Annotated in this window: 98 protein-coding genes, 3 tRNA genes and 1 pseudogene (2 of these 102 running past the window's edge); 56 read left to right on the top strand and 46 right to left on the bottom strand. The window is 49.2% G+C overall.

The features are described from left to right. Positions 1–685, top strand: the 3' portion of a protein-coding gene (gene rpoS / locus MK185_10180; protein ID MCH2040988.1) for an RNA polymerase sigma factor RpoS. The gene continues 287 nt to the left of window position 1, outside the view; the window shows 685 of its 972 coding nt (coding positions 288–972); the start codon falls outside the window, past its left edge; it ends in the stop codon at positions 683–685. Positions 686–924: 239 nt separating this feature from the next. On the opposite strand, the gene MK185_10175 is transcribed toward rpoS, so the two are convergent. Continuing rightward, positions 925–1248, bottom strand: coding sequence for a ferredoxin family protein (locus tag MK185_10175; protein MCH2040987.1), 324 nt, complete (start codon positions 1246–1248; stop codon positions 925–927). Between the two features lie 183 nt (positions 1249–1431). Then, positions 1432–4059, bottom strand: a complete 2628-nt coding sequence (gene mutS, locus MK185_10170; GenBank protein MCH2040986.1) for a DNA mismatch repair protein MutS — start codon at positions 4057–4059, stop codon at positions 1432–1434. Positions 4060–4158: 99 nt separating this feature from the next. Here mutS and MK185_10165 point away from each other — a divergent pair, with 99 nt between their 5' ends. From MK185_10165 to MK185_10150, 4 genes are all read left to right on the top strand, one after another. Next, a complete protein-coding gene (locus MK185_10165; GenBank protein MCH2040985.1) occupies positions 4159–4641 on the top strand; it encodes a CinA family protein in 483 nt (160 codons plus the stop codon). Between the two features lie 159 nt (positions 4642–4800). After that, positions 4801–5838: a recombinase RecA gene (gene recA, locus MK185_10160; GenBank protein MCH2040984.1), complete on the top strand. Its 1038-nt coding sequence runs from the start codon at positions 4801–4803 to the stop codon at positions 5836–5838. After that, complete coding sequence (recX, locus tag MK185_10155) at positions 5819–6283, top strand: recombination regulator RecX (protein ID MCH2040983.1); 465 nt, start codon at positions 5819–5821, stop codon at positions 6281–6283. The genes recA and recX overlap by 20 nt, the downstream gene beginning before the upstream one ends. A gap of 239 nt (positions 6284–6522) precedes the next feature. After that, complete coding sequence (locus MK185_10150; GenBank protein MCH2040982.1) at positions 6523–7563, top strand: helix-turn-helix transcriptional regulator; 1041 nt, start codon at positions 6523–6525, stop codon at positions 7561–7563. On the opposite strand, the gene MK185_10145 is transcribed toward MK185_10150, so the two are convergent. The 5 genes from MK185_10145 to MK185_10125 all read right to left on the bottom strand — a co-directional run bounded on the left by MK185_10145 (position 7538) and on the right by MK185_10125 (position 11443). After that, complete coding sequence (locus MK185_10145) at positions 7538–8833, bottom strand: NAD(P)/FAD-dependent oxidoreductase (protein MCH2040981.1); 1296 nt, start codon at positions 8831–8833, stop codon at positions 7538–7540. The two genes, MK185_10150 and MK185_10145, sit on opposite strands and share 26 nt — an antisense overlap. Positions 8834–8935: 102 nt before the next feature. Further along, positions 8936–9826 carry an alpha/beta hydrolase gene (locus tag MK185_10140; protein MCH2040980.1) on the bottom strand — a complete coding sequence of 297 codons (891 nt, stop codon included), beginning with the start codon at positions 9824–9826 and terminating at the stop codon, positions 8936–8938. Positions 9827–9869: 43 nt separating this feature from the next. Then, positions 9870–10112 (bottom strand): hypothetical protein, encoded by a 243-nt coding sequence (locus MK185_10135; GenBank protein MCH2040979.1) that lies wholly within the window; start codon positions 10110–10112, stop codon positions 9870–9872. Next, a complete protein-coding gene (locus tag MK185_10130; protein ID MCH2040978.1) occupies positions 10109–11128 on the bottom strand; it encodes a hypothetical protein in 1020 nt (339 codons plus the stop codon). Before MK185_10130 ends, MK185_10135 begins: the two co-directional genes overlap by 4 nt. A 111-nt stretch (positions 11129–11239) precedes the next feature. Next, the gene (locus MK185_10125; GenBank protein MCH2040977.1) at positions 11240–11443 is read right to left on the bottom strand and encodes a DUF2892 domain-containing protein; all 204 of its coding nucleotides are present in this window, start codon (positions 11441–11443) and stop codon (positions 11240–11242) included. A gap of 240 nt (positions 11444–11683) precedes the next feature. Between MK185_10125 and alaS the strand changes: the two genes are divergently transcribed. The 11 genes from alaS to MK185_10070 all read left to right on the top strand — a co-directional run bounded on the left by alaS (position 11684) and on the right by MK185_10070 (position 22906). Further along, complete coding sequence (gene alaS / locus MK185_10120; GenBank protein MCH2040976.1) at positions 11684–14326, top strand: alanine--tRNA ligase; 2643 nt, start codon at positions 11684–11686, stop codon at positions 14324–14326. A 231-nt stretch (positions 14327–14557) separates the two neighbouring features. Continuing rightward, on the top strand, positions 14558–15790 hold the full coding sequence (locus tag MK185_10115; protein ID MCH2040975.1) for an aspartate kinase: 1233 nt from the start codon (positions 14558–14560) through the stop codon (positions 15788–15790). Between the two features lie 192 nt (positions 15791–15982). Next, positions 15983–16177 carry a carbon storage regulator CsrA gene (gene csrA, locus MK185_10110; protein ID MCH2040974.1) on the top strand — a complete coding sequence of 65 codons (195 nt, stop codon included), beginning with the start codon at positions 15983–15985 and terminating at the stop codon, positions 16175–16177. A gap of 98 nt (positions 16178–16275) precedes the next feature. Next, positions 16276–16365: transfer RNA gene (locus tag MK185_10105), tRNA-Ser, on the top strand. Between the two features lie 80 nt (positions 16366–16445). Further along, positions 16446–16522, top strand: a tRNA-Arg gene (locus MK185_10100). A 43-nt stretch (positions 16523–16565) separates the two neighbouring features. Continuing rightward, a tRNA-Arg gene (locus MK185_10095) sits at positions 16566–16642 on the top strand. A gap of 258 nt (positions 16643–16900) precedes the next feature. After that, positions 16901–18823 carry a methyl-accepting chemotaxis protein gene (locus MK185_10090; GenBank protein ID MCH2040973.1) on the top strand — a complete coding sequence of 641 codons (1923 nt, stop codon included), beginning with the start codon at positions 16901–16903 and terminating at the stop codon, positions 18821–18823. A 98-nt stretch (positions 18824–18921) separates the two neighbouring features. Next, positions 18922–20007 carry an erythrose-4-phosphate dehydrogenase gene (locus MK185_10085; GenBank protein ID MCH2040972.1) on the top strand — a complete coding sequence of 362 codons (1086 nt, stop codon included), beginning with the start codon at positions 18922–18924 and terminating at the stop codon, positions 20005–20007. 180 nt (positions 20008–20187) lie between these two features. After that, positions 20188–21348: a phosphoglycerate kinase gene (locus MK185_10080; protein ID MCH2040971.1), complete on the top strand. Its 1161-nt coding sequence runs from the start codon at positions 20188–20190 to the stop codon at positions 21346–21348. A 222-nt stretch (positions 21349–21570) separates the two neighbouring features. Then, positions 21571–22725, top strand: a complete 1155-nt coding sequence (locus MK185_10075; protein ID MCH2040970.1) for an ankyrin repeat domain-containing protein — start codon at positions 21571–21573, stop codon at positions 22723–22725. A 7-nt stretch (positions 22726–22732) separates the two neighbouring features. Next, complete coding sequence (locus MK185_10070; GenBank protein MCH2040969.1) at positions 22733–22906, top strand: hypothetical protein; 174 nt, start codon at positions 22733–22735, stop codon at positions 22904–22906. A 74-nt stretch (positions 22907–22980) separates the two neighbouring features. Here MK185_10070 and MK185_10065 read toward each other — a convergent pair whose 3' ends face one another. Beyond that, complete coding sequence (locus MK185_10065; GenBank protein ID MCH2040968.1) at positions 22981–23883, bottom strand: fructose bisphosphate aldolase; 903 nt, start codon at positions 23881–23883, stop codon at positions 22981–22983. Positions 23884–24090: 207 nt separating this feature from the next. Between MK185_10065 and fba the strand changes: the two genes are divergently transcribed. The 3 genes from fba (at position 24091) to MK185_10050 (ending at position 25957) form a co-directional block, all read left to right on the top strand. Further along, entirely contained in the window at positions 24091–25155 is a 1065-nt protein-coding gene (gene fba, locus MK185_10060; GenBank protein MCH2040967.1) for a fructose-bisphosphate aldolase class II, read from the top strand. Positions 25156–25360: 205 nt separating this feature from the next. Then, positions 25361–25570, top strand: a complete 210-nt coding sequence (locus MK185_10055) for a hemerythrin family protein (protein ID MCH2040966.1) — start codon at positions 25361–25363, stop codon at positions 25568–25570. 216 nt (positions 25571–25786) lie between these two features. Then, a complete protein-coding gene (locus MK185_10050) occupies positions 25787–25957 on the top strand; it encodes a hypothetical protein (GenBank protein MCH2040965.1) in 171 nt (56 codons plus the stop codon). A gap of 91 nt (positions 25958–26048) precedes the next feature. Here the strand turns inward: MK185_10050 and MK185_10045 are convergent, their stop codons facing one another. Further along, the gene (locus MK185_10045; protein MCH2040964.1) at positions 26049–26513 is read right to left on the bottom strand and encodes a PaaI family thioesterase; all 465 of its coding nucleotides are present in this window, start codon (positions 26511–26513) and stop codon (positions 26049–26051) included. A gap of 7 nt (positions 26514–26520) precedes the next feature. Next, positions 26521–26925 (bottom strand): MarR family transcriptional regulator, encoded by a 405-nt coding sequence (locus MK185_10040; GenBank protein ID MCH2040963.1) that lies wholly within the window; start codon positions 26923–26925, stop codon positions 26521–26523. Between the two features lie 268 nt (positions 26926–27193). Between MK185_10040 and MK185_10035 the strand changes: the two genes are divergently transcribed. The 3 genes from MK185_10035 (at position 27194) to MK185_10025 (ending at position 30335) form a co-directional block, all read left to right on the top strand. Continuing rightward, complete coding sequence (locus tag MK185_10035; protein ID MCH2040962.1) at positions 27194–28225, top strand: phospholipase; 1032 nt, start codon at positions 27194–27196, stop codon at positions 28223–28225. A 104-nt stretch (positions 28226–28329) separates the two neighbouring features. Then, positions 28330–29697 (top strand): peptidylprolyl isomerase, encoded by a 1368-nt coding sequence (locus MK185_10030; GenBank protein ID MCH2040961.1) that lies wholly within the window; start codon positions 28330–28332, stop codon positions 29695–29697. Continuing rightward, positions 29694–30335, top strand: coding sequence for a hypothetical protein (locus MK185_10025; protein ID MCH2040960.1), 642 nt, complete (start codon positions 29694–29696; stop codon positions 30333–30335). The genes MK185_10030 and MK185_10025 overlap by 4 nt, the downstream gene beginning before the upstream one ends. Positions 30336–30549: 214 nt before the next feature. On the opposite strand, the gene MK185_10020 is transcribed toward MK185_10025, so the two are convergent. After that, on the bottom strand, positions 30550–30984 hold the full coding sequence (locus MK185_10020; GenBank protein MCH2040959.1) for a SufE family protein: 435 nt from the start codon (positions 30982–30984) through the stop codon (positions 30550–30552). Between the two features lie 12 nt (positions 30985–30996). Next, a complete protein-coding gene (gene dapC, locus MK185_10015) occupies positions 30997–32190 on the bottom strand; it encodes a succinyldiaminopimelate transaminase (GenBank protein MCH2040958.1) in 1194 nt (397 codons plus the stop codon). Between the two features lie 173 nt (positions 32191–32363). Here dapC and MK185_10010 point away from each other — a divergent pair, with 173 nt between their 5' ends. Next, positions 32364–34208 (top strand): diguanylate cyclase, encoded by a 1845-nt coding sequence (locus MK185_10010; GenBank protein MCH2040957.1) that lies wholly within the window; start codon positions 32364–32366, stop codon positions 34206–34208. On the opposite strand, the gene MK185_10005 is transcribed toward MK185_10010, so the two are convergent. Further along, entirely contained in the window at positions 34201–35955 is a 1755-nt protein-coding gene (locus tag MK185_10005; protein ID MCH2040956.1) for a GGDEF domain-containing protein, read from the bottom strand. The genes MK185_10010 and MK185_10005 overlap by 8 nt on opposite strands. A gap of 479 nt (positions 35956–36434) precedes the next feature. On the opposite strand from MK185_10005, the gene MK185_10000 reads away from it, so the two are divergent. Beyond that, on the top strand, positions 36435–39449 hold the full coding sequence (locus MK185_10000; protein MCH2040955.1) for an RICIN domain-containing protein: 3015 nt from the start codon (positions 36435–36437) through the stop codon (positions 39447–39449). 80 nt (positions 39450–39529) lie between these two features. On the opposite strand, the gene MK185_09995 is transcribed toward MK185_10000, so the two are convergent. Both MK185_09995 and MK185_09990 read right to left on the bottom strand, forming a co-directional pair. Further along, complete coding sequence (locus MK185_09995; protein MCH2040954.1) at positions 39530–40615, bottom strand: BMP family ABC transporter substrate-binding protein; 1086 nt, start codon at positions 40613–40615, stop codon at positions 39530–39532. Positions 40616–40793: 178 nt separating this feature from the next. Next, on the bottom strand, positions 40794–41696 hold the full coding sequence (locus tag MK185_09990; protein MCH2040953.1) for an alpha/beta hydrolase: 903 nt from the start codon (positions 41694–41696) through the stop codon (positions 40794–40796). Positions 41697–41822: 126 nt separating this feature from the next. On the opposite strand from MK185_09990, the gene MK185_09985 reads away from it, so the two are divergent. After that, on the top strand, positions 41823–42668 hold the full coding sequence (locus MK185_09985) for a phosphatase PAP2 family protein (GenBank protein ID MCH2040952.1): 846 nt from the start codon (positions 41823–41825) through the stop codon (positions 42666–42668). Between the two features lie 212 nt (positions 42669–42880). On the opposite strand, the gene MK185_09980 is transcribed toward MK185_09985, so the two are convergent. The 6 genes from MK185_09980 to gpmI all read right to left on the bottom strand — a co-directional run bounded on the left by MK185_09980 (position 42881) and on the right by gpmI (position 49771). Further along, a complete protein-coding gene (locus MK185_09980) occupies positions 42881–44302 on the bottom strand; it encodes an FAD-binding protein (protein MCH2040951.1) in 1422 nt (473 codons plus the stop codon). A 2-nt stretch (positions 44303–44304) separates the two neighbouring features. Then, a complete protein-coding gene (locus MK185_09975; protein MCH2040950.1) occupies positions 44305–44598 on the bottom strand; it encodes a c-type cytochrome in 294 nt (97 codons plus the stop codon). A 154-nt stretch (positions 44599–44752) separates the two neighbouring features. Continuing rightward, the gene (locus tag MK185_09970; protein MCH2040949.1) at positions 44753–45589 is read right to left on the bottom strand and encodes a divergent polysaccharide deacetylase family protein; all 837 of its coding nucleotides are present in this window, start codon (positions 45587–45589) and stop codon (positions 44753–44755) included. Next, entirely contained in the window at positions 45586–46998 is a 1413-nt protein-coding gene (locus MK185_09965; GenBank protein ID MCH2040948.1) for a S41 family peptidase, read from the bottom strand. The genes MK185_09970 and MK185_09965 overlap by 4 nt, the downstream gene beginning before the upstream one ends. An 82-nt stretch (positions 46999–47080) precedes the next feature. After that, complete coding sequence (locus MK185_09960) at positions 47081–48205, bottom strand: peptidoglycan DD-metalloendopeptidase family protein (GenBank protein MCH2040947.1); 1125 nt, start codon at positions 48203–48205, stop codon at positions 47081–47083. A 24-nt stretch (positions 48206–48229) separates the two neighbouring features. Next, positions 48230–49771: a 2,3-bisphosphoglycerate-independent phosphoglycerate mutase gene (gpmI, locus tag MK185_09955; GenBank protein ID MCH2040946.1), complete on the bottom strand. Its 1542-nt coding sequence runs from the start codon at positions 49769–49771 to the stop codon at positions 48230–48232. Between the two features lie 245 nt (positions 49772–50016). Here gpmI and MK185_09950 point away from each other — a divergent pair, with 245 nt between their 5' ends. Beyond that, on the top strand, positions 50017–50430 hold the full coding sequence (locus tag MK185_09950) for a rhodanese-like domain-containing protein (GenBank protein MCH2040945.1): 414 nt from the start codon (positions 50017–50019) through the stop codon (positions 50428–50430). Positions 50431–50466: 36 nt separating this feature from the next. Then, on the top strand, positions 50467–50937 hold the full coding sequence (secB, locus tag MK185_09945) for a protein-export chaperone SecB (protein MCH2040944.1): 471 nt from the start codon (positions 50467–50469) through the stop codon (positions 50935–50937). A gap of 94 nt (positions 50938–51031) precedes the next feature. Here the strand turns inward: secB and trmL are convergent, their stop codons facing one another. Beyond that, positions 51032–51496: a tRNA (uridine(34)/cytosine(34)/5-carboxymethylaminomethyluridine(34)-2'-O)-methyltransferase TrmL gene (gene trmL, locus MK185_09940; protein MCH2040943.1), complete on the bottom strand. Its 465-nt coding sequence runs from the start codon at positions 51494–51496 to the stop codon at positions 51032–51034. A gap of 125 nt (positions 51497–51621) precedes the next feature. Between trmL and MK185_09935 the strand changes: the two genes are divergently transcribed. The 16 genes and pseudogenes from MK185_09935 to MK185_09860 all read left to right on the top strand — a co-directional run bounded on the left by MK185_09935 (position 51622) and on the right by MK185_09860 (position 68072). Continuing rightward, on the top strand, positions 51622–52560 hold the full coding sequence (locus tag MK185_09935) for a hypothetical protein (protein ID MCH2040942.1): 939 nt from the start codon (positions 51622–51624) through the stop codon (positions 52558–52560). Further along, the gene (locus MK185_09930; GenBank protein MCH2040941.1) at positions 52544–53203 is read left to right on the top strand and encodes a hypothetical protein; all 660 of its coding nucleotides are present in this window, start codon (positions 52544–52546) and stop codon (positions 53201–53203) included. Before MK185_09935 ends, MK185_09930 begins: the two co-directional genes overlap by 17 nt. Continuing rightward, on the top strand, positions 53200–53859 hold the full coding sequence (locus tag MK185_09925) for a hypothetical protein (protein MCH2040940.1): 660 nt from the start codon (positions 53200–53202) through the stop codon (positions 53857–53859). The genes MK185_09930 and MK185_09925 overlap by 4 nt, the downstream gene beginning before the upstream one ends. Further along, positions 53852–54199, top strand: coding sequence for a hypothetical protein (locus MK185_09920; GenBank protein ID MCH2040939.1), 348 nt, complete (start codon positions 53852–53854; stop codon positions 54197–54199). Before MK185_09925 ends, MK185_09920 begins: the two co-directional genes overlap by 8 nt. 8 nt (positions 54200–54207) lie before the next feature. Further along, on the top strand, positions 54208–55827 hold the full coding sequence (mshL, locus tag MK185_09915) for a pilus (MSHA type) biogenesis protein MshL (protein ID MCH2040938.1): 1620 nt from the start codon (positions 54208–54210) through the stop codon (positions 55825–55827). Between the two features lie 11 nt (positions 55828–55838). After that, positions 55839–56741, top strand: a complete 903-nt coding sequence (locus tag MK185_09910; protein MCH2040937.1) for an AAA family ATPase — start codon at positions 55839–55841, stop codon at positions 56739–56741. Further along, positions 56738–57703: a hypothetical protein gene (locus MK185_09905; protein MCH2040936.1), complete on the top strand. Its 966-nt coding sequence runs from the start codon at positions 56738–56740 to the stop codon at positions 57701–57703. The genes MK185_09910 and MK185_09905 overlap by 4 nt, the downstream gene beginning before the upstream one ends. Positions 57704–57706: 3 nt before the next feature. Then, entirely contained in the window at positions 57707–59413 is a 1707-nt protein-coding gene (locus tag MK185_09900) for a GspE/PulE family protein (protein ID MCH2040935.1), read from the top strand. Positions 59414–59415: 2 nt separating this feature from the next. Then, positions 59416–60636: a type II secretion system F family protein gene (locus MK185_09895; GenBank protein MCH2040934.1), complete on the top strand. Its 1221-nt coding sequence runs from the start codon at positions 59416–59418 to the stop codon at positions 60634–60636. Between the two features lie 96 nt (positions 60637–60732). After that, the gene (locus MK185_09890) at positions 60733–61263 is read left to right on the top strand and encodes a hypothetical protein (GenBank protein ID MCH2040933.1); all 531 of its coding nucleotides are present in this window, start codon (positions 60733–60735) and stop codon (positions 61261–61263) included. A gap of 13 nt (positions 61264–61276) precedes the next feature. Next, positions 61277–61432: pseudogene (locus MK185_09885) on the top strand (type II secretion system GspH family protein). 268 nt (positions 61433–61700) lie between these two features. Beyond that, positions 61701–62222 carry a type II secretion system GspH family protein gene (locus MK185_09880; GenBank protein ID MCH2040932.1) on the top strand — a complete coding sequence of 174 codons (522 nt, stop codon included), beginning with the start codon at positions 61701–61703 and terminating at the stop codon, positions 62220–62222. Between the two features lie 40 nt (positions 62223–62262). After that, positions 62263–62763, top strand: a complete 501-nt coding sequence (locus tag MK185_09875; GenBank protein MCH2040931.1) for a type II secretion system GspH family protein — start codon at positions 62263–62265, stop codon at positions 62761–62763. After that, on the top strand, positions 62763–63575 hold the full coding sequence (locus MK185_09870; protein MCH2040930.1) for a prepilin-type N-terminal cleavage/methylation domain-containing protein: 813 nt from the start codon (positions 62763–62765) through the stop codon (positions 63573–63575). The genes MK185_09875 and MK185_09870 overlap by 1 nt, the downstream gene beginning before the upstream one ends. Beyond that, positions 63565–63981, top strand: coding sequence for a hypothetical protein (locus tag MK185_09865; protein ID MCH2040929.1), 417 nt, complete (start codon positions 63565–63567; stop codon positions 63979–63981). Before MK185_09870 ends, MK185_09865 begins: the two co-directional genes overlap by 11 nt. Continuing rightward, the gene (locus MK185_09860; GenBank protein MCH2040928.1) at positions 63978–68072 is read left to right on the top strand and encodes a LamG domain-containing protein; all 4095 of its coding nucleotides are present in this window, start codon (positions 63978–63980) and stop codon (positions 68070–68072) included. The genes MK185_09865 and MK185_09860 overlap by 4 nt, the downstream gene beginning before the upstream one ends. 82 nt (positions 68073–68154) lie before the next feature. On the opposite strand, the gene glnG is transcribed toward MK185_09860, so the two are convergent. The 3 genes from glnG to MK185_09845 all read right to left on the bottom strand — a co-directional run bounded on the left by glnG (position 68155) and on the right by MK185_09845 (position 71421). Further along, positions 68155–69597: a nitrogen regulation protein NR(I) gene (gene glnG, locus MK185_09855; protein ID MCH2040927.1), complete on the bottom strand. Its 1443-nt coding sequence runs from the start codon at positions 69595–69597 to the stop codon at positions 68155–68157. After that, positions 69594–70673 (bottom strand): nitrogen regulation protein NR(II), encoded by a 1080-nt coding sequence (gene glnL, locus MK185_09850; protein MCH2040926.1) that lies wholly within the window; start codon positions 70671–70673, stop codon positions 69594–69596. Before glnL ends, glnG begins: the two co-directional genes overlap by 4 nt. A 214-nt stretch (positions 70674–70887) precedes the next feature. Then, complete coding sequence (locus tag MK185_09845) at positions 70888–71421, bottom strand: DUF4124 domain-containing protein (protein MCH2040925.1); 534 nt, start codon at positions 71419–71421, stop codon at positions 70888–70890. Positions 71422–71521: 100 nt separating this feature from the next. On the opposite strand from MK185_09845, the gene MK185_09840 reads away from it, so the two are divergent. The 6 genes from MK185_09840 (at position 71522) to MK185_09815 (ending at position 79660) form a co-directional block, all read left to right on the top strand. Beyond that, a complete protein-coding gene (locus tag MK185_09840; protein ID MCH2040924.1) occupies positions 71522–73483 on the top strand; it encodes a methyl-accepting chemotaxis protein in 1962 nt (653 codons plus the stop codon). Between the two features lie 80 nt (positions 73484–73563). Next, positions 73564–73998 carry a D-aminoacyl-tRNA deacylase gene (dtd, locus tag MK185_09835; GenBank protein MCH2040923.1) on the top strand — a complete coding sequence of 145 codons (435 nt, stop codon included), beginning with the start codon at positions 73564–73566 and terminating at the stop codon, positions 73996–73998. Positions 73999–74055: 57 nt separating this feature from the next. After that, a complete protein-coding gene (locus tag MK185_09830) occupies positions 74056–74430 on the top strand; it encodes a SirB2 family protein (protein MCH2040922.1) in 375 nt (124 codons plus the stop codon). A 124-nt stretch (positions 74431–74554) separates the two neighbouring features. Next, the gene (locus tag MK185_09825; protein MCH2040921.1) at positions 74555–74926 is read left to right on the top strand and encodes a hypothetical protein; all 372 of its coding nucleotides are present in this window, start codon (positions 74555–74557) and stop codon (positions 74924–74926) included. 76 nt (positions 74927–75002) lie between these two features. Continuing rightward, positions 75003–76505, top strand: coding sequence for an efflux RND transporter periplasmic adaptor subunit (locus MK185_09820; protein MCH2040920.1), 1503 nt, complete (start codon positions 75003–75005; stop codon positions 76503–76505). After that, a complete protein-coding gene (locus MK185_09815; GenBank protein ID MCH2040919.1) occupies positions 76502–79660 on the top strand; it encodes a CusA/CzcA family heavy metal efflux RND transporter in 3159 nt (1052 codons plus the stop codon). The genes MK185_09820 and MK185_09815 overlap by 4 nt, the downstream gene beginning before the upstream one ends. A 193-nt stretch (positions 79661–79853) precedes the next feature. On the opposite strand, the gene thiL is transcribed toward MK185_09815, so the two are convergent. The 13 genes from thiL to MK185_09750 form a co-directional block, all read right to left on the bottom strand. Next, on the bottom strand, positions 79854–80837 hold the full coding sequence (gene thiL / locus MK185_09810; GenBank protein ID MCH2040918.1) for a thiamine-phosphate kinase: 984 nt from the start codon (positions 80835–80837) through the stop codon (positions 79854–79856). Between the two features lie 35 nt (positions 80838–80872). Continuing rightward, positions 80873–81373 carry a transcription antitermination factor NusB gene (gene nusB / locus MK185_09805; protein MCH2040917.1) on the bottom strand — a complete coding sequence of 167 codons (501 nt, stop codon included), beginning with the start codon at positions 81371–81373 and terminating at the stop codon, positions 80873–80875. Positions 81374–81378: 5 nt separating this feature from the next. After that, complete coding sequence (ribE, locus tag MK185_09800; protein ID MCH2040916.1) at positions 81379–81852, bottom strand: 6,7-dimethyl-8-ribityllumazine synthase; 474 nt, start codon at positions 81850–81852, stop codon at positions 81379–81381. 68 nt (positions 81853–81920) lie between these two features. Further along, complete coding sequence (gene ribBA, locus MK185_09795) at positions 81921–83036, bottom strand: bifunctional 3,4-dihydroxy-2-butanone-4-phosphate synthase/GTP cyclohydrolase II (protein ID MCH2040915.1); 1116 nt, start codon at positions 83034–83036, stop codon at positions 81921–81923. A 9-nt stretch (positions 83037–83045) separates the two neighbouring features. Next, the gene (locus MK185_09790) at positions 83046–83726 is read right to left on the bottom strand and encodes a riboflavin synthase (protein MCH2040914.1); all 681 of its coding nucleotides are present in this window, start codon (positions 83724–83726) and stop codon (positions 83046–83048) included. Further along, entirely contained in the window at positions 83727–84881 is a 1155-nt protein-coding gene (ribD, locus tag MK185_09785; GenBank protein MCH2040913.1) for a bifunctional diaminohydroxyphosphoribosylaminopyrimidine deaminase/5-amino-6-(5-phosphoribosylamino)uracil reductase RibD, read from the bottom strand. Next, the gene (gene nrdR / locus MK185_09780; protein ID MCH2040912.1) at positions 84878–85357 is read right to left on the bottom strand and encodes a transcriptional regulator NrdR; all 480 of its coding nucleotides are present in this window, start codon (positions 85355–85357) and stop codon (positions 84878–84880) included. Before nrdR ends, ribD begins: the two co-directional genes overlap by 4 nt. A 152-nt stretch (positions 85358–85509) precedes the next feature. After that, a complete protein-coding gene (locus MK185_09775) occupies positions 85510–86937 on the bottom strand; it encodes a CotH kinase family protein (protein ID MCH2040911.1) in 1428 nt (475 codons plus the stop codon). Between the two features lie 15 nt (positions 86938–86952). Next, positions 86953–87513 carry a hypothetical protein gene (locus MK185_09770; GenBank protein MCH2040910.1) on the bottom strand — a complete coding sequence of 187 codons (561 nt, stop codon included), beginning with the start codon at positions 87511–87513 and terminating at the stop codon, positions 86953–86955. A gap of 411 nt (positions 87514–87924) precedes the next feature. Continuing rightward, complete coding sequence (gene putP, locus MK185_09765; GenBank protein MCH2040909.1) at positions 87925–89385, bottom strand: sodium/proline symporter PutP; 1461 nt, start codon at positions 89383–89385, stop codon at positions 87925–87927. Between the two features lie 114 nt (positions 89386–89499). Next, positions 89500–92703 (bottom strand): bifunctional proline dehydrogenase/L-glutamate gamma-semialdehyde dehydrogenase PutA, encoded by a 3204-nt coding sequence (putA, locus tag MK185_09760; GenBank protein ID MCH2040908.1) that lies wholly within the window; start codon positions 92701–92703, stop codon positions 89500–89502. Between the two features lie 166 nt (positions 92704–92869). Next, positions 92870–93664 (bottom strand): AraC family transcriptional regulator, encoded by a 795-nt coding sequence (locus MK185_09755; GenBank protein ID MCH2040907.1) that lies wholly within the window; start codon positions 93662–93664, stop codon positions 92870–92872. Between the two features lie 168 nt (positions 93665–93832). Next, complete coding sequence (locus MK185_09750) at positions 93833–95095, bottom strand: serine hydroxymethyltransferase (protein ID MCH2040906.1); 1263 nt, start codon at positions 95093–95095, stop codon at positions 93833–93835. Positions 95096–95357: 262 nt separating this feature from the next. On the opposite strand from MK185_09750, the gene MK185_09745 reads away from it, so the two are divergent. Continuing rightward, positions 95358–96377, top strand: coding sequence for an AraC family transcriptional regulator (locus MK185_09745; protein MCH2040905.1), 1020 nt, complete (start codon positions 95358–95360; stop codon positions 96375–96377). 72 nt (positions 96378–96449) lie between these two features. Here MK185_09745 and MK185_09740 read toward each other — a convergent pair whose 3' ends face one another. Together MK185_09740 and MK185_09735 are read right to left on the bottom strand one after the other, a co-directional pair. Next, complete coding sequence (locus tag MK185_09740; protein ID MCH2040904.1) at positions 96450–97820, bottom strand: hypothetical protein; 1371 nt, start codon at positions 97818–97820, stop codon at positions 96450–96452. 134 nt (positions 97821–97954) lie between these two features. Beyond that, positions 97955–102136, bottom strand: coding sequence for an EAL domain-containing protein (locus MK185_09735; protein ID MCH2040903.1), 4182 nt, complete (start codon positions 102134–102136; stop codon positions 97955–97957). Positions 102137–102334: 198 nt separating this feature from the next. Here MK185_09735 and ettA point away from each other — a divergent pair, with 198 nt between their 5' ends. From ettA to MK185_09720, 3 genes are all read left to right on the top strand, one after another. Then, entirely contained in the window at positions 102335–103996 is a 1662-nt protein-coding gene (gene ettA / locus MK185_09730) for an energy-dependent translational throttle protein EttA (protein MCH2040902.1), read from the top strand. A gap of 250 nt (positions 103997–104246) precedes the next feature. Then, positions 104247–104603 carry a PilZ domain-containing protein gene (locus tag MK185_09725; protein ID MCH2040901.1) on the top strand — a complete coding sequence of 119 codons (357 nt, stop codon included), beginning with the start codon at positions 104247–104249 and terminating at the stop codon, positions 104601–104603. Between the two features lie 67 nt (positions 104604–104670). Then, the gene (locus tag MK185_09720) at positions 104671–105336 is read left to right on the top strand and encodes a fumarylacetoacetate hydrolase family protein (protein MCH2040900.1); all 666 of its coding nucleotides are present in this window, start codon (positions 104671–104673) and stop codon (positions 105334–105336) included. On the opposite strand, the gene MK185_09715 is transcribed toward MK185_09720, so the two are convergent. The 4 genes from MK185_09715 to MK185_09700 form a co-directional block, all read right to left on the bottom strand. After that, positions 105329–106222 carry an ABC transporter ATP-binding protein gene (locus MK185_09715; protein ID MCH2040899.1) on the bottom strand — a complete coding sequence of 298 codons (894 nt, stop codon included), beginning with the start codon at positions 106220–106222 and terminating at the stop codon, positions 105329–105331. The genes MK185_09720 and MK185_09715 overlap by 8 nt on opposite strands. Continuing rightward, entirely contained in the window at positions 106219–107025 is an 807-nt protein-coding gene (locus MK185_09710) for an ABC transporter permease subunit (protein MCH2040898.1), read from the bottom strand. The genes MK185_09715 and MK185_09710 overlap by 4 nt, the downstream gene beginning before the upstream one ends. A 119-nt stretch (positions 107026–107144) precedes the next feature. Next, positions 107145–107867: a single-stranded DNA-binding protein gene (gene ssb, locus MK185_09705; protein ID MCH2040897.1), complete on the bottom strand. Its 723-nt coding sequence runs from the start codon at positions 107865–107867 to the stop codon at positions 107145–107147. Then, positions 107851–109233: an MFS transporter gene (locus MK185_09700; GenBank protein ID MCH2040896.1), complete on the bottom strand. Its 1383-nt coding sequence runs from the start codon at positions 109231–109233 to the stop codon at positions 107851–107853. The genes ssb and MK185_09700 overlap by 17 nt, the downstream gene beginning before the upstream one ends. A gap of 288 nt (positions 109234–109521) precedes the next feature. On the opposite strand from MK185_09700, the gene MK185_09695 reads away from it, so the two are divergent. From MK185_09695 to MK185_09685, 3 genes are all read left to right on the top strand, one after another. Then, positions 109522–110202, top strand: coding sequence for a LuxR family transcriptional regulator (locus MK185_09695; GenBank protein ID MCH2040895.1), 681 nt, complete (start codon positions 109522–109524; stop codon positions 110200–110202). Between the two features lie 80 nt (positions 110203–110282). Continuing rightward, entirely contained in the window at positions 110283–113117 is a 2835-nt protein-coding gene (gene uvrA, locus MK185_09690) for an excinuclease ABC subunit UvrA (GenBank protein ID MCH2040894.1), read from the top strand. A 1-nt stretch (position 113118) separates the two neighbouring features. Then, positions 113119–113724: a DTW domain-containing protein gene (locus MK185_09685; protein MCH2040893.1), complete on the top strand. Its 606-nt coding sequence runs from the start codon at positions 113119–113121 to the stop codon at positions 113722–113724. 222 nt (positions 113725–113946) lie between these two features. Here the strand turns inward: MK185_09685 and MK185_09680 are convergent, their stop codons facing one another. Both MK185_09680 and MK185_09675 read right to left on the bottom strand, forming a co-directional pair. Continuing rightward, positions 113947–114375: a phosphate ABC transporter substrate-binding protein gene (locus MK185_09680; protein ID MCH2040892.1), complete on the bottom strand. Its 429-nt coding sequence runs from the start codon at positions 114373–114375 to the stop codon at positions 113947–113949. An 11-nt stretch (positions 114376–114386) separates the two neighbouring features. After that, a protein-coding gene (locus MK185_09675) for a hypothetical protein (protein MCH2040891.1) crosses the window boundary here: on the bottom strand, positions 114387–115343 show its 3' portion. 165 nt of this gene lie beyond the right edge of the window; 957 of the gene's 1122 nt are visible here — the last part of the coding sequence; the start codon falls outside the window, past its right edge — the gene reads right to left on this strand; the stop codon is at positions 114387–114389.

The following is a 115343-nucleotide window of genomic DNA, read 5'->3' as shown; positions in this document are numbered from 1 at the left end:
GATATCCCGGCGCTACGTCAATCGCGGTCTGTCACTATTGGATCTGATCGAAGAAGGCAACCTTGGCCTTATTCGTGCGGTCGAAAAATTCGATCCGGAGCGCGGCTTCCGCTTCTCGACCTATGCGACCTGGTGGATTCGTCAGACCATCGAGCGCGCCATCATGAACCAGACGCGTACCATCCGCCTGCCGATCCATGTTGTTAAAGAATTAAATGTTTACTTACGAGCGGCTCGTGAACTGACCCAGAAGCTGGATCATGAGCCAACTGCAGAAGAGATCGCTGAGCTGCTTGAAAAACCGGTAGCGGACGTTAAACGCATGCTGAAGCTGAATGAGCGTGTAACGTCAGTTGATACTCCTCTTGGCCCAAGCTCAGACAAGTCAATTCTCGATACCATCGCTGATGATCGTGTCTCCGACCCCAGTGAGGAATTACAAAGCCAGGATATTCATTCCAATCTGGATCAATGGATTGAAGAGCTGCCTGAAAAGCAGCGTGAGGTTCTGTCACGACGCTTTGGCCTGCGCGGTTACGAAACCAGTACTCTGGAAGATGTGGGTCGTGAAATTGGCCTGACGCGTGAGCGTGTTCGTCAGATTCAGGTGGAAGCCCTGAAGCGTCTGCGTGAGATTATGGAAAAGCAGGGTCTGAATGCCATGACTCTGTTTGGTGAGGCCTGAGCATCACCAGTGTCTGGCCTGTGATCTCAGGCCGCACTAAACCGAATAAGGAGCAGAGCCCGCACACTCCTCTCCATATTACCTGACAGGAGTCGGGAGCCAGGAGGCGTAAAAACCAGGAAGGTTGTAAAAAGGACTTAGGGTGTTGGGTCAAACGATTTTCGAATGACCTAAAAAAAGCAGAACCAGGATGGTTCTGCTTTTTTATTGCCTGTGGATCAGCCTTGGGGATCTTAGAATTATCGTTCCAGATGCTCAATTTTGTCGGGCACGCCATCCCATTCTTCGGCATCCGGCAGCGGGTCCTTTTGCTCGGTGATATTTGTCCACTCTTCCGCCAGCTCGGCATTTAACTCAATGTACTTTTCCTGGCCTGTGGGAACCTCATCTTCTGAGAAAATCGCTTCAGCCGGACATTCTGGCTCACACAAAGCGCAGTCGATGCATTCATCTGGGTGAATCACCAGAAAGTTTGGACCTTCATAAAAACAATCGACCGGGCAGACTTCCACACAGTCGGTATACTTACACTTAACGCAGTTATCGGTTACCACAAATGTCATGCGGCATTCTCCTAATCATCAGTCGCTTATTCTGTCTGCCAAACCATGAGTTCAACAGATTTTTTTTAATAATAGCCGGCAATTCTAGGTAGCCGTTGTCCGAGTCGCAAGCGTTCGAACAGACAAAAGGGTTATACGATCCTTTCTTATGGTTCTAAAAGGGCTTTTACATATAAGATGTTTTTATAAAAGTTCTTTCAGTTTATACAGGGCTTCAAGCGCCTGGCGGGGGGTTAAATCGTCAGGATTCAACCCGCCAAGCTCTTCTTCCACCGCCGATGGCATTGCTGAAAACATATCAGCTTGCATTGGAAATTCGGCATCTGCTGATATTGCTGGTGGCAAAATTACGTCAGTGTTACTGGAAACCGCAGATAGGTTCACTTCCGCAGGTGATTGCTGTTCGAGTTGTAACAGCTGAGCTTTAGCCTGATCAATGACCGTGCCCGGAACGCCTGCCAGTTGAGCGACTTGCAAGCCGTAACTCTGACTCGCAGGTCCCTCCTCGACAGAATGCAGAAAGATGATTTTGTCATCATGTTCAGTGGCTTTCAGGTGAACATTACGAACGTTGTTGTGATGCTCTGGCAAGCCCGTCATTTCAAAGTAATGCGTCGCGAACAGAGTGAACGCGTTGATGGTATCGGCCAGGTGAGCAGCACTCGCCCAGGCCAGAGACAGGCCATCAAAAGTACTGGTTCCCCGGCCCACTTCGTCCATCAGTACCAGACTGTTTTCACTGGCATTGTGCAAAATATTCGCGGTTTCGGTCATTTCAACCATAAAGGTTGAGCGACCACCGGCAACATCATCGGCACTGCCCATGCGGGTAAAAATCCGATCGATTGGACCAAGCTTGACGCTGTCGGCCGGGACGTAACTGCCGATGTAAGCCAGTAAAGTGATGACTGCGACCTGACGCATATACGTCGATTTACCACCCATATTAGGACCAGTAATGATCTGCATTCTCTGTTGTTGATCAAGGACGGTGTTATTAGCTACAAACGGATCGGTGATCAGGTTTTCAACCACCGGATGGCGACCTTGCTGGATGTTCATAACAGATTCATCAACCAGTTCTGGCTGTACCAGTCGCAGAGTTTCTGCTCGTTCGGCCAGGTTGGTCATTACATCCAGCTCAGACAGAGCCGCGGCACTGACCTGGAGTGCAATCAGATCGTCACCCAGATCGCGTACCAGGGTTTCATACAACATTTTTTCACGGCTCAGAGCGCGACTTTTGGCACTCAGGGCTTTGTCTTCAAACTCTTTCAGTTCTGGCGTGATAAAACGCTCAGCATTTTTCAGAGTCTGGCGGCGTATGTACTCTGTTGGCGCCTGGTCTGATTGTGATTTGCTGATCTCAATGTAATAACCGTGAACCCGGTTGTATCCCACCTTCAGAGTGTTCAGCCCGGTACGTTCTTTCTCCGTTTCTTCCAGTTTTATCAGGAAGTCTCCGGCGTTTTCGCTCAGGCCGCGAAGCTCATCAAGCTCAGCATCATAGCCTTCGGCAATGACGCCACCATCACGAATAACAACCGGAGGATTATCAATAATCGCCCTGGTCAAACGTTCAACCCACTTGGGAAACTCCTGTACACGTTCGTGCAGATTGGTTGCCAGTGGTGTATCCAGTTGTTTAAGTTGCAGGCGGATATCGGGCAATACGCTGTATGCATCGCGCAGGCGTGCCAGATCTCTTGGGCGGGCAGAACCTAAAGCAACGCGCGATAGAATGCGTTCAATGTCACCCACCTGTTTCAGTGCGCGGTTAATATCTTCCCAGGCGTAGCACGACAGTAATTGGCCGATAAAAGACTGACGCTGCTGTAGCTGTTGTTTGTCACGAATCGGTCGGTTTAGCCAGCGCTTCAGTAAACGACTGCCCATGGCGGTAGCGGTTTTATCAAGAATCCACGCCAGAGTATGCTGATCATCGCCTTTCTGGTTAATGTCGATTTCCAGATTGCGGCGGGACGCCGGGTCGATAACAATGGCATCGTCCGGTTGTTCAACCATCAAGGAACGAATGTGTGGCAGTTCGTTTCGCTGGGTTTCCTGGGCGTAGTGAAGCAATGCCCCTGCTGCACGGATAGCGACATTCATTCCTTCGCAGCCGAAGCCACGTAAGTCTTTGGTTTTCAGCTGTTGAGTCAGTAAGCGCAGCGCGGTGTCCGATTCAAAATGCCACGGCGCCATGCGTTTTGCGCCAGCGCGTTCGCAGACTTGTTCCGGATAAGGCGTTTCTTCATTTAACAATAATTCAGCCGGACGCAATCGTTCGACCTCCGCCTCCAATGCCTCTTGTCCATCAACCTCCATAACGGAGAAGCGTCCGGAGCTGATTTCGATAACGGCAAGACCATGGCGTTGTTCATCGCTGCACAGGGATACCAGCAGGTTGTCGCTGCGCTCATCCAGCAGCGCTTCGTCAGTGAGCGTACCCGGAGTAAGGACTCTCACAACTTTCCGCTCCACCGGCCCTTTGGCGGTAGCCGGATCACCAATCTGCTCGGCAATGGCTACCGAAACCCCTTGTTTTACCAGTTTGGCAACGTAATTTTCAGCCGCATGAAACGGTACACCGGCCATAGGAATGGGTTGTCCGTCGCCACTTTTACCCCTCGCGGTGAGGGTAATATCCAGCAGTTGAGCTGCTTTCTTAGCATCGTCATAAAACAATTCGTAGAAATCGCCCATACGATAGAACAAAATAGTGTCAGGAAAATCGGCCTTGATACGGAGGTACTGCTGCATCATAGGGGTATGTTTCGGGGCGGATTTTGTGGGCTGCTGAGCTGCCATGACTGGTGTCCTTATTCGCTGATAGCTGAAACGATGCTTAGCGCAAATCGAAAGGGACAGAATTGTAAGTGATTAGCTTTTGTTCTCAAGGAGAAATACATGCCACAACTGATAGATTCGATACACTCGCTGGCCGAAATGCTACAAAGCCGGGATATGCGGCTGGTAACCGCAGAGTCGTGTACCGGCGGTGGAATCGCAACGGCGCTGACGGATGTAGCAGGCAGCTCAAACTGGTTCGAGTGTGGCTTTGTAACCTACTCAAATGAGGCAAAAGTACGCTACCTGGAGGTTGCTCCTGCCATTATCGAAAATCATGGTGCAGTTAGTGAAGAAACCGTCCGTGCAATGGTTGCTGGCGCGGTAAATAACAGCCTTGGTGACATCGCAGTAGCAGTCAGTGGCATTGCCGGCCCAGGTGGCGGCAGTGACGAAAAACCTGTGGGTACTGTTTGGTTTGCCTGGGGGGATGCCCGTTACCAGGTGACTCGTCGTTTTTGTTTTGCCGGAGATCGAAGTGAAGTCAGGCAGCAGGCCATTGTTGCCGGAGTACAAGGTTTGTGTCGCTGGTTGTCGTCATAAGAGGCTGTTGTTAAATAGTCCTGTATATCTTTCCAGTGTTTTTTCTGTTTTGGGGTTGGCGCGTAAAAAAAGCTATGGTTAAATACTGGTTAAATTTACAGTGATCTGAACCGGGGTTTTACCCGCTGGTCTTAAAGCTACAAAGTTAAAGGAATTGTTATGGACGCTAACAAGCAAAAAGCTCTTGATGCCGCCTTAGGCCAGATTGAACGTCAGTTCGGTAAAGGTGCCATCATGAAGATGGGTGAGCAGCCACGTGAAGCCATTCCAGCGGTATCGACGGGCTCTCTGGGGTTAGACATTGCTCTGGGTATTGGTGGTCTGCCAATGGGTCGTATTGTTGAGATCTATGGCCCTGAAAGTTCTGGTAAAACCACTATGTGTTTGTCGGCTATGGCGCAGGCACAAAAGGCCGGAAAGACTGTTGCTATCATCGACGCTGAACACGCACTAGACCCGTTATATGCTGAAAAGTTGGGTATCGATTTAGACAGTTTACTGGTGTCACAGCCTGACACGGGTGAGCAGGCATTAGAAATTTGTGACAGTTTGGTGCGTTCAAATGCCGTTGACGTGATTGTGGTGGATTCTGTTGCTGCGTTAACTCCTAAAGCTGAGATCGAAGGCGACATGGGAGATTCTCATGTGGGTTTGCAGGCGCGGTTAATGTCGCAAGCACTGCGTAAAATTACCGGTAATGTTAAAAATGCTAACTGCCTGGTGATTTTCATCAACCAGATTCGTATGAAAATCGGCGTGATGTTTGGTAGCCCGGAAACAACAACCGGTGGTAATGCCCTGAAGTTCTATTCCTCCGTTCGACTGGATATTCGACGTACCGGTTCGGTGAAGCAGGGCGACGAAATCGTTGGTAATGAAACCCGCGTAAAAGTCGTTAAAAATAAAGTTTCGCCGCCGTTCAAACAAGCTGAGTTCCAGATTATGTATGGCCAGGGTATTTATCACATGGGCGAAGTAATCGACCTGGGTGTTAAGTGTGGTTTGGTTGAAAAATCCGGGGCCTGGTACAGCTACCAGGGCGATAAAATTGGTCAGGGTAAAGCCAATGCGTCGAAGTATCTGGAAGAGCATAAGGAAATCGCTGAAGAAATTGAAAAAGAAATTCGTGCTCAATTATTAAATATACCGACGGAAGCTACTGATTCTGAAGGTGCAGATGCAACCGAAGAAGCCTGAGTTTCTCGACGAAAAAGAATTGCGACGGGCAATAATTGATTTATTGTCCCGTCGCGATTACTCCCGCCTGGAATTATTTCGTAAATTAAAAAAACGTTGCGATAGTGCAGAATTATTAGAGCAGATACTCGATGATTTTCAGCAGCGCAATTGGCAGTCAGATCAGAGATTTGCCGAATCATTTCTCAATAGTCGGTATCAGCGTGGCCTTGGGCCTATCCGTTTAAAGCAAGAAATGCGTGAGAAAGGTCTTGCCAGTGATGTAATTCAACTGACTTTGGAAAGTTCAGAGGTTGATTGGTTTCAATTGGCGTTTGAGGTTGCGCAGAAAAAAGCGAACTCTTTAAAAGAATCCGATCCAAATAAAAAGCAAAAGTTATTTCGGTTTCTTGCCTATCGCGGATTCAGTAGTGATCAGATCGCTTACGCCATGGATGAAATGTGAAAATGATAAGGTTGCACCAGACCGGTGCAATGCTTGATGTCGTTCATTATTTCGTCGCAATAATCCACTCTTTGTAACTTTAAGTGATCTTTTTACCTTACATTTGTTTCACTGTCGCCTCAGTCTATTGACATAAAACGCAGCGGTTAACACACTCGCCAGACAAGTGGGCTGAGTGCAGTATTCGCACTCATCGGAAGTCTTAAAACAATAAACATAGTTCCGTGTCGAGGAGGGATATGAGCCCGACTGTACAGGTTGATGTCGTGGTGCTTCAGCATTTGCTGAATTTTTGGGATAGCCGCAATATCGATATTAACCCGATCTGGAAGGTACTTAATATTGATGCCACTCAGCCGTTGCCACGCTGGGTAGCAGCTGAACGCCTGTCTGGCGTTCATAAATACTTGGTTGAACTGGGCTTCGGCGAAATTCTGATCGCTCAGGCAGGGCAGTACCTGGCGCAACAGAACTTGCCACTTACCCGTTTACTGGCGTGCGGAGAAACGCTGGAAAAAAGCTTGCCTCAGTGCATTCGTTTCACGCATCTGACGGTTGGCAATGCGCAGTTTGAGCTTGAATTGAGCGATGATTCTCAGATTATCCGGGTGGTGCCTGCTCAACGTTCCGATTGTAGTTGTCAATTGTTGATGGCATTGGCTTGTTTATCACGCGCAATTGCTGAGGTTCTTGTCGGCACTTTGAAACCGGGTGAATTATCACTGCACTTGCCCTGGCATGTTGCTGATCACCGGAGACTGGAGGAGCTTTTACTGGTGCCGGTTATCGCCGGTGAGGTCTTCGCATTAGAGATACAACTGCCTGCGTGGCAGCGACAAAACCCGGCACACAACGCCACTGTTTTCCGTTATACCCTGCGAGAAGTAGAAAAAGATGATCAGAAATTCCGGGAATATCTGGCAATTTATAACGAATTGAAAAAGACCCTGGAGCAATGTTTGCTGGAGCGCAATGTTAGTCAGGAGGTTGTCGCTGCCAGAATGGATATCAGTGTACGTAATCTACAACGGCGCCTGAAAGCGTTAGGAACGTCCTATCAGAGCTTGCTGGATGAGGCACGTCAGGAATTAACGATGAAGTTGATTCTGGATGAAGCAACACCACTGTATGAGATCTCATTTATGGTGGGTTATACCGAGCCCAGCGCCTTTTACAAGGCATTCAAACGCTGGACCGGTAAAACGCCAGGCGAATATCGCATGACGTTAGCACCCGAAGCCGCAAAGACAGAGGTTAATGCAGTTTTAGACGAGGTCTGATGACCTTATTGATGTGCCCAACCAACGTTAACAGCACTGTATGCCAGTAGCCGTGCAAAGCAATCTGGTGCAGGCGATACAGAGATACATACACCAGGCGTGCCAAGCGGCCCTCAATCATCATCGATCCTTTGGTTAAGTTCCCCATTAAACTACCAACAGTACTGTATCGACTGAGCGAAACCAGCGACCCTTTGTCTTTATAAATAAACTCTGGGATGGGTTTGTTTTTATGGCGGGCCTTTAACGCTGTAAATAAATGACTGGCTTGTTGGTGCGCCGCTTGAGCGCGCGGAGGCACCGGTGTGCCATCATCCTGCAGCATACAAGCGCAGTCTCCGAGAGCAAAAATGGCGTCGTCTTCGGTTTGCAGATGACGGTTAACCATAATTTGGTTTGCGCGGTTGGTTTCTAAACTCAGGGTTTTCATAAACTCCGGGGCTTTAACTCCCGCGGCCCAGACTTTTAATCGGGCTTTTATGGGCCCTTGATCTTTGGTTTCAAACCCCTCAGCAGTGGCTGCCGTAATCAGTGTGTTAGTGCGAACTGTCACACCAAGCTTTTCCAGTTCTTTGGTCGCAGCTGCAGAAATACGTTCTGGCAGTGCTGGAAGAATACGCTCACCCGCTTCGATCAGGGTGACTTTAAGGTTCTCCGTTTTGAGATTTTTCATACCGTAACTCACCAGCTCTTCAGCGGTATTATAAAGTTCAGCTGAAAGCTCAACGCCGGTTGCACCAGCGCCAACGATTGCAATTTCCAGATCGCGTAATTGCTCATCAGCGCCTGCTTTTGCATTGGCCCGTAAGAACTCATTGAGCAGAGTCTGATGGAACTTGTCGGCTTGTCTGCGGCTATCAAGGAAGATGCAGTGTTCTTTGGCTCCTTCGGTACCGAAGTCATTCGTCACGCTACCAATGGCCAGAACGAGGGTGTCGTAACTGACTTTGCGTTCAGCCAGAACTTCTTCACCGAGGTCGTCTAGCATCGGGGCCAGGATGATGTGTTTGGTTTCCCGATTCAGGCCGGACATACGACCCAGTTGAAAATTAAAGCCATGCTTTTTGCCGTGGGCGCGATAGTTCAGTTCGTCGATCCCTGAATCCAAAGCGCCGGTGGCGACTTCGTGCAGCAGCGGTTTCCACAGATGGGTTGGATTGGCATCAATCAGCTCAATCTGAGCTTTCCCCTTACGCCCCAGGGAGCGTCCGAGCTGGGTTGCCAGTTCCAATCCGCCTGCGCCGCCGCCAATAATGACGATGCGTTGCATAAGCGAACTCCGAAAGTGAATTAAAAAGTGAAAAAACTGCACACATTATACGGATAAAGTGGTCATTTGTGGCCACTTTTCAGAAATTAATGCAAGGTGCTGTCAACATAATTGCGACTGTTCGAAAAACTGTAACAATTCTGCGGTAACTGCTTGCGGCTTATCATGGTTCAGCCAGTGGCTGGCATCGGGGAAGCGTTTCAGTTTACCGTTGGCAAGATAATTGATGCTTAATTCTGCCATCGGCAGTGTTAAAGCGAGGTCTTGTTCACCCCACAGTAACTGGCTCGGACATTCGACTTTGGCGGGATGCAAGGGCTGTTTGATATCGCGCAACAGGCAGCGATAATAATTCAGCATAGCCCTGATGCAGCCGGGCTGGCTCCAGGTGTGTGTTAGCAGGGCAATATCACGCTGATCATAGGCGCCCTTGTTAGAGGTTTTGGTTAAAGTGTCGCGCAAGCGCTTAAAATTTAACCGCGACATTAACGCTTCCGGCAGCCACGGCAGCTGGAAGAAAAAAATATACCAGCTCTTCAGCCACTGGTGTGGACTCTTTTTCAGTACCTCCAGGAAGGCCAGCGGGTGTGGGGCATTCAGAATGCTCAGGCTGTGCAATTTGTCCGAGCAATGAATGCCATACCACCAGGCAATAGCGCCACCCCAGTCATGGCCAACCAGATGGCATTTATCGTGTTGCGCAAACATCAACAGTGCATCGATATCCGTTGCCAGTTTATCGATGCGGTAGTCGATTATTTTTGCTGGTTTATCCCCTTTGCCGTAACCACGAAGGTTGGGGACCAACACCCGATAGCCGGCAGTGACCAAGGGGGCAATCTGGTGGCGCCAGGCGCCCCAGCACTCTGGGAAACCATGCAATAGAATCACCAGTTTGTCTGATGTTTCTCCGAAGTCATGTACTTCGAGATTAATGCCAGCGTTATCAATAAACACGGCTTTACTCGATAACGGGTCAAGATAAGTGGACATCCTTTCCTCATTACTGCGGATTGCTATCCCTGTGTTAACAGGCTCAGTGATGAAAGCCCCAGATACCCAGCAGGTGTGTCACTGCCAAGACAATAACGATAACAGCCACGGTGGTCATCGGGTAACGCAGAGCTTTCGGTTGTTTGATATAGGCTTGATGAAGGTGGAGAAACTTCACATGGCCAAAAGGACCAACTGCCAGTTGCAGCATCAGCAGGGTAGCTGATAAGACCAGGGCAATTAGCAGCAGCGGCGTGGCTATTTCAGCGGCGAAAGGTAAAGTCATAAGGAATCCGAAGCTATCAGCTGAGAGAGCTTATTCTGACATGCTTGCCGGTTTAATGCTTCTTCGGCGCTGAAAACCGGTAGCTGAATACACCGGGTCAATGCACGGCTGATGTCTTTGGCAAAGTCGCTGGCGTCCATTCGCGTCAGCGCAGCGGCATATTCGTTCAGTATTACCGGGACACCACTCTCGAGTGCCAGTGCGCGGCTGAACGCTTTTAACGCACCGGACTCACTGGAGCCGTATGTCATGGTGCCAATGATCGAACCAACACGTTCGACGACGCCAGCATGCAAGCCTCCCAGCATTGCCGGGTAGAGGGCGCGTTGCGGGTAGCGTTGTTGCAGGCGCTCAAGTATGTCCTGAGTTTGACTCAAATAATCAGTTGAAGCGGCAGCGGATGTACTCATGAGCTCCAGTTCCCTGGCATGAGCATAGGCGAGACCGAATAAGGAGAAAGCATGGTCGGGTGCCAAGGGTAATAACTGGTTGGAACGGTATGAAATCTCGCGGTAAGCCGTCAGGCGTTTTGCATCATCCTTCTCAATCAGTGTTGTGTATATCAGGCGGGAGTAAAGCGCCGGTATCAGACCTGCCGGACCGAGCTTTTTACCCAGTTGATAAGCTTGCTCAAAGTCGCCCTGAAAGTGTAAACGCCAGATATGCTGAACAGCTGTGGCCAGTGGTTCAAAGTTGTCTTCAGCCACCGCTTGTAATGCCGGGTGGGCGTCTCTTTGCTGTGCCTGCTCCCGTGAGTAAGCCATTAGCTTGGGGTATTGTAGGGCTTCTTTACGCAGGTTTTCTGCACTGGGGAATTCGATAAAGGTCGCTTTGGTCAACTCTGGCCAATGCTGCTGTAATTTCTCACCGCTGTAATCGAACTGGCTCAGGTTTTTTGGGTACGGTGCCCAGGAAGCGGGCTGATGAGGAGCATCCGGGTCGGCGAAAACGGTGTTGCAAATGAACGTCAGAGAGAAAACAGCGGCACCAGACAAAGAAAAAAGCATACGCAGCATAAACACGGCCTCCATGATGGGAGCCGCGATTATAAGGGCCGGACGCAAGCTGAGTAGGTGTGATCAGGCCAAGTGAGTGAAGGAGAGTCGCTTCTTAATACGCTGTGGCGATCAGTTGAATGCGTTACCCGGTTCAATCCCCAGTCTTTTCAGGATGCTCGCAAGCGGACAGAAACCGGTAAAAGCCGCCTGCAGCATGTTGGCTGCTACAAATGCACTAAGCCCCAGCCAGTAGCTACTGTAAAAAAGGCTGAGAGTGATGCTCATCAGAATGAATAGGCCAGCAATGGCAAAGATTAAACGATCAATATTCATCATTTTACTCCAATTTATATTGTATTTCTAAATCAATATATTCCATTGTAGTTATAAATATGTGTTTTGTCACTGCTGTTGTTTGTATGAAGAAAGATCACGCTCGGAACTCATGGGTCGCCTTATACAGCCAGTTTTATTCCGCAAAATTGGCGTTCCCTTTGCTGCGCGGCTGGCGATATACGTGGGCTAACCGCTATACTCCCGCTTTTATTTTGTCCGTTCGGATTTAAGCACCGTATGAAAAGCTCAGAGATTCGTCAGAAGTTCCTAGACTTCTTTGCTTCCAAAGGCCACGAAGTGGTGGCTTCAAGCCCATTAGTTCCAGCGAATGACCCAACGCTGCTGTTCACCAACGCTGGTATGGTGCAGTTCAAAGATTGCTTCCTCGGTCAGGATAAACGCAGCTACACCCGTGCCACATCGTCACAGCGTTGTGTGCGTGCTGGTGGTAAGCACAACGATCTGGAAAATGTTGGTTATACCGCGCGTCACCATACTTTTTTTGAAATGCTGGGTAATTTCAGTTTTGGTGACTACTTCAAGCAGGATGCGATCAAATATGCCTGGGAGTTTCTGACCTCGGATCAGTGGTTGAATCTGCCGACAGAAAAGCTGTTGGTTACGGTATACGCTGAAGACGACGAAGCCTTCGATATCTGGAACAAAGACGTCGGTATCCCTGCGGACAGCATTATTCGCATCGGTGACAATAAAGGCGCCAAGTACGCTTCAGATAATTTCTGGCAAATGGGGGATACCGGCCCTTGCGGACCCTGTACTGAAATTTTCTACGATCATGGCGAACATATTTGGGGTGGTAAGCCGGGGACCCCGGAAGAAGACGGCGACCGCTTTATTGAGATCTGGAATAACGTGTTCATGCAATTCAACCGCACTGAAGACGGTGAAATGCAACCGCTGCCGAAGCCATCGGTTGATACCGGTATGGGTCTGGAGCGCATCTCGGCCATTATGCAGGGAGTTCATTCCAATTACGAAATCGACCTGTTTCAGGCGCTGTTAAAAGCGGCGGGTGACGTTACCGGTTGCACTGATCCTGAAAACAAATCGTTACGGGTGATTGCTGACCACATTCGTTCAACCGCCTTCTTGGTGGTCGATGGTGTTTACCCGTCGAATGAAGGTCGTGGTTATGTTTTGCGTCGTATTGTTCGCCGTGCTGTGCGTCACGGTCACATGCTGGGTGCACCGGCTGGCTTCTTCCACAAGTTGGTACCTGCGTTAGCTGAGCAAATGGGTGAAGCCTACCCAGAGCTGGTGAAGTTGCAGGATCAGGTATCAAAAGTACTGCGTTTAGAGGAAGAGCAATTCGCTAAAACGCTGGATAAAGGCATGAGCATTTTAAACGATGCTATCGCTAAACTGGATGGCGACACCATTCCCGGCGAAACCGTATTCAAGCTTTACGATACATACGGATTCCCTGTTGATTTGACCGCTGACGTGGCCCGCGAAAAAGATTTGAAAGTTGATGAAGAAGGCTTCGATAAAGCCATGACTCATCAGCGTGAAACCGCACGTGCAGCCGGTAACTTCTCAGCCAAAGCGGCTGGTGGCCTGGATCTGGATGGTGAAACTGCGTTCTGTGGTTACGATCAGCTGAGCAACGCAGGTGCGGTTCAGGCATTAATCAAAGACGGCGAAAAAGTGGATGCGCTGAATGCCGGTGACGAAGCACTGCTGGTACTGGATGCAACCGCATTTTATGGCGAGAGCGGTGGTCAGGCCGGTGATACCGGTTTTCTGAAAAACGACTGTGTGGTGTTTCAGGTTAAAAACACCACCAAGGAAAACGGTAACCACGTGCACCACGGTGTCTTGGTTGAGGGCTGCGTCAAAATAGGTGACCAGTTGACCGCCGAAGTTGATGCCAAAAAGCGTGCGGCAACGGCGTTACACCACACCGCTACCCATTTATTGCATGCTGCATTGCGCCATGTTCTGGGTGAACACGTTGCTCAGAAAGGCTCGCTGGTCACCTACGACAAACTGCGTTTTGACTTCTCGAATCTGGAAGCGCTGACCGCTGAAGAAATCACTGCGGTAGAAACCATGGTGAACGATCAGATCCGTGATAACAGCGAAGTGGTGACCAAGCTGATGAATATCGATGATGCCAAAAACAGTGGTGCGATGGCGTTGTTCGGTGAGAAATACGACGACGAAGTACGCGTACTGTCGATGGGCACCGGTGAGGGGGCTGAGCAGTTCTCAATTGAATTGTGTGGCGGTACTCATGCCAAACGCACCGGTGACTTAGGGTTATTGAAGATTACTACCGAAGCGTCTGCTGCTGCCGGTGTTCGTCGTATTGAAGCGGTTGCCGGTCAGGCAGCGCTGGATTTTGTTGCGGCACAGGAAGCGGCGTTAGGTGGCATCGCTCGCCTGGTTAAAGGCAGTACGGATAACGTTGGTGACAAAGTTGAACAACTGGTGGCACGTAGCCGTCAGCTGGAAAAAGAAATTGAAGCGTTAAAGGCTAAGCTGGCCAGTTCCGCAGGTTCCGATCTGGCATCTCAGGCAAAAGACATCGCAGGTATCAAGGTGTTGACGGCACGTATCGACGGTACCGATGTTCCAACCATGAAAACGACCATGGATGGCCTGAAGGATAAGCTGGGGTCCGCGCTGATCATGCTGGCTGCGGATAATGACGGCAAGGTGACATTGTTGGCTGGCGCCACTAAGGATGTCATTGGTAAAGCCAAAGCTGGTGATGCGGTGAAAGCGGTTGCCCAGTTTGTTGATGGCCGCGGTGGTGGTAAACCTGAAATGGCACAGGCAGGTGGTCAGAAGCCGGAAGGTATTGATCAGGCCCTTGAGGCATTTGAGAATTGGGCTGCTGAGCAGCTGGGTTAATACCAGCACTTTTACCCGGCCTCCATGTCATTTAAAAGCCGCATTATTCGTCAGGAATAATGCGGCTTTTGTTTATCTGATAAATAGCCAGTCTCACTTTTTACGCTATAACTGAGGTTTTCCCGCTGAAATGTCTTCGAATGCTGCTTAAATTCCGGCCAAAACTTTTCTGAATGAGTCAATTAGTGTTTAATTAGCGCCCTCAAAAATCAGTCGACCCAGTGAATTATCATGGCGTTATACGTACAGAAATACGGCGGTACTTCCGTTGGTTCCATCGAACGCATCGAACACGTCGCGGATAAAGTGAAATCTTTCCATGATGCTGGCCATCAGATCGTGGTGGCAGTATCGGCAATGAGTGGTGAAACCAACCGCTTAATCGGCCTGGCAAATGATATATCCGATAACCCGACTCCGCGTGAAATGGATGTATTGGTTTCTACCGGTGAGCAGGTAACTATTGCCCTGTTGTCTATGGCCTTACAGAAACGCGGTATTAATGCCCGTTCTTTTACTGGTTGGCAGGCCGGTATGAAAACCGATAATGCCCACATGAAAGCCCGTATCGAAGACATTGATACCGATGCAATGCGTCAGCAATTAGACGCTGGCGGTGTTTGTGTGGTGGCCGGTTTTCAGGGTATCGACGATGACAACAATATTACGACACTGGGTCGTGGTGGTTCTGATACAACTGGTGTTGCATTGGCCGCAGCGTTGCAAGCGGATGAGTGCCAGATTTATACCGATGTTGATGGTGTTTACACCACGGATCCACGAGTTGTGCAGTCGGCACAACGCATGGAAAAAGTGACCTTCGAAGAAATGCTGGAAATGGCCAGCTTAGGTTCGAAAATTCTGCAGATTCGTTCGGTTGAATTTGCAGGTAAATACAAAGTTCCGCTCCGTGTTCTTTCCAGTTTTGAGGAAGGAGACGGCACCCTGATCACAATGGAGGAGAACAGCTCCGTGGAAAATCCAGTTATTTCCGGTATTGCTTTTAACCGCGATGAAGCCAAAGTGACCGTTAAAGGTGTCCCTGACATTCCAGGTGTTGCCTCGAAAATTCTGGTTCCGGTAAGTGATCAGAACGTTGAAGTGGATATGATCATCCAAAACGTTTCCGCTGACGGTACGACGGATTTCACCTTTACGGTGCACCGCAACGATTATCAGAAAGCTCTGACTATTCTGCGCGCAACAGCTGAAGAACTTAAAGCACGTGAAGTCACGGGAACCGATGATATCTGTAAGGTGTCGATGGTTGGTGTGGGGATGCGCTCCCATGCAGGCGTAGCCAGCAAGATGTTTAAAGTAATGGCGGATGAAAATATAAATATTCTGGCGATCACGACTTCCGAGATCAAAATCTCTGTTGTGATCGAAGAAAAGTATTTGGAATTGGCGGTGCGAGCTCTCCATACTGCTTTCGGCTTAGACGCTGAAGCAGCTAGCGAATAGTCCTCGTCCTTTCCAAAATTAGTATTAGAGAGAGCTCAATGACTGATCTCTCTCTAATAACTAAAAATTCTCAATATCCCATTTTACGCGCTTTCAATCTGGTCATACTGGTCAATACTGGAAGCAAAGGGATGAGAAACCGGCTTTTGCCAACAGCACCCTAAAATCGAACAGGAATGTTAGGAGAACCCTATGCTTATTTTAACCCGTCGTGTAGGCGAGACACTGATGGTCGGTGATGATGTCACTGTGACTGTCTTAGGTGTTAAAGGAAATCAGGTACGAATTGGCGTCAACGCGCCAAAAGAAGTGGCTGTGCACCGTGAAGAAATTTACCAGCGAATCCAACGCGAAAAAGACGGTGGTGAAACTAACGGCAATTACTAATCAACACTGATCGGTAACGAGAAATTCCTAAAGCCTTAATTTCTTTGAAATTTTTCTTTGAATTTCTGAATAACGTGGTATTATGCGCGCCGTGACATGGAGAGATGGCCGAGTGGCTGAAGGCGCACCCCTGCTAAGGGTGTATAGGTTTACCCCTATCGAGGGTTCGAATCCCTCTCTCTCCGCCACGTTTTTCTGCTTCATGCAGATGCGTATAAAGATAGTTGACAGCTAATGATAACTACCTATAATACGCGCCCCACGATGCGCGCTCGTAGCTCAGCTGGATAGAGTACCTGGCTACGAACCAGGCGGTCGAAGGTTCGAATCCTTCCGAGCGCGCCATTCTTTTTCAGAATGCTTCCAATCGTGAATTGACTTAAGAGACGCGCTCGTAGCTCAGCTGGATAGAGTACCTGGCTACGAACCAGGCGGTCGAAGGTTCGAATCCTTCCGAGCGCGCCATTTAAGCCAACCTCCAAGAACATCAAAACCCCTCTCTAAGAAAAATACACACGTTTCTGCTAAGCAGTTCATCGCCGTGTTGCTCTTTTTCAATAACATTCCCCCCCCAGTATCGGCTTTGCCGGACGTTTTCTATCGAAATAGTGTCCAGTGATGCGACTTTTTGTTGTTTTGTCCCACTTTGTTTGACCGTTTGTTAACTATACCTATGGTTCTTTCAGGCTCTGCTAATCTGAAAAGGTATTTTGGGAGAATGATATGAGTTGGTCGCAATTACCTTTAAAACGAAAACTGCTGTTTGCGATGGCTGGGGCTTTGTTTATTTCAATAACCCTATCAACAATACTTACGACAGTGTTGGTACGCAGTAATACGGTTGAACGGATTTCTGAGGCAGAAATTCCAGCGACGTTATCCGCAGTATCAGCACAGGTTGCACGCGAAATTGAAACGCGATTAGCCGTTGCCAGTACCATGGCCGTGAATGTGCCAGTCAATAACTGGCTGAGAGATGGAGAGGACGAATCTCAGCGGGCGCAGGTTGTGCGTTATCTTAATGATGTATTGCAGCAAGAGTCGGCACTTACGACCTTTCTTGTGTCAGGGGAAAGTCGTAATTATTACACCCGAGACGGACTGGTCCGGCAGCTTGACCCAGCAAAAGATGGTTGGTTTTACGATTTTGTAAACAGCGGCAAACCTTACAGTCTGGATCTTGATATCGACGATACAAATCAGGTGCCCACGCTGTTTATCAATTATCGTATCCCGGGTCAGCAAGCGATTACCGGCATCGGCTTAAAAATCAGTGAACTGTCGGATTTCATTCGGGATTATCAGGTAGGAGAGTCCGGGCTTGTGTATCTGGTTGACCCGACGGGTGCGATCAAAATTCACCCCGAGGAAGGCGTGTCCGGTACACAAAGCCTGGCTCAGCGGCCAGAGTTGGCATCCCGACTACCGGAATTACTGAATCAGAATAGTGTTCAGGTAACGAGGCTTTATGAGCCGAGTGAGAGACTAATTGCAGCTCAGTATATTGACTCGCTTGGTTGGTATGTTGTCGCGGAGTTGCCGACCCGCGAATTGTTTTCTGCATTGCATGAAATGACTTTACTGACGATCGTCTTAAATCTGGTGCTGGTTGGAGGATTTGTTTTGATTGCTATGTGGCAGTCGTCATCAATTACCCGTCCTATTACTAACGCATCAACCATGTTGCAGGCAATCGCGGACGGCGATGCCGACCTGACACGAAGACTGAAAATTTACAGCAAGGATGAGGTCGGCATCTTGTCGGGTGCTTTTAACCAGTTCAGCGAAAACATGCGCAGCTTAATTGCTCAGCTGGCTGGTACTGCAGACCAGGTTCATAATGCTGCGGGTCAGGTACAGCAATCGGCAAAAGATTCCCATCGTAATTCCGACGAGCAGGTCGAGAGTATCGCGTTGGTTGCCACCGCCATTACGGAAATGGGGGCCACCGTTAAAGAAATTGCTGCCAATGCAGAGCAAACGGCGAACGCCAGCAATATTGCGGTGAAGGAGTCCGATTCCGGGCAGCGGTTGATGCAGCACACCACAGAGGAGATGGGATCGCTCAATTCAGAACTTCAGGATGTTGCCTCGGCAGTTGAGCGGTTGGCCGACGATGTTGGCCAGATCAGTTCCGTTCTTGGTGTCATTTCGGGGATTTCCGAGCAAACCAATTTGTTAGCGCTCAACGCGGCCATTGAAGCCGCCCGCGCAGGTGAGCAGGGTAGAGGGTTTGCCGTGGTAGCTGATGAGGTGCGTAACCTGGCGCAGAAGTCTCATCAGGCGACAGAAGAAATTGGCAGTATGATTGAAAAGCTGCAGGGCACATCGGCAATTGCCGTCAGTGCAATGCAAAAAGGCGGTGAGCGTTGCGATACCGTGGTGTCGCAATCTTCGCGTGTTTCAGAAGCTCTGGATACGATCCGCAACTCCATCGGCACTATGACCGAGATGGCAACGCAGGTTGCTACGGCAACCGTTGAGCAATCGAATGTGGTAACGGATCTGGAAAAACACGTCACTCGCATTAATGTGCTGGCGGAGCAAACTCTCGAGGCTTCCGAAGTCACCACTCATGTTGCTGAACAGCAGCTTGACTCAGCTTCCGCAGATCTGAAAAACATCGTATCGAACTTCCGTTACTAACCTCTTCTGCCGCTACTGCGGTGAAATTGGTTCCTATCGACTGCAAAATCCGCGAAAATAATGCTTTTAATATTTAAAGCATTATTTGCGGATAAGCAGTGACTGGTTTGGCTTCAACAAATTCTGATGGACCACGTGCGGACGTAACCCGGGTTGCAATTAACGGCTTTGGTCGTATTGGCCGCTGTGTGTTGCGTGCTCTTTATGAAAACGGTTATCGAGATCGGCTTCAGGTCGTTGATATTAACGAACTGGCGGATATTGAATCGCTCAGCTATATGCTGCGTTACGACAGCACTCATGGTCGTTTTCCGGGAGATGTCAGTGTTGCAGATGAACGACATTTGCTGGTTAATGGCGATCGCATTTTCGTGCGCCATATTGAGGACCCGGCTGAGCTTAACTGGAATGAGTTGAATGTTGATCTGGTGTTGGAATGTTCTGGCCAGATTACCAGCCGGGAAGGTGCGCAGCTTCATTTGGACCGCGGTGCTTCGAGCGTTCTGATTTCCAATCCTGCCGATGCGTCGGTCGATAATACGATTATCTACGGGCTCAACCACAATTCGCTAATGGCGAGTCATCGTATTGTGTCGAACGGCTCGTGTTCTACCAATTGTCTGATACCGGTATTAACGTTGCTGGATCAGACCTTTGGTGTCGAAGCCGGAGTGACAACGACAATTCACTCGGCGATGAATGACCAACCAGTGATTGACGCTTACCATTCGGATCTGCGACGCACCCGTGCTGCCGGCCAAAGTATCATTCCTGTGGATACGGGTTTATCCAAGGGTGTGGGTCGTTTGTTGCCTCATCTTGACGGCAAAATCGAAAGCCTGCATATGCGGGTACCAACAGCGAATGTCTCCGCACTGGATCTCAGTATCCAGCTAAAACAAACCACAACGGCGACAGCGGTTAATGAACTGCTACAGTCTGCTGCTGAGGGCCGCTCATCGGAACTCAACTTGTCCGGGATTGTGGGCATCAGTGCTGAACCCCACGCGTCAATCGACTTTAATCACGATCCAAGATCCGGTGTGGTGGATGCCACTCAGACACGTGTCAGTGGTGGTAAATTATTAAAGCTGTTGGTGTGGTTCGATAATGAATGGGGATTTGCCAATCGCATGCTGGATACCGCCAGTCTGATGTCGCAGCTGCAGCGCGGAGGCCGGTAAGTTGCTGGATTCTGTAATCAATAAACGGGTGCAATCAGGACTCCTCAGCCTGTCTTTCGGATGATCAATGCCTCGTTTTTATGGCGATGGATACCACCAGTACAGCTGTTATAATGCGCGCCATCCAAATTCGCCCTTTGGCAACAAAGGGGTGCAACGGCCTATAGCAGCGGAGTGACCATGACTGTATTAAAAATGACTGATCTGGACCTGAATGGAAAACGTGTCCTGATTCGTGAGGATTTAAACGTGCCGGTTAAAGACGGCAAAGTGACCTCTGACGTTCGTATTCGTGCGTCTTTGCCGACGATTCAGCACGCGCTGGAAGCCGGTGCCAAAGTTATCGTAATGTCTCATTTGGGTCGTCCAACGGAAGGTGAATACGAAGAGAAATTCTCCATGCAGCCGGTTGCTGATCACTTGTCGGGTTTGCTGGGTCGTGATGTTGATGTCGTTAAAGATTTTAAAGCCGGTGTTGAAGTGGCTGCAGGTGAACTGGTTCTGTTAGACAACGTTCGTTTCAACAAAGGCGAGAAGAAAGACGAAGACGAGCTGGCGAAAGCGTACGCTGAGCTGTGTGATGTGTTTGTGATGGATGCGTTTGGCACGGCTCACCGTGCACAGGCATCAACTCACGGTGTTGCTAAGTTTGCACCGGTTGCCTGCGCAGGCCCGCTGTTGGCAGCTGAACTGGATGCGTTAGGTAAAGCGCTGGATAATCCGGCTCGTCCGCTGGTGGCTATTGTCGGTGGCTCCAAGGTTTCGACCAAGTTGGAAGTGCTGGAAAGCCTGTCAGATATCTGTGACCAGATTATTGTCGGTGGTGGTATTGCCAATACTTTCCTGGCCGCTGCAGGCAAACCGGTTGGTAAGTCTCTGTGTGAAAACGACCTGATTCCGAACGCCAAAGCGTTGATGGAAAAAGTATCCATCCCGGTTCCGACCGATGTTGTGTGCGGTAAAGAATTCTCTGAAACGGCTGAAGCAACGCTGAAGTCTGCGGATGACGTGGCTGAAGACGATATGATTTTCGATATCGGTCCTGATTCAGCGAAGGCTCTGGCAGAACAGCTGAAAGAAGCAAAAACCATCATCTGGAATGGCCCTGTCGGTGTATTCGAATTCGACCAGTTCGGCGAGGGCACTAAAGCGCTGTCTCTGGCGATCGCTGATTCTGATGGTTTCTCCATCGCTGGTGGCGGTGACACGTTAGCGGCAGTGGATAAGTATGAAATTGCCGATAAAGTGTCTTATATTTCTACTGGCGGAGGTGCTTTCCTGGAATTCGTTGAAGGCAAAACACTGCCAGCCGTTGCTATCCTGGAGCAACGCGCTAAATAAGCGAGTCATAATGCGCTTATTTAGCGCTCGCAGATCTGATAAACCGGTAGTGACATGGGTTGCTACCGGTTTTTTATTGCCTGCTGATTGTTCCAGATTAATAACCATTCTGTTTTGCTGCTATTAAAAATATAATTGTCATTATGTGAAGCAACCCGCAATATTCATCCGGGTTATCGCAGACAATTTGTGCTCTGTTATGGATTTTAAACAAGGAACGTTATGGCACGCTTCTCCATCTCCGTAGGCTTACTCTCGCGATTGCTTTGCATCGCTCTGATCGCAATTACCACAGGCTGTGCTTCGGTACGTCAGCCAGCCGAATTCACCATTGTGAAAACCGGATATATGCCGGATCTGGATGCTGTGCTGGTGGATGAGGAACGTCTGCACAAGCGTGACCCGTTTGGGCGTACACTGCTGCATCAGGCGGTGTTATCCAGCAGCCGGATGATTGAACCCCTTATTAATGCCGGCATCGATGTGAATGTGACTGACAAGCGTGGCATGACGCCGTTGCACCTGGCGGTGCTCAACAGACCCGACTCGATCTCGCGGTTATTGCCGTTTAACCCAGACTTCAATCTGGCATCAACCAAGTCGATTGCGTGTACGGCAAGAAAACGCAGTAAAATTGGTCTGACGGTTAACCAGCTGATTGAATTCTGTGGCCTGAACCGAGCTGCCGGTATTGTCGCCAGTTACCGCAGCGATCAGGCGTTATGGCAACAGGCACGTTTAAAAGACAGCTACGAAAGTTATCAGAAATATCTCGATAATATGCCGCGCGGCAGCTATCGCGAAACAGCCCTTGAGCGCCAGGAACTGGCTCTGGAAAATCTGGAAAAAACGCTGGAACAGAATGAGACTTGCCCGATTACCGACAGTGAATATTATCTACTGACGGACTCTTGTAAAGACGGCCTGGCGCACGGTCCGGGTGAAGCAAAAACACCGTTAGGTAAACGTTTTGTTGGTACTTTTCACCATGGGGATATGCACCATGGAAAAATGTACGCCGAAGGAACATTGGTGTGGGACGGCCCAATTGTTGAAGGAATTCCCCATGGCAAAGGTGTCTGCCGATATAATGAGGAAATGGAAGTCTGTGAGACCTACGAAGGCAAACGAATTGATGTGTTATTTAAGCAGCGCTTGTTGATGGTTCAACAAATGGAGATGATGCAAGCGCAGATGGATGGTTTGCGTCGCGACGTTCGTGCTTCATCTTATCAAACAGCACAATCATCAGATGTTGATAGTGAATATTTGGTTGATTTGTTCAGTGACGACAAAAATAAACGCACGGTAGCGCAGGTTCGTGCTGCGGTTGATCTGTTTTCATTCCTGATTAAAAATACACGAGAAAAGAAGTGAATAAATAATGCGATATGCTCTGATGTTTTGCGTTGCGATGTTATCAGCTTGCGCTACGGAACCTTTTATCACCGATGATGGCAGTGCCGCAGCTCAATCGGCAAAAGATACTGTGCAGCAACAAGCGGAGCATCCGATTCTGGTTGTTCCTGTCTATCAATCACCGAGTGGACATTTCTGAGCAACAAAATGAATAAAAAACGCCGTACAGAGAATCTTCTGTACGGCGTTTTTTATACACGAATCAGACGAGAATCAACCGGCGATGGAAGCCTGATAAATCGATTCGATGGTCTTGTTCAGCGTGTTGTTAAAATCCGCATCGTTTTGTTGAGCAGAAAGCCCCTGAGTTAATGCGCGGGAGAAGCTGGCAATCATGCCTGAGTTATTGCTCAGGCGAGTATTGGATTCGTCACGGCTGTAACCACCGGAGAGTGCAACGACTTTAATGACGTTCGCCTGCTCGATGCACTCGTTATAGAAGTTAGGCTGTTCAGGCAGGGTGACCTTCAACATCACTTTCTGATCTGCGTTAAGCTGCTGTAGGTTGTCCAGTAACGCTTGTTTCAGCAGTGCTTCCGCTTCGGCTTTTTCTGGGCAGTTGATATCGACTTCCGGTTCGATAATCGGCACCAGGCCCGCAGCGGTGATTTGTTTTGCTACTTCAAACTGTTGCGCGACGACTGCTTTGACACCCTCGGCATTGGCGTGTTTGATTACAGAGCGCGTTTTGGTACCAAATACATCCTGAGTGTTGGCTTTGGCCAACAGTTGATCCAGCTCTGGCATAAGCTTCATCAGCTGAACGCCGTCGGCTTCATCGGCCAGACCTTTGTCTACTTTCAGAAACGGCACAACCTGTTTCACCTGCCATAAATAGTGGGCAGACGATTTTCCTTCAATGTCGCGATCCAGCGTATTCTCAAACAGAATGGCGCCTAATACACGCTGACCATCAAATGCCGGATCTGTGATGATGCGGGTGCGCATCTCGTGAACTTTGGCAAACATGGCTTCATCGCCATCATATTCCGACTCTTCAACACCATACAGCTTTAACGCTTTGGGTGTGCTGCCACCACTTTGATCCAGTGCGGCAACAAATCCATTTTGACGGATGACTTTTTCCAGCATGGCTTGCTGTGCTGATGAGGCCATTGTGTAACGCTCCTGAGGTATCGTTAAAAGTTAGGGTGTCCGTAACCCTGAGAATCCGGTAGGCATTTTTAAGCCTTTTTGCATTAAATTCTAATGAATAATTCTCATTCTCAATTTTTTGGGGGTTTGATATTCGGGGTCTGAAAGTCTTCCTTTGAGTGGTACAATATCCCGAACTGTAAACCCCTATTAATACAAGGTAATACAATGGCCCTGATTAGCATGCGTCAGATGCTGGATCACGCCGCCGAGTTCGGCTACGGCGTGCCTGCTTTTAACGTTAACAACCTGGAACAAATGCGCGCCATTATGGAAGCGGCGGACAAAACTGATTCCCCAGTTATTGTTCAGGCTTCTGCTGGTGCCCGTAAGTATGCAGGTGCTCCATTCCTGCGCCACCTGATTCTGGCAGCAATTGAAGAATTCCCACACATTCCTGTGTGCATGCATCAGGATCACGGTGCTTCTCCGACGGTATGTCAGCGTTCTATTCAGCTGGGCTTTAGCTCGGTCATGATGGATGGCTCGCTGGGGGAAGATGGCAAAACGCCAATGAGCTACGAATACAATGTAGATGTGACGAAACGTACCGTTGAGATGGCACACGGTTGCGGCGTGTCTGTTGAAGGTGAGTTGGGTGTTCTGGGTTCTCTGGAAACCGGTCAGGCTGGTGAAGAAGACGGTGTGGGTGCCGAAGGTACGCTGACTCATGATCAGATGCTGACCGATCCGGAAGAAGCCGCTGACTTCGTTAAGCAAACCGGTGTTGATGCACTGGCGATTGCTTGCGGTACTTCTCACGGTGCTTATAAGTTCACTCGTCCACCAACGGGTGACATTCTGGCCATCGACCAGATTAAAGAAATCCACAAGCGCATTCCGGATACTCACCTGGTGATGCATGGTTCTTCGTCTGTACCGCAGGAGTGGCTGGCGATTATCAACGAATTCGGTGGTGATATTCCTGAAACGTACGGTGTGCCGGTTGAGCAGATCGTTGAAGGCATCAAACACGGTGTTCGCAAAGTAAACATCGATACGGACCTTCGTCTGGCATCTACTGGTGCAATCCGTCGCTTTATGGCAGAAAATCCGGGTGAGTTTGATCCGCGTAAATACCTGGCTCAGTCTGTTAAGGCGATGTCGCAGATCTGTGTTGATCGTTACGAAGCCTTTGGCACTGCTGGTAACGCCTCGAAGATCAAAGCACTGTCTTTGGATGCGATGTTTGACCGTTATCAGTCTGGTGAACTGGATCCGAAAATTGCTTAATGTCAGGCAATTCTGATCGTTCTGAAAAACCGGCCCTGGCCGGTTTTTTATTGCCCGCGATTTATGGCTGGTCGGGAATAATTCGTCAAATGTGAGAAGACCATTCAAAAAGTATGTGAATGAATCTGGTCAATTGTCACCAATCCTCTCCCTAAACTACTGGGTAATTACTAAACAGCCACAGGGATGGCTGGGAAACGTAGCGATGATCCTTAATGTGATGGAGCGTTTGAAAGACGACACCCTGGATCACTTCGCCTATGAAGAGCAACTGATGAACCAGGCTGGTTACGTGCTGCTGGAAGCTCATCCGCAAGTCCATCGTCGTCTCAAAGATAAAACCAAAAAGCTCGAAGACTCTTTGTTAAGCGGCCAGAATCCGTGTGCGTTGCTCGCCGCATCCGTGCGTCCTTGATAGCGTGGCTGATTCAGCGCAGCAAACATGAAAATGTAGATTATGTGCCGGTGATTAAAAAGGTGATGAATCAGAAACAAGGCTGGATTAACGCCGCGCTCGATTGGATTTTGGGTCAGACTGAAGAAGCCTGAGTGATTATGTTCTGCAATTAACCGCTAATTCAGGTATCTTGCTGTCCTTTAACTCAACTCAGGGACGGAAGCTGAGACCCATATGGCGCAACTGGGCGTTTCGAATCACTGGCAGTTTGATAACTGGAGTATGGCGGTGGACTGGATAACTCTGACGTTGCCACTATCCGGTGAAGTAACTCAATCTGTTCAGGAGCGGGTATCGGAAGGTGATCGCGATACGGTAAGACGCGTGGAGAATGTACTCACCTAGTATCCAAACCTTGCACTTGCTACCTTGCGTGTTGGTTATATGTTTTAACTGGCTCGATTGTCCGGCCCGAATTTCCGGGCCGTTCATCTGTTCAGCGAGCGATCATATAGTCTTTATAGCCGCGGGTGTTATTCAGCTGAATCTTTGACCGCACAAATATGCCATTACCACGGCCGAGTTCGCGTCCTTCCTCGTCATAAACCACCGCTTCAGTAATCCATTGGCTGCTGTTCTTATTGACAACTTTGCCCCTGGCGATCATTTTACCGCTGGCTATCGGACGGGTGATATAGGTGGTAAATGATGTGGTTAATACAAACACCTCTTCTTCTAAAGAGTTGGCCGCGAAGAACGCCGCATCATCAAGCATCTTAAAATACACCGAGCCATGGGTAGCGCCTGCGGTGTGAAACATTGAAGGCTGAATATCGATAATGATTTCCGCTTCAGCTTCTGTGATGGTCATGACTGGTTTGTAATACGCGTTGACGGGGGCACACTGATACATTGCTTCCAGTGCGCGGTAATGGTGATCGTTCTGATCAGAGTTGTTCATATACGTCTCACAATTTTTTTAACAGGTGTCTGAGTTGCTGTTGCTCTGCGTCTGTCAGGGCAGATAAGAATTCTTCGTTGGCGGGTAGTTGGCGCGATTGAAGTTGTTCGGCCAGCTGGCGCCCTGGCTGCTTGTAGTTGATATGCAACACCCGGCGGTCAGAATCACTGGGCTGACGTTCAACCAGTTTTAACTTTAGCAAACGATCAATTACACCGGTCAGGGTGGCATTATCCAGCGCACAATGGTCAGCTAATTGTTGGCTCGTAGGGTTGTCGAGGTCCTGCATAAATGCCAACACTTTTGCCTGGGTTGCCGTCAGATTCAGATCTTTCACCTGAGTTTGCCAGTATTTACTGGCAGAGCGTGCGGTTTTATTGAGCAGGTAGAAGATACATTCGCTGTTTTTCATTTCATTTTGCATGCAAACTATTTGAATGCATAGTAATTGTGCGCTGTGGGGGGTACAAGACCTTCGTGTCTTTTAAGACATTGTCCGGATCCAATATTGGAAATAAGGCGCCTCACAGGACAGAGGGAGCCAATTGTGAATTTTTTGTTGCGGTAATATTTCGTTAACCGGTAAGCTTCGGCCGCATTTTATAAGAATAATGGCTTAAATTTACTGACGTTTGAGCCAAATAAGAATGATCCGATAATAAATAACAGGTGGCTCGCCAATGAAAACCTCTCTGACTCTCGCCATGGGTAGTATGCTGACACTGGCCTCAATTGACAGCTATGCATTTACTCAACCAACTCATAAGCGCATCGTGACCGATGCCGTTGCTTACATGAAGGCCAACCCTGGCACGACGAACTTTAGCAAGCTGGAAGCGGCGGCTAAAGCAGCCGGTCTGACGGTTGAGCAGTTCGGTGATGCGATAGGTCAGGGTGCCTACGATGTTGATGATTTTAAAGACACCTACCTGTGTGGTGCAGTAACCGGCGATTGTGTTCAGGCTCCGGTGTTTGGTATCGGTAGCTTCGTTGCAACCTACACCGCCTGGTGGCACTTCCAGAACCACTCCCGCAGTGGTGATGTTCACGGTAACGATATTCCTGGCTACAACAACAGTCAGATTCCTGTGAAGGGTACCGAAGATAAACTGTTGGGTACCTGGCTGGTTGGTGATCACCTGGATGATGGTAAAGGTGGTATGACAGGTTGGTGCTTCTGGCGTTGGTGTAACGAGGATTCAGAGTACAACTCCTATGGAATTACCGAAAAGAATTACCGCCTGGATACTCATTCCTCGAAAAGTCATTACGAAGATTTTGAAAAAGCGGCGTTCCAACCAATCGATAACCTGGGTCAGTATTGGTATAACCAGTTCCTGAAGAAGCCAACGGCCCAGACTCTCGGTTTTGCTTTGCACACAACTGACTTATTGCAGCCACACCACACCTGGTCAACCTCTGCGCACAATCACGGTGGTTGGGAGTCCTGGGTTCAGGATAACTACGATAAGAAAAACATGAATGATTCAGATGCTGTCACTGAAGCGCTGAAATCGTTCACGCCGGTTCCTAAAGGTCAGAACGATATTCGTCCTCTGCTGACTGAGGGCGGTGCTATTTCATACAGCCGTGGTGGTATTGTCCTCAGCAGTACCAGCGATGCCGATCGAAGCGAGACTGCACAAATTGTCATTCCTCATGCGATTGCCATGACAGTGCATGTATTGAACCACGCGGTTGAACGTTTCTGATTCAATATCAAACTGCGTATGGAAGGCGGACTCGGGTCCGCCTTTTTTGTATAACAGGCTTCAACACACAATATGATCGTGTCACCGCTATTTCAGAGGCAACAATGAATAAATTATTGAGCTTTTGCCGCTCGGCATCTTTGGCAGCCAGCCTGATAATCGCGACCTCAGTGTCCGTTCCGGCGCTATCGGCAGTGCATAATGACATCACCGATCCGCGAATTGTTGCGCGTATGGGCGAACTGACGCTTAGCACGCCGGTACTCGAAATTTTCTGGCGTTCTTACAACCATCCGAGTCAGCCTGTGAGTCCACCCCAGGCCATGCAGCGTATTATTGACGATGCTTTGCTGGCCGCCTATGCGCGTCAGAATTTACCTGCAGAATTTTTAGAGAACGAAAACAAAGTCGGTTTTTTACGTCAGGTGCAACGCGAAGACCGCAGTGTTGCATTGCTTCGTAAAGCCCATGAAAAAGAGCTGTTTGCAGCAATACAGTCGTTACCGGAAAAGTCGCTGGACGGCATTCTGACGTTTAACCCCAAGCTGACTGCCGAGGAATACCAGAGGTTGTTCGCTTTGAACTCCAGTGTGAATATCGAAGCGACAGCAGAGCAGGAAAAAGTTGCGCGGCGAACTCCGGTGGTCGAGGTTGATTTAGGCAACAAGAAAGTCAGCCTGAGTCTGTGGGATATTTATCGTCGTCAGAATGTTCAGGGGCGTCTGTCGATGCTGAATGCCGACCTCAAGCATTTGCATGCTGAAGCGCGTGAGCGTGCCGGTTCGCTATTTGTATTGAATTGGGCTGACAATAACAGTCCCGCGGAAGATGTTGCCGCGGTAAAGCAAATTGTTGCAAACGAACAGGATAAAACGGCGTTACTGCAAAGCATGGGGTTATACGCTGACGTCCATGATGATAACCCGGTGCTGCGCCTGCGTGCAGAGCAAGTGCCATCAGACCAGGTACTGGCTTTTTATAACGAGAATAAAGATGAATTTGCGGTAGTTGAAAAAGTTAAAGCCCGTCATATTCAGCTGGCGACACAGGAGCAGGCCGATAAAGTAAAGCATGAGCTGGAACATGGTTTGAGTTTCGATGATGCCATTGCCCGATACTCCATCGCCGATGATAAAAATGCCAAGATTCCCGGCGATCTGGGTTGGTTGATTCGGAAAGACAGCAACCGGGGCTGGATTCATTCGGTCGCATTTACTCACCAAAAAGGGCAAACATCGATGCCGTTTCGTAGTCCTCAAGGGGATGGCAAAGTAGTCTACGAAATTCTCTACATCGATGAGCGGGAAGATGGTTACCTGGATGTCACGGATGCAACGGTACATTACGAAGCCAGCCGCGACATTGCGTTAAAACAGCTGAAGGATGAGTTCTATACATTACAAAAAACACTGCGCAACAATGCGGATGTGCACCTTAATCCTCAAGCATTTAAACGTCGGAATAAACCATGAAATGGCCGATTGCGGTCTTAGTCATCGCGCTGGTGATGTTGGTAATCTTCAATCTGAATAATGACGATCTTGTTCGGATTCAGTTGGGGGCAGACGTTTCCCATAATATCGCAGATGCTGAGCCACTGTTGTCTTTTGAGACTGACACTGTTACTTCCTCTCAAGTAGTTTCGGCAACCGTCAGGGAATCTGATATCACGCCTCGCGCAGATATCGAGCTCGACCAGCAGGCGATTGCATCGTTTCGTGATAGTGTGGAAAACGGCGATCCCAGAGCGCCAGCATTAAATCGAACCCGCCAGCGTGACGAAGAACCATCGGCTGAGGAGCTTGCGGACCCGCAGCGGTATGAGCAATACGAACGACGCCAGCAGCTGCGTGTTTACCGGGCTTATGTTGAAGCAAGCAAAAGCAAAATCGCAGAATTGGAAAAAATGATTGAACGTGGTCAACGCGAGGGTGTTGATGATGAGCAGATTGCATTTGCACGAAATAAAATTCAGGGCATTCAGGAAATGGCCGAGGAGCTGAAACGAGAGTATCCGGATATCATGGAAGAGCACTATGCGCCTGGCGATGATTGGTTAACCAATAATCTTGGGATTGAAGATCCGCAGGATATTGGTAACAGCAATTAATGGTATCTTTAACAATGCTTCAAGAAACGAAGGGTCATTAAACAGACAAAAAAAACGGACGAAAAACAGCTCGCCCGTCTAAACATAGAGTGGAAATAAGAATTTACCGCTAATTGCCGATAACCACAATAAGTCCTTTAACTTAGTTGTAATATGCAGTTCTTTGACGCCACTTGGCGTCAAAGAACTGTTGGCTATCGGGTTTTTCAGCGCATTAAAGATTCTGCTGTGCCGTATCTTTTATTTTCTGAACCATCGAGCGTAAGCCATTCCCGCGGGTTGGACTCAGGTGTTTCACCAGGTCGACGTCATCAAAATATGCATCAATGTCAAAAGCGATAATATCTGCGGCAGATTTGTGATTGTACGCTGCCAGCACGACACACAATAAACCTTTCACGATGTGAGCATCAGAGTCAACTTCAAAGCTCAATACACCGTCATTCACTTCACTATCAATCCAGACCTGGCTTTGGCAGCCGCGCAGCAGAAAGTCATCGGTCTTTTTGTCATCATTCATCGCCGGAAGTTGTTTTCCCAGATCAATGATGTACTTGTAACGGTCTTCCCAGTCGTCAAAAAATCCCAGTGTATCGAGGATATCGTCGCTGGTTACGTCGTTACCAAAAGTATTTTGTGTAATTGCCATAATATGTCTGAATCAAAGAGTTTCGATAAAGGTTTTAATACGCTGGGCGGCCTCAGTACATTCTTCGACGCTGGCAACCAGTGCCATTCGTACTCGGCCTTCACCCGGATTGATACCGTCAATTTTACGTGAGAGGTAGGAGCCAGGTAGCACTGTCACGTGCTGCTGGGCGAATAATTGCTGGGCAAACATTTCTTCATTCACCGGTGTCTTCAGCCATAGATAAAAACTGGCATCGGTTTGCTGAACGTCGGCAACCGGTTGCAATATCTCTAGCACCGCGCGGAATTTTTCAGTGTACTGGCGGCGATTTTCCTCGACATGTTGCTCATCGTTCCAGGCAGCTATGCTGGCCAGCTGAGTCTGGATCGGCATGGCGCAGCCGTGGTAGGTGCGATACAGCAGGAAAGGTTTCAGTAAGTCGGCATCACCGGCGATAAAACCTGAACGCAGTCCCGGCAGGTTGGAGCGCTTGGACAATGAATGGAATACCACACAACGTTTGTAATCGTGGCGGCCTAAACGCTGACACGCTTCCAGTAGCCCGATTGGTGCTTCTTTACTATCGACAAAAATCTCCGAATAGCACTCGTCGCTGGCGATAATAAAGTCATGTTTATCGGCCAATTCAACCAGTTTGGCGAGTTGTTCAAATGGAATCACTGCACCGGTTGGGTTACCCGGTGAGCATAAGAACAACAGCTGGCAGTCATCCCATATCTCAGGCGCGACATTATCGAAGTCGGGCATAAAGCCATTAGCTTCTAAACAGGGCAAAAAGTGAGGTGTGGCTCCAGCCAGATAAGTGGCCCCTTCATAGATCTGATAAAACGGATTTGGACTAACGACCAAAGGATTGCTGGCTGAGCGGTCAACCGCCGCTTGTGTGAAGGCGAAAATAGCTTCGCGAGTGCCGTTAACCGGAATGACCTGAGAAACCGCGTCGATCGTCTCAAGCGAAAAACGTCGTTGCAACCAATCGGCAATCGTCTGATTCAGTTCAGGAAGCCCCTTGGTTGTTGGGTAATTTTCCAGCCGTTTCACGTTATCGGTCATTGCCTGCTGGACAAAATCCGGCGCTGGATGCTTGGGTTCACCAATCGATAAAGCAATGTGTGGCAGCTCGGTATTTGGCGATACGGCCGCTTTCAGTGTTGTCAGTTTTTCGAACGGATAAGGCTGTAATTTGTTAAGATCCGGGTTCATACCACACCAGTGTTCTGCAAGCGTTATTCAGGGCGGCAGTATACCAGTTTGTGATAGCGGCTGCTGCCGTTGTTGCATCGGTTAAAATACACTGAGAATAATAATTGGATCGTTACGCAGGAAGCTCAGTACCAGCCAGGTCAGTCGCTGACCGGTTGGCTTTACATTGAACTATGGGAATTTACTTACGCTCGTATCGCTTGGCCATGATGTTTGCAATCTTGCTGTTGCTCCTTGTGCCAACAACAGCTGCCAATGCATCCTTCGCGGAACCGGTTGCCAGGCAGGGGATATTAAATGCAGCAGACTGGTCACCGGAATCCGGTAATCTGGTGCTGAACGGAGAATGGGGGTTTTCCTGGCAGCGCTTTGATTCTCCTGCGCAACGGCGACAGCCAGGTGCCCCCTGGTTTGTTATACCGTCGACCTGGGATTCCAGTGGAACGGCGGGCTGGCATCATTCTGGGCAGGGTTATGCCAGTTTCTACCTGAAAGTGACACAACTTCCGCCTGATCAGGAATTTGCCGTGTTTGTTCCCGAGGTGTCTACTGCCTTTCGTTTATTCGCCAACGGCAAACTGATTACGCAAGGGGGCCGAGTTGCCACCGAAGCCCGTGATGCTGAAGCCTACATCGGAAATCGTTGGGCTGTACTGGGGACAGCCTCCGGGAACGAGCTTAATCTGGTGTTGGAGGTCAGCAATTTCCATCACAACAGTGGCGGCCCCTGGCAACCAATTGAATTGGGTCTGCGCCAGTCATTGACTGAGCAATTCTATTTCCATCAGCTGTACGATGCCTTGATCTCGTTGTTGATGATCATCATGGCGGGGTTGCTGATTCTGGAATACCTGGTCGACCCCAAAGATCGTGCCGGGTTGTGGTTGGGGCTGCTGGCGCTGGCATTAGGATTGCGCATCGGCATTGTTGGTAATGCACCGTTTTATTGGTTGCTGGACATGCAGCTGCCCTGGACATTACATATGCGCCTGGCCTACGTCTCGATGCTGATCAGCCCACTGTTCTTTCTGGCCTGGATTCATAACAGCTTCCCACAAGATCTGAAACGTGGCAGCAGTGTGTTAATTTCATTGCCATTTGCGCTCTGCGTTTTGCTGTGTCTGGTTCTGCCAACCTTGTGGTTTACCCAGTTGCTGGGACTGTTCAGCATTATGCTGTTACTGCTGGTGTTGATTGGCTGTTTATTGTTATTGCAGATCAGTTGGCGTCGTCGTGATGGCTCATTGCTGTTGTTTACCGGGCTGATCGCCCTGGCTGGGTCAGTGGTGCATGACCTGATGCTGAACAATCAGCTGATTCAGGGCAGCCCCTGGATTGGCACCGGTCTGCTGTTGTTTATTCTGACGCAGACCAGCAACTTTCTCAGTCTGAGAGTCAGGCAGCGGCGTCAGATTGAATTCCTCAGTCACGAACTGGCATCGGCCAACCGCGAACTGGAGCGGCGGGTGGAATTGCGCACCCGCGACCTCGCTGACAAGGCTCATGCTCTGGAAATGGCAAATAACCAATTACAGGTTCTGGCCAATGTTGATGGCTTAACCGGGTTATTAAACCGGCGGGCGTTTATTGAGCAGATGAAGCAGTTAGGAGAGTTATCGGTCAATGTTGCGCTGCTCTGGATCGATCTCGATCATTTTAAGCACATTAATGATCATCATGGTCATGTGGCAGGTGATCATGTGCTGAAACGTTTTGGCCAGTTATTGCGTGAACTGGCACGGGACCAGGATCGCATTGGACGTCTTGGTGGTGAAGAGTTTGCATTGTTGTTGCTGGATTGTGATCAGCCAGGTGCTGTGGTGTATGCCAGACGCCTGCAGGCGGCGTTAACGCAACTGCACTTTGACGAGTATCCAGATCTGCGCAACGTAACAGCCAGTATTGGCATCGCCATCGGACGCCTGGGAGAGGACAGCTGGGAAGAGCTGCTTATTCAAGCCGATGAAGCCATGTACGACGTGAAACGCACCGGCCGCAACAGTTATTGCGTCAGCTGATCAATGGCTGCTCTTCGTGTCCGCTAAGACAATAGTGTGCACTACCGGTAAATTGCTTGGCTTGTTTTTTCGCTTTGGCCGCCAGGTTGGCCATATGCTGGGCGCTACCGTCACGAATTAATGATGATGGCACAATACCAATCGATATTCCCAGGAGCGGAAACTGGCCGCGGTTGCCATTGCGATCACTGCCGCAAATATAGCCACGTTGCCAGTCCTGCTCGTTGTGATAATCACGTCTGTCCCGATCAAAGGCGGCGATTAAATCGTCACACAGGGCGGTAAAGTCGTCGCGCTCGGTAATCACAATAAAATCATCCCCACCCACATGACCTATAAAGCACTCATTGCTGCAGTATTGCTGCAATAAAGTGCCCAGCCATCGCAGTACGGAGTCTCCCTGACGATAACCATAATGGTCGTTATACGGTTTGAAGAAGTTCAGATCGACGTAACAAAGGTGGAAGCGTTTGTCGAGTCGCAGCCGGCGCTCAATTTCTTCATCAATAGGCACGTTGCCCGGCAGCAACGTGAGAGGGTTAGCGTAGCGGGCTTTTTGTATTTGGCTGTCGGTGATGCACTTCAGTAAGTCTTTGGTGTTGACCACACCCTGATAACGTCCCATGTGAGTGACGATAAAATGTTGGCGCAGGTAATGGTCTTCGTCGTCAGTGATGATTTTACTGACTGCTTCAAGGCTCATGGCGGAATCGACGATTAACGGGTCTTGCTGCATCAGTAATGAGACCACTTTGCGTTCATAAAGGGCGCGACCATAGGGCAGAGCAAACATTTCCAGCAGTTTGCGTCGGTGCAACAGACCGGCCGGTCGTTCGTTTTCTATGATTGGAAGTGACATCAGTTGCTGATCATGGCGAAACAGCTCGTCCGCTTCCGCCAGGCTGGCATCGGCACTGATGCAGGTTGCCGGTTGGCATAGCTGAGATATTGGTCGCTCTAGCGGCCTGCCGCTGCGGCGCCGATGCTCCTGGCGTTCACCGCTGGGCGTTAATACCTGAGGTTTTGTTTGTGGTCGCCCCAGCAGGTAGCCCTGACCAAGATGGATTCCCAGACTGCGAATTAACTGCAGCTCAGCAGGTTGCTCGATCCCTTCAGCAATGACTTCGCACTTCAGCTGTTCGCATAAATCCACCACGGAAGTAACAAAGGCCTGCTTGACCGTATCCTGATCAATCCGATCAATAAAATGGCGATCGATTTTGACGAAATCCGGTTTTACCTCCGACCATAACTTAAGGCCGGAATATCCACTGCCGAGGTCATCGATAGCAATACTGAAGCCAAGGGATTTGAGCCGTCCGATTTGTTCAATAAAGAGATCCATGTGGGTAATTGGAAAACGCTCTGATATTTCCAATACGACCTGAGAAGGCCGGACTGCCGACTCCTCCAGGCGCTGCATCAATAATCGTTCTTCAAATGCCAGCTGATCAAGACTCTGCGGAGTGATGTTAACAAACAACAAACCAGAAACATCAGTGCGGCAAAAGTGGAACAGTGCTGAGCGCAGACACAATCGTTCCAGTTGAGTCACCTGATCGAATTGCTGTGCCGCCTGGAACATCAGGTCGGGTCGCTGCAGCATGTGCCCTGGCTCTCCGCGACTCAGGGCTTCATAGCCCAGAGCCTGGAAGTTCCTCAGGTCTACGATGGGTTGTAAAACAGTAAATATGGCTTCCCTGCTGAGTAGATCTTCCAAACTGACTTCAAGCGATTGCGGCGCCATAAACAGTTCTCAGCAAAATTATCAACAACACCCTATAGCGCCGCTGTGACAGAAATATGACCACTAAACGAATGGTCTGGCGTAATTTTTCCAGTTGAAGTGAGGCTCTATGAGTATTCATCTTGTGGCCGTCGGATGATGACGTTTTGCGTCATTTGCACATCGAAACGAGTGGCTAACTTATGGTTTTAGCCGTTCGTTTGTTGCATTTGAGGTAATGCATAAACTTTTTTTATTTTCTGCACAGTTCTGATCCTGATGCCTGAAAGCGGTTGAGTTGTTTGCACACACCTTGACCCGATTTTTCCTATTACTGAGGCGTTCATCGTTGTCATTCTGTGGCGGCTTCCGGGTTGTCTCGCAGGCTCGGGAGTTCAGCAAACAGTGAACAATAAAAACAGAGGGCGCCGTTGCAGCTGTCCGATCGCCCTCATATAACCACGTGCCGCTAAGGCGGTGACACGTCACAGGAATTCAGCATGAAACAACATGAACTAAAACGCTGGTGTCATACGACATTGGCGACCGGTGTTTTAACGGCCGGTCTGCTCGGTGCCGCCAACGCCGTTGCATTTTCTCAGACCCCGCCAGCACCTTCTCCCAACCTTGGAGAGCAGCAGGCATTAGATGCCGTTTATGGACTGGCTCAGGGATGTTACGCCGTACAATCGCCACAAAACGGTAAATACATGCGCCGTTTCAAAAAGGCCGCCGCGCTGGTGGACGATGGCCTGAGTTATAACTTTACCGCCAACAACATTGGCGAAGCGGCACATTTCTACTTTAAGCCAACCAGCTTCTCGCATTACATGCTGACAGATAAAGACGGCCGTTACCTGGCCACACACTTGCCGAACGAAGTGTCGTCTGGTCGCTATGCCGGAAGCTTTGCCGAATTTAAAGTGACGGCCCATTCCGGGAACAATGGCGAGATCCATTTCAGCTTTTATGGACCAGCTTTAAAAAAAGTACTGCAGCATAACTACGGTAATATCGGTGCTTATCGCCATGGCGGTTTATACGTTATTGACGCCCTTAATCCGGCTAATCTGAACAACGAGACAGCGTTCCGTCTGGTACCACAAAACGATTGCCGCCCCTTTCCTGAGGCCGAATTAAATCTGGTTGAAAGTCAGCCATATCAGACTGCGGTTGACCAGCCAGTACGAGGTTTTATTGACCCACATACCCATATCACCTCGTACGAGTTTATGGGAGGGAAAATGTTGCACGGTAAGCCATTTCACCGTTTCGGTATTGAAAACGCGCTGAACGACAGTAAAGGTGTTCATGGGCCACAAGGGGCACTGGATATTATCGGTAACCTGATGGGCTATGACGACGTCAATCATCGCTACGATACCCGTGGCTATCCTGACTTCCCGTTCTGGCCAAACCACCGACAGATTTCTCACATGCAGCAGTACTACAAATGGATTGAGCGTGCTCACAAAGGCGGGCAGCGGATTCTGGTGTCTCACCTGGTGGAAAATGAGGTGCTGTGTAACGTGCAGAAAACGGTGAATCCGGCCAGCTGGATCAACCCGAATAACTGCAACACCATGGCCAGTATCTATTTGCAGATTCAGCGTTTACGCGAAATGCAGGATTACATCGATGCTCAGCAGGGAGGGCCAGGAAAAGGTTTCTTCCGTATTGTCACGTCTCCGGCGCAGGCACGTCAGGTGATTGCCGACGGTAAGCTGGCGGTTCTGATGGGGATTGAGGCTTCTGAACTGTTCAACTGTGGCCTTAAAGACAGTCACTGTAATAAAGAAAGCATTGAACGCCAGCTGCGTGATATCTACGACGCCGGTGTTCGTGTGATGTACCCGTTGCACCGCTTTGATAACAAGCTTGGTGGTGCACGGATGGAAGATGGTTTCATTAACGTTGGCCAGAGGCTGTCGACCGGTCGTTTCTTCGAAACTCAGGGCTGTGATGCAGAAACTCAGGGGGCTAAGTTTGTTTCTGGTTTCCCGCTCATCGGCAAGCTACCCGTGCTAAAAGATATCCTCAATGTGATCGGTCTGAATCCGACCTATGACGAAAGTGTATTTCACTGTAATCGCCATGGTCTGAGTGAGCTGGGGAATTATCTGGTTAACCGGATGATCGATAAAGGCATGATCATTGAGCTGGATCACACCTCCACGAAGACCGCCCGTTCGATTATGGATATCGTAGAAAGTCGTAACTATTCCGGAGTGGTTTCTACCCACAGTCATCTCAATCACGCACCGGGCTGGCGTCCACATAAATTGCATCAGCGTATTGCCAAAGCAGGCGGATTTCTGGCGCGTTACAACGGCAGTTCTAACGGCATTGAAGGCAGTCTGAGCCCTTACCTGTCATTAGTGGAGGAGACGGAGTTTCTCAATGCGGTGGCTTTCTCCAGTGATATGGGAGGCATTGGTCCCCAGGCCGCGCCCCGGAATAGCGCCGATAACAGCCCACTCATTTATCCCTTCGAAACTGAGTTTGGCACCCGCATCAACAAGCAGAAAACCGGTAATCGTATTTTCGATTACAACACGGATGGTGTCGCACACTACGGCTTATTAGCGGATCACCTGGAAGATATTCGCAATCAGGCCAGCCGTCGCGTTTATGATGCAATCATGAACTCGGCGGAGGCGTATCTGCAGATGTGGGAACGCTCGGTAACCAATAACTCGGCTAAGCATATGGATCCCGCCGCCAGCTATGTTTCGATTGTGGATCGTCGTAGTGGCCGGTGTATGGATATTCCCGGTGACGACAATAATGTAAATAACGGCGTTAATGTGCAGTTGTGGGATTGTCAGCTGACGGCTGATGATCAGAAATGGTTATGGGATAAGTCGGCGCACATGTTCCGCAATAAAGCCAACCCCGATAAATGTCTGGATAACCGTGGTCAGCAGCGTGACGGTGGTGAAATTGTGATTTGGGATTGTATCGATCATAACAACCTGCGCTGGACCTATTCCGGAAATAGAATTGCCAACATGCACGATGGTCAGTTTGTGGCTGATGCGTTCGGCAGCGGTAATGGCGCCAACGTTGGCCAATGGCGCTACCACGGTGGCGAAAACCAACAGTGGGAGTTACGCCTGCAACATCCCGAAGGTCGCTGGGCGCAGTTTCGGGTACAAAGCTCGGGTCAGTGTATGACGGCACCGGGTGGTAATAATGGTGACAGCGTTCGACTGGAAAACTGCGGCAATAACGACAACCAGCAATGGAAATACGACCCGGCGACTGGGTTAGTGATTTCAAAAGTCCGCGGTACGAAGTGCCTCGATATCCCGGCTGGCAATACCAATGACCATGCCAGACTCCAGCTATGGGATTGCGATGCCAACAACAAAAACCAGCAGTTTAACTTCTCTGACAACCTGTTTCGTGCGCGCCTGAATACCAATCAGGTAGTGGACGCCGCGGGGCAAGAGCTGATTATGTTTCGTGGTCATGGTAACGCCAATCAGCGCTGGCATGGCACGCTGAATTAATGCAGCAAACAACAACGATTTAAGACGGCCTTAGTCAGGCGTTGGCCCTGTGGGAGCAATCTCGCAGGGCTTTTTTATGATCAGAAAAATAACAGCGAACCTTTGACACCATCAACGTACCAATTCATTCGGTCCAGTTCATCATCGCTCAATGACTGTCCTTCTTTGACACGTGTTCGGCCGCGATGATTCACAATCGGGCCAACAAAAATCTGTTTTTCTCCGGCAATAATGTCGGCTTGTATGCGTTCGATTTCTGCACGAACAAGCGGTGGTATTTGATTGCTTAAGTTACTCAGCCTGGAGGTTGAATCCTTCATACCTGCCCATTCGCTGCTGCTTGTCCAGCGGTTATCCAGTGCTGCCTGAATGCGTTTGATGTAATAAGGCGCCCAGTCATGAACCACAGAAACCAGATGATACTCGGGCGCATATGCTGACATATCCGAATGGTAGCCAATCACATAGACCTGACGTTTTTCCGCAGCCTTAGCCACTGCCGGGGAGTCGGTATGGTGAGTCATCACATCGGCACCTTTATCCATCAGTTTGTTGGCGAGCCGGGTGGCTTTCTCCGGTGCGTACCAGGCTTTTGCCCACTCAACTTCGACCTCAGCGTCTGGATTGGCGGCTTTTACGCCCAGCGTAAAGGCATTAATGCCACGGATCACCTCTGGCACTGCGTGCGCCGCGACATAACCGATCTTGCCACTGCGGGTCATGTTGCCAGCGATGATGCCAGCCAGGTAGCGCGGCTGGTATGCGCGGGTTGCATAGTTGGCAAGATTATCGGCCCGGCGATTACCGGTGGCGTGTTCGAATTTAACCTGAGGATTTTGGCGCGCAATACTGGCCGACGGAATCATATAACCAAGGGAAGTGGCGAAGACGATGTCGTTTTCATCGGCCAGCTGTTGCAGCACCTGACGGGATGCACGACCCTCTGGCACAAACTCAACAAAACTGGTTTCAACCCTTTTACCAAACTGGCGCTCAATGGCCTGCCTGCCAAGCTCGTGCTGGTGGCTCCAGCCAACCGCATTAGCTGGACCAACATAGATAAATGCCGCTTTTATTGCAGCCAGAGTTGGCAGACTGGTCAGAAATACCATGGCCAACAGTAAAGAGCGAAGAATGGTGCCAGAATGACCGGAAAATTGCAGCATTGGTAACCTACAAATCAAAGTACAAAAAATAGTCGGCACATTTTCCTGATTGACTGGTCAAAAATCAAACGGAACCGATAACTCTGCGGTTACCAAAAGCAAAGTCGCTCCTTTGGGTTTACTACGGGGTGTTTTGTGAACAGGGTAGTGGGGGATCAAGAGGTCTCCCGTCTAGCGATCAGCTCTGCAAAAAAGTTCGGACATCGGCTGCGGACTGCTGCGGCAATTCCTCCATCGGCAAATGACCACAGTTGTCATACATAATGGCTTCGGCGCCTGGAATGCGGTCAGTAAATTTTTGCAGGTGGCTGGCTGGAATCCATTTGTCCTGTTTGCCCCACATCACCAGTGTGGGTTGTTGAATCTGCGCAAGGTAAGAAGTATCGAAGCCGATGTGATTACGGATATAGGTAATAACTCTGGTGCCTGCCTGGCGATTTCCCGGGCGTCGCATCATGTCGTAATAACGATCCAGTATGGTGTCTGTCAGTTTCTGTGGCTGGGCGTACGTTCCTTTCACCAGATTATGTACCAGTTGGCGGGGTAGCGCAGTGTGATTGAGAGACCAGCCTGCGAATGGCACTCCCATACCAACCAGCGCCATCGGTGGAATAAACAGAAATCCGGCACTGTCGATCAGAATCAGTTTGCTGACCTTTTCAGGATAACGATAAGCGAATTCATAGCTCATCCAGCCACCCAGTGAATTTCCGGCTATCGCACATTGCTGGATATCCAGAGCAGCGGTAAAGGCATTCAGGAAATCACTGTACAGATGTTGGGTGACACCGTTTGGGTGTGCACCGGTGATACCAAAGTTCGGCATATCGAGACTGATAATACGGTATTCATTACTGAGAATATCGGTCCAGTCGAGCCAGTTATGCAGGGAGGAAAAGATGCCATGAATACACAACAGCACCGGACCATGGCCGACATCACGATAATGTACCTGCATACCATCGATTTCAATGAAACGAGAATCGGAAAGACAATGCCGCTGCTTGACTGTTTCTAGTGACAGGCCCCAGTGCTCACCGTTGATCAGGTCACTGATATTCTGCCAGTAGTTGATTAACATGCTTATGCTTCCAAGTTTCATGAATACTGTTATTGTGCACAACCCCGCCAGCCTGAACAGGGACAATCTTGCCGAACTGCGGGTGATGTAAGACAAGTTGTCGAGTGACGTGAGAACAATAAGGAGATGATGGTGTTAAACCGGTTTAATCATTTGCGCCCGGATTTGCCTGTTTGGCAGAGGGTATTGCTGGGTATCCTGGTATTTATCTATTTTGAAGTAGGTTATCTGTGGGGGCAGCGCGGCCATAATATCGAAACGTCATTTTACGGCAACAGCGAGTGGGATGCATTGGTGCCGTTAATTCCGGAGTTTATTGTCCCTTATACGCTTGGGTATATTTTTGTATTGATTCCCATGCTGCTGTTTAAACACAAGGCCGATTATTTCTGGGGGGCCAGTATCTTTATTATTGGCATGTCGTTGGCGTTTCTGATTTTCAAGTTTTTTCCGGTTTATATGGATAAAGATTACGCCACCGGGGATGATATTTTTTCACGGCTCACTTACCACCAACAGTACAGCGATACTGACTACAATAATTGTCCAAGCCTGCATGTATCGTTGAATTTATATTGCTGGATTTTATTGTTTATTAAATTTGGCCGACCAATGTTATGGCTGGCCTGGATGCCTGTTACGATTATGGCATCGACGGTTCTGGTGAAGCAGCATCTACTGATGGATATTGCCGCTGGAATCGCCTGGGGAGGCTTGATGGGGGCTGGCTTTTATTGGGCCCGATTTAAACTGAAAAGCAGTGAATCAATCGGTAAATGGTTATTCCGTCTGTGTCTGGTATTTATTGTGATTGTACTGGCGCTGAATCTTAAGCACATGGCCAGAGCTTTCGAATTATTCAGTATGTTTGTTGCTGAAGGCAGTGGTGTCATTCTGGCAACGGTGATAATTACGGTGCTGGCATTGCTGGCTCTCAGGCTGATTAACCGTAATAGTAGCAAACCCGTATAAGGTCTTCAGTGGGCATGTCATTGTCTGACCGTTTCACCGGTAGCAATAAAAAAGCGGCCACAAAAGGCCGCTGAAAGCAGGGTGAAATCGTTGACGCGAATTTTACCCTTGGATGAAATAAGCATGGCCTATTTCAGGTGCACTGGTAATCCTTTACCTTGAACTCCATATTTTTTGCGTTACCCCTTTTGCGTTACCCCCTGATGCTGGAGCTAAACGCCCAGTGTGTAACGCAGGTGATCGTTCATGAAACGACCATCCGGGTCCATTTCCTGACGAATGCGCTTAAAGTCATCGAAACGATCATAGCGGGCGGCAAATTCATTGGCGTTCAGTGTGTGAATCTTGCCCCAATGCGGTCGGCCGTCGTATTTCCAGAAAATTGGCTCAATCGCAGCAAAATACTTTTTATAATCTTTATCGTGAAAGTTATGGCAGCTGATCGCGAAGCCGTCACGTTGATAAAACGGGCTTAACCAAACATCATCACCCTGGATATAACGTGCTTCGATCGGGAATACGACCGGGATATTCTGCTTTTCAATAGTGTCGAGAATCTCTCGTAAACACTGTGGTCCGACTTCCGCCGGCACCGTGTATTCCATTTCATTAAAACGGATATCACGCAGATTGCCGTAGATCTCCCACGATTTACCGTAGCGGGTTTCCGGTTCAACACCACTGGCTCCCATGTTCACTAACCAGGCGCGCAGAAACGGAGCGTAATCGATGACATTGGATAACATCCGGAAAGCTTCATAAGCATCGCCACTGGCTTTTGGTTGCTCGGTCGGGATGTCTTTTTCTTCAACTTTGTCGAGGCTGATGCCCAGCATGTAGTCGCCGTGTGGCAGCGCGTACATTTCATAGTGGCGGTGCTTGTCGCGCAGCTCTTCGGCGCGCTCCAGGCCTTCGTCTTTGGACATCATCCAGCTGTGTTCTTTCAGATAATAAGCTTTGTCGGCTTTGATGCGGGCTTTAGTGACAATACCCAGCGCACCCAGGTTGTTACGGGCCGCATTGAACAGATCGGCGTTGTTGCTTGGCGAGCATTCGGTGATATTACCGGCGGCATCAGCAATTCGCAGTTGAGTGACCTGGGTCGACAGAGAGCCGAGATCCTTTCCTGTACCGTGGGTTGAGGTTGCCAGTGCACCGCCAAATGCCTGTGAGTCGATGTCCGACATGTTCAACATCGACATATCGTGTTTCCACAACTTCTTACCAATTTGCGATAAACGGGTGCCGGCCCATACATCGGCTTCCATGGTTTCCGGATTAACGTTTTCGATACCTCGCAAGCGAGCCAGAGAGAGCAGAGTCTGATTGGTAGGCACTAAACCGGAGAAGCTATGGCCCGATCCAACGGCACGAATATTCTGGTTGGCGTTGCGAATGGCATCCAGCAGCTGTTCTTCATTTTTAGGTACCCAGCGCTCGTTTGGCTGACAATTCTGGTTACCCGACCAGTTGCTCCAGGGTAATACGCGTCTTCCATCCTTACCGATGATGCCAGCGGGTGCTGCTTTCTTTTCCTGATTAGAGCATGCGGTGGTTGTGCCACCTGCCAGTAAGCCGATCCCTGCGGTTTTCAGCAGGTTACGGCGACTCATTGGAATACGATCAAAATTCATGGTTATTTCTCCGTCGCCATATAACGCACCAGCGCTTCAATATCTTCTGGCGTGCATTCGTTACAAGTACCCATCGCTGGCATATTGCCAACACCTGCAATGGCGTTGTTGACCGTTTCTGCCATGCCTTTGTCCAGCACATCTTCCCATTCGTCGGTAAATGCCTGAGGAGCGCCAGATGCATCAATAGCATGACAAGACGTGCAATACAGGTCGTAAAGTTCAATGGTGTAATCGTCGGTTGCCAGGGTCATCGGGCTGACCAGGCACAGCAGCCAGAACACAGAATTGCGCATGGTGATTCTCGTCATCGTTGTTATCTGCAGGATGTTGTTATTAGTGCCTGCTAAAGGTTACCTAAAATGGAACGATGGTACAAATAAAAAGCCAATCGGCACGACACTGATTGGCTCTGGCCTGAGATATCAGTGGCTGTTGCCGTTACCGGATTTACAAATCCGGCTGTTTAAAAGGCTTCAGATGATAGCGTGAAGACGGACCGGGTACCTCGTTCCAGAGACGATCGTACAGGTATTGATGTGCACTGTGGAGTTTAATCGGAGGTTGGCCCGAATGGTTCAACTTTGCCTCGAGAAACTCCAGTGTTTCCGGGTACGGGTGGCCTATCACTACCGCAATACCGCGGCTTTTTGCAAGATTGACCGCTTTGTCGAATTGGCGCGATATTGCCTTTGGTGCCACGACATGATCAAGAAAAACATCGCGCGTCAGGTAGGGTAATCCAGCCGCTGCCGCGTGTTGAGAAGCAACGCTGCGGGCTGTCGTGAGACTGTCAACAAAGAACATGCCTTGTTGTTGTAGCGTTTGCATAACCACTGACATGGCTTTGGGGTTTTCTGTCAGCAAGCTGCCCATGTGATTATTGACGCCTTTGGCCAATGGCACGGCCTCAAGGTTATCCAGCAGAGTTTGACGCCACTGTTGTTCGTTCATCTCTGAGGTCATTGCGCCAGGCCCTAATTGCGCGTTGTTTTTGTTTGCCATGGGTGAGTGCAGCATGATGCTGTGGCCTCGACTTCGGGCCTGCTTGGCTAATGATCGGGCGAATGGTGTATGAGGCAGAAAAGCAAGATTGAGTGGGCCCGGTAATGCCAGCGTGCGTTGTCCCAGTTTTTTATTATTACCAATATCATCAATAATAATAATCAGGTTCACTTCGCTGTTGTCAGCGGCGGTTGCAGAGGCAAAGGTTGCTGACAACAGTGCGATGAAAAAGGCGAAAAAAAAGCCGGGCAGCCAGCCCGGCTTTTGGTAGAGCATGATCATGGTTGTTGAGAGTTCGCCTCAGACAGGGTGCTGTTTTTACCATTGTCAGTTGCAGAACGTTTTGCGGAAGTCTTGCCAGAGGTCGGCGACAAAATCGTTACACCACGCAACAAGGTGTGAGCTTCGTACAATTGAAAGTCTTTTTTCAGTAGCTCATTCGGTCCAATGGTATCGCCGGTATCTTCCGTCTGCGGCTCAGACGCTTCATTGTCGTCTTCCGAATTTTTCAAGTGTCCAGGCAGATCGGATTCTTTGTAGAAACGATTTTCATACGGTGTTACTTCGCTTTGTTCTACCCGGATATCGGGTTCAATACCGTGTGCCTGGATCGAACGACCATCCGGGGTAAAGTAACGTGCCGTAGTGAGCTTGATTGCTTCATCATTGGTAATAGGAAGTACGCTTTGTACTGAGCCTTTACCGAACGAACGGGTACCAACAATCACCGCTCTTTTATGATCCTGTAAAGCACCGGCAACAATTTCAGATGCAGAAGCTGAGCCGCCATTGATCAGTACGACCACGGGAATATCAGCGGCGACTGTGTGTTCGGTGGCGGAGAAACGTAATTCGGAATTCTGCGCACGGCCTTTGGTATAGACAATCAACCCTTCGCTGACAAAGGCATCGACAACTTCCACCGCAGCGTCGAGAACGCCACCCGGATTATTGCGCATGTCGAGAATTATGCCGTTCAGTGGCTGATCGTCAGAGGTCCACTGCTCGACAGCTTTGTTCAGCTCCGGCCCTGTTTTTTCCTGAAATTGGGTAATTCGGACGTAGCCGATATCTCCACTGAGCATTTCTGTGCGAACACTCGCGACTTTGATTTCGGCGCGCTCAAGCGTGAATGTCAGTAGTTCTTTCTCATTTTTGCGGCGCACTTCCAAAGTGATTTCGGAGCCGGGCGCACCGCGCATACGATCAACGGCATCACTTAATGTCATGCCCATGACCGCCTCTCCGTCAAGAGTGACAATCAGATCGCCACTTTTAATACCAACGCGTTGAGCCGGTGTGTCGTCAATCGGGGTTACAACACGGATCAGCCCATCTTCCATACCCACTTCAATACCAAGACCACCGAATTTACCTGAGGTATTCTCCTGAAGATCGCTGAATGCCTCCGGTTGAAGGTACGCCGAGTGTGGGTCGAGGGAAGTCAGCATGCCCTGAATCGCATATTCCAGCAGCGTTTTGTCATCCACTTCCTCAACATAGGAAGTACGGATGCGCTCAAAGATTTCAGTGAAGTTGCGCAGTTCACGCAGCGGCAGTTTCCCCGGTACCTCGACTTCATGGCCAATGTTCTGCTGTGCTGGTGGCTCTGCGAAAGCGGCCGGGGCCAGAGCCAGGCCAATAATAACGGAGCGGATCAGGTTTAAGGACGGCGCTGAAAACATGGGCATGAAAAAACTCAAAATAGAACGAATATCCTGAAGAATGGCACAAAAGTCATATCTTGAAAAACTTTCGCCAGTCATGAAGTGTTTAGCGTCGTTTCAGCCAAACGGCCGGGTCCTGTGGTCGTCCCTGGTGGCGGATTTCAAAATACAGATTAGCTTTGCCACTGTCTTGATTGATACCTGACAGAGCGAGAGTATCTCCCTGATTCACCCAGGTACCCACGTCGTGGAAAAGCGTCTGGTTATGAGCGTACAGGCTGAGGTAGCCATGACCGTGGTCAATAATCGTAATCAGACCAAAACCACGCAGCCAGTCGGAAAACACGACGCGGCCATGATGAACTGCACGTACCTTTTGTCCTTCCAGAGTATTAATCAGCCAGCCATCCCAGCGTGCGTGCTGATCACGGCGGTTGCCGAATGCTTTGCTGATGCGACCGCTGGCCGGTCTGGGTAACTTTCCTTTCATGGCACGAAAAGGTCTTTCATCGTTCTTACGGGGGCTATTGCTGATCAGGTTCTGTACTTCGCCGAGTAACTTTTCCAGTCGTTTCCGGTCCGTTTGTTTACGCCGTAATCGTTGCTCTTTGCTGGAAAGTTGTTTCGATAAACTGGCGAGTAGTTTCTTTTGCGCCTGTTTGCGGGTGGTTAATGCCCGATTTTGCTTCAGCAGGCGGCTCTCACTTTGTTGCAGTTTCCGCTCTTGTTGCAATATCTGCTCGGCGATGGTGTCGAGATGCTGCAGTTCTGCCAGTAAACGCTGAATATTTTTGATACGGGCAACGTTGAAGTAGTCGAAGTAGCGCATCATGCGCTGTGCTTGTTGTGGATCGTTCTGATTCAACAGCAGCTTCAGCGGTCCCTGATCTCCCAGTTTTTGCGCCGAGCGCAGTTGCTCGCCCAAATGCTGTCGATGTTGCTGCTTTAGTTCACGGAGCTGGCTTTGCTCCAGACGGAGCTTTTTTAGGCGGGATTGCTCCTCCTTAAGCTCGGTGCGCGTGCGTTCAATTTTTTTCAGGAGCTCGGCAATTTCCAGGTCGGATTTGCGTAACGCCTGATCCAGTTGGCTGTGTTCATCACGCGCAGTGTTCAGCCACTGTTCGAGCTTTTTGATTTCCTGCTTCAGATTACTCAGTTGTTGTTCATCATTAGCGACCGCCTTACCGCAGAGCAGCAGGGCGGTGAGTAAAAGCGTCGGGTATTTGAACATGGTGCGAATCCCTGCAGCAAGGTATCAGGAAAAGTCGATTAACGTATCACCGGCCATTTCTGCAGGCTGCTCCAGGCCCATCATAGCCAGTAGTGTCGGGGATACATCACACAGACGGCCAGGTTTAAGATCCAGCGGTTGATCACGATCATGCACGTAAATCATATCAACCGGGCCAGTGGTGTGCTGGGTCATAGGGCGACCCTGATCATCCACCATCATTTCAGCGTTACCGTGGTCGGCGGTGATCAGACACTCGCCTCCCACTGCCAGCAACGCTTCGGTAACGCGTTTCAGGCTGGCATCGATGGCCTCAGCTGCTTTCAAAGTTGCTTCGTAACTCCCGGTGTGACCGACCATATCGCCGTTGGCATAGTTGCAGATGATCAGGTCGTATTCTTGTGAACGAATCGCAGCGACCAGTTTGTCGGTGACTTCAGGTGCACTCATTTCCGGCTGTAAATCGTAAGTCGCGACATCCGGAGATTGGATTAACTCACGGGTTTCGCCTTCGTACAGTTCTTCGCGGCCACCCGAGAAGAAAAACGTGACGTGGGCGTATTTTTCGGTTTCTGCAATGCGTAATTGTTTCAGCCCCAGGCTAGAAACGTATTCGCCGATGCCGTTAACCAGTTTTTCCGGTGGGAATGCGCAGCTGGCCGGAATGGTTGCGGCATACTCTGTCATCATTACAAATTCGGATAGCTTGGGTGTGATCGTGCGTTCAAAGCCGTCGAAGTCCGCACCCTCTACAAAAGCGCGGGTCAGCTCACGGGCACGATCCGGCCGAAAGTTAAAAAAGATAATGCTATCGCCATCTTTCACTTGAGCATCGGCGTCACCAATAACGGTCGCCTGAACAAATTCGTCGTTCTCGTCGCGGTCATAAGCCGCCTGTAATGCGTCGATGCCATTCGCAGCAGTGAATGGCGCCTTACCTTCGGTCATGGCGGTATAGCCAGCTTCCACCCGGTCCCAGCGGTTGTCGCGATCCATTGAATAGAAACGTCCAATCAGCGTCGCCAGCTTGCCATTACCAACTTCTTCCAGCTTTTCCTCAATCAGTTTGATCGACGGTTCGGCGGAACGAGGTGGCATATCACGCCCATCCAGAATGCCATGTACATTGGAGCGCTTTACGCCTTTGGCTTTCGCCATTTCCAGCAATGCGATCAAGTGATCCTCATGGCTGTGCACGCCACCGGGAGATAACAGACCAACAAAGTGTACCGCTGCGTCGGCGGCAATGGCTTTATCCATGGCTGCTACCAGTGCTTCGTTATTTCGTAGCTCGTTGTCGGCAATGGTTTTGTTAATGCGGGTATAGTTCTGATAAACGATACGTCCGGCACCGAGGTTCATGTGACCCACTTCCGAATTACCCATCTGACCATCTGGCAAACCCACCGCAGCACCCGATGTTTGTACCAGCGCATTTGGATATTGCTCTAACAAACGGTTCCAGGTTGGGGTAGAAGCATTGGCGATCGCATTGTGTTCGGTCTCTTCACGATGGCCCCAGCCATCCAGGATGATCAGTGCAGTCGGAGTAGGACGTGACGTCATGTAAAAACACTCAACTCAGAAGTAGGGAAAAGGTCGGCATTGTACCTAAATTGGCTGGCTGCGGCATCAGTATCGATCATTGGGGTTGTAAAAGCTTAAAAAGCGCCCAAATAGAACTGACGACGGTGGTGGCCAGTTCGGCTGGGCGCTATACTGCGCGCTCAAAATTTTCGCCGTCATGATGCCTTGGTGCCTGCAGCACTGGCATTTGTGGTCATCAATCAGGTTAACAATATAGGTCTTGTATGGATCAGCTTTTCGAATTCATTGGCAATCACTGGTGGTTAGTGGGTATCTGGGGTGCATTTCTCGCAGCGCTGCTGTGGGATAACAATCAGCGTGCCGGTCAGACGGTATCAACGGCTCAAGCTACTCAACTGATTAACAAGGAAAACGCCGTGGTGCTGGATATTCGTGACAAAGGCGAATTTGGTAAGGGCCATCTGGCAAATGCCCTGAACATTCCTTACGCCAGTCTGGCAAACCGCATGAATGAGTTAACCATCCATAAAGAAAACCCCATCATTCTGGTATGTAAAACCGGTCAGACGGTGAGCATGGCAGGTAAAATGTTGCGTGAACAGGGCTACAATGCAGTACGCCTGAGCGGTGGCATGATGGAGTGGAATGCACAAAATCTGCCTGTGGTTAAGAAGTAATCCAGGCGTACAATCAGAGTTTAAGGATCTAAGACAATGGCAGAGAACCAAGCACAATTCGCACTGCAGCGTATTTACACCAAGGACGTTTCTTTTGAAGCGCCGAATGCACCCGCTGCTTTCACAAAAGAGTGGAAGCCAGAGATTAAACTTGATCTCAACTCCGGTGCCCGTAAATTGGACGAGCAGCACTTTGAAGTCACCATCAAAGTAACCATTACTGCGACAAATGCTGAAGAAACTGCATTTCTGGTGGAGCTAGAACAGGCTGGTTTGTTCACTATTGCTAATATCCCTGAGGAACAATTGCAGCCAATGCTGGGAGCGATGTGTCCGAACATCCTGTTCCCTTATCTGCGTGAGAGTGTTGATAGCCTGGTGGTAAAAGGTGGTTTCCCGGCTCTGATGCTGGCACCGATTAATTTTGACGCCTTGTATCAGCAGCGTGTTATGCAGGAACAACAGGCTCAGGCTGACAACAAAGAAGGTACAGAGACCATTCAATGAGTCTTGGATTCAGCCTTCATGAGAAAGCCGCAACCTGCGGCTTTTTTTGTGTCCGATGATTGGCTGAAAATACCGATACGAGTATCTCAGTAAGTTATAAAGCACCGTCATAACCAATCTGGCGCCAGGCTTCGTACACCATTACAGAGACACAATTTGATAAGTTCATACTGCGACTGTCAGCCATCATTGGCAGGCGCAACCATTGCTCAACCGGAAACTGCAATCTGATATTTTCGGGTAACCCACGTGTTTCCGGGCCAAACATCAGGTATTCGCCTTTTTTAAAACGAACTTCGGAATGGGTAGTCTTTCCCTTGGTCGTCAGGCAATAGAGGATATCTGGCTGTTCAGTAGCCATGAATTCTTCAAAGCTTTTATGAATTCTGACGTTGGCCCACTCGTGGTAATCGAGTCCGGCACGACGCAAAGCCTTTTCCTCCATATTGAAACCAAGAGGCTCTATCAGGTGCAGCTGGCAACCGGTATTGGCACACAAACGAATGATGTTACCAGTATTGGGTGGAATTTCAGGCTCGAATAAAACGATGTTAAACATGAAGTCAGGTCAATTTCCGCACTATCTTTTGGCGACATTATAGTCACGTCTGAACGGTAAGACTATGCATGTCAAAAGCTGGTCTACACTCTATTAAACATACCCGTGTTTTATAGAGGAACGCCATGCGTTGGCCCTTGCAGAAACAGAAGATCGACAATCAGCGGTGCCTGGGCATTGAGCTGCACAATGGTCAGGCGTTTGCTGTTCTTCGCGACGCCAGTGGTGTGATTGACCATTACCTGGCAAAAGATGACGAGCACGGTCTGGATGAAATGACCAATTGGCTCAGGCAGCAGGGTTACCAGCACCTTCCGGTTGTGATCTCTGTCGACAAAATTGATTACGAGCTACATCTGGTCGAGGCACCACAGGTGCCGGATGAAGAGCTCAGTGACGCGTTGCGTTTCCGTTTAAAAGATCTGGTTCATAAGCCGCTTGAGAAAATTGCGGTGCAAGCGTTTCGTTTACCGGCCGACGCGTATCGCGGGCGTATGGATATGGCCTTTGCCGCAGCCATTGAGAAAAGTCGCATTCGTCAGCTGGTTGATTGGTGTGAGCAAAACCAGTTGATCCTCGCTGAAATTACGATTCCTGAATTAAGCATGTTGCAGCTGGTGGCAGAAATGGAGCCGGAAACCAGCATCGGAGTATTACGCCTCGATTCCGCTGACGGCATGTTATATCTCTATCACAACGGGGGCCTGTATCTGGCTCGACCACTGGCGGTGGGAACCAATGATCTCGGTTTGCAGGATGGCGCAAGCGGCGATCTTAGTCTGGAAACTGGGAGTCGCATGGAAAAGCTGGCTCTGGAGTTACAGCGTTCGATGGATTACTTCGAAAGCCAGCTTGGGATGGGCAGTGTTGGTCAGATATGGGCATTAATTCCTGACAAGATCGAGCTGGACTCGGTCTTGCCCGAGCTTGAGGAAGTGGTCAACACGCCAATCCGTACCTTATCGCTCGACAGTAGTTTCAACCGTATGTCATCCGGTACTTCACTAACCGCCTCGCTGGCGACTGCGTTAGGAGGGAGTTTGTCTTATGAGTTGGCAGATTAAACAGCGCGTTAATTTTTTCACCGACGAGTTTAAGCCACCCCAGCTGCCGGACGAAGTTGCACGGTTGATTCTGATTCTGGCTGCAGTGACGTCGCTGATGCTGGTGGTGTTGGTATCCGCCTGGAGTTATTCAGGTTGGCAAGAGCGTGCTTTGGAGGCTGCTCGTCAGCAACAAGCATTTCTGCGCCAGCAGCTTGAAACCCTCAAAGCTGAGCGTCCCCCCCTGGCGGTTGATACTGGTCTGGAACAGCAAAAACAGCAGCAGGAACAGCGCTTGATAGCGCATCAGAAAATCCTGCGCTATCTGACACAAGGACAACTGCAACAGAGCTACTCTTTTACGCCCATGGTTGAGCAATTGGGAGAGCAGAATATTAAAGGTGTTTGGCTGCAAAGCTTTGCCATTGATGATCAGGGCCAACGTATCGGATTAAACGGTTATGTTGATGATCCGGCAAAATTATCTCCTTATGTCTCTTCTCTTGTGAATCGAAGCGCTTATAAAAATCGCGCGTTTCGTTTTATTGATCTACAAAAGAATGAAGATAACAGTTGGCTGAAATTTGAGTTAGATACCCGCGCCCGTGACAAGCAAGATAAGGCCGACCTGATGGAGCAGCTGGCAGTGGGAGAACAACAATGAATTGGTGGCAGCAACCTCATATTGCCCGCGCAATCAATGCCTATCTGGCTCTGAATGAGCGTGAAAAGATACTGGCAAAAATTACAATCAGTGCGTTACTGGTTTTTATCTTTATATTTTTTCTTATTGAACCGTTTTTCTCATCGGCTGTATCTCAACAAGATGAGACGTCGTTGCTGAAGGCTGAAAACAGTCGTTTCGAACAGCAACTGCAGGAATTACAGAACACCCCAGTTATTGATCCGAATCAGGTATTGCGTGATCAAATAGAAGCACTGGAAGCGGAATCGCAAAATATTCAGCTGCGCATAGCAAATCTCACCGATGCTTTGGTGTCACCAGAAAATATGGTTGAAATTCTGGAGCAAATGCTCACTCAGGATCAGCGTCTCAAAGTGACCAGTCTGGTGAGTATGCCCAAAGAACAGATTGAGCTTGAAGAAGAGGATGGTCAAAGTCTCCTTTTTCGCCATGGTTTAAAGATAACGGTAACAGCGACTTACCCGAGTCTGGTTGCGTATTTAAAACGGCTCGATGCTTTGAAATGGCGCGTTTACTGGCAATCGCTGGAATATAAAGTGAGCCGCTACCCCAAAGGTGAGCTGACCCTCGAGGTGTATACCCTCAGTACGCGTGAGGAGGTGTTAGGTGCGTAGTGTCTTTATTTACTTTGTACTGATTACGTCCTGGCCGTGGTTTGTTGCCCAGGCAGCTGACCCGACTCAACCGCCAGGCTGGATGAGCACCCATCAGCCGGCTAAAAAACAGGTGATTGATCGCAGCCAGTTTAATTTACAGCAAATACTCAGTCGCAATGGAAGTCGTATCGCGGTGATTAATAACCAGCTGGTCAAAACTGGAGATAAAGTTGCCGGAGCTAAGGTGATTGCAATTCAAACGGACTCGGTTGTCCTGAATATCTCGCAAAAACGATTAATCCTGTCTTTACTTAATAAAACAAAAGTATCTGTTAGCCGATCAGATAATAGGAATTAGTGATACCAATGAGACTATTAACTCAAGTTCGTCGGCAAGGTAGCAAGATCACAGCCGCAGGTCTGGCCCTGTCGTTACTCGGTTGTTCAACGACCGCCGAGAAACCTGAAACGGAAGCTGTTGCTCAGCCTGCTGAAGTATTACTGCAAACGGAGCCTTTGCCACGCAGAGTGCGGATTTTTGATCCGGAGCAACTGTTGCCTGAGATTGATACACCAACACCGGATAGTGAAACCCGGTTTGATGTGGTTGCGCGTCAGGTGCCGGCAAAAACATTTTTTAATAGCCTGGTTGAGGGAACGGATCAGAACCTGGTGGTTCACCCAGATGTGAAAGGTGAAATATCGCTGAACGTTAAGAACGTCACCTTACTGGAATCGTTATCCGCTGTGCGTGATATTTATGGCTTTGATTTTAATCAATCAGTGTATGGCATTCAGATATTACCGCGTCAGCAACGGACTGAAATTTTCCCGATAAATTATCTTAACGTAAAGCGAGAAGGTAAGTCGGGGATGCGGGTCAGCAGCGGTCAGGTAAGCAGCAAAACCACGAATTCTGGCAATAATTCAGGCAGTGACAATAACACCAGCCAGACCCAAACACAGACCATTAATACCTCGCGCGTTGAAACCAAATCCGGTACTGATTTCTGGAGCAATCTGCATAAAACGCTGCAGTTAATGATCAGTAGCGAACAAGATGCTCAGGTTGTGGTTGACCCCCATGCTGGTATCGTGATTGTAAAAGGCATGCCTAATACCATTGCAACCATTGAGCACTACCTGAATAAAGCTGAATTGAGTGTACAAAAACAGGTTCTGATCGAAGCAAAAATTATTGAAGTAACATTGAATGATGGTTTTCAGTCAGGAATTAACTGGAATACATTATCAGCACGTAGCAGTAAGAATTCCTGGGATACTGGTCTGACATCCGAACAGTTGGCGAATCCCGATCGTATTCAGGGAATTTTCTCGTTAAATTTCAATGTTGGAGACTTTGCTGGTGCTTTACAGCTGTTGGAGACACAAGGTGATGTCAAAGTACTTTCAAGCCCAAGAATTGCGACCGTTAATAACCAGAAAGCGGTTATTAAAGTGGGAACTGATGAGTTCTTTGTAACCGAAATAACCAATAATACAACGACATCCAATACCGCTACGACAGAAGCGCCAGAAATTGAACTGACCCCTTTCTTTTCAGGAATCGCTTTGGATGTGACACCGCAGGTTGGCGATAAAGATGAAGTCATTCTCCACGTTCATCCAACGGTAACCGAAGTCGAAGAACGGGTTAAAACCATTGCCTTGGGTGACAGCGACTATAACCTGCCACTGGCCTTCAGCCGGGTACGTGAAACCGATTCTATTGTAAAAGCCCTCTCCGGTCAGATTGTGGTAATCGGTGGTTTGATGCAGACCCGTCAGCAAATCACGGAAGCCAGTGTACCGCTGCTGGGAGATATTCCGGTTCTTGGTTGGTTATTTCGCCAGGAGCGTCGCCAGGTATTACAAAGCGAACTGGTTATCCTGCTGCAGCCAAAAGTCATTGGTTCTGCACTGAGTAAGGAGCAAATAGACTATTTGAACAAGCGCTATTCTCAGGTGCTGATTCAGGAGAGTTGATTGTGGAAGCAATGCGATTGGCCAGTGACTGCAGTCGATTTTATGGTCTGACCGAATCCCCGTTCGGACTGACACCCAATACCGATTTCTATGTTGATCTTCCCAGCCAGAAGCGGGCATTTGATATGCTGATATACGCTCTGGCATCGGGCGAGGGTTTTATCAAAGTTACCGGTGAAGTCGGCACGGGTAAAACCATGTTATGCCGGCGTTTACTCAATATGCTGGAACAGCAGGATTTCATCAGTGCTTATATTCCCAATCCAGCGGTGGATGCCGACGGTTTGTGGCGCGCAATCGCACGCGAGTTTGCTATTGATTATTCTCAGTTTCCTGACAGTGCTGCGTTGAGAGCAGAACTGGAAAAATATCTCATTCGTTGTGCATTAAATAAAGAAAAAGTGGTATTGGTTATCGATGAAGCGCAATCGATGCCAGAAAAAACACTTGAAGCGGTACGTCTTATTTCAAATCTCGAGACTGAAAAACAAAAGTTGGTACAAATCGTTTTATTTGGTCAACCGGAATTGGACCGGACCTTAAAGCAAGAAAATATGCGTCAGCTCTATCAACGTATTACTTCCTCCTCAAAACTGAATCCTCTGAATAATCACGACAGTCTTGCTTTGTATTTGCAGCAACGCATGTGTCTTGCTGGTTATAAGGGACTGCCGGTGTTTTCTAAAAAAGCGATTCAGCGTTTATGGCGTGCGACACGAGGCGTTCCCAGATTGGTCAATATCATAGCTAATAAAGCATTACTGGTTGGCTACGGGGCTGGCAGTCTTCAACTAGAAGCACGTCATGTCGATCTGGCTATCAAAGACAGCGAGTTTTCGTACAGTGACGACAGTAAAAAAATTCCCTGGTTTTACCTCGTTCTGTTGGCGGCCACGGCAGTGGTGGCTTTATGAGTCTGGTGCATCAGGTATTGCGTAATATCGATGATCGCGAAGATCAGGATATTGTTATTGTTCCGGAAGCGCTGCAGCTGGAAAAAAAGTCGTCAGCCAATTGGTGGTTTGTGTCGCTGGTCGTGATTTCTGTTTTGATCATGGCTCTCGCTTTTTGGTTTTGGCGTGGCCAGACGGTGCTTAACCCTCCGAAAGCTGAGAGTAGTTCTGTTGTGACGGCTACTGCCGAGGTTAAAGATACGGTTGAAGCTGCAGTGGCACCAGTAGAACCAGAGACGCCATTAGTCACTGATAATAAGCTACCACTGAAGACAGAACCCGCTGATGCTTTGCAAGGATCACAAACAGGCAGTGTTGAGTTCAACGAATCTCAGGTGACGCCTGCTGCTGTTAAAGTGGTGGAGGAACCTGTGGTCGCATCAAAACAGCGGGCAATCCCGATAAAGCGTCCTGCTGCCCGGGAAGGCAGCCACTTATTGATCAGTCAGCGTGATCAGCAATCGCATCAGCAATATACGTACATGCTGACTCTGATGCGTCAGAAGCAATGGACAAAAGCAGGCGGTATTGCTGAGGACTTACTGCAATCTGACGGACTCGATCCATCTCTGCGACAGAAACTTTTGCACAACAAATTACGGATATTACTTGAGGAAAAGCAATTCGATCAGTTCCTCAGTTTTTATAATCAACATCAGGGAACGGATTCTATTGGCTGGTTGAGCACTGCAGCCCCAGGTCTGCATATGATGGCAGCTTACCCAGAAGCTGCAGCCAGTTATCAAAGGCTGATCGACAAACAGCCTACGGTGGTTAACTGGCCAATTGCGTTAGCTCTGGTACTGGAACAACAAGGCAAGCAACAGCAGGCACAGAATCTGTTCAGTGATATTTTAGCCAGCTACTCACTGCAAGACGGTCAGCGTCGCTGGGTGGAAAATAAACTGGAAGGCCTGAGGTAATTTATGGCACTACAGGCACGCAAAAAAGTTCGTATTGGCGACCTGCTCATGGAGAAAGGGCTGATTGATGAAGATCAGCTGATGAAAGCGTTAGCAGAGCAAAAGAAAACCGGAAAAAAAATTGGACGCGCAATCACTGATCTGGGTTTCGTTACAGAAGACCAGTTGCTGCAGGCATTGGCCGGTTATTTTAATTATCCACTGATTGATCTGGCTCGCTTCAAGTTAATTCCCGATTTGATTCAGCGCTTGCCTGAGACTCAGGCGAGGCGTTTTCGTTGCGTTATATTGGGTGAGGAAAATGCCGGATTATTGGTCGGTATGGCAGATCCTACTGATCTGATGACCATTGATGATCTTGAACGTATTCTGAAAAAACCGGTCATGCCCGCATTTGTTCGTGAGCAGGAGTTATTGTCTGTCCTGGATGCGTCTTATCGTCGTCAGGAGCAGATGGCAAGTATTGCTGGTGAACTCGAAGGTGAGTTGCAAAGCAGTGATTTTGATATCTCCGAACTGGCTCTCTCCAGCGATAGCAGTGAGGCACCGGTTGTTCGTTTGTTGCAGAACCTGTTCGAAGACGCGGTACAAATTAAAGCTTCAGATATTCATATCGAACCGGAAGAAAGTCAGCTACGCATTCGACTACGGGTTGATGGCGAGCTACAGGAGCAGGTTGTAAAAGAACGACGTGTTGCCTCCGCTCTGGTGTCCCGCCTGAAAATTATGTCTGGATTGGATATTTCAGAAAAACGTCTGCCTCAGGATGGCCGTTTTAATATTCGCGTATCCAACAAAAATATCGATGTGCGCTTATCAACTATGCCGGTTCAGTTTGGCGAGTCGGTGGTGATGCGTTTGCTGGACCAGAGTGCTGGCATGCTGTCGATGGCATCTCTTGGAATGCCTGCTGAATTGCAGCAGCGCTTTGATTATCTGATTCATCGCCCTCATGGTTTGATCCTGGTTACTGGCCCAACCGGCAGCGGTAAAACAACCACACTGTACGCAGCATTAACGTCGTTAAATACACCCGAAAAGAAAATAATCACAGCCGAAGATCCTATCGAATACCGCTTGCCACGTGTTAATCAGGTTCAGGTGAACCCCAAGGTAGGCTTAGAATTTTCCACCGTGTTACGAGCTGCTCTGCGTCAGGACCCGGATATTGTTCTGGTCGGTGAGATGCGTGACAACGAAACGGCGGAGATTGGATTGCGCGCAGCAATGACGGGTCACATGGTGTTATCCACATTACACACTAACGATGCAGCATCGGCTGCAGCACGCTTAATGGATATGGGGGTCGATAATTATCTGGTTGCATCGTCTTTACGTGCTGTGGTTGCCCAGCGACTGATTAAACGTTTATGTCAGCATTGCCAGCAGCCCCATGAAGTGAACAGCCAGGAAAAGGTGTGGCTTGATAATCTGGAGGCCGGAGCTTCCACCGCCCGGTTTACTGAAGGACGTGGTTGCCACCGATGTCAGAATACCGGATATCAGGGGCGGATTGGTATTTATGAACTGTTGGAAATTACTCCGGACATGTTGTCGAGCTTGCGACGTCAGGATAATCAGGGGTTCGCAGATGCTGCTGCTGACAGCCCGGGATTCCGCTCGTTATCGTTGAGTGCGCTTGATTACGCCCGTGCTGGTATCACCTCACTGGATGAAGTTTTCCGTGTTTCTGCCACTTTGGATGACTAATCATGGAGTTTGTATATACGGGGCGCGACACTCAGGGTAATAAAGTGGATGGTAGTCTCAGTGCCGTGAGTACGACTGCTGCAGTGACCACGTTGCAGGAACGCGGCATCGTGGTCACTGGCTTGGATGAGAAAACGACGAATACGGCGGTCAATAAAGATAAAAAATCAACAAAGCTCTTTAAAGATAAAGTATCCAGTGATGAGTTAATTCTCTTCACCCGGCAGCTGTATGCCCTAACAAAAGCAGGTATTCCGATTATTCGGGCTCTGAATGGTCTTGCAGAGTCCAGCAATAATGAGGCTTTGAAAGATCTATTGCGCGGTATCTCCGATTCCCTGATTAATGGCTCTGATTTATCAACGGCATTTCGGCAATACCCGAAAGTATTCTCGCCAATTTACATCAGTATGATTCACATCGGTGAAACAACCGGCAATCTGGATGACGCGCTTATTAAACTGGTTGCTCATCTGGAACTGGAAAGGGAAACGAAAAAACGTGTCAAATCGGCACTGCGTTATCCAACCATGGTTATCGCTGCCATGGTCGTAGCTATGATTGTCATCACCATGTTTGTCATCCCGAATTTTACCAGCGTTTTTGCCAAGTTGGGGGCTGATCTGCCATTTGCCACCCAGATACTGATGTACAGCTCTCAGTTTATGCAGGACTACTGGCCTGTTATTGGAATTGGTGTGACCGCCAGTTGGTTCATGTTTCGTCGTTACATTAAAACGGAACACGGTTGTTTGTGGTGGGATCGCAAAAAACTCAAATTACCCTTAATTGGCAGCATCTTCGAACGGATAGCTTTGTCACGGTTCTCCCGGTCTTTCTCGATGATGATGGCCGCTGGTGTACCCATCCTGCAAAGCCTGTCTATTGTAGCGGAGAGTGTTGGTAATAAATTCATCGGAAACGCAATTAACGGCATGTTATCGGGTGTCGAGCGTGGTGACCGATTAACAAACACGGCATCAGCCACGGGTTTATTTACACCACTTGTTCTTCAGATGATGGGGGTCGGTGAAGAGACCGGAGCGATCGATAAGTTACTGAGCGACGTGGCAGATTTCTATGAACAAGAAGTGGATTACGAATTGAAACAACTGGCAGACGCAGTTGAACCTATTTTACTGGCGTTTTTAGGGGTGTTAGTGCTTGTGTTAGCACTGGGTGTGTTCTTACCAATATGGGAACTCAGCTCTGCTGCCCGATAGTTTGAACTGCCTCACAAAATGTAATGGAAGAATTGTTTTATTTCGTAAGCTAAGCCCCAAAACTAAAACCGAGTGGACTACTCTTTAGATAAGCATATGAATAGTGATCTGTGTGGTAAAAACAAAGGTTATAGTTTGTTGCAGACAGGGCTTGCGCTGTCTGTTATGGCCGCCTTAGTCACCGTTTCATTACCAAGAATGCTTGATGTTGTTGAAGACGCAAAGGACGCAAAAGTTCGCGCGGTCGGTAGTAGTTTTAAAGCCGCCGTGTATTTAACCAGAGAAGCCTGGTACGCCGCAGGAAAGCCGAAAGGAGCATTGACGACTTTTGGTAAAGGAGATGTCGTCATGTCATCTTCCGGTTGGCCCGAGAAACGCATCAGTCAATCTGATACGGACAACGGATCAGCCAGCGGCGAGGCTACATGCCGAGATTTATGGCGGGCTTTGCTGGTTGATCGGGCTCCTGAGGTTGAAGTATCTGGGCTTAAAAAATCAACAACAGAATTTATTGCCGAAATGGATTCCGGTGTTTGTCGCTATCGCTATATCGATAGTGATATCGAGAGATTTATTCAATATAGCCCGGCTAACGGCCGGATTAAATGGCAAGTCCGATACAATTAGCAGGAGTCGGAATATGAAAAAACAAGCGGGTTTTACATTGATCGAACTGATCATGGTAATCGTTATTCTTGGTGTACTTTCGGCTTTCGCATTACCGCGCTTTGCCGACCTGGGCGGTGAGGCTCGTGAGGCCTCTATTCAGGGTGCATTAGGTGCTGCGCGCTCGGCATCCAACATCGCGCACGCTCAGTGGCTGGCCGATGGTGGAACCGGAACAACGGTTATTTTGGAGGGGGTAACCATTCAGATGCCAACAGGATCAAATGGTTACCCAGCGGCTGATAGTAATGAGGTTACCTCAGGCACAGCTACTTTTGGTCTGGCCGAAGCCGCTCAATTGAGCAGCAATGACTACACACTGGCACACGCCGCGGGTGTTCTGACGGTGACCCTGGGAACGTGCAGCTTTACTTATACCCAGGTCGATGGTGTGGTGAGTGCGCTCACTGGCGCCGGTGCCAGCGGCTGTTAAGCCGCACCCTTACATGCGACATGCGAAGGGATTCACCCTGGTTGAGCTGGTCATGGTCATACTGCTGATTGGCATCTTAAGTGCCATCGGCAGTAGCCTTTTTACTAACCAGGGAGTGTTCAGCGCATTTGCGGCCCGCGATCAGTTTTTAGCCATGGCGCTGTTGGCGCAAAAGCGGGCTCTCGCCGACGCCAGCAACAATACCGTTACGCTTACGATCTCTCAAAATTCCGATGCCTGGCAGTTAGATCTGGTTCAGGGAAGTGGTACGGGGCAGATAGTCTACCAACAGCGCACCGTTGATCGCGCCGGAGCATCGCTCTCTGTCGATGGTAGTCTGATGGTGAATGGTGCAAGCCAGGCTGTCAGTTACAACTCTGATGCGGAAACGGGAGTTAATCGTCAGTTCTTATTTGCTGCAGACAACAGCTATGCCTTTTGTCTCGCCTCTACCGGTTTTGCCTACACCGGTTCGTGCCAGCCTTAACGCTGACTCTCATAGGCCTGTTAAATACGGGAGATAGCCAATGATCCTTCAACGCTCTCGTAACAGTAGCCGCGGTGTGACTCTGATCGAGCTTGTTATCACCATTGTGATTATCTCTGTCGCTCTGGTTGCCAGCCTGTCGAGCTTCTCTGTTATTACTGGTCGTAATAGTAATGTTCTGGTGCAAAGTCGTGCGCTTGATCTTGCACAGCTGTATATGGATGAAGTCCTGTCAAAGAATTTTGACGAAGCGACCGGTAGCGGTGGGGCGCCAACCTACACTGGCAATTGTCGGATAACCGACGACGGGGAAGGTCGTGATAACTACGATGATGTAGATGACTTTAATGGTCTTAATGAGAGTCCGGCAACCATCAACAGTAATCTGGCAGCACTGTACAACAATTACACGGTTACTGTTAGCGTAAGCTGCGATGGTTCCGTGGGCGCTAACACCAACGGCAGTAAGCTGGTGCAGATAACCATCACTGATCCGATAGGTAACAGCAGTATTGTCAGTGCTTACAAGGGCAATTTCTGATGATCAGACAACGCGGGTTTACGCTGGTTGAACTGGTGATGGTGATTGTCATTATTTCGATTGTCGGGGCCGTTTCTGTTCAGTTTATCCGACACTCGTCACAGTCTGTCATTGACACAGCCGGACGTCAGCAGTTGGCCGCAAGTTCGGCCATTATTAACGAACAAATAACACGCGCTTTGCGCGACGCTTTACCCGGCAGCATTCGCACAACGGCGGATAATCGCTGCGTGGAATATATGCCAGTTGTTGCTGCTTCAACTTACACCAGTCTGACTACGGGCAGTCCGACAGCATCTTTTCAGGCGGTGCCGTACTCGATGACTCAGGAGATTAATGGGTATGTCTCCGTTTACCCATTGGCGGACAACAATCTATACGATTTGTCGAACCCCGGCGCTATCACGACAGTGTCAGAGACGTTGCCTGAAGGAAACTCCGTTGCCACTGGTAATCCAGTATCCGTTGCTCTTTCTCCTACTCATACTTTCAGTAACGCTTCACCGGTTGATCGCTTTTACTTATCGGCTACACCAGTCGCCATTTGCCAGCAGGGTAATTTTTTATATCGGTTTTCTGGTTATGGTTTCATCGCCAACGTGGCCAATCTTATTGCTTCATTACCGACAGACTTTGCTGGTGGACGCGAGGTGCTGGCCTTTCCCCTTGTGACTAACTCGTTAAGCTTCCAGATTAATGCGGCGACCCTTGTCCGTAATGGCGTTGTGACGTTTCAATATCAATTACAGAATACCCGCAACGGTGACACAATGGATTTAGTTCAGGAGGTTCACATACGTAATGTCCCCTGAATTTCATTTACCAAAGCAGCAAGGATTTGGATTACCGGCTGCAATCTTTGTTGTGACGATTTTAGCGTTAATTATTGCAGCAATGAGCAATATTCAGCGTAACTCTGCTGAAGGGATGACCTTGCAGATTCAGTCCAGTCGGGCATTTTACAGTGCTGAGTCAGGTATTCAGGTTGCACTGAATCTGTTGTTGCCACCGGATGGCAGTGCAGGCAGAAGCTGTGCAACCTCGCCTTTTTTCTACCAGCGCAATTTTACAGCCGCGGGACTCGGTAACTGCAGCGCCAGCGTTGTTTGCAGTTCTGTGACCGTTAATAGTGAAACTTATTACACATTGTCCAGTACCGGAGTCTGTGGCACCGGCATTGACCGGGCACAACGACAGATTGAAGTGAGGGCAAAATGATACGGTCTTTACTGCTTCTTCTGGTGCTGTTTTCATCTGAGCTTCTCGCAAGCTATGAATTAACCGAGCTTGAGGCTACGGCACTCGATGTCCCTGATGTTGTCAACGTCGTCTCCTGGGATAATACAGACACAGGCTATCCCAATGATGATGACAAAGTGGTCGTGAACATTGGCTTTAACTTTACCTTCGATAATACGCAGTACAGCCAGGTGCGTATTCTCACCAACGGCATGTTGCAATTTGGACCAGACCAGCGATTACATCGGGATTACCGTAACGAACAGTTACCAACGGACGAAGGGGACCGGATAATTGCGGTTTATTGGGATGATTTGGTTGATGATGGCAGTAGCCAGGTAACCTATGGTAATTCTGGTACGGCACCGAACCGAAAACTGATTGTTAACTGGACAAATGTCCGGGCTTATTCAAATAACCTGAGATACGACTTCCAGGTTGTTCTGTATGAAAACGGAGATATTCGTTACCGCTACAACAACAATACAGTAAACGGTCAGAGTGCAACGATTGGTCTGGAGATTGATGACTCTGATGCGATTCAGTATTCATTTAATCAGGTCAGTGTTGAAACAAGTTTTGATTTGCTATTCCGCAATAACTTACTGGTTCTGCCTGAGCCGGTAGCCAGCTATCGTTTCGATGAGGCGTCTTTTGATGGAACGCCCGGAGAGGTAACGGATAGTTCCGGAAATAACCTCAATGGCAGTGCTTTTAATGCTCTCAATACTCAGGATGCTTTGCCCGCAGTACCTGGTGTGGTTGGCAGTTGTCGATACGGTGAATTTAGCGGAGCCAGTCAATATGTTGAAGTCCCTGACAATAATCTGTTGGATTTTGAGTCAAGTTTTGCTGCCGCTGCCTGGATAAAAATTGATTCGATTCCGTCTTCTGGCTTCAAAACAATTTTATCTAAAGATGAAAATTATGAGTTTCATGTAAACCCCAGTGGCCAGATTAATTGGTGGTGGAATAGTTCCTCTGGTACGACCCGACAGATTAATTCCAGTACGACAATTTCAGCCGATACCTGGACTCATGTTGTTGTCAGCTATGAACCTGGAAACCAGGTTGTTTATATTAATGGAACGCCATCTGGCTCAGCGACATTTAATGAAAATTTACGTCAGAATTCAGATCCGGTGCAAATTGGCAGCGACCAGAACTTCGCCGGCCGATTCTTCAATGGTGATATTGATGAAGTTAATATTTTTGACCAGTTCCTGACGCAAACCCAGGTGGCTGAACTAATTGATCAAACACGTCCGTGTGGATCTGCTAACTTATGTGTCAGTAGCTTCCCTGATGGCATCAGTACTCACTCGGCAACGGGGGAAATCACCTTTGGTCGTGACAGTCGTTTGTTCTTCAGTCCGGATGACAGGTTGAATACGATAGCTGTGAATATCGATGGTGCATCGTCGAATCGCAGTTGTGTTGCTGTAGAATGCCAGGAAAATTCGACGCCGGTACCAACCACGGATGCCCCCACATTCCCAGATACCAGCAGTTTTACCACGGATGTTACGATTCCTAATTCCGGCAATAATGCGATTGGTGCAGTGACAAACCAATACCGAACCATCAGCGTTGGTAATTCGGCGATATTGGGGACATTCACCGGTCAGACGGATTTTTATATCGACCGGTTGGTGACGGGAAGCAATACGATTATTAATCTGGTGGCGGGTAATTATTGGATACGCGACCTTGATTTAGGCAATGCAAATACCATCAATGTTATCGGTACCGGAACAGTACGCATTTATGTACAAACCGATACAAATATCAATCGGGATCTGTTAGCCAACTCTGCCGCAGCCGGGCAGGCCCGTGATGCTTCTCAATTGTTGATTTATGCGTATGGAAATCTTGAATTTCAGCGCGATGCAACAATCAGTGGTACGGTTTATTCAGGGGGCAATCTTGAGCTGAATCGTGATTCTTATTTATATGGGGCGATGGCTGGTGCGAGTGTTGTTCTGGGGCGCGATAACAATGTGTATTATTTGCCATCGTCTCTCAGCAATACGGATTTTGGTGGCCTGTGTGAACCCGCTTCTTGCACGTTAGGGTCATTTAACATCTCTCAGCCAAATTACTCTCTGGCTTGCCCAATCTCAAGAGCGGCGATTCAGATTACGGCGATGTGTGACGACGCTCTAACAACCAAAGATGATTATGCTGGTACCATTAACTTATCCAGCTCTGAAGCCTCTCAGTCTGAGTTTTATGCAGCGTCTTCGGGCGGCAGCGATATCAGTAGTGTAACGCTCGACGGCAGTGAATCGGGGGTGACGACGGTTTATCTGTTTCATCAGAATGAAAATAACAACGTCGCGGTTATCGCCAGCGACACTGCAGCGTCTGTTTCATCCACCTCAACCAGTGAAACCGCTTTTCGTGCTAATGGTTTTACCGTCACTAATGCAGCCGACTTTGTCTGCGGCGGCTCGACATCATTCAGCATAACTGCCATTGGCCAGGATGCGTCGGGAACACCGTGTCAGGTGCTGGAGGGGTTCAGTGGTAACAAAGATTTTAAATCCTGGTTTGCCGCGGAATATAATCCTGGCAGTGCAGGAACGGAATTAGCCTCCTCAGCCATTGTCGTCAATAGCACAAGTGTCAGTGATCAAACTGAACCGGGTAGTAATAATCTGACGCTGAATTTCGTCAATGGGGTATCTAATGTATCGCTGCAATATCCGAATACCGCCCAGATTACCTCTCTTAATTTCAAACACGATGAACCGCCTTACGGTACCGCGCCGCTGCCAGACAATCTGACCGGTAGTGTCGGTCCTTTTGTGGTTTCACCCGCGCGCGTCGATTTAGCCATCAGTACTGCAAACAGTAGCTGCTCTTCAGCAGATGGCAGTTGCAGTGCGTTTGTCGCAGCGGGCTCCGGGTTTTCGGTGACTGCTACTGCTCAGTGCAGTAATGGTGCAACAGCAACGGACTATATCGGGACAACGAATCTAACTCACACACTGGTTGCGCCATCGGGTGGCGCACTGGGTGTCCTGGGGGTCACAAGTCTGACGATTGACAACATTGATAATGGCACAAAGGCATTATCGCAATCGGTGTCAGAGGTCGGTGTTTTTAACTTAATCAGCGCTCCCGCTAATTATTATGGAGTAACCGTTGCCACTGACACATTATCGAATGTCGGTCGGTTTATTCCCGCATCATTTGCTGTGACGGTTGATGACAATGGATCATTAGCACCGTTTTGTAACAGCGCAACATCATTCAGTTACAGCGGTCAGGACATTAATTGGTTGATTGCTCCGACGTTGATTTTCGAAGCCCGCAATGCTGGTGGATCTGCGACCACTAACTACACTCGAACAGCCGAGTTTATGAAGCTGGTAAATAATGATGTGTCGTTTCAGAGTTTGACTGCCGATACCACAGCGAACCGCACCGACGGTACTGATATTGCCTTAACATCAACGTTTAACAACGGCACCATTAATATTGATAACCCAGCCTCCGGCCAGGTGGAATATCAGCTCAGCAGCGGTGATCTGTTTACTTATACAAAAGAATTGCTGGCACAGGTTGCACCGTTTACTCCGGATCTGGAAATTATTCTGGATGAAGTCCGGGATTCCGACAATGTGACTCAGTCCGGCAGTGTGCCAGCCATTGAGCCGGCAGGAAACCAGCAGATTCGCTTTGGTCGTCTCTTTTTAAAAGACAGCTACGGCCCCGAAGTGGTGAACTTGAACATGCCATTACAAGCGGAGTATTTTTCCGGCAGTGGTTATATTTTCAATCAAGATGACAGCTGCACAAGTTATAGCTCAGCGAATGCCAGTATTACTAGCATATCTTCTGTGGTTGCCGGTAGCAGCAGTTTGATTGGCGGAAAATCGAATATTGAATTGGCCGCACCCACACCAAACACCGGTAGCGGCGTAGTGACCTATGATGCGCCAGTCTGGTTGGAAGGTGATTATGACGGTAATGGCAGTTTTGAAAATCCGTCCGCGACCGCGACGTTTGGTGTTTATCGGGGTCATGACCGGGTTATTTATTGGCGCGAAGTCACAAATTAATAAGAAAATAAAAGGGCCATGAAACATTTCATCGCCCTTTTATTTTTGTGACGGCAGACTTTGGTTTGCGCGTGATCAAACCTTAAAGATCATCATTTTCTTCTTCATGGTCAGCTTCGGCGCTGTTACCAAAGTCCATATTCAGCTCCTTGATCTTCCGTGTCAGCGTATTACGACCCCAGCCTAAAAGGTTTGCAGCGTCACGTCGTCGACCTGCTGTATGTTTCAGTGCTGTTTCAATCATGATACGTTCAAAAGCAGGCACGGCAGTATCTAATAAACCGACCACACCCGATGCCAGCTGCTGGTCAGCCCAATAGCGCAGTGCCTGCTCCCAGTTGCCACCAACCTGAGAGGCACTTTCCTGTTCGAGCAATTCTGGCGGTAAATCACTGACCAGCACTTCCCGTCCCGACGCCATGACGGTTATCCAACGACAGATATTCTCCAGCTGCCGCACATTTCCGGGCCAATCGAGTGACGATAAATACTCTTCGGTTTCTGGCTTCAATGTTTTTACTTCAACTTCCAGTTCTTCCGCAGCACGCTTCAGGAAATGTGTGAGTAATTTCGGAATATCTTCGCTGCGGTCTGCCAGGCGTGGCAGGTGGACACGAATAACATTTAAGCGGTGAAATAAATCTTCACGGAAGCGGCCTTCCTTCACCAGATTTTCGAGATCCTGGTGAGTTGCGGCAATAATACGAACGTTAACTTTTACTGGCGTGGTGCCACCAACGCGATAAAATTCACCATCGGCGAGTACGCGTAATAAACGGGTTTGAGTATCCGCTGGCATATCACCAATTTCATCAAGAAACAGAGTGCCCTCATTCGCTTGTTCAAAGCGACCACGACGTTGCCCTCCAGCCCCGGTGAATGAGCCTTTCTCGTGCCCAAATAATTCCGATTCAATCAGGTCTTTAGGAATAGCGGCCATATTCAAAGCAATAAATGGCGCGGCTGCTCGAGGGCTGTGTTTATGTAATGCATGAGCAACCAACTCTTTACCGGTACCGGACTCACCATTAATTAATACGGTAATATTGGATTGCGATAACCGACCAATGGCCCGAAAAACTTCCTGCATGGCCGGCGCTTCACCAATGATTTCCGTATTTTCCGGATCTTCCTCGGCCTCTGGCGTCTGAGCATTTAACTCGGCAAAGTGATCGATAGCGCGTTGGATAAGAGCAACAGCTTCGTCGACATCAAAAGGCTTTGGCAAATATTCGAATGCACCTTGTTGATACGACGAGACAGCGCTATCGAGATCTGAATGCGCCGTCATAATAATAACCGGTAACTGTGGATGTGCCTCTTTCGCTTCTTTCAGCAGCGTCAGTCCATCCATACCCGGCATACGAATGTCCGAGATAATTGCATCCGGATGCTCACGGCGCAGTTGCGCCAGTGCAGGTTCAGCCTGTTCAAATACGCGGGTTGTGATGTTGGCTTGCGCCAGGGCTTTTTCTAATACCCAGCGAATGGACTTGTCGTCGTCAATAATCCAGACCGTGCTCATAGGGTTTCCAAAGGTAAATAAATTGAGAAAGTGGTGTTTCCAGCATGGCTCTCGAATTCGATAATGCCATTAATCTGGTTAATAATGGATTGAGAAATCGACAGGCCCAGCCCCGTTCCTTCTGCCCGACCACTGACCATGGGGTAGAACAGATTTTCCTGTAATTCGGATGGAATACCCGGGCCGTTGTCGCAGATTTCCAGCTGGGCAACCAGACGATGGCGTTTATGGCCAATCGTAAATTGTCTTACCGTACGCGTTTTCAGTGATAATGTCGGTTTTTCAATTGCCGGCTGTGCCTCTAATAGCGCTTGCATCGCGTTACGACAAATATTCAGCAGTGCCTGAATCATCTGACCCTTATCGGCTTGCAGCTCTGGGATCGAAGGATCGTAATCGCGGTTAATAGTAATGGCATTATTCGACTCAACACTGACCAGCTGACATACCCGTTCAAGAATTTCGTGGACATTTACATCTTCTGTTTGCGGTATCTGGCGCGGCCCTAGTAGTCGGTCAACCAGGTCACGTAAACGATCGGCTTCTTCGATGATGATCTCGGTATATTCTTTTAAGGCTTCGGAAGGCAGCTCACGTTCCAGTAACTGTGCCGCTCCACGAATGCCTCCCAGCGGATTTTTAATTTCATGCGCCAGACCACGAACCAGATTGCGTGTGGTTTCCTGTTTAGCAATTAACTGTTCTTCTCGGCTGATCCGCATCAGACGATCACGGCCCTGCAGTTCGACTAATAGCGTTGGTAACTTGGTTTCCGGGTGCGCAACCGGGCTGACACTATAATCGAGCGTTACCTGATGTTGATTGTTCAACAGAATCGATGTCTCACGCTTGGTGTAGGAATGTCCGGATATTACCGATTGCTCAAGCGCCTGACGTGCTTCTTCCGATTCTTCCGCCAGTTCCCAGAACGGCACTCCTAAGCCTCTTTGACCACTCATTTCCAGCAGTGCCTCTGCTGCCGGATTCATATAAGTGACGACCAGGTCGGCATTCAGTAGCAACACCCCGGTATTCAGGTGTTCTAACAAGCGTTGGTTTACAATTGCACTGGCCAGCATCTTTATCTCCATTTTTCGGGACAGCCTGGCTGGCCCGATTTGTCCTTATAATCAGCAAGAAACGAGCCATATTGTTAAAGTGCACAAAAATAGCGCTGTATCGGTAAAAGCATGCTGTGACGTAGCGCGGATGCACTGTAATTAGTCTATTTTAGCACCGTGGTGGTGCATTTGTGGTTTACTGTGAATTCTATTGGTGCATTTCTTGTTTTCAGGGGCGGTTCAGACGTGAATAACGCTGAACGTACACGGTCACCTTGTTGGATGAAATAACCGTTTTTTGTTGGCGATCGACGACCCGCAGCTGGAGCTTGTGCTCGCCGCGGTCCAGGTATCGCAGGGTGAACAGCGTCTGTTTGCCTTTATCCACGACCCTTCCGTTGTCCAGCAGCTCGATCACATGACTTTCCTCTAATCCGGGTGTCAGGATGCCACTGATTTCAATCTCTCCGCCGAAACCCGAGGGTAATTGATACTGATCGCCAGGTGACAGAATACTGAGACTGGTATAGCTCACCTCGTTAGTTTCGGGTGTTTTTACTTCGGGTGTTGTGCTCTCTGGGCGCTTAAAGGCCGGCACAGTGGGCAGTGCCTTCAGGTTGTGGGTTTCAGCGCCCGACTGATGTTGATCAGTGAACACCACATGCCCCTGCGCATCGCGGGTGACGTAAACCTCGGTGGCTGCTGAATAACAACAAACGCTCAGGATACCCATCGCCAGAAATCCTTTTGTCTTACTTGTCATATTAGGCATCGCAAAAAAGAGGTTATTGAATTCAGAGTCCTAAGCATGCCAGAAAGCACGTCTAGACTGAAAGTATTAGTCGTAGTAGTTGAGATTTTTTATGCTTGTTAAGAACAAAATCCGGCTGGCTGGTGTGAGCTTGTTTGTCGCAGCGATGATTGGTATCGCCGCTGTTATGAATGGATTGGCAAAACCTAAGCTGTATCAACAGTCTGCAACCAGTGCTCTGCTCAGGGTACAAAACAGCGCCGCTAAGGTTGATTCCGTATTGTCCGCTGCTGCGGCTCAAACTCAGGCGATGGCCGCGTTAGCGGAAACGCTGCCACTCAATACCTCAACGTTTATCAGCCAGATCGAACAGGTCGTTAATCAGTTCGATAATGCCGATGTAGCCGGTGGTGGTATCTGGCCGGAGCCCAGCGCGCTGGAAAATGGCGTTGAACGAGCCTCCTTATTCTGGGCTCGCAACAGCTCAGGGCAGCTGGACTTGCTGGATGACTTTAACCAAAGCGGTTATCACAACGAAGGTTGGTACCAGGTTGGTCGCCAACTATCAGCTGGTGAGTGTGCCTGGTCAGAAGCATATTTCGACAGCGTTTCAGGTGTCGCCATGACCACTTGCACGGTTGCGATTCAACGTCAGGGGCGGTTCTGGGGTGTGGCGACCATCGATCTGATGCTCAGTGGTATGCAGAACCTGCTGTTGGCGCAAAATAAGGAATCCGGTGGTTTTGCGTTTGTGATTGACCAGACCAATCGGGTAATTGCGATGCCGGGTATCCGTTCGACCGACTATGGCACTAAAACCATGGATGAGATTATCCGCGCGGACAACAGTCTGGAACCTCTGGCGGAAGGCATTCGTCGTGGTGAAGCGGTATCGGATCTGCAAGCTGGGGTGATCGATGGAGAGAGTGCGCTGCTGATTATCGATAAAATGAAGGATCAGAACTGGGTAATTGGGATGGTGCTGCCGCATTCTGTGGCGCTGGCAGACAGCAGTCGTATTACCAATATTCTCTACGGTGCGTTGCTGCCGCTGATTGTTATTTTTGTCATTGTGATGGTGGTGTTTGGTCAGCGAATTCTGGGCTATCTGGAAGAAACCACACAACAGGTACACAGCCTGATTCAGGGCAAAATCGGCACCCGTTTGCACGTCGAGCGCGACGACGAGGTGGGTCGTTTGCGCACCGCAGTGAATGATTATGGCGATCATCTCAGTCAACTGCTGGTTGTTATCAGTCAGGGGGCGAGCCGGGTGAAATCTGAAGCAGAGTCACTCGGTGGCCTGAGTGATACGCTGACGCAGCGGGCTCAGGCCCATATGGATGAAAATACCACACTGGCAGCCGCCATTAACCAGATGTCGGCCAGTGCTGATGAAGTATCGCAGAATACTCTGACGGCTGCCCAAACCGCCGAAGATGCCAGTCAATTGGTTGCCCAGGGGCAAGACGTGGTCAGTCAGAATGCCGAGGCCATTGCCCAGCTCGCTGATGCATTATCGAACACATCGGAAGTCATCGATCGCTTGGCAAACGACTCACTGCAGGTTGGAGCGGTGCTTGATGTGATTAAGGCAATTTCTGAACAAACCAACTTGCTGGCCTTAAATGCCGCGATTGAAGCCGCGCGTGCGGGTGAGCAGGGCAGGGGATTTGCCGTCGTTGCCGATGAGGTGAGAACGCTGGCTGGTAAAACTCAGGAGTCGGCCAGTGAAATTGAAGCCATGATTACGCAGTTGCAGAATGCTGCCAGCGAAGGGGTAACCGTGATTGAGAAAAGTCGGGGTTTGTCGCAGGCATCGATTGATCGGGCGCAAAGTGCCCGGGAGCGGTTTGATGACATAGTTGGCGCGTTCACTAATATTAAGGATCGAACGGCCAATATTGCCACCGCAGCCGAGCAGCAGGCCCGGGTTACGGAAGAAATTCATCAGTTGGCAGAGCGTATTCGTCTGATCTCAGAACAAAATGCTGAGGATGCCAGTCATCTTAACCGTATGAGTCAGGAGTCGATTGAGCTGGCACTGGAGTTACACACGATCAGTAAGCATTGATTCTTATCCGTAAAACCGTATCCTGCCTAGCCTGCTTTCAGCAGGCTTTTTAATGTTCTGAACACACCTTGGAGATTGCAGTGATTGGTTTGATTCAGCGGGTTAGTAAGGCAAAGGTCGAGGTGGCTGACGAAACCACTGGCGAGATTGAACAAGGCATTCTGCTGTTGCTGGGTGTTCAGCAGCACGACGATGAAAAGCTGGCTGAGAAGCTATTACATAAAGTATTGAACTACCGCATTTTCTCTGATGAAAATGGCAAAATGAACCGAAGCCTGTTGGATATAAATGGGCAGTTATTGGTGGTCTCGCAATTTACGCTGGCTGCGGATACCAAAAAAGGAATGCGCCCGGGGTTTTCGTCCGCGGCCTCACCGGATCAGGCCAATGAGTTATACGGTTACTTCGTTGCCGAGGCGAGCAAACAGGTTGCTACTGGTGCAGGCCGGTTTGGTGCCGATATGCAGGTGTCCCTGACCAATGACGGACCGGTGACGTTCTGGTTGGAAGTTTGATTGTCTGCAGATACTTTTAAATAAAAAAATACTGAATTAGCTGATGAGAGAAAAACCATGGATTATTCCGCACTAAAACATTCGCACGTAGGTTTTGCCTATCTGAGTATTATGTTGTTTGTCATCCGCTTTGTGCTGTTTTCGGCCAAACCGGATTTCCGCAACAATAAAGTTCTGAAAATTATCCCCCATGTGATCGATACCTTCCTGCTTGTTTTTGCCTTTTTGCTCTTACATAACATCTGGGGCAGCCCGGTTGTCGGTTGGTGGGTTGTGGCCAAAATTGTCGGACTGGTGGCGTACATCGGATTTGGTGTGGTTGCGATTAAGCGCGGCAGCTTGCCGGCGTTTGCTGGCTCTTTGATCTGTTTTGCTTATATCTTTGGTGCGGCAAAGGCTCACAGTGTGTTGTCGTGGTTGGCGTACCTGTGATCCCACGGTTGTCCTGTCAGGGTCTTAGTTAATATCAGAGGAAGTTGAGAATCTTACAATTCTGAACTTCCCTGCTGATCAACGTTCGGACTAAACTAAGGAAAATCCGGTTAACAAAGCGTTTATGTTTCAAACTGCACTGCGTTATCTATTCATGTTTGCCATACTCCTGACGTCTAATAGCCAGGCGTTTATGGCTGCGCAGTCGTTATTGGCGGAAGCAGAACGGAATGTAGAGCTGGTAATCGATGATTTTCCGCCATGCCATCAAATGACGGATAAGATTGAGGTTCAGTCTCAGATTCAGTTGTCAGAGATACAGCTCGAATGTGAACGCGATTGTCATTGCTGTGGTGGCAGTTGTTCCAGCTTTGCCATGGTGTTCGATTTACCGCAGGCGCTATCCGGTCAACAGCGATTTGAAGCGCAATTCTTCCTCCATTTTTCTCCCAAACGTCGCCAAGAAGCTCTTCAGCGACCTCCCATTTTCGCTTAACACACCACCAGTCCGTCTTTCATTTGTCGCCGGTTGTATCGGCGATACAGGAATAATGTTTTGTGTTGAGTTACCTATGAAAAATCTGATGTTAATTGTGCTGGCTGCAGCCTTTGGTGCCACGGTTTCATGGTGGGTGAACCCCCACGCTGATATGACTGATCAGGCAATTACTGAGCAGGAAAAGCAGCCGTTGTATTGGGTCGCACCGATGGACCCGAATTTCCGCCGGGATGGCCCCGGATTATCCCCGATGGGGATGGACCTGATACCGGTATTCGAGGAAGCGGATACGCACTCTGCGGGTGAGGTCAGCATTTCTCCGGCAGTAGAGAGCCAGATGGGTGTTACTACTGCAGCCGTGCAGCGCCTTCCCTGGGTAGAGCAACACCTGGCGTTTGCTGAAGTCAAAGCAGATAACAACTACCTGCGGCATTTTCAGATTCGCGCCGATGGCTGGATTGAACGCGCTTATGTTGCCGGCGAAGGTGAACGAGTAAAAGCCGGACAAAAGTTATTCGATTTTTACAGCCCGGATCTGGTGGTTGCCCAGGAGGAGTTTCTGGTGGCATTGGCCGATGGTGAAGCAAACCTGATTGCTTCCGCACGGGAGCGATTACAGGCTCTGAACTTGCCGCAGTATTGGATTAATCAGCTGCAAAAAAACGAAAAGATTCAGGAGAAAATTCGTTTTACTGCCGAGCAGAATGCCACCGTTACTTATTGGAATCTGCAACAGGGTCGGCGAATAAAAGCCGGAGAGCAGATTCTAACCCTCGGGAACCTGGAACACCTTTGGTTGGAAGTGAAACTGACAAGACCGTTGCAAGGCTTTAATCCGCAGCTGACGGATATTCAGGTGATTAAACCGTCTGATAAATCGTTGGATCTTAATTTCGATAAAGCCCTGTTACCGCCAGTACTGGACAGGGATCGTAGCCAAACACTGCGCATTCCGTTAAACAACGAACACAGTCACTGGCGGGTCGGAGATTATTTAAATTTGGTGTTGCGTCAACAGTTTTCGGCTGTCTTACAATTGCCATCTCAAGCCGTCATTAATGACGGTATCCAGCCTCGGGTCGTATTGGCACTGGGTGACGGGAGGTTTAAATCGGTCGCGGTTACACCGGGTCGTGAAACTCAACTCGGTACTGGCGTTTATTCGCAAAAAACCGAGATTCTGGCTGGTCTGATGCAGGGGGATAGCGTGGTCACCAGTGGACAGTTTTTGTTGGATTCTGAATCGTCCATTGCCTCGGATTTATTGCGTTTTTATCCACAGCATGATCCAGAACATAAACCAGATATTATCTGGATTAAAGGGCAAATTAAGAAGAACCCCGCTAGTAATCGTATCGAAGTAAAGCATCAGGCCATCAGCCAATGGCACTGGCCAGCCATGCAACAGGATTTTCATCTGGCACTGGATTTTGCAAGGGTAAAAAACTTCAGTCCAAATCTAAATAGCTGGAGCCAACCACTGAGCATTAAACTGGCAGCTCTGGACGATGGTGATTTTTGTGTTGTGGATATCCGCCGTCTTGCCGTAAATAGCGATAACGGGGTAATGCCATGATTCAACAGATTATTTTATGGTCGGTCAATAATCGTCTTCTTATTCTGTTACTAAGTGCCATACTCGCATTCGTTGGAGTCTACGCGGTTAAACAAACCCCGGTGGATGCTATTCCCGACTTATCGGATGTGCAGGTGATCGTGAAAACCTCCTACCCGGGGCAGGCGCCAGACGTTGTACAAGAACAGGTAACCTATCCACTGACTTCGGCGCTGATATCGGTACCTGGTGCGCAAACTGTACGTGGCTTTTCCTTTTTTGGTGATTCTTACGTTTACCTAATTTTTGATGATGATACCGATATTTATTGGGCGCGCAGTCGGGTATTGGAATATCTGAGTCAGATTTCTCCACAATTGCCGGCAGCCGCCCGACCACAACTGGGGCCCGATGCCAGCGGTGTTGGTTGGGTATATATTTATGCCCTGACTGATAAAAGTGGTAATACCGATTTGGCGGAATTGCGTCGCCTGCAGGACTGGTTTTTGCAGTTTGAGTTGCAATCGGTTGCTGGTGTGTCAGAAGTCGCGGCACTGGGGGGGATGGTTAAACAATATCAGCTGCAGCTTGATCCTCAGGCATTGATTGCTCATAAGCTTCCGGTCAGTGCAGTGGTGGGTGCAGTTCAGCAGGCTAATCAGCAGATGGGTGCTTCGGTAGTGGAAATAGCCGAGGCCGAATACATGCTCAATGCCACGGGTTTTATTCGCTCGGTGACTGAGCTGGAAAATATCCCAGTGATCATAACGCAACAACGCCCACCGCTGCTGATCAAAGATATTGCTCAGGTTCGCGAAGTCCCACAAAGCCGCCGCGGTATTGCAGAACTAAATGGCGAAGGAGAAGTGGTCGGCGGCATTATTGTCATGCGTTATGGCGAAAATGCGCAGTCAGTGATTGAACGGGTAAAAACCAAACTCGAGAGTCTGAAACCAGCGCTGCCAGATGGTGTTGAAATTATTCCGGTATATGACCGAACCCAGCTAATTCACTCAGCTGTGGATAATTTATGGCAGAAACTGGGACAAGAATTTCTGGTCGTCACCCTGGTTTGTGCCGCTTTCTTATTTCACTTCCGTTCTTCTTTGGTGATTCTGCTGAGTTTGCCGCTGGGAATTCTGGTCGCTTTTATTCTGATGAAGTGGCAGGGTCTGAATGCCAACATTATGTCTTTGAGTGGTATTGCCATTGCCATTGGTGCCATGGTGGATGGTGCCATTGTGATGATTGAAAACCTGCATAGAAATCTGGAAAAAAAGCCTCGGATAAGCCAAGAAGATCGCTTTCAGTTGGTGGTTCAGTCATGTCAGGAAGTGGGGCCACCATTATTTTTCAGCCTGCTGATTATTACATTAAGTTTTTTACCGGTATTTGTATTGGAGGCGCAGGAAGGACGATTATTTGCGCCGTTAGCTTTTACTAAAACCTATGCCATGGCGGCGGCTGCAATTCTTGCTATCACACTGGTACCCGTATTATTGGGCTATTTAGTAAGGGGCGATATAACTGCTGAGCAGAAGAATCCGCTAAATCGTGTATTAGTTGCTCTGTACATGCCATTGTTAAATCGGGTATTAAACTGGCCGAAACTGACACTGTTGCTTGTACTGGTTATTACCGTCAGTGCCTGGTATCCACTGCAAAGAATTGGCTCCGAATTCATGCCGCCACTGGATGAAGGCGATTTAATGTATATGCCAACAACCTATCCTGGATTGAGTATTGGCGAGGCACGTCAGATTCTGCAACAAACGGACAGGTTAATCCGTGCCTTACCCGAGGTAAAAACGGTATTCGGAAAAGTTGGTCGGGCAGAAACGGCTACTGATCCGGCCCCATTGACGATGATTGAGACGTTTATTCAGTTTAAACCAAAGAGTGAATGGCGTGAGGGCATGACGCCGGAAAGAATCCGGGCAGAACTGGATTCATTAGTTCAGTTCCCCGGATTAACCAATGCATGGGTTATGCCAATCAAAACACGTATCGATATGTTAGCTACCGGTATTAAAACGCCCGTCGGTATAAAAATCGCCGGGGACGACCTGATGGTGATTCAGCGCTTGGGAGAACAAATCGAACAGGTGGTACAACAGGTTCCCGGTACAACCTCGGTTTATGCTGAGCGGGTTGCATCTGGCCGCTATCTCAATATACGTATCGATCGCTTTCGTGCCGCACAATACGGTTTGACGCTGCAAGACCTGCAGCAGTTGATCGCCAATGTCGTCGGTGGCAAAGCGATCGGCCAGTCGGTACAGGGATTAGAGCGATACGCGATCAGCGTTCGTTTTCCACAGGTCTATCGTAACTCAGTTCAGGCATTAAAAAATTTGCCTTTGGTAAGCACAAATGGCCAAGTGATTCATTTGGGGGAGGTCGCCGAGGTAACGATTGAACCTGGACCGGCGATGATCAAGAGTGAAAATGCGCGAATTAATGGCTGGCTCTTTATTGATATTGCTAACGTTGATCTTGGACATTATGTACAACAGGCACAATCCGCAGTAGACCGGGCGATTGTTGACGGTCGTATTCAAATACCGCCAGGATATTCTGTTAACTGGTCAGGCCAGTATCAGTACTGGTTACGGGCACAACAGAAACTCAGTTATGTAATACCACTAACCATCGCCATTATTGCTGTTTTGTTGTTTGTTAGTTTTGGTCGCCAGGCAGAGGTAGCCATGATTTTATCAACGCTGCCATTCGCAGTTGTCGGCAGTTTATGGCTCATGTGGTGGATGCAATTTAATTTTTCGGTTGCGGTTGGTGTTGGTTTTATTGCGCTAGCTGGTGTTGCGGTAGAGATCGGTGTGATTATGTTGGTGTACCTCAATCAGTCAGTTAAAAAGGCACAGAAGGTTGCTGATATGCAACAGCGTTTATTATCGGCTGAGGAACTTAAACAAGCGATTCTTCAGGGAGCCGGTTTACGCTTAAGGCCAGTGGCAATGACAGTGGCTACCATTGCTGTTGGTCTAATGCCGATATTGTATGCGCAAGGCACTGGCGCCGAATTGATGAGTCGTATTGCAGCGCCTATGGTTGGCGGCACCGTCAGTGCCTTGTTATTAACGTTGGTGGTGTTACCTGTAATGTATTATTTATGGCAACGTCAGTCATTGATGCGCTCATCAAAAAATTATGGGTAATAAATACACTTTGGGTCTGAAGTGGACAGTATCGAAAATCGAGGCGATGCCTCTGCAACTCGCAGGTCACTTTTACAGCGCATTGTCCTGATCAGTGTGTGATAGTGTTGTGGATTATTTATGCCCTGTTTAACCGGATTTTTTGGCTATCTGGTAAAAACGGAAGACAGGATTTTTGATATCTGAGCATTACTCAGAAATGCGTAAAACCACCGTTCTTTTTCAAGTCAGTCAACCAATCCTGACTGCCACTTAACTGGACGCCACTGCCGGTAACCACACGGCCAATTTTGTGAATACCGTGACAGGCAGCAAAATCTTGTGTCAGCAGCTCAGCCGATTCGGCGGTGTCAGCAAGCGTAAACAGCAGTTGATAGTCATCACCACCGCTCAGGCACGGTACCGGTCTATCGGGATCAGCCAACATAATGGCATCTGCATTGAGCTGTAACTGTACGTTGGAAGCATAGGCAATATGGCCTGCGTCCTGTAACAAACCGTCGGAGATATCGATGCAGGATGTTGCCTTACCGAGTAACAATTGCCCCAGGGTGAGGTGTACCTGTGGGAAGTAATAGTGTTGCGCATAACCTGAAGTATCAGCTGGGTTCTTCAATACGGCTGGCAAAGCGAGTGCAGCTGCACCTAGGGGGCCGGAGAGACAAATAATATCGCCGTTCTGTGCGCCACTGCGTATGAGTGCCTGACTGCTGCCATCGCTGTTTTTCGGAATCCAGCCTTGTACCGCAACCGAAATAACCAGCTGTTTGCCACGGGTCGTATCGCCGCCAATTAATGCGATATTTAATTGCTGCGCAGCTTGTTTTAATCCATCAGAAAACGCTTTTAACCAGTCGACGTCAGACTGCGGCAGAGTCAGCGCCAGGTGAAACCCTTGGGGTGATGCTCCCATCGCTGCCAGATCGCTGACTGCGCAACGCAGGGCACGCTGAGCAATTAAATGAGCAGGGGCTGCTGCCGGGAAGTGCACATCAACTACTTGAGTATCAATACTCTGTACCAGCTCAGTATTCGCTGGCGGTGTTACAACGGATGCGTCGTCGCCAATGGCAATAACGGTATCAGGTGAGGAGGGAAAGTCTGAGCAAAAAAACTGGCGAATTATTTCGAATTCGCCGATGTTTGGTGAGGAAACATCTTCGGTTTTTTTACTCATAATCAGTCCAATTATTCAGAATTGGTTGCGCAGAATCAGGACTTTTTCGCTCTTGGGCCGCGAATTTCCACCATACGATCACGCTGGGCAAGTTTATCCAAAATACCATTTACGTATTTGTGACCATCGGTGGCGCCAAAGGTTTTCGCTAATTCAACCGATTCGTTAATGACGACCTTGTAAGGTACGTCGATGCGATGAACCATTTCATAAGCACCCAGACGTAAAATCGCTAACTCGACCGGGGTTAATTCGTCTAAACGGCGATCCAGCAGAGGTTCGATTTTTTTGTCCAGCTCGGACTTTTCACGCGGCACTCCATGCAGAATATCGTGGAAGTACTCCAGATCCACTTTGCTCATGTCGTTGTCGGTACGAAATTCAGCCTCAATTGCTGCCAAATTTGCACCAGCCAACTGCCATTGGTAAATGGCTTGTACGGCAAAACGTCGTGCTTTACGACGAGCGGCCGGGCTGGTTTTTTTACCGCCAGAGTGGTTGCCCTGGGCGGCTGGGTTACCGGGAGTGCTGGCCATCTGGCTTACGCCTCCAGAGCTTTGATCAGATTAACCATTTCAAAGGCAGACATTGCAGCTTCTTCGCCTTTGTTACCTGCTTTTGTACCTGAGCGTTCGATAGCCTGTTCGATAGAATCAACAGTCAGAACACCGAAAGAAACCGGGATTCCGGACTGTAAAGAAACCTGACCCAAACCTTTAGTACACTCGGCAGAAACGTATTCGAAGTGTGGTGTACCTCCGCGGATAACGGCACCCAGAGTGATGATGGCATCGTACTTGCCACTATCAGCCACTTTTTTGGTCGCCAGCGGAATTTCCATTGCACCCGGAACACGGATAACTGTGATGTTCTCGATATCAACACCGTGGCGAGTCAAAGAATCAACCGCACCCTCCAGCAAACTCTCTACAACAAATGCATTCCAACGACCTACAACAATGGCGTATTTACCGTCGTTTGGAGTTAAATCACCTTCGATAATTTCTAAGCTCATGGTTTTACTCTCTAACATATTCAATATCTGAATTAATAGTTTTTATCTGCCGCTCGTTAATCAGCGATTTATTCTGAGTAGGGCAAATATTCTTCAATTTCCAAGTCGAAGCCAGACAGACCTGCGTATCTGGTTTCACTGCTTAACAGGCGCATCTTTTTAACACCGAGATCGCGCAGAATTTGTGAGCCGGTACCAATCGTCAGGAACGCACCTGAGCTATCGGTATTCGGACTGCGTTGTGGGCGGACACGGCCAAAATGCTGATCCATGCTGTCGCAAATATTTTCTTGCTGGCCTGCAGAAAGCAGTACCAGAACGCCTTTACCTTCTTCGGCAATCTTTGCCATAGCTTTGGTGGATGACCAGCTTTCGGATTCGGTTTTACGGATACCTAACACGTCGCGCAGTGTGTTGGTCGTTTGTACACGAACCAGCGTTGGGTCTTGTTCCGAAATATCACCCATGGTTAAGGCGATATGGGTTTCATTCTGAATGTTGTCGCGGAAAGTATGCAGCTGGAATTCACCAAATTCAGTGTGAACAGCCTCTTTAGTCGTCAGCTCAACGGTTTTTTCGTTGGCGATACGGTAGTGAATCAAGTCAGCAATAGTGCCGATTTTGATACCGTGTTTTTCAGCAAATACTTCCAGATCAGGGCGGCGCGCCATGGTGCCATCGGCATTCATAATTTCAACGATGGCAGACGATGGAGTCAGACCCGCCAGACGGGCTAAATCGCAACCGGCTTCTGTATGACCAGCACGGCTCAGTACACCGCCCGGACGGGCGCGCAACGGGAAAATATGTCCCGGCTGAACAATGTCTTCTGGCTTGCTACTGGCATCAACTGCTACCTGGATCGTGCGGGCACGATCGGCGGCGGAAATACCGGTGGTTACACCCTCAGCCGCTTCAATGGATACCGTGAAGGGGGTGGAGAATTTTGCGCCATTGCCTGTCACCATCGCCGGTAAGCCCAGGAAATCGCAACGCTCACCACTTAAGGTTAAGCAGATCAGACCACGGGCTTCCGTCGCCATAAAGTTGATGATTTCAGGGGTTACTTTTTCCGCAGCAATGATGATGTCACCTTCATTTTCACGGTCCTCGTCATCCATCAGGATAACCATTTTACCGTTGCGGATATCTTCAATAATGTCTTCAATCTTATTCAGGGGCATGTTGCTCACCTATTTCCAGAAACCGTTTCTCGCCAGGAAAGCCTGGTCGATACTGCTTTTTTCAGCTTGGGCAGCGTTGTATGTAGCTGGTTGGTCTTTACCACCGGTCAACAGCTGTTCTAAATAACGCGCGATAATATCAACTTCGAGATGAACCTGCTGACCTTCTTTGGCGGCGTACAGGGTTGTTTCTTCCGCGGTGTGCGGAACAATATTCAGCTCAAAACCATTGGGGTTCAGGGCATTGGCCGTCAGGCTGACACCATCAACGGTGATCGAGCCTTTGGCGGCGATGTATTTTTTCAGATGCGCCGGCGGTTCAATCACAAACTGAATGGAGCGTGCATCTGCGTTACGCTTTTTTATGGTACCCAGACCATCCACATGACCGGTGACGATGTGGCCACCCATGCGTGTGCTCGGCATCATGGCTTTTTCCAGATTAACGGCAGAGCCTTTGGTCCAGGCGCCAATCTGAGTGTGTGCCAGGGATTCGCGGGATACATCAGCAACAAAGCCATCCCCAGGTAGTGCTACCACGGTTAAGCACACACCATTAGTTGCAATGCTGTCACCCAGTTTTACATCCGCCAGATCAAGTGATCCGGTGTGAATACTCAGGCGTAAATCACCTTGTTTGTTTTCGACGCTGGCCACAGAGCCAACGGCTTCAATAATTCCGGTAAACATTTACTTTTCTGTTGCCTCTTCTGCGACGGAGGCCGTCTTATCATTCTGTTCAGGAGTCAGTGTTAAACGCAGGTCGTTACCCACCATACGCACGTCTTCCCAGTGCCAGCGAATTTGCTGTTTCATTTCACTGAAATCTAATGATAGCAGTGGTCTGGCGCTTCTCCCCAGCAGGGTTGGAGCACAATACAACACCAGCTCATCAATCAGGTTTTGGGCGGCAAAAGCGCCGGTAAGCCGGGCACCACTCTCCAGCAAAATTTCGTTATTTCCCTGTTCACCCAGATAACGAACCAGAGCATTCAGGTCGACTTTGCCGTTGACGGTTGGTGGTGATACCCAATAGTTCAACGCGCCGCTACCGGCAGGTCGTGATGGTTTGATTGCGGGTTCAGACCGCGTGGCAATGAGAATGTCGCCAGGTTGTTTCAGCAAGTTAGCTTTTGCGGTTAAGCGATTTTCACCATCAATGACAACACGCAGTGGCTGACGCCAGAGACGTACTTCCTGTTGAATACCGCTTTCGGCTGGGCGGACGGTCATAGATGGGTCATCGATTAATACCGAATCAACCCCGGTCACAATGGCGCAGGAGCGGGCCCGTAAACGCTGAACATCCCGGCGCGCTTGCGCTCCGGTGATCCACTGGCTTTCACCACTGGCCATCGCAGTGCGACCATCAAGGCTGTGCGCCAGTTTTGCACGAACATAGGGTAAGCCGCTGCGCATCCGTTGAATAAAACCAATGTTGATGGCCTCAGCTTCGTCTTGCAGACAGGATTCAACGACGTCAATACCGGCTTCACGCAACATGCTGTAACCGCGCCCGGCAACCTGAGGATTCGGGTCGGTCATCGCTCCGACAACGCGCGCCACTTTGGCATTGATGAGTCCCTGGGCACAAGGCGGTGTGCGGCCAAAGTGGGAGCAGGGTTCAAGCGTGACGTAGGCAGTTGCCCCCTCGGCTTTGTCGCCGGCGGCTCTCAGGGCATTCACCTCAGCGTGACCTTCACCGGCCTTCTGATGCCAGCCTTCGCCGATAATTTCGTCATCTTTTACCAGTATGCAGCCCACCCGTGGATTAGGGCTGGTGGAGTACATTCCCAAACGCGCGAGCTTTAACGCTCTTGCCATGTAGACCTGGTCGCGGCTCATGTATCTTTCTCGCGGGACTGGTTTGACTTATCAGCCATGCGTTCAATTTCTGCCTGAAACTCTGAAACGTCCTGAAACGAGCGGTAAACTGAGGCAAAGCGCACGTAGGCAACCTGATCCAGCTGACGTAACTCATTCATAACGCATTCACCCAGTACACGGCTGTCGATTTCTCGTTCACCGGTAGTACGAAGATCATGCTTGATACGTGATACCGCGGATTCAACGGCTTCGACGCCTACCGGACGTTTTTCCAATGCGCGTTGGATACCAGAGCAGAGTTTGGCTTCATCAAAGGGTTCGCGGGTACCATCTTGTTTGACGATACGAGGCATGAGCAGTTCTGCGCTTTCAAAAGTAGTGAAACGTTCACCGCAACTGATACATTCGCGACGACGACGCGTTTGTTCGCCGTCTGCAATCAGACGTGAATCAATAACTTTGGTATCCGGATGTGAACAAAACGGGCAACGCATAACTGGTAAAGAGCTTACTTATATAACCGTCAACCCGACATGGGCTGACCAAAAGTTGCGCGATTTTACTCGATTTGGGGCATTGACGCCAGTACCAACAGTGGCCCCGGGCTTCGTCCACACCGCTGTTGGTTGCTGCCTGCCGGGCTGCGTCAGAGGTTACCGATATTACTATCAATCCATGCCAAACGGTTGAGTAACCAAGTGCGCATGTACTCCACTTCTTCGCGGTGGCTCTGGGAATCGGGAATCTGATTGCCCTGAATGAATTTTCCCAGAATGTCCCATTTCTCGAAGTTACGTGCGGCGGCTCCCTGGTTCAGTTTGGCGAACTCATCATCAATGCGCTGATTCAGCGCGTTGTTACTCAGTATACTGTTGCGCAGTTCAAGCCAGCGGGATTTAAAGGCGTTGACAAATTTGGCACTGTTATAGAGCCGTTCAGCGACCCATTTATCACGGTAGAACCAGCCGGATGGTGACAAGTTGACGTTAGCTGCACGAGTGTCGTTGCCCGATGATAAATTAAAATCCCAAACCGGACCGGCCACTAATTTGCTGTTTTTATCCTTGTGGAAATAGGCACTGGCGTAAAATCCATCGCGGTTTTTAAACAACTCGTGAATCAAAAAGTAGTCCACCAGGGAATTCAGCTCAATAAAATTAGTGTAACCGGTGGCATCGTCTTCAGCGTTAGCTCCATACAGAGCATCAACAAACTGGTTGGTGTAATTACTGATATAAGCAATTTGTTCTGGCTGAATATCTTTGGGTTTGGGATAGGCAATAACCATTTTTGTGTCGCGGGTGGAAAACGCCACGTCATCGCTTGCTACCCGCTGGGTTGGTGTCAGTTCCAGTATGTATCCACCGGTTAAATCCTCGCCTTCGATTTCGTCGTCTTTCAGCTTGTTGATATCGATACGACCACTGTCACGCTTGATCTTCTCGGTCAGAATATAAACGCCGCGATAGTCCAGCTTGTTATTTTCATCGCTGAAAAACATTTCAATAAATTCAGTTTTAGGCTGCCATAAACCAGAAATGTCGGCAGCTAAGTCGTAGGCAAGAACATTACGCATCAGGCTTTTGTCGGAGTAAGGCGCGTAAAGTATCCAGTCTTCTTCTTCGGCCATGTTGAGTAATTCGGTTTCCTGGTCTTCCAGAGCTTCGGCGTCATCGAGAGTATCTTCGGTGGTACCAATAGCGTAACCGGCCAGACTGGTACCATCTGCCGCCGTCCACAATTCCAGACCATATTGTTGTTTCTCGAAACTCTGGGAACCAAAACCACGTAACTCGATACCGGCATAACGGTGTGCTTCGTCCTGGCCATAGTCGAGGTTGTTGATGTCGTCGGGTCTGTTGACGTTATCCGGGGCATTAATCAGCGTAAATTTCGTCAGAATTTTCGGCTCATCCGGTATCGTCAGCTCATTGGTCTGAATGATGGCTATTGGCAGATTTGAACTGACAAATGTCGACTCATCGAAGTCACGTTCGACAGGGCGTTCTTCCGGACTTTCCTGACACGCCGATAATCCCAGAGCCATGATGGCTATTGCTAATCGTTTTTTCATAACAAACCTTCCGAATTACAGCTGGTAAGACACAGTGGCATTGGTGATGGTCGTCCAGACCTCGTCGTCTTCGAGAGAGACGTTTTTCTCTTCGTAATAATCGACGTAATCTGAGTTATCGCGAAGGGTGGCGGATAAATCAAACGACCATCGTTGCCATTGATAACCGATGCCAGTGCTCCACCCGGTACCGGAGAATGTTCGGTGTTGGTCATGAATTGCGGTTTTATCTTTTCGGCTTTCACGAAATACTACCGGACCGCTATAAATCCGGGCGCCAAATCCATTCAGATTAAATCCTGCCAGTAGCTGCACTTCGCTGCCCCAGCCGCGGATATCGTCATTAACTGTCGCATCGAAGCGATACAGCATGAAGCGCGCCATCAGGTGTTGGTTGTGGCTGTAGTCCAGACTGGCGTGTATTGCTTTTTGCCAATCTTCCTCAGAACGGGAGTAAGCGGAAGTCGGTTCGATAAATACAAAATTAACGCCCCCGCCAGCGCGCCAGGCTGATGGTTGTTCTGCAGCAGAAAATAATGGCAGAGCGATAAAACACAGGGCGATTGCTTGTTTCATAATCCCTCCATAAAGCAGGAATTCGTGAATGGTAATATCCTGTTAGCTTAGGTGATTTATGTCAGTTTGAAACCTGGAAGCAAAGTAACAGACTGTTGCGTCTTTTCAGTAAGATAATGTGTTGCCATTACTCAGGTTGCGACAGGCGTATATTTTTCCGTATCAAACGCATTGGTATGTTCATTTTTTCGTCAGCCTGATCGAGTAATTGGCGCTAACATTTTTTACCGCTTGGCTGTTTCAGCAGAACGAGATTCTATTTCAGAATTGTGGCAGCATGGTGGGACGGATATTTAAGTCAATAATCGTTGATATCAGCGTTATTGAGAGGAAAGCAGGGCGAGGTTATGCCCTGGAGCCGGGCATAAAAAAGCGACCCAAGCCCCGGAAGGCTGGGCCGCAAAGAGGGAATTAACCGTTTACTTTGTCAAAAGTTTCCAGCAATTCCTGCTCAGGAGCGGGAGTGGCCAGGCTTACACCAACGATGGCTATCGTGGCGAAAATAAAGCCCGGTACAATCTCATAAACATCGAATATACCGCCGCTGAGCTGCTTCCAGACCACAACGGTGATACCACCGACCAGAATACCGGCCAGACAACCCAGACGGTTCATTCGCGACCAAAACAACGACAAAATCACCGCTGGGCCAAACGCAGCACCAAAGCCAGCCCAGGCGTATGACACCAGGCCGAGTACTGAGCTGTCAGGATTCAATGCCAATGCCCAGGCAATCACCGCGATACCGGCTACCGCGAAGCGACCGATTTTAACCAGCAGGGCATCGTCGGCGTCTTTGTTGATCAGTTCTTTATAGAAATCTTCCGTCAGCGCAGAAGACGATACCAGCAGCTGAGAATCGGCCGTCGACATAATAGCGGCCAGAATCGCCGCCAATAAAATACCGGCTACCAGCGGATGAAACAGTGCCTGTACCAGATCCATAAATACGGTTTCGGAATCGGCCAGTGGTGTATCGAAGTAACCAATACCAGCAACACCAACCAGTGAAGCACCGACCAGACCAATAAAAGTCCAGGTCACTGCAATCCGGCGGGCCTGCGCAATGTCGTCACGACTTTTTATGGCTTTAAAGCGTGCAAGAATATGCGGCTGACCGAAGTAACCCAGTCCCCAGGCGGCGAGAGAGACAATCCCCATCAGACCCAGAGCAGTGCCATCCGCTTTGGTAAAGGCATCCAACATTTCCGGATTTTTTGCCGCCATCAGCGCACCGGGACCGTCGCCCACCGCGGTAAACGCCGCAATCGGTACTATAATCAGAGCGGCTGCCATTAACAGACCTTGCACCAGATCAGTCCAGGATACCGCCAGGAATCCGCCAAAGAAGGTGTACGATACAACGGCGATGGTGCCTACGGTTACGGCGATGGTGTAATCCAGACCAAATACGGTTTCAAATAACTTACCACCGGCAACCAGACCGGAGCTGGTGTAGAACAGGAAGAACAGCAGGATGAAGAAGGCGGCAATCGAGCGAATGAGTACTCTATCGCCAAAGCGGTTGCTGAAATATTGCGGTAACGTCAGGCTGTTTCCGGCCGCTTCGGAGTATTCACGTAAACGAGGCGCGACGATCAGCCAATTCAGGTATGTACCCAACAATAGACCTCCGGCCAGCCAGGATGCTTCCCAGCCTGCTGCGTAGGCATAACCCGGCATACCTAATAACAGCCAGCCAGACATATCGGAAGCACCAGCGGATAACGCCGAGGGCCAGGCACCGAGAGAACGGCCACCAAGAATATAATCGGATAAATCGTTGGTTTTACGATAAGCCCACAAACCAATCCAGAGCATTGCTCCGAGGTAGGCAATAAAAGTAATCAGCGTTGATACGTTAATGTCCATGCTGCACTCCTGAGTGTTTTAGTTTTCTGTGTCGTTTTTATAGTTAATGAACCGCCAAAGCGGCTCAGTTTTGGGTGACGCGAGGCGTCGTCTTTTTATTCATTAACAGACCCGTTAATCATCAGCATTCAGTGATAGCAACGTTGCGTTGCCACCAACGGCAGTGGTGTTGATGGTACGGACTCGTTCAGTGGCAAACCGCTTAAGATAGTTAGGGCCACCGGCTTTCGGACCGGTGCCGGATAAACCACGACCACCAAACGGCTGCACACCCACTACGGCGCCAATCTGATTGCGATTAATGTAACAGTTTCCCACCCTGACGCGGCTTTCGATATAAGCGGCCGTGGCTTCATTACGGCTGTGGATACCCAGCGTTAGGCCATACCCGGTAGCATTAATACTGGTTATTAATTGATCCAGTTCGCTGGCTTTGTATTTCAGTACGTGCAGTACCGGACCAAATTGTTCGCGGCCCAGGTCGGCGATATCGCTGATTTCAATGGCAACCGGAGCAACGTAATAACCGTTAGCCGCCTGCTCTGGTAATTGTGCTTCAGCCAGCACGCGATCGGCAGCGCGCCAGCGTTCAATATGATTCAGCAAGCCGCTGCGCGCACGTTCGTCGATGACCGGACCGCAGTCGCAGCTGTAATCTTGTGGATTGCCCATTTCGATGCGCTGCAATGCGCCGTCGATCAATTCGATAATGCGCTCTGCAATATCCTCTTGTACGCACAGAACCCGCAGCGCTGAACAGCGTTGACCTGCGGATGCGAAAGCGGAATCCATGACATCGGCGACCACCTGCTCTGGCAGTGCGGTGGAGTCCACGATCATGGCGTTCTGACCGCCGGTTTCGGCGATAAAGGTTGCCAGTGCGCCATCGCGTGCCGCCAGCGTGCGGTTAATATGTTGTGCGGTTTCAGTCGAACCGGTGAAAGCAATGCCTGTGATGCGTGAATCCGGCACCAGAGTATTACCAATGGTGGCACCAGAGCCACACAGCAGTTGCACAACATCACCCGGGACACCTGCTTGATGAAGCATCTTAACGGCGCGACCGGCGATTAATGAGGTTGATTCCGCTGGTTTTGCCAGCACCGTGTTGCCCGCAACCAAAGCAGCGGCCACCTGACCGATAAAGATCGCCAATGGGAAGTTCCATGGGCTGATGCACAGGAATACACCACGACCTTCATAATAATGTTCGTTGCTTTCCCCTGTTGGCCCTGGCAGCCGGGTTGGCAGTTGCATACCGTCGCGTGCCTGTTGCGCGTAATAACGGCAAAAGTCGACGGCTTCGCGCACTTCGTCAATGCTGTCTTGCAGGGTTTTACCGGCTTCGCGGGCACACAGTGCCATCAGTTCGTCGGTGTGTTGCTCCATCAGATCAGCCATGCGCTCAAGGCAGGTGGCACGCTCAACCACCGGGGTACGGTTCCAGTCGAACCAGGCGTTATCGGCGATGGTGAGTGCCTGCTGGGCTTGCTCAGCCGATGCCCAGATCACATCCCCCACTTTTTTGCTGCGATCGTATGGACTGAAGACACTGTGGATATCGTCACCGTGGGCGTCTTTGCCAGCAATCAATGAGGCTTGATGCCATTGTTTGTCGTCGAAGCTACGAATACTCGCCAGCAGTGGTTCGCGCTCAAATGCCACTGACAGGTTGTATCCCTGAGAATTGCGACGATCAGCGAAGACCTCAGCAGCACGAGGAATATGCGGGTTACGGAAAGAGGCATGACGGCTGGCCTGAGCCACCGGCGATTGCACCAATTGTGATACCGGTGTTTCGGCATCCACCAAACGGTGAACAAAGGAGGAGTTTGCGCCATTTTCCAGCAGACGTCGTACCAGGTAGGGCAGCAGGTCTTTGTGTGCACCGACCGGCGCATAGATGCGTACATTAATCTTGTCGTCGTTCAACAGGCGGTCGTAGAGTGCGTCACCCATACCGTGTAAGCGCTGGAACTCAAACGCCCGGCCCGGATTCTGTTGTGCCAGTTCAGCAACGCTGGCAACGGTGTGGGCATTGTGAGTAGCGAACTGCGGGTAGATGTTACCCTTAGTCGTTTCACTCAGCAGGTAACGGGCACACACCAGATAAGAAACATCGGAGTTTTCTTTGCGGGTGAACACCGGATAATCGGCCAGGCCTAATTGCTGCGCATGTTTAATTTCGCTGTCCCAATAGGCGCCTTTGACCAGACGAACCGGAATTTCATCGCCTTGCTCTGCTGCCAGCGCATTAAGGAACCCCAGCACCGCCGTGGCGCGCTTGGAGTAGGCCTGGACCACCAAGCCGAACTTATCCCAGCCTCTCACCGCCGGACTCTGATACACCTGACGGAACAGACGCAGGGATAATTCCAGACGGTCGGCTTCTTCGGCATCAATGGTCAGAGCAATATCATGCTGCCGTGCTTCTTCTGCGAGGCTTTCGACTTTGGCGCCCAGTTCCTTCATCACCAGGTGCTGGTGGGATTCCTCATAGCGCGGATGTAAAGCCGATAGCTTAATCGAAATACTGGGTGCTGGCCGGTCGTCACGCCAGTCTTTGTTGCCTTTGCTTTTGGCAAGCGTTCGCAGGGCATTGCGGTATGACACAAAATAGCGTTCGGCATCGGCGTCGGTAAAGGCCGCTTCGCCAAGCATATCAAATGAGTAGGTGTAACCTTTGGCGCGGTAACCTTTGCTGTTTTTAATGGCTTCGTCGATGCTGCGACCCAGGACAAATTGTTTGCCCATGATCTTCATAGCCTGGTTCATCGCGGCGCGAATCACAGGCTCGCCAGCGCGCTGAATTAAACCACTTAACAAGTTGCCCGCCGATGTTTCGCGATTGGAAATGGCGGTGATTTTACCGGTAAGCATCAGGCCCCAGGTGGAGGCGTTCACTAACAAAGAATCGGAACGACCCATGTGTTCGTCCCAATCGGCTGCCGACAGCTTGTCACGAATCAGCGCATCAGCCGTTTCGGAATCCGGAATACGCATCAGCGCTTCCGCCAGACACATCAGAACAACGCCTTCTTCGTTATCCAGACTGTATTCCTGTAATAACTTATCCACCGCATGAGCAACATCGCCATCGGCGCGGATCACTTCCACCATTGTACGCGCGCGCATCTCGCTCTTATGACGGAACTCGCTTTGTGCGGCAGGGTCATCGCTGCCTTCAGCCTGTGCCACCAGTTGCGACATGTAACTGTCTTCATCAACCGCGTATTGCTTTTCGATCACGTTAAACCAGTCATCGGCGGTCATCTGGGAGTGGTCTGCAAACAGTACCGCTGCATCAAAGTCGCTCATCTTGCGCACCCGTTTTTGTTGTTCTGTCGTTATACGAACAGGAAGTGTATTAACCCGTCGATCAAGGTTACGGGATGAGGCGGTGCAAAAACTTGTTTAAAAATCTGGCGGTTTTGTCAAAAACTACGGTTTTGGTGCGAATTTATTCGCAACGCTCACGGTTAGTCTAAAGCGAATGCTGGTGTTTGCGCTGATTGCGAAGCTGCCCGGGGGAGAGTTCGAAGCGGGCTTTGATGGCATGATTCAATGCACTCTGATTGGCGAAACCGGTATCGGCGGCGACCGCACTGATTGCCATTGAAGAGTTTTCCAGCAGCCAGGCTGCCTGTTGCACCCGTTGCTGCAGGATGTATTGATAGGGAGTCATACCGGTGAGCTGGCGAAAGCGCAGATGAAACTGGCTGGCACTCATGTGACAGGCGTTCGCCAGTTCTTCAACACTGAGTTTTTCCGTCAGCCGTTCGGCAATCAGCTGGTCGAGCATTGCCAGGTCGATACGGCTGGACGTACCGGGAGCGAACTGGCGATAAGTTGCAATGCGGTGAAATAAACTGTGGAGCAATAACCCACTGACGTGTTGCTGCAATTGCACATCGAGTGGACGTTGTGTGAGTTCCTTGGCCAGGCATCTCACCAGCGATCTGAGGTTATCATCCAGCTCGATAAAACGTGGCTGAGCAAACAGCTGATCAAACAAACCAGCATCGATCAAATGGTTGGAACCGTCATGGCCGCTGACGTCGATTACCACCACCGTATTGTTGCCCTCGCCGTAAAAAGCATGATCGCAATTACTCGGCACCAGACAACCAAACCCCGGACCAAAATGCAGTTGCTGATCCGGTGGCAGATCAAACCAGACCTCACCGGTTAATCCCAACACCACCTGATGGTGATGATGGTGATGTCGGTGAGGCTGTGATTCGAGTGACTGTACTCGGCTGGCACCAATGGTCCACATAACAATTTCCAAACGTCAGAGGGTTAAACCCTAAGGGCTACCGTGGGATTTTTCCATTCGGGAAATTACGCAATCAGGCGAGCCTCGCGACAGAAAGTAAAAACGCCCCGCTGACGACATCAACGGGGCGCTTGTCTGATCAATGATATTGATCCGATCTTCAGTGGCTTATTTGTATACCGGCAGCTCGGTACACAGTTCAACCACTTTCTTCTTCACTTCGGCTTCGACGGCTTCTGAATTACCATTCTCCAGAGCGTCCAGTACATCACAAATCCAGTCTGTCAGGGCTTTGCACTCGTTTTCTTTGAAACCACGGCTGGTCACTGCCGGAGAGCCGATACGCAGGCCGGAAGTAACAAATGGAGAACGAGGATCGTTCGGAACAGAGTTTTTGTTCACTGTGATGTTAGCGCGACCCAGAGCGGCGTCAGCGTCTTTACCTGTGTACTCTTTACCAATCAGATCAACCAGGAACAGGTGGTCGTCGGTACCGCCAGAAACGACGTTGATGCCGCGGCTGATAAAGGTTTCTGCCATTGCCTGAGCGTTTTTAACAACCTGGGCCTGGTAGGCTTTGTAGTCTTCAGACATGGCTTCTTTGAAGCAAACGGCTTTGGCAGCAATGACATGCATCAGCGGGCCGCCCTGAGACTCAGGGAATACTGCGAAGTTCAGCTTCTTGTTCAGTTCTTCGTCTTCTTTCGCCAGAATCAGGCCACCGCGAGGTCCGCGCAGAGTTTTATGGGTTGTGGTGGTGACAACATCAGCGATGCCAACCGGCGTCGGGTAAACACCACCAGCAACCAGACCTGCAATGTGGGCCATATCTACGAACAGATAGGCCCCTACAGCGTCGGCAATTTCGCGGAACTTGTTCCAGTCAACGACACGAGAATAGGCTGAGAAGCCAGCAACGATAATTTTGGGTTTGTGTTCTTGCGCCAGACGTTCAACTTCGGCGTAATCGATTTCACCGGTTTCCGGATTCAGGCCGTACTGAACCGCGTTGTAGATTCGACCTGAGAACGATACCGATGCACCGTGAGTCAGGTGACCACCGTGTGCCAGGCTCATACCCAGAATCGTATCGCCGGGCTTGCACAGCGCCATGTAAACTGCGGCGTTTGCCTGCGAACCTGAGTGTGGCTGAACATTGGCGTAAGGTGCGCCAAACAGTTCTTTGGCACGATCGATTGCCAGTTGCTCGATCACATCGACGTGTTCACAACCACCATAATAGCGCTTGCCTGGGTAGCCTTCGGCGTACTTGTTAGTCAGCTGAGAGCCTTGAGCTTCCATCACGCGAGGGCTGGTGTAGTTTTCAGAAGCGATCAGTTCGATGTGGTGCTCCTGACGCGCGTCTTCCGCTTGCATCGCTTCCCATACGGCTGGGTCGAAATCGGCAATGTTCATATCACGGGTAAACATTCGGCTATTCCTCATGTGAGTGTGACTTTTATGTCAACAAGACTTAGGTGAATAATTTTGAGGGCGGCATTTTACCTGAAAGTCCGGCTTCTGGCACTTGAAATACCATCATAATCAAAGCAATCGTGATTCATACAAAATCATGAATATCCTGTCGAAATAGTCAGGAAAAATAAGAGAATTTTTGACTAACCCCTGAATTGATATCGGCGGGTTACGTTTCGAAACAGTTCCAGTGGTGTCGGCTTGTTAGCATGGAACGATGAAAAAAACAGCAGTGACTGTGCATAAGCAAACCGTGATGGCGAATCGTGTCGGGTTTCGCATATGGGCAGGAAAAAATAATAAAAATGCGCTGATTCCTCAACTGGAATCGCAATACGTCAACCTTGATGAGTACACCAGTGATCGTGTGCCGCTGGAGATTATTACCCGCGAAGTCCGACTGGCAGCTGAGTTGGCACAAGAGGCAAATCTTGGCCTGGCCGTGATCGATCTGATTGATATCCGCATTACCTCACTGGGTCGGGCAATCCAACAGGTGATAAGGCCGCTGCAACAACAGCAACTGGCGCTTCCTGTGGAAGTTTTATTGCATATAACCGGGCGATACTTTCAGGTACTGTCGGAAGTGGTGGCGGTTGATGTGTGTCATCAGCGTGAAGGTATTTGTATGACTTTCAGCCCACGTATGCCAGACATCGTCAGCTACCACCAGGTTGAAGGAGCGGTTTATGGTCTGGTCAGGTTGGTAGCCCATTTCAATCAACGTATGCCCGATGTGGTGCGTTTTTCTCATGTGCCGGATGCATTGAATTACGATATGTACCTGCAGTGCTTCGACTGTTTGCCAGACTTTGCGTCGGATCAGACACAACTCATATATCAACTCCAACCGCAACAGGAAGTGATGTCGCTGCCTTTGTTGTTATCGCCGGTTATTCATCTGCACGAGAAACAATTTCCGGATTTAAATTACTCCGAGCGTATCCGGCTGTTATTAAACACGATACTGGGCGTGATAGAACCCACCCGAGATAACATCGCCAGCATCATGAATTTAAGTGTGAGCAGTTTGCAGCGGCGCTTAAAACAAGACCAGGTCAGTTACCATCAGTTGTTACTGGAAGTACGCCAGCAACGGGTAAAAGAATACATTCACCAGCCAGGTATGACGTCAGAAAAGCTGGCATTTTTGCTGGGTTACAAAGCAAAAAGCCAGTTTCTTAAAGCCTTTCGCCAATGGTTCGGAAAAACACCGCAGCAATTTCGCTGCGGGTAAATCTGGTTGACGACGATTCCTCACTGTCATTGCCCTTGCTGTGCAAGGGTTATTAACAGCGAGGGTTTTTGTTTACAGGGAGTTGTAAGCATCACAGCCAAGGGCTTCAAATTCCTGCTGAGTGTAATACGTAACTTCAGGTAGAAACTCTGCCATTACTTGTGCTTCATCGCCGGGCGTTGCCGTTTGTTGTACGGTTTTATTGAAACCATTCATCGGCAGCATATTGCGGATAATCAGCAGGCCGTCGTTAATGCTGTTCTGCTTGCCTGGAATCAACGAAAAACCGTCACCACTTTCTGACCATTTCAGATATTCGATACCGCATTCTTTGGTAGCATTTTCAGGTCGATCCTGCTCCCAGCTGGTGACAATAGTGAACTTACCATCCGGATTAATGGTGATTTGTTCGTCGTATAAACATTGCGTCACTTTCTGCGAGTAATATTCATTCTGGCAGATCGACCAGTAACGCAGCTGCGCATCGTCGGTGTCAAAGGTATCTGTTCCCTCTAATGTTTGCGGAACTGCCGGAATTTTTCCCCGTATGACCGCAATGGGTTTAATACTGCGGTCAATAAAAGACGACATATATTGGTTGTCTAAATTTGCAAACCATCCCACCTGACGTTCTGGTTTTGCAACACCGGGAACGCCATAACAGCCGCCAAAGAAATTACAGGCGACGCTGTAAGTAAAATTATAAGCTGCTTGCCACACGGGTATTTCTTTTGCGGGGTTAAATTTTCGGGCGGCGTATTGCCCGGCGGGTACTAGCGGAATCTGTAGCAGATTGGGATCATTGTCCAGCTCATCGCAAAGTGCCTGGCCGGTCAGAGTTTCACCACTGTTTGCCAATGTAACTTCTGGCTCGGGTAATTTCACCCCTCCCGTCATTGACTTGCCATTGTCTGGTACATACACACGGTACAGTAAAACGGCTTGATCGTCAGTGGTGTGATCATAGAGCGTATTGGTCGCGCGCTCTGGTGGTGGTGAACCAGCGGCAATGGTCAACTGATAACCACGCTGCTCGGCATCACGTTGATTACCATTAACAAAAGGGTTTATGGCTCCCTGATTCGCAATGATGCTGCTATCGCTGATGGCGTCCATCGGCGCTGCGGCGCTGTTGTAGCTATTGAGAGACATATAACGTGCGAAAGGAAAGTCACCTTTGAGTTTCAGTGTTGCACCCTGTGGCAACTTATAGCGCGAACTCCAGTAGGTTGCGCCGGTATCCGGATAAGCAAAGTTGCTCTTCGGGTTTTCTATGGAATAAGGTCCCTGCCAGAAACAGCTGCTGGTGGCAAAAACCGGACTATCAACCTGGCTTTGGTTGTTGTTTGCATTGCTGCTGGAATTGTTATCATCGCTGCCGCATGCGGACAATAATGCAGTCGCCAGCACAAAATTGGCGATACAAAATGATTTTTTATTCATCGTGATTCCTGTATTTATTTTTATGGTCGGGAATCTGATGGTAGGGAAGCACGCTGTTTATACGGATTGCAAAACGGGTCAGAATACACTTTTACAGTCGCAATTCGGGTCATTGATACACATGATCGATGCGGTCATCCCGGATCATTCTCTGTTGTTGTCAGTTTCTGTAGGAATTCGGTTTCTGGTAAAGGTTTACTGAAATAAAAGCCCTGAACTTCCTCGCACTGTTCCTGTTGCAGGAATTGCAATTGCTCTTTGGTTTCTACGCCCTCTGCAATAACACCCAGGCCCAGATTATGGGCCATAGCAATGATGGTTCGGGTAATCTGAGCATCGTCAGAGTTATCGGGCAGGTTACGAATAAAACTCTGATCAATTTTCAGTGTATCGACGGTGAATTGTTTCAGATAGTTGAGCGATGAATATCCGGTACCAAAATCATCAATGGCGGTATGAACGCCGATATCGCGCAATGCTGCCAGCACGTCCAGCGTGTGCTCAAGATCATCAATCAGGATACTTTCGGTTAATTCCAACTCCAGCTGCCCGGGACGAATACCTGCTTTATTGATAGCGGTTTCGACAATCTGAATAAAGTCTAATTGTTTGAATTGACGTGCTGAGACATTTACGGCAATGCGTTCAATCTGAATGCCTTGTTTTTTCCAGGATGAAAATTTCAGGCACGCCTGTTCAAGCACCCATTGACCAATCGGAATAATCAGGCCGGTATCTTCAATAATCGGGATAAATACGCCCGGAGAAATTATGCCTTTGTTGTGGTGGTTCCAGCGCAGTAAAGCTTCCGCCCCGACCACCGTTGCGTTGTGGCTGAGATATTGTGGCTGGAAGAATAACTCCAGCTCTTCGCGCGTTAGTGCGTGACGTAAATCATTTTCCAGTTCCAGCAGTTCGACCGCTTTCTGATTCATCTTCTGATCAAAGAACTGCACATTATCACGGCCCAGTTCTTTGGCGTGATACATCGCCATATCTGCATTTTTAAGCAGTTCTGTCACACTATCGCCATCGTTAGGATATACCGAAATACCAATACTAGCGCTGATAAAAACTTCACGCTGACCGAGTTTAAATGGCTGATGTAAGGTATGCAAAATGCGCTCACCAACTTTAACTGCTGTGTCGGCGGCGGATTCACTGTCGCGTTGCGAGCTGATGGCTACAGTAAACTCGTCGCCACCCATACGGCAGACCAGGTCGTGCTTTTTAACGCAGTGACTTAAGCGACCAGCAACTTCTTTCAATACCTGGTCTCCGGCCGGGTGTCCCATGGAATCATTAATGGGTTTAAAGCGGTCGAGATCGATAAATAACAGCGCTGCCGACTGCTGATTCTGTTTCGCCTGTTCCACCATAATGGCCAGTTGTTCGTGCAGTTGGCTGCGATTTGGCAGGCCTGTCAGCGGATCAAAATACGCCAGTTTATGAATCCGCTCTTCAATGGCTTTGCGGTCACTGATGTCCGACATAATGATAATCAGACTTTGTACAACGCGGTTATGATCACGTATAGCACTGACACCCGCCCATCCAGTCCGGACTTCACCATCATCGCGCTGATAGAAGATTTCGCCTTGCCAATAGCCGTTATGTACTAATGCCTCACCGATTTCTTCAAAGAAATCAACGTCGTGTCGATCCTGTGAGATCAGAAAGTCTGGTGTCTGGCCAATAATGGTTTGCGGATCGTAGCCAGTGATTTTTTCGAACGCTTTATTGGTACTGGCAATATTCATCGAGCGATCGATAATTAAAATAGCTTCGTTGGAGTTTTCGAATACTTCGGCAGCCAGTTGCAATTCGCGTTCAAGTTGTCGTGCTTCAGTGACGTCGCGGGCGATACCGCTGATCCCTTGCAGTTCTCCCAGATCATTCCAGAGTAAACCGGCACGGATTTCGATTACAATTTCTTCACCAAACTTGCTGCTGGCTCTCATATCCTGGCGGATAACGACATTTTTCTCGGCCGCAGCGGTTGGGCTATGTAAAGCAATTTTAATGTGCTGACGCAGTGTCTTAAACAGCTTACGAATATCGCTGCGGCGGAAGACGACTAATACGCCACTACGCAACAATTCGTCCGGTTTATAGCCAAGCGTTTTTTCTACGGATGAACTGACAAAATTGAAATTCAGTTCAGCGTCGGTGGCCCAGATAATATCGGTCATATTTTCTGCAAGCAGACGATAACGACGTTCACTGTCGATAATACGTTCCTGGCGCTCAATATCCTCGGTTACGTCACGAGCGGTACCCACAATACTCTCTACCGCACCATCATCGCTGCGTGAAAAGCTGGTGCAGATAAAGTTCACCATCCGTACGCTGCCATCGGCATGGATAAAACGACCGCTGAATTCTGCTGTTTCACCATCTTCCAGTGTGGTCAGGTTTAACAGGTTTCGTTCCAGGTTTTCACTTTCACTGACATCAACCAACGATACCCAATTGTTGCAGGCGCTGTGATTTGCCGGGTAGCCCAGCATTTCTGCCAGAGAGCGGTTTCTGAATACCAGTCTTGGTTTATTACCCCCATCAGGTTCGACCACATAAACCAGATCGGGCATGGCATTCATAACCTTACTCCAGAAGGCCTCACGCTCGTAGGTTTCTTCAACAATCCGGTTACGCTCAGTCACATCCAGTAACGTCATTAACGCCAGTCCGTCGGTGCCGGAGCGCATGCTTAAGTGCGCCCAGACATGAAGGTTGTTCCCCTGAAAGGTTTGTAGTCGCAGTTCGAATTCCGTTGTGGTTAATTTCAGCAGGCGAGCACGTTCGATACCTTTATGAAATTCATGGGTGGTGTGAGCAATTAATTGACGGTATTCGCCCAGCAGCTGATTACGATCACGTGACTGGAATAAGGTAACGGCAGCCTCATTTGCATTGATTAAATACAGCTCACTCAGGTCACCTTGATAGCGTGACATATCTAACAGACAATGAGCGACGCCTGCTTCCTCGAATAGCGCTTTGTAGCGACTGCGGCTTTCCGTAAGTGCCTGGGTTGCGGTGACGGACTCTGTGATATCACGCAGCAACCAGACCACACCTTCAATGGTATTGCCGTTATAAAGTGGATTGTAGCTTTGCCCGAAAATACGCTGCTCAGTGCCAAAATCAGCGACCAGATGATATTGGCTGTCACGCGGTTGATTCGGGTTAGCAGCCAGGTTGTTATAGTCCTGATTCCACAGTGCTTTACTATCAGGCCAGACATCTTGCAACAGTAAGCCCTGATATTCATGACTGCCATTTTCGCGAAATAAAGCGGCGGCTTTAGGGTTAGCGTAGTTGATCCGTCCATATTCATCGGTGGAGATCAATGCTTCATCGATCGACATTAATGCCTTATCAGCACGACGCTCGGTTTCACGACGAATAGATTCCAGCTGCAGCGATTTTTCTTCAGTACGGCGCAGGTAACTCCAAAGCAAGAAGGCCAGCGTTGCGAAAATGGCCATGGTCAGCAGTGGCTGACTGAGATACTGCAAGAGAATGGCTTGGCGTTGCTGTGGCTCAGGCAACGCGATGATATCCCAGGGGGTATAAGCCAGTTCAGCGCGCGCCAGAATGCGCTGCTTTTCTTCATCCCGTAAACTCGGCTGGGCGTCCGAATCGGCGTAATAAAGTTCCCGGATCGAGATCTGCTCGCTGATGCGTTCGATAATGGCTAACTCAAAGCCTGGGAAATTACCCTGAAAAACAATATTTGACAGTTTACTGTAGGAGCGGCGTATCACCAGTTTGTAGGAGCGATTATCCATTTCGAAACGGGTAAAAATGTAATAACCACCGCGACTGCCATAACGTAAGGAGAAAACCCCGTCCGGGCCAATATCGGGTTGTGTGCGATTACTGATTTCGGCGATTTCATTACGATTGAGCAGTTCGCCGTAATGTCGCTGATATTGGCCATCTTGGCTGTATACGAAAAAGCCTGTGATGTTGAAAAACGCGCTGAGCATATCCTGCCACAACAACTCATCGTTATCCGGAGTTGGTGCGTTTAAAAATGCAGACAGCTGCAGAGTGTGGCTGTTGGTAAAGACTTTGTTGGCATGCAAACCAGCCTGTGCCAATAAACCGGCCTGGTCTGCGTAGTTATTAACCGTTTGTGTCAGGCTATCAGCAAAACGTTGCTGTTCTTTTTGCCACTGGCTGTAGGCATTGTGTAATAACACAATAACCAGGAAGGCGGAGCTGAGTAAAAACAAAAGGAAATTCAAGCTGCCGGACGAGTGCTTGATGATTTTGTTATAAGAGGCGTCTGGTGCAGAGAAGTCCATCAACGTCAGGTTCTTACCGATAGTAGTCTGTCCACAGTATAGACACCTATTTTAGGAACGCGTAGCTCGGTATTGTATCGGTTAAGTTATCAAAAAGCTGGCGTATTGTAATAATGATCACAGGATTGCATTGCCAAAAGCGGCGCTTTTCAGTAGCGTGCGCCGTTATTCTTTCAGATTATTTATCAGGTAAACCAGATGGCTCAATACGTATTTACCATGAACCGTTTAGGCAAGATTGTGCCGCCTAAGCGCCAGATTCTGCGTGATATCTCTCTTTCCTTTTTTCCAGGTGCCAAGATTGGTGTTTTGGGTCTGAATGGTGCGGGTAAATCCACTTTGCTGCGTATCATGGCCGGTGTTGATACCGATTTTATCGGTGAAGCGCGGCCGCAACCGGAGTTAAATGTCGGCTACCTGCCGCAGGAGCCGGAGCTGGATCCAAATAAAGACGTCAAAGGTAATGTTGAAGACGGTTTGTCTGAATTGATGAACGCCAAAGCGGAGCTGGATGCTGTGTATGCGGCCTATGCCGAACCGGACGCTGACTTCGATGCCTTGGCAAAGAAGCAAGGTCGTTTAGAAGCCATTATCGAGACCGCGGGCGGTCACGATGTTGAGCGTCATATGGAAATTGCAGCTGATGCGTTGCGTCTACCGCCATGGGACGCGGATGTGACTAAGTTATCCGGTGGTGAGCGCCGGCGTGTGGCGTTATGCCGTTTGTTGATGTCTAAACCGGATATGTTGCTGTTGGACGAACCAACGAACCACTTGGATGCGGAATCGGTGGGTTGGCTGGAAAAGTTCCTGGAAGAATATCCAGGTACCGTGGTAGCGATTACCCACGACCGTTACTTCCTTGATAACTGTGCTGAGTGGATTCTGGAACTTGATCGTGGTCATGGTATTCCGTACCAGGGCAACTACACCTCCTGGTTGGAACAGAAAGAAAAGCGTTTAGAGCAAGAGAAGAAACAGGAAGAAGCACATGCTCGCGCGGTAAAACACGAACTGGAGTGGGTTCGTCAGGGCGCCAAAGGTCGTCAGTCGAAGAGCAAAGCGCGTTTGGCGGCGTTTGAAGAAATGAACTCGCGTGAATTCCAGACCCGTAACGAAACCAACGAAATTTATATCCCACCAGGTCCACGCCTGGGTGACAAGGTGATCGAATTCCATAACGTGACCAAGTCATTTGGCGATCGCGTGCTGATCGATGATCTGAGCTTTGCCGTTCCAGCGGGAGCTATTGTCGGTATCGTGGGTGGTAACGGCGCTGGTAAATCGACGCTGTTCCGTATGATTGCCGGCACTGAGCAACCGGATTCCGGTAACGTGGTCATGGGCGAAACTGTAAATCTTGCATTTGTTGAGCAGTTGCGTGATGAGCTGGACGACACAAAGACCGTCTGGGAAGCCATTTCCGATGGCCACGATATGCTGAACATCAACGGCAAAGAATATCCGAGTCGTTCTTACATTGGTCGTTTTAACTTTAAGGGTGGCGATCAACAAAAACGCGTGGGTGATCTGTCTGGTGGTGAACGTGGTCGTCTGCAGCTGGCTTACACGCTGAAGCAGGGCGCTAACGTATTGCTGTTGGACGAACCGTCCAACGACCTTGATGTTGAAACCTTACGAGCTCTGGAAGAAGCGGTGTTAGCCTTCCCGGGTTCTGTGATGGTGGTATCCCATGACCGTTGGTTCCTGGATCGTATTGCGACACACATCATGGCGTATGAGGGGGATTCGAAGGTCACTTTCTTTGAAGGTAATTACACCGAATACGAAGCGGACCGTAAGAAACGCCTCGGCAACGAAGCTCAGCCTAAGCGTATGAAGTACAAGCGTCTGGCGTAAGCCGTGTAATCTGTGTTGCAGGTTAAGCACAAAGAAACATTTGAGTATCGGTTATTTTTCCAAAGCAGCGGTGGCACGCCGCGTCAGGATCTAAGGTCATGGATGGCCTACAGATCCGGCGATAGAAAAATAACCGGTACTTAAATGATAAATAGCTCTAATTATCTCCCTCCAATACATAACACTCGTTTGCTAATTCCCTTAAATCAGCTAAACCTAAGTCAGAGGTATCAGTTGAGAGTTTATTTCCATGGAGCAGCGCCAGTTTAAGCGTGTTCACTTCTTTCAGCGTGTTCAGGTGATCACCCATGAGCAGCGCCTGGAAACCCATTGTCTGGACATCAGCCTGCGCGGCATTTTGTTGGTACGTCCCGAGGGAGTTAACTGGCACCTTGAGCAAACCGTGCGAGTGAGTCTGATATTGTCAGAAAACGAAACCATTCAGATGGAAGGCTCGCTGGTTCATATTGATGATGACGTTGTTGGTTTTGCATCTGATTCGATGGACCTTGATAGTATGACAACCTTGCGCCGCTTACTGGAATACAACCTGGAAGATCCGGCTGAGATGAATCGCGAGCTGGGTGAACTGATTCGTAACCACTGATGCCTCCATCACCGCCAAACGAAAAATGGATAGGTTATACTGCAGCCTCAATTTTTCGGGGGCTGTTATGACCGCTGTATTTTCTCCTGTAATCCGTGACGCTCAGTCCGGACCGACCATTGGCAAAGTTGTGTGTGTCGGGCGAAATTACGCCGAACACGCCAAAGAGCTGAACAATCCCATTCCTGCTCAACCCATTCTGTTTATGAAGCCCGTCAGTTCCGTTGTTGATATGGGCGAGACACTGAATATTCCAGTGGATCAGGGCAGTGTGCACCACGAACTGGAAATTGCGTTATTAATTGGGGAAACGCTGAGCCAGGCGGATGAGCAGCAGGCGGAGAAGTCGATTCAGGCGGTTGGTCTGGGTTTGGATTTAACCCTTCGTGATGTGCAGGCGCAGTTAAAAGATAAAGGTCATCCTTGGGAGCGCGCCAAAGCATTTGACGGTGCCTGCCCGATTTCCGAATTTGTCAGTGTCGATCAAATCAGCGACTGGAAAAACCTTTCATTGCAGTTAATCCGTAATGGCAAGTTGCAGCAGGATGGTAACAGCCGTGACATGTTATTTCCGATCCTACCCTTACTAGCCCATATCAGTCAGAGCTTTACCCTGAATCCCGGCGACATCGTATTAACCGGTACACCGGCGGGAGTAGGCCCGCTGGAAAGCGGTGACCAGTTGACCGCACGTCTCGCGGATATGATCGAAGTCACTACCTCCGTTAGCTGAACAACTGCTGTTCTAGCGAGCGACCATGGCTGAGCTGGCGATAACCCAGTTGGTGTTCGGCCAGTAACTGCAGCAGGTGCTGGTCGACAATGGGATTGAGCGCTGCGTCGTAATCAATGAAGATTTCTTCGTGTTTGGCGCTTACCTGTTGCACACCGGATAACTGTCCTATTGCCGTGATGATCTGATGATTTTCCTGCCACAAGCGTAATGTGATATTGCCCTGAGCCTGCTGCTCAATATTCTGATCCAGCCGCAAGCGACCTTGTTCCAGAAACAGCACTTGGTTACATAACCGTTCCAGCTCATTCAGGTTGTGGGAACTGATGACAAAGGTGGTTTGATCCGACAAGTCGCGGATCACCTCGCGAATATTACGCGCATTCTCCGGGTCCAGTCCGGCCGTCGGTTCATCCAATAACACCAGTTGCGGGCTACCAATTAATGCCTGGGCGATACTCAATCGTTTACGCATTCCATGGCTAAGTGCCGTAGGCAGTGTATTTTGTTTATCCTTCAGGCCCATTAATTCCAGCACCCGCAGACATTCATGGTTGGCTGCTTTGCGGTCAAAACCCTGTAGCCGGGCAAAAAACACCAATTGCTCCAGTAGGGTTAAATCCGGGTCGAACAATGCATCCTGAGGTAAGGCTCCCAGCTTGCCGGATAATGTGGCGGCTATGGGTGTCTCACCAAAGATTTCCACGTCTCCGGCGGAGGCATTTTGATAGCCGCATAAAATACTGAACAGCGTGCTTTTGCCAGCGCCGTTCGGGCCAACCAAAGCCACCGGGTTACCGGCAGATATTTCGAAGGAGACATCGTCCAGCGCTTTGGTTGCGCCATACGATTTGCACAGATTCTGGCAACGAATTAATACCGTCATACACTTTGTCTCCGAAACAGCAGATAACCGACGATCATAAATACCAGGCTTTGTGCGATCGGGTAAGCGAGTAAATCCCAGGTATCCGGTGGCAGATTATTCAGCATCTGTGACAACTGATTGCCCGGCACTAACAACGCCAGATAGTCCAGCCCCGGTACTTTGGTGCCTAACCAGCGAAACACACTTTCACCAAACGCAAACAACAACATGGCGATGATGGTAGCTGTACGGACTTTATTCAGCAGTACCGATAGCAGAGACATCAGCGCAATAAAAGGCATCACAATAATCAATAACTGGACACCAGTAATGAGCAGTGTGTGACTGTGGACCACAATGAACCCGGAGTCGCCAGTGCGCAGAACTCCCATCATCGACGCGGAAAAAATGGTCGCGATAATTAACAGCAGCTGGATGATAAGTTGCCCGGCAAAACGACCAAAAAATAATTCGTCCCGCTTGGCGCGCAATAATAAAAAACGCAGACCTCCACGCAGCCGTTCACTGATCATTTGATCGGCCGCCACCAGAATGGCGAAGGGTGGTAGTACGTAAAGCGCCAGCGCCCAGTAGGCGCCCAGTTCTGGCAATACCCAGTTTGCCAGGTTGTCCAGACCCACAGCACTTACAATACCTTCCACCGGACTGGTTGGATCAGAGAAGGCTTCGGCACTTTTACGGATTGGGTAATACAGGAATAAAATCCAGATTCCGAGACTGGCCAATAAACCGAAGGTACCTGCTCGCGTTTGCAGTGGTTTCACAATCTGTTGCTGAATAATCAGCTGCCAGGATGACATGATGACCTCTCGGGTTCCGTTAAGATGGACGTATTATGTCTTGGCTGGTGGTGAAGAAAAAGCCCCGGCCGGAGAACACCGGTCGGGGCTTTTAAAACGCCATATTTCTCAGGTAGACATCAGAATGGGATGTCGTCGTCAAAGTCGTCGAAGCTGTTATTTGGTTGGGGTGCTGATTGTGGCGCCTGTTGCGGTGCTGGCTGTTGGTAACCACCTTGCTGCGGAGCTGCCTGATGTGGTGCCGCAGCGGGTCGTTGTTGTGGCGACGCCTGAGGTGCTTGCTGTGGCGCCATGCCCGGTTGTTGATAACCGCCTGCTGGATTCATTGGCTGCTGGGCTGCCTGCTGTGGCGCTGGTTGTTGATAGCCCGCTTGCTGAGGCGCCTGTTGTTGCGTCTGTTGTGGCGCGGCTGTCATACCGGCCATCGGTGCTGCTCCCTGATTCATCATCTGACCGGCAGACTGGAAACCACCGGCAGGTGCACCCATGCCACCGCCCATATTATCGCCACGACTGTCGAGCATCAGCATGTCGTTGGCAATGATTTCCGTGGTGTAGCGTTTGACACCGTCTTTCTCCCACTCGCGGGTACGCAGCTTTCCCTCGAAGTAGGCTTTGGAACCCTTTTTCAGATACTGCTGCACAATTTCAGCCAGCTTGCCGTACACAGTGATGCGGTGCCATTCTGTTTGTTCAACTTTCTGGCCGCTTTGTTTGTCGTTGTAGCTTTCGTCAGTTGCCAATGACAGATTGGCAACGGCATTGCCGTTTGGCATAAAACGAACTTCAGGGTCACGACCCAGAGTACCGATAAGTGTCACTTTATTAAGGCTGCGACCCATGCTGTTCTCCGTTTTCAGAATTAATGATGGCTGAGGCCTGATTCATATCAAAGGCTTCAGCGCTGACTTTTAAATAAATGGCGCCTTCACTGGCAAGCAGACTGACCTCAGAAACACCGGTCAGTGCCGTAAGTTGTTTAAGTTGTCGTTCGCTGGTTGTGTTTCTCACCGCCATGCGCACGCTGGTCAGATGTTGTGGCGGTGATGTGAGCCAGATAATCACCGCCCAAATTATCATCAATAATGCGAGGCCGACAAACAGGATTTCCCTGTCAAAATCAGCCAGTATCCAGCCACCCAGACTACCGCCAACAAAGGCACCGAGAAACTGCATGCTGGAATAAATACCCATAGCGCTGCCTTTGGCACCGGCAGGAGCTACCTTACTCAACCACGATGGCAGACTGGCTTCCATCAAATTAAAGCCCCAGAAATAGAGCAGCAGCAATACTACCCAGTGCCACAGACTGTTGGCCATGCTCATCAGAAACAGCGTCAGAGCAATCACGCCAGCACCTGTCAGCACCACGCTTTTCATCTTGCGGCGTTTCTCGGCCACAATGATAAAAGGCACCATCAGAATAAATGCTACAACCAGAACCGGCAGATACACCCAGCTGTGTTGCTCCGCTGCCAGGCCTTGTTGTTTCAGTTGCAGCGGAATGGCAACAAAAATAGCCACCATCAGTGCGTGAAGAATGAAAATGCCGATATTGAGGGGCCAGAGTTGGCGGTTACTCAGTTGCTTTCTGACCTCACTGAGTACCGCACTGGAGTCACGGTGCACCAGCTGAGCCGGGTTAGGAATAGCAAATACAGTGACGAATACACCGCCAATGGCCAGAATGGCAGTAATAAAGAAAATGGTGCTCAAGCCACCGATACTGGCCAGCCAGGGACCCAGAACCAACGCAACGGAGAAGGACAAACCGATGCTGGCACCAATAGACGCCATGGCTTTCATGCGGTTTTCTTCGCGGGTCAGATCGGTAACCAGCGCCATAATGGCACTGGCTATGGCACCACCCCCTTGCAGTGCGCGGCCAATGATAACGCCATAAACACTGTCTGCGTTGGCGGCAATCAGGCTACCTGCGGCAAAGACAATTAGTCCGCCAATAATCACAGGTTTTCGACCGATACGGTCCGACAAACTGCCTGCCGGAATCTGTAGCAGCGCCTGAGTCAGGCCATAAATCCCCATCGCCAGGCCCAATAGCTCGGGTGTGGCCCCTTCAAGTTTCTGACCGTCGAGCATCATCACTGGCAGCACCATAAACAGACCGAGCATGCGCAAAGCATACAAGGATGCCAGCGACACAACGGCGCGTTGCTCTGAGGATGATAGTGCTGCTGCTTGGGTCAAAACAGTTCGGCTCTGTGACGGATTGAAAAAGGGCGATAGTGTACCAGCTCAGGGCGGATTTGATTAGCCATTAACAAGGGAATCGGAAGACATTCGAAATTGATGCTGCCTAAAGCCTCAAACCGGCCGGACTTAATGCATCAAATTGCGTAGAAAGTACTAAAAAAATTGCCGTCTCCGAGTAGCAATTTATGTCAGATTGCGTACACTCGAAGCCTTCTGGTGGTGGATAACCAGAAGCATGGAGCATCACGAGTTAACGGATACACTACTACAAGGAGTTCACTTATGGAAAAGACGAACACTGTCCCTGGCCGCCGTATTATCCTGTTTGGCCAGCAGAATCTGCAAAACTCAATACTCATCGGCTTTATTCATCAACGTACTAATATCGACTGTCAGCTGGTTAACCAGCCCCAGTGGCGTGAAGAATGGAACTCCTATCCGTGTAAGACCCTGGCATTGATTGATGCTGAAAGTGCGCGTCCCGAGAAAATCCAGGAGTTGTTGGAGGCGATCTACGAACAACCGATGGATGTCATGGTTGCCTTCTTCAATACGCCTCGCGGTCACGCGATGGAGCGTATGATTGTCTGGCCGATGGTAAACGGTCTTTTCTACCGTGATTCTTCACAACAGCAGCTGAGTAAAGGCATTCAGGGTATGTTTGCTGGTGAGTACTGGCTGCCGAGACAATTAATGGCACATTATCTGGAACGTACTCGTCACAAGCCACGCCGTATGTCGGCCCATGCTGCCTTGTTGACTAAGCGCGAAAAACAGATTCTGAAGCTGACGGCGACCGGTGCAACTAACACGGAAATTGCCGAACAGCTGAATGTGAGTATGCACACCGTGAAAACTCATATTTACAATCTGTTCAAAAAGATTGGTGCCAGTAATCGCATCCAGGCCGTCAACTGGGCGCAGGAGAATATGGACGAGCTGTTGCATGAGATGGCGGAATAAAGCCCGTTTTTGCTACTGATCCAACCTGATAGTTAGCTTACAATAGCGACTTTCTCTCAAATAGATGTGAAAGCCGTTTTATGGATAAGATTCAGGTTCGCGGTGCTCGTACCCATAACCTCAAGAATGTTGATCTAGACATTCCGCGCGATAAGCTCATTGTTATTACCGGATTAAGTGGTTCCGGTAAGTCTTCCTTGGCATTTGATACGTTATACGCCGAAGGTCAGCGCCGCTACGTTGAGTCCTTATCAACTTATGCGCGCCAGTTTTTATCCATGATGGAAAAACCGGAAGTCGATCTGATTGAAGGGCTTTCTCCAGCGATTTCGATTGAACAGAAATCGACTTCACATAATCCCCGTTCGACGGTCGGCACAGTCACTGAAATCTACGATTATCTACGCCTTCTGTTTGCCCGAGTCGGAACTCCGCGTTGCCCTGATCATGACGTTGCACTGGAAGCGCAAACCATCAGTCAGATGGTTGACTCGATCATGGATTTGCCGGAAGGCAGTAAGTATATGATTCTCGCTCCCGTTGTTCGTGATCGTAAGGGTGAGCATCTGCACGTATTCGAGAGTTTACGTTCACAGGGGTTTATCCGTGCCCGCATTGATGGCCTGGTGTGTGATCTGGATGATGTTCCGGAATTGGATAAGCGTAAAAAACACAGCATCGAAGTGGTGGTTGACCGCTTTAAGATCAAAGACGGCATTGAGCAGCGCTTATCCGAGTCATTGGAAACCTGTATTGAACTCAGCGGTGGTCTGGCGTTGGCAGCGTCTATGGACGACGAAAAAACGGAACCACTGTTGTTTTCATCACAATTCTCGTGCCCGCACTGTGGTTACAGTTTGTCTGAACTGGAGCCTCGTTTGTTTTCATTCAACAACCCAGCAGGTGCTTGTCAGAGCTGTGATGGCCTGGGTGTTAAACAGTATTTTGATCCGGATTTGGTGGTATTGGATCCCAGTCTCACGGTTGCAGAAGGTGCGATCCGTGGTTGGGATCGCCGCAGTGTTTACTATTTTCAGATGATTACGTCGGTGGCAGAACACTTCGGTTTCGATATCGATAAGCCGTTTAATAAACTGACGAAAAAACAACAGAAAATTCTGCTGGAAGGTTCGGGCGATGAAGAGGTTCGCTTTAATTACGTAAATTCCCGCGGCGATCAGATATTTAAAGAACATGTATTTGAAGGTGTGCTGCCCAACCTTGAACGTCGTTATCGTGAAACAGACTCGCAGATGGTACGCGAAGAGCTGTCCAAATATTTAAGCGTTCAGCCGTGTCCTTCGTGTAATGGATCGCGTCTTCGTACCGAGGCGCGTCATGTTTTTGTTGGTGATAAAACCATTCACGCCTGTACTGCGATGCCAGTGGAAGAAGCTCATGAATATTTCGCGGGCCTGCATTTGGATGGTCATCGTGGTGAAATTGCTGAAAAAATTCTGAAAGAAATCCGGGAACGTTTGCAGTTTTTGGTTAATGTTGGTCTTGAATATCTTACGCTGAATCGCAGCTCGGATACATTGTCTGGTGGTGAAGCTCAGCGTATTCGCTTGGCATCGCAAATTGGAGCGGGCCTGGTCGGGGTAATGTATATCCTTGATGAGCCATCCATTGGGTTACACCAACGCGATAACGATCGCTTGTTGAAAACTTTGTTTCATTTGCGGGATCTTGGTAATACGGTGATTGTGGTCGAGCACGATGAAGATGCGATTCGCAGTGCTGATCATTTAATTGATATTGGTCCAGGAGCGGGTGTTCATGGTGGTCAGGTCATTGCACAGGGAACACCAAAGCAGGTTATTAAAAATAATGCTTCCGTTACTGCTCAGTACTTATCCGGTAAAAAGCAAATTGAAGTACCCAATGAGCGCACTCCCTACGACAGCAATAAAGTTCTGACATTAACCGGCGCAACCGGCAATAACCTCAATAATGTTGATTTAACTATCCCGCTGGGTTTAATGACTTGTGTTACCGGTGTTTCCGGTTCTGGTAAATCAACGTTAATTAACCGTACTTTGTACCCTCTGGCGGCAACAGCCTTAAACGGTGCTACCACGTTAAAGGCTTCAGACTATGAATCAATTGATGGCCTGAAGCAGCTGGATAAAGTAGTGGATATTGATCAGAGTCCGATTGGTCGAACGCCTCGTTCTAATCCGGCAACGTACACAGGAATTTTCACTCCGGTGCGTGAGTTATTCGCCGGAACTCAGGAAGCGCGCTCCCGTGGCTATAAAGCCGGACGTTTTTCGTTTAACGTAAAGGGCGGTCGCTGTGAAGCCTGTCAGGGTGATGGTGTTATTAAAGTTGAAATGCATTTCCTGGCGGATATTTATGTGCCGTGTGATGTGTGTAAAGGCAAGCGCTATAATCGGGAAACACTGGATATTCGCTATAAGGGTAAAAATATCCACGAAGTTCTGGATATGACGGTAGAAGATGCACGTACTTTCTTTGATGCGATTCCAGCGGTTGCACGCAAATTACAGACTTTGATGGATGTTGGTTTGAGTTATATCAAACTTGGTCAGGCGGCGACCACGTTGTCCGGCGGTGAAGCCCAGCGTGTGAAGCTGGCGAAAGAACTGTCCAAGCGTGACACCGGCTCTACCCTGTATATTCTTGATGAGCCGACCACGGGTTTGCACTTCCATGATATTGAGCAGTTACTGGCGGTATTGCATCGTTTGCGTGATCACGGCAATACGATTGTTGTGATTGAGCATAATCTCGATGTGATTAAAACCGCTGACTGGATTGTTGACTTAGGGCCCGAGGGGGGCTCGAAAGGTGGCTACATTATCGCCGAAGGTACTCCCGAGAAGGTTGTAAAAGAAAAAGCTTCGCACACAGGTCATTTTTTGAAACCTTTGCTGGCTGCGAAAAATTAAGATGGAATCCGGTGAAAAACGGGCGCTGTGCACAAAATGCAACAGGCCCGTCAAAGTCTGTATTTGTGATGCTTTAGTTGAAATAGAGGTACCGCTTGAGCTGATTATCTGGCAAGACCCAACGGAAGCAAAACATAGACTTTCGACTGCACCTTTATTGCATCTGAGTATCAAAAACAGCCGTTTATTGGTAGCGGATGAGTTAAGTCCGGAAGATGTGTTTAACGTTTCGGACTTATCTCAATGCGCCTTGTTGTATCCGCTGGAGAACGGTCAACAATTACAGGCTGATCAGCAAAGCCAGGTAAAAAAGCTACTGGTGTTGGATGGTACCTGGAAAAAGGTACGACGGTTATTTCATCTCAATCCCTGGCTGAAAACTCTGCCTTACATTCAGATAATGCCAGAGTCATTAAGTCGCTATACGATTCGGAAATCACCCCGTTCAGATGGGTTATCTACCATCGAAGCGGCTGTTACCGCATTGAATATGATTGACAGCAGCAGGGATTATCAGTCAGTTCTTAATGTTTTGGATCGGATGGTAGAATTACAACAACAATATACATCTGCGCAACGCAATTGTTCCCGAAATAACGTTCCATGACTCCGTATATGGGATAGCTATTTCTATTGATAATAACCAACTCTTAGACTTTCTTTCAGGGTCAAAAATTGGCCGGTCTAATTAAGGCATAATCCGGGTGGGATGCCATGGACTGAGCTTGTGAGACACGCGTGGTGCGCTGAGGGTATTACTCAATAAACTGCCATAAAAAAACCTCCGGCATCAATATGGCGGAGGCTTTCTATCAGTTCACAATATTTTTCAGAATTTATGAATCACTTTTACGGAACCATCCACGACTGAGCTATCAACATAGCCAATCAGATTCGGGTTATTCGCTACCAGATCCTTCACCGCTGCATCATCACCGGATTCTTTCGGAGGTGTGCCTTTACCGGTAAAAATTAATCGTGACCAGTAAGCTTTGAGCTGACTTGAGCTTTTTCCCAGAACGGTACTATTAAAGGCTTCACGGCTCGCAGTGCCTGCATTCTGATCAACCGGAACTGCTTGGCTACCATCTGGGAAGTTTTTACTTTTGCCCAGAAAAACCCGGGCAATTGTATCCTGATCCAGATTTGCATTGCCATTACTGGCACTGACAATAACGGATACTTCGGCACTTGTAATACTGGCGATAAAGACTGCGGAAATGGCCAGCGTTTTAAGGAACGTATTGACTAATTTCATAGGGATTCTCCTTAAAATACCAGATCAACAGCAACACTATACAGCATGGCAGACTCGCCATCCTTCCCAAGCCTCAGCTTCTCATCTACGTACTGCGCTTCGACTTTAAAGGCTGTACCTGCATCGTAGTCGAAGCGAGCGCCCAGAATAATGCCGCTCTCTTCACCACGTAGGCTATTTTGCAGTGTCCCGATCGTACCTGATCTCTTCTCACCTTTATTTGAAGTGTAGGTGAGATGCATCGTTGTATCATCAAAGCGTTGTGCCAGACTGACCAGATAAGCGGTATCGTCCAGGAAAAGCTCAGTTTCATGATCCAGAGAAGTCCATTCAGTAATGAAGGATGTCGATCCATTGTCGTAGGTAACGGCGGCTTCGTAGAATTTAGCCGTGTCGCCGTCAGGCATAAACTCATCCGACAAACCGCTAGCCGCAGCGCCTGCGACCAGCATCTCGAGTGGGTCACCTGTGGGGTTTGCCGCCAGATCAGGCAGGTACAGATCAGCTTGGTGATAGCTTAGCCGTGCACCCCAGTTACCCTGGCTCAGATTCAATACCGCCCCAGTAAAGTTTCGCAGTTCAATTTCAAAAGATTTCTTGACAGGGGCAAACGAGCCATTAAAGCGTCCGTAATACACCTGAACAGAGCCATCTATAGAGCCTGAGCTGAAGCTGCGTGTCAGGTCGATACCGTTCACTGACGAGAAAACATCCAGTCTCGAATATACTTCGCTTGGTGGTCTTACCCAGTTGTAGGCGTAACCCACCTCAAGAAAATCCGAGTAGTAAAAGAAAGGAGAACGGAGGCGCCCGATGCGCAGATCGGTATTTTCATCAGCAGAGTAGGTTACATAGGCCCAGGAATTCTCGGTCTTATAGTCCTCTGAACCCCGAGCAACAAATTGTGTTGTCGCAGAGGTTGAATCATTTACCTGCTTGCTGACTTGCAAAGCGACGGTAGTGTCCTG

The sequence above is a fragment of the Saccharospirillaceae bacterium genome (assembly GCA_022448365.1).
In the GTDB taxonomy this organism is placed as follows: domain Bacteria; phylum Pseudomonadota; class Gammaproteobacteria; order Pseudomonadales; family Oceanobacteraceae; genus Bacterioplanoides.
This window is presented reverse-complemented; position numbering and strand designations above follow the sequence as displayed.

Bases quoted from the DNA above. Each gene is read 5' to 3' on its own strand.
- MK185_10175 (MCH2040987.1), bottom strand. From the start codon at position 1,248: ATGACATTTGTGGTAACCGATAACTGCGTTAAGTGTAAGTATACCGAC.
- mutS (MCH2040986.1), bottom strand. From the start codon at position 4,059: ATGGCAGCTCAGCAGCCCACAAAATCCGCCCCGAAACATACCCCTATG.
- MK185_10165 (MCH2040985.1), top strand. From the start codon at position 4,159: ATGCCACAACTGATAGATTCGATACACTCGCTGGCCGAAATGCTACAA.
- recA (MCH2040984.1), top strand. From the start codon at position 4,801: ATGGACGCTAACAAGCAAAAAGCTCTTGATGCCGCCTTAGGCCAGATT.
- recX (MCH2040983.1), top strand. From the start codon at position 5,819: ATGCAACCGAAGAAGCCTGAGTTTCTCGACGAAAAAGAATTGCGACGG.
- MK185_10150 (MCH2040982.1), top strand. From the start codon at position 6,523: ATGAGCCCGACTGTACAGGTTGATGTCGTGGTGCTTCAGCATTTGCTG.
- MK185_10145 (MCH2040981.1), bottom strand. From the start codon at position 8,833: ATGCAACGCATCGTCATTATTGGCGGCGGCGCAGGCGGATTGGAACTG.
- MK185_10140 (MCH2040980.1), bottom strand. From the start codon at position 9,826: ATGTCCACTTATCTTGACCCGTTATCGAGTAAAGCCGTGTTTATTGAT.
- MK185_10135 (MCH2040979.1), bottom strand. From the start codon at position 10,112: ATGACTTTACCTTTCGCCGCTGAAATAGCCACGCCGCTGCTGCTAATT.
- MK185_10130 (MCH2040978.1), bottom strand. From the start codon at position 11,128: ATGCTGCGTATGCTTTTTTCTTTGTCTGGTGCCGCTGTTTTCTCTCTG.
- MK185_10125 (MCH2040977.1), bottom strand. From the start codon at position 11,443: ATGAATATTGATCGTTTAATCTTTGCCATTGCTGGCCTATTCATTCTG.
- alaS (MCH2040976.1), top strand. From the start codon at position 11,684: ATGAAAAGCTCAGAGATTCGTCAGAAGTTCCTAGACTTCTTTGCTTCC.
- MK185_10115 (MCH2040975.1), top strand. From the start codon at position 14,558: ATGGCGTTATACGTACAGAAATACGGCGGTACTTCCGTTGGTTCCATC.
- csrA (MCH2040974.1), top strand. From the start codon at position 15,983: ATGCTTATTTTAACCCGTCGTGTAGGCGAGACACTGATGGTCGGTGAT.
- MK185_10090 (MCH2040973.1), top strand. From the start codon at position 16,901: ATGAGTTGGTCGCAATTACCTTTAAAACGAAAACTGCTGTTTGCGATG.
- MK185_10080 (MCH2040971.1), top strand. From the start codon at position 20,188: ATGACTGTATTAAAAATGACTGATCTGGACCTGAATGGAAAACGTGTC.
- MK185_10075 (MCH2040970.1), top strand. From the start codon at position 21,571: ATGGCACGCTTCTCCATCTCCGTAGGCTTACTCTCGCGATTGCTTTGC.
- MK185_10070 (MCH2040969.1), top strand. From the start codon at position 22,733: ATGCGATATGCTCTGATGTTTTGCGTTGCGATGTTATCAGCTTGCGCT.
- MK185_10065 (MCH2040968.1), bottom strand. From the start codon at position 23,883: ATGGCCTCATCAGCACAGCAAGCCATGCTGGAAAAAGTCATCCGTCAA.
- fba (MCH2040967.1), top strand. From the start codon at position 24,091: ATGGCCCTGATTAGCATGCGTCAGATGCTGGATCACGCCGCCGAGTTC.
- MK185_10055 (MCH2040966.1), top strand. From the start codon at position 25,361: ATGATCCTTAATGTGATGGAGCGTTTGAAAGACGACACCCTGGATCAC.
- MK185_10050 (MCH2040965.1), top strand. From the start codon at position 25,787: ATGGCGCAACTGGGCGTTTCGAATCACTGGCAGTTTGATAACTGGAGT.
- MK185_10045 (MCH2040964.1), bottom strand. From the start codon at position 26,513: ATGAACAACTCTGATCAGAACGATCACCATTACCGCGCACTGGAAGCA.
- MK185_10040 (MCH2040963.1), bottom strand. From the start codon at position 26,925: ATGAAAAACAGCGAATGTATCTTCTACCTGCTCAATAAAACCGCACGC.
- MK185_10035 (MCH2040962.1), top strand. From the start codon at position 27,194: ATGAAAACCTCTCTGACTCTCGCCATGGGTAGTATGCTGACACTGGCC.
- MK185_10030 (MCH2040961.1), top strand. From the start codon at position 28,330: ATGAATAAATTATTGAGCTTTTGCCGCTCGGCATCTTTGGCAGCCAGC.
- MK185_10025 (MCH2040960.1), top strand. From the start codon at position 29,694: ATGAAATGGCCGATTGCGGTCTTAGTCATCGCGCTGGTGATGTTGGTA.
- MK185_10020 (MCH2040959.1), bottom strand. From the start codon at position 30,984: ATGGCAATTACACAAAATACTTTTGGTAACGACGTAACCAGCGACGAT.
- dapC (MCH2040958.1), bottom strand. From the start codon at position 32,190: ATGAACCCGGATCTTAACAAATTACAGCCTTATCCGTTCGAAAAACTG.
- MK185_10010 (MCH2040957.1), top strand. From the start codon at position 32,364: ATGGGAATTTACTTACGCTCGTATCGCTTGGCCATGATGTTTGCAATC.
- MK185_10005 (MCH2040956.1), bottom strand. From the start codon at position 35,955: ATGGCGCCGCAATCGCTTGAAGTCAGTTTGGAAGATCTACTCAGCAGG.
- MK185_10000 (MCH2040955.1), top strand. From the start codon at position 36,435: ATGAAACAACATGAACTAAAACGCTGGTGTCATACGACATTGGCGACC.
- MK185_09995 (MCH2040954.1), bottom strand. From the start codon at position 40,615: ATGCTGCAATTTTCCGGTCATTCTGGCACCATTCTTCGCTCTTTACTG.
- MK185_09990 (MCH2040953.1), bottom strand. From the start codon at position 41,696: ATGTTAATCAACTACTGGCAGAATATCAGTGACCTGATCAACGGTGAG.
- MK185_09985 (MCH2040952.1), top strand. From the start codon at position 41,823: ATGATGGTGTTAAACCGGTTTAATCATTTGCGCCCGGATTTGCCTGTT.
- MK185_09980 (MCH2040951.1), bottom strand. From the start codon at position 44,302: ATGAATTTTGATCGTATTCCAATGAGTCGCCGTAACCTGCTGAAAACC.
- MK185_09975 (MCH2040950.1), bottom strand. From the start codon at position 44,598: ATGCGCAATTCTGTGTTCTGGCTGCTGTGCCTGGTCAGCCCGATGACC.
- MK185_09970 (MCH2040949.1), bottom strand. From the start codon at position 45,589: ATGATCATGCTCTACCAAAAGCCGGGCTGGCTGCCCGGCTTTTTTTTC.
- MK185_09965 (MCH2040948.1), bottom strand. From the start codon at position 46,998: ATGCCCATGTTTTCAGCGCCGTCCTTAAACCTGATCCGCTCCGTTATT.
- MK185_09960 (MCH2040947.1), bottom strand. From the start codon at position 48,205: ATGTTCAAATACCCGACGCTTTTACTCACCGCCCTGCTGCTCTGCGGT.
- gpmI (MCH2040946.1), bottom strand. From the start codon at position 49,771: ATGACGTCACGTCCTACTCCGACTGCACTGATCATCCTGGATGGCTGG.
- MK185_09950 (MCH2040945.1), top strand. From the start codon at position 50,017: ATGGATCAGCTTTTCGAATTCATTGGCAATCACTGGTGGTTAGTGGGT.
- secB (MCH2040944.1), top strand. From the start codon at position 50,467: ATGGCAGAGAACCAAGCACAATTCGCACTGCAGCGTATTTACACCAAG.
- trmL (MCH2040943.1), bottom strand. From the start codon at position 51,496: ATGTTTAACATCGTTTTATTCGAGCCTGAAATTCCACCCAATACTGGT.
- MK185_09935 (MCH2040942.1), top strand. From the start codon at position 51,622: ATGCGTTGGCCCTTGCAGAAACAGAAGATCGACAATCAGCGGTGCCTG.
- MK185_09930 (MCH2040941.1), top strand. From the start codon at position 52,544: ATGAGTTGGCAGATTAAACAGCGCGTTAATTTTTTCACCGACGAGTTT.
- MK185_09925 (MCH2040940.1), top strand. From the start codon at position 53,200: ATGAATTGGTGGCAGCAACCTCATATTGCCCGCGCAATCAATGCCTAT.
- mshL (MCH2040938.1), top strand. From the start codon at position 54,208: ATGAGACTATTAACTCAAGTTCGTCGGCAAGGTAGCAAGATCACAGCC.
- MK185_09910 (MCH2040937.1), top strand. From the start codon at position 55,839: ATGCGATTGGCCAGTGACTGCAGTCGATTTTATGGTCTGACCGAATCC.
- MK185_09905 (MCH2040936.1), top strand. From the start codon at position 56,738: ATGAGTCTGGTGCATCAGGTATTGCGTAATATCGATGATCGCGAAGAT.
- MK185_09900 (MCH2040935.1), top strand. From the start codon at position 57,707: ATGGCACTACAGGCACGCAAAAAAGTTCGTATTGGCGACCTGCTCATG.
- MK185_09895 (MCH2040934.1), top strand. From the start codon at position 59,416: ATGGAGTTTGTATATACGGGGCGCGACACTCAGGGTAATAAAGTGGAT.
- MK185_09890 (MCH2040933.1), top strand. From the start codon at position 60,733: ATGAATAGTGATCTGTGTGGTAAAAACAAAGGTTATAGTTTGTTGCAG.
- MK185_09875 (MCH2040931.1), top strand. From the start codon at position 62,263: ATGATCCTTCAACGCTCTCGTAACAGTAGCCGCGGTGTGACTCTGATC.
- MK185_09870 (MCH2040930.1), top strand. From the start codon at position 62,763: ATGATCAGACAACGCGGGTTTACGCTGGTTGAACTGGTGATGGTGATT.
- MK185_09865 (MCH2040929.1), top strand. From the start codon at position 63,565: ATGTCCCCTGAATTTCATTTACCAAAGCAGCAAGGATTTGGATTACCG.
- MK185_09860 (MCH2040928.1), top strand. From the start codon at position 63,978: ATGATACGGTCTTTACTGCTTCTTCTGGTGCTGTTTTCATCTGAGCTT.
- glnG (MCH2040927.1), bottom strand. From the start codon at position 69,597: ATGAGCACGGTCTGGATTATTGACGACGACAAGTCCATTCGCTGGGTA.
- MK185_09845 (MCH2040925.1), bottom strand. From the start codon at position 71,421: ATGACAAGTAAGACAAAAGGATTTCTGGCGATGGGTATCCTGAGCGTT.
- MK185_09840 (MCH2040924.1), top strand. From the start codon at position 71,522: ATGCTTGTTAAGAACAAAATCCGGCTGGCTGGTGTGAGCTTGTTTGTC.
- MK185_09830 (MCH2040922.1), top strand. From the start codon at position 74,056: ATGGATTATTCCGCACTAAAACATTCGCACGTAGGTTTTGCCTATCTG.
- MK185_09825 (MCH2040921.1), top strand. From the start codon at position 74,555: ATGTTTCAAACTGCACTGCGTTATCTATTCATGTTTGCCATACTCCTG.
- MK185_09820 (MCH2040920.1), top strand. From the start codon at position 75,003: ATGAAAAATCTGATGTTAATTGTGCTGGCTGCAGCCTTTGGTGCCACG.
- MK185_09815 (MCH2040919.1), top strand. From the start codon at position 76,502: ATGATTCAACAGATTATTTTATGGTCGGTCAATAATCGTCTTCTTATT.
- thiL (MCH2040918.1), bottom strand. From the start codon at position 80,837: ATGAGTAAAAAAACCGAAGATGTTTCCTCACCAAACATCGGCGAATTC.
- nusB (MCH2040917.1), bottom strand. From the start codon at position 81,373: ATGGCCAGCACTCCCGGTAACCCAGCCGCCCAGGGCAACCACTCTGGC.
- ribE (MCH2040916.1), bottom strand. From the start codon at position 81,852: ATGAGCTTAGAAATTATCGAAGGTGATTTAACTCCAAACGACGGTAAA.
- ribBA (MCH2040915.1), bottom strand. From the start codon at position 83,036: ATGCCCCTGAATAAGATTGAAGACATTATTGAAGATATCCGCAACGGT.
- MK185_09790 (MCH2040914.1), bottom strand. From the start codon at position 83,726: ATGTTTACCGGAATTATTGAAGCCGTTGGCTCTGTGGCCAGCGTCGAA.
- ribD (MCH2040913.1), bottom strand. From the start codon at position 84,881: ATGAGCCGCGACCAGGTCTACATGGCAAGAGCGTTAAAGCTCGCGCGT.
- nrdR (MCH2040912.1), bottom strand. From the start codon at position 85,357: ATGCGTTGCCCGTTTTGTTCACATCCGGATACCAAAGTTATTGATTCA.
- MK185_09775 (MCH2040911.1), bottom strand. From the start codon at position 86,937: ATGAAAAAACGATTAGCAATAGCCATCATGGCTCTGGGATTATCGGCG.
- MK185_09770 (MCH2040910.1), bottom strand. From the start codon at position 87,513: ATGAAACAAGCAATCGCCCTGTGTTTTATCGCTCTGCCATTATTTTCT.
- putP (MCH2040909.1), bottom strand. From the start codon at position 89,385: ATGGACATTAACGTATCAACGCTGATTACTTTTATTGCCTACCTCGGA.
- putA (MCH2040908.1), bottom strand. From the start codon at position 92,703: ATGAGCGACTTTGATGCAGCGGTACTGTTTGCAGACCACTCCCAGATG.
- MK185_09755 (MCH2040907.1), bottom strand. From the start codon at position 93,664: ATGTGGACCATTGGTGCCAGCCGAGTACAGTCACTCGAATCACAGCCT.
- MK185_09750 (MCH2040906.1), bottom strand. From the start codon at position 95,095: ATGTTTACCCGTGATATGAACATTGCCGATTTCGACCCAGCCGTATGG.
- MK185_09745 (MCH2040905.1), top strand. From the start codon at position 95,358: ATGAAAAAAACAGCAGTGACTGTGCATAAGCAAACCGTGATGGCGAAT.
- MK185_09740 (MCH2040904.1), bottom strand. From the start codon at position 97,820: ATGAATAAAAAATCATTTTGTATCGCCAATTTTGTGCTGGCGACTGCA.
- MK185_09735 (MCH2040903.1), bottom strand. From the start codon at position 102,136: ATGGACTTCTCTGCACCAGACGCCTCTTATAACAAAATCATCAAGCAC.
- ettA (MCH2040902.1), top strand. From the start codon at position 102,335: ATGGCTCAATACGTATTTACCATGAACCGTTTAGGCAAGATTGTGCCG.
- MK185_09725 (MCH2040901.1), top strand. From the start codon at position 104,247: ATGGAGCAGCGCCAGTTTAAGCGTGTTCACTTCTTTCAGCGTGTTCAG.
- MK185_09720 (MCH2040900.1), top strand. From the start codon at position 104,671: ATGACCGCTGTATTTTCTCCTGTAATCCGTGACGCTCAGTCCGGACCG.
- MK185_09715 (MCH2040899.1), bottom strand. From the start codon at position 106,222: ATGACGGTATTAATTCGTTGCCAGAATCTGTGCAAATCGTATGGCGCA.
- MK185_09710 (MCH2040898.1), bottom strand. From the start codon at position 107,025: ATGTCATCCTGGCAGCTGATTATTCAGCAACAGATTGTGAAACCACTG.
- ssb (MCH2040897.1), bottom strand. From the start codon at position 107,867: ATGGGTCGCAGCCTTAATAAAGTGACACTTATCGGTACTCTGGGTCGT.
- MK185_09695 (MCH2040895.1), top strand. From the start codon at position 109,522: ATGGAAAAGACGAACACTGTCCCTGGCCGCCGTATTATCCTGTTTGGC.
- uvrA (MCH2040894.1), top strand. From the start codon at position 110,283: ATGGATAAGATTCAGGTTCGCGGTGCTCGTACCCATAACCTCAAGAAT.
- MK185_09685 (MCH2040893.1), top strand. From the start codon at position 113,119: ATGGAATCCGGTGAAAAACGGGCGCTGTGCACAAAATGCAACAGGCCC.
- MK185_09680 (MCH2040892.1), bottom strand. From the start codon at position 114,375: ATGAAATTAGTCAATACGTTCCTTAAAACGCTGGCCATTTCCGCAGTC.